This window comes from Streptomyces lichenis (genome assembly GCF_023218175.1).
GTDB lineage: Bacteria > Actinomycetota > Actinomycetes > Streptomycetales > Streptomycetaceae > Streptomyces > Streptomyces lichenis.
Genome location: NZ_JALPTH010000026.1, coordinates 1 through 108,554, shown reverse-complemented (window position 1 = coordinate 108,554; position 108,554 = coordinate 1). Strand labels below are relative to the sequence as shown.

The following is a 108,554-nucleotide window of genomic DNA, read 5'->3' as shown; positions in this document are numbered from 1 at the left end:
ATGACAGCCTGTGGACGGGGTATCAACATATCTGGCGTTGACTTTTGGCACGCTGTTGAGTTCTCAAGGAACGGACGCTTCCTTTGTACTCACCCTCTCGGGCTTTCCTCCGGGCGCTTCCCTTCGGTACTTTCGTGTTTCCAACCTTACCAGATCCTTTTTCCGTTCCGTTTCCGGTTCGGATTTCGTTTCCAGTGGCCGTTGGAGGGCCTTTGCCTTTCGGCGCTCCCCGACTTTATCAGAAGTTCTGAGTCGGGATTTCCCTTCCGCTTCGGAACCTTGCGGGCACACGGTGGTGCCTCGGGGTTTCGTGCGGGAGGAGACGTCAACGTACTGGAGCGGGCGGCCCCGATGCAAATCGGGGCCGCCCGCTCCTTGTTGATCAGTCGCGGATCAGTCGTAGGTCAGTCGCGGATCAGGGTGAATCCGGACGGATCAGACCTCGACCACCACGGGAAGGATCATCGGCCGGCGCCGGTAGGTGTCCGAGACCCATTTCCCGACGGTGCGGCGGATCAGCTGCTGGAGCTGGTGGGGCTCGACGACACCGTCGGCGGCCGAGCGGGACAGGGCGTCCTGGATGCGGGGGACCACCGCGTCGAAGGCGTTGTCCTCGATACCGGAGCCGCGGGCGTGGATGTGCGGGCCGCCGGTGATCTTGCCGGTGGTGGAGTCCACGACCACGAAGACCGAGATGATGCCCTCGTCGCCGAGGATCCGGCGGTCCTTCAGGGAGGACTCGGTGACGTCGCCGACGGAGAGCCCGTCCACATAGACGTACCCGGCCTGCACCTTGCCGGTGATCTTGGCCTTGCCGTCGATGAGGTCGACGACCACACCGTCCTCGGCGATGACGATCCGGTCCTTGGGGACGCCGGTCAGGGCGCCCAGCTCGGCGTTGGCCCGCAGATGGCGCCACTCGCCGTGCACCGGCATCAGGTTGCGCGGGCGGCAGATGTTGTAGAAGTACAGCAGCTCGCCGGCCGAGGCGTGCCCGGAGACATGGACCTTGGCGTTGCCCTTGTGGACGACGTTGGCGCCCCACCGGGTGAGGCCGTTGATGACCCGGTAGACCGCGTTCTCGTTGCCCGGGATGAGGGACGACGCCAGGATGACCGTGTCGCCCTGGACGATCCGGATCTGGTGGTCGCGGTTGGCCATCCGGGAGAGCGCCGCCATCGGCTCGCCCTGGGAGCCGGTGCAGACGAGCACCACCTCCTCGTCGGGCAGGTCGTCCAGCGCGCGGACGTCCACGACCAGCCCGGCCGGGACCCGGAGGTAGCCGAGGTCGCGGGCGATGCCCATGTTGCGGACCATGGAGCGGCCGACGAAGGCGACCCGGCGGCCGTACTCGTGGGCGGCGTCCAGGATCTGCTGGATGCGGTGGACGTGGCTGGCGAAGCTGGCCACGATGATCCGCTTGCGGGCCCCGGCGAACACCGTGCGCATGACGTTGGAGATGTCGCGCTCGTGCGGGGTGAAGCCCGGCACCTCGGCGTTGGTGGAGTCCGACAGCAGCAGGTCGATGCCCTCCTCGCTGAGGCGGGCGAAGGAGTGCAGGTCGGTCAGCCGGTTGTCCAGCGGCAGCTGGTCCATCTTGAAGTCGCCGGTGTGCACCACCATGCCCGCGGGGGTGCGGATGGCGACGGCCAGGGCGTCCGGGATGGAGTGGTTGACCGCGACGAACTCGCAGTCGAAGGGGCCCAGCCGCTCGCGGTCGCCCTCGGCCACCTCCAGGGTGTAGGGGCGGATGCGATGCTCCTGGAGCTTGGCCTCGATCAGGGCGAGGGTCAGCTTGGAGCCGATCAGCGGGATGTCGGGCTTGAGGCGCAGCAGGTAGGGGACGCCACCGATGTGGTCCTCGTGGCCATGGGTGAGGACGATGCCCTCGACCTTGTCCAGGCGGTCCTTGATGCTGGTGAAGTCGGGCAGGATCAGGTCGATGCCGGGCTGCTCCTCCTCGGGGAAGAGGACGCCGCAGTCGACGATCAGCAGCCGGCCGTCGAACTCGAAGACGGTCATGTTCCGGCCGATCTCGCCGAGACCGCCGAGCGGGGTGACGCGCAGGCCGCCCTTGGCGAGCTTCGGGGGTGCGCCCAGTTCGGGATGCGGATGACTCAAAAGACTCTCCTCACCACGCGCGCCACGTGCCTTCTACGGGCACGTGGCGCGCGTGACATTCGTGCACGTGCTGTCGGTGTTCGTCAGCGTCTGCGTTGATGGGTTCGGTCGTCGGTGTGCGGTGGTGCGTGTGTGCGGTGGTGCGTATTCGATTGTGGATCTTCAGTTGTGAAGTCTGTGGGGATGGTGCCCCTGTCTAGAGCTGTACCCCGCCGGCGCCCAGGTCGATCTTGAGCTGCTCGGTCTCCTCGGGGCTGAGTTCGACCAGCGGGAGCCGCAGCGGACCGGCCGGGTGGCCCTGGAGGGCGAGGGCGGCCTTGGTGGTGATGACGCCCTGGGTGCGGAACATGCCGGTGAAGACGGGCAGCAGCCGCTGGTGCACCTCGGTGGCCTTCTGGACGTCGCCGGCCAGGTGGGCCTCCAGCAGGGCGCGCAGCTCGGGGGTGACGACATGGCCGACCACGGAGACGAAGCCGACGGCGCCGACGGAGAGCAGCGGCAGGTTGAGCATGTCGTCGCCGGAGTACCAGGCGAGGCCGGAGCGGGCGATGGCCCAGCTGGCGCGGCCGAGGTCGCCCTTGGCGTCCTTGTTGGCGACGATCCGCGGGTGGGCGGCGAGCCGGACGATGGTCTCGGTGTCGATGGGGACGCCGCTGCGGCCGGGGATGTCGTACAGCATCACCGGGAGGCCGGTGGAGTCGGCGATGGCCGAGAAGTGCCGGTACAGGCCCTCCTGCGGGGGCTTGTTGTAGTACGGCGTGACCGCGAGCAGGCCGTGCGCGCCGGCGCGTTCGGCGGTGCGGGCGAGCTCGACGGAGTGGTGGGTGTCGTTGGTGCCGATGCCGGCGACGACGTGGGCGCGGTCGCCGACCGCTTCCAGGACCGCCCGTACGAGCTGGTCTTTCTCCGCGTCGCTGGTGGTCGGGGACTCGCCGGTGGTGCCGTTGACGACCAGGCCGTCGTTGCCTGCGTCCACCAGGTGGGCGGCGAGCCGCTGCGCGCCGTCGAGGTCGAGTGCGCCGTCCGCCGTGAAGGGCGTGACCATGGCGGTGAGGACCCGTCCGAAGGGGGTCTGCGGAGTGGAGATCGGAGCCATGGGTAACACGCTACTCGCTGCTCAGCGCGCGGGGTCCCCTCGGGGGACGTACGGACGGTGGAGCCCGGCACTGCCTGCTCGGGGGTTCAGGCAGTGCCGGGTCCGTTTGATCAGCCTAGATGAACTTCTCAAAGCGCCGCAATCCGGACACATCGCGTAGGTGGTGGCACGCCCGTGCGACCGCTCCGGAGTGCGCCGGGGCGGTCAGGGTGCGACGCGCCCGTTGGCGTTGAAGGCGGCGTGGGTCAGCGGCATCAGCCGGGCCCAGTGCTCCTCCATCTTCTCGCCCACCATCTCGATCTCCCGCTGCGGGAAGGACGGGACCTTGGCCAGTTCGTGCTGGGTGCGCAGCCCCAGGAAGTGCATCAGCGAGCGGGCGTTGCAGGTGGCGTACATCGAGGAGTAGAGGCCGACCGGGAGCACCGAGCGGGCCACCTCGCGGGCGACGCCGTCGGCGAGCATCCGCTGGTAGGCCCCGTACGCCTGGACGTAGGACTCCTCCATGGCCTGGGTGACCGTGCGGTGCTGGTCCTCGGTGCCCTCGACGAAGACGTACTTGCCGGGGCGGCCCTGCTGGACGAGCTTGCGGGAGGCGTCCGGCACGTAGAAGACCGGCTGGAGCTCCCGGTAGCGGCCGGACTCCTCGTTGTAGGACCAGCCGACCCGGTGCCGCATGAACTCGCGGAAGACGAAGATCGGGGCGCTGATGAAGAAGGTCATCGAGTTGTGCTCGAAGGGGCTGCCGTGCCGGTCCCGCATCAGGTAGTTGATCAGGCCCTTGGAGCGCTCGGGGTCCTTGGCCAGCTCCTCCAGGGACTGCTCGCCGGCCGTGGAGACCCGGGCCGCCCACAGGACGTCGGAGTCGCCGGCGGCGCTGCGCACCAGGTCGACGGTGACATCACCGCGGAAGTCGGGCTTCTTCGGGGGTTCGGCGGGGGAGGCGGGCACGCGGGGGTCCTTCCGGTCACTTCCGGTCATGAGGGGAGGTGCCCAGCCTAACGATCCGGCGAGGTGCCGGGTGGCGCCGGGTCACCCGTCCCGTTCGGTCCGGTCGACACATGTTCGGATTGATATCGGGCAATCGGGCACCGAACAGCCGTACCGTGCGTCTGACCGGTTGAGCGCGGTGGCGGAGTTCGCCACACGAGGCACCGATCGCAAGGAGTGTTCACCGATGACTTCCTCCCAGCTGCCGCTGGGTAGCCCCCGCAGCGAGGCCGTCCCGTTCCAGTTCGTCGCGGAGGCCGAACGCTTCCGCAGCAACGTCACCCCTCCGGCGCGGCAGCGTCCGAGTCTTTCGCAGGTGGCGAGCCGTACGCTGGTCGGGCTGACGGTGGTGGCCGGTCTGGCGGGGTCCCTGCTCTTCGGTCTGCCGGCCATGGAAGCGGGCCCGGCAACCACCGGGCACAGTCAGCAGTCCGAGGCATCCCAGGGACGCTGACCCCTCCCCCGGCGGCCACCCTGGAGTGGCCGGTCGCGCAGCGGCTGGGTAGCCTCACCCCGCACAGCCCCATCGAGCGTGTGTATGAGTGAGGAACAGTCGTGCCCCTGCCCTTTCTGACGGCCGACCGCGGCTTCGACGCCGGTGAGGACGTCGCGCTCCCGTTCGACGACCACGACCAGTGGCGCCGCCCGTACCGCCCCGGCCCCTGGCGGGTCGGGGCGGCGGCGCTGGCGCTGCTGCTGGCCTCGTTCATGCTGCTGGCCACGGTGATCATCGCGTTCGCCGCGGCGGGGACGGCCGCGGCGATCTGCCTGGCGGCGGCCTCCCTGGTGGTGCTGGCGGCGCTGCGGCTGCTGCGGATGGGCACCTGGGTGAGCCGGCACGGGGTGCGGCGGGTCGGGTTCCTGCGGACCACCACCCTGCCGTGGTCCCGGGCCAAGGCGGTGCGCACGGTGCAGCAGCCGGTGCGGTGGCTCGGGTTGCCGAGGACCGTGCAGGGCCAGGCCCTGGTCCTCGTACCGAACGGCGCGGGTGACCAGATGGTGCTGCTGACCGACCACAGCGCGGACTTCCTGTCCCGGGTGGAGGCCTTCGACCGGGCCGCCGACACGGTGGAGGCCTGGAACGCGGAGTACGCCGCGGCCCGCTGACGCGGTACGCGGAGAACACTGAGAACGCGGAGAAGACGGACGGACGCCGTCCGGCGCGCCTCTTCAGGAGGCGGCCGGGCGGCGTCCGTCGTGCAGGGCGATGGCGCGCTGCATGGCCTTGCGGGCCCGCGGGGTGTCGCGGGCGTCCTGGTAGGCGACGGCGAGCCGGAACCAGCAGCGCCAGTCGCCGGGGGCGTCCTCGGTCTCGGCGCGGCGGCGGGCGAAGACGGCGTCGGCCGAGTCGCGGTCGATCCGGCCGCCGGGGGTGCGCACCAGCTCGTCGACGGGCAGCCCGCCCTCGGCCTCCAGCTCGGCGGCGAGCTTGTTGGCGCGGGTGACGAACCGGGTGTTCTGCCAGAGGAACCAGACGCCGATCAGCGGCAGTGTCAGGGCCGCGATCCCTATGGCGACGGCGACGGGGGTGCCGACACCGATGAGGGCGACGGCACGGCCGCCGACCAGGACGAAGAAGACGGCCAGGACGGCAGCCGTGACGAGGTAACCGATCTTGGCACGCATGACCGGTGTCAGCCCAGGTCCAGGAAGTGTTCCAGCCCGAAGGTGAGGCCCGGGGCGGAGCCGACCCTGCGGGCGCCCAGCAGGATGCCCGGCATGAAGCTGGAGTGGTGCAGCGAGTCGTGCCGGACGGTGAGGGTCTCACCCTCACCGCCGAGCAGCACCTCCTGGTGGGCGAGCAGCCCGCGCAGCCGTACCGAGTGCACCCGTACGCCGTCCACGTCGGCGCCGCGGGCGCCGTCCAGGGCGGTGGCGGTGGCGTCCGGCTGGGGGGCGGACCCGGCCTCGGCGCGGGCGGCGGCGATCAGCTGCGCGGTGCGGGCGGCGGTGCCGGAGGGGGCGTCCACCTTGTCGGGGTGGTGCAGCTCCACGACCTCGACGGACTCGAAGTACGGGGCGGCGAGCTGGGCGAACTTCATGGTGAGGACCGCGCCGATGGAGAAGTTCGGGGCGATCATCACCCCGGTCTCCGGTGACTTCTCCAGCCATCCGGTGAGGGTGGCGATCCGCTCCTCGGTCCAGCCGGTGGTGCCCACCACGGCGTGGATGCCGCGGCCGACGCAGTAGTCGAGGTTGGCCATCACCGAGTCGGGGGTGGTCAGCTCGACGGCCACCTGGGCGCCGCTGCCGGCGAGGGCGTCCAGGCTGTCGCCGCGGCCGAGGGCGGCCACCAGCTCCAGATCGTCGGCGGCCTCGACGGCGCGGACCGCCTCGGAGCCGATGCGGCCCTTGGCGCCGAGGACGGCGACCCGCAGCTTGCTGCTCATGTCTCTCCAGTGATCGGTACGACAGTGATCAGGGGCACTCAGGCGACGGCCTGGTGGAGGCGGTCGGCCTGCTTGTCCTTCAGCGGGCCGATCACCGACAGGGAGGGGCGCCGGGTCAGCAGGTCGGCGGCCACGTCCCGGATGTCGTCGGGGGTGACCGCGGCGATCCTGGCCAGCATGTCGTCGACCGACATGTGGTCGCCCCAGCACAGCTCGCTCTTGCCGATGCGGTTCATCAGGGCGCCGGTGTCCTCCAGGCCGAGCACGGTGGAGCCCTTGAGCTGGCCGATGGCGCGGGCGATCTCGTCCTCCGGCAGGCCCTCGGCGGCGACCCGGTCCAGCTCGGCGCGGCAGATCTTGAGCACGTCGTGGACCTGGCTGGGCCGGCACCCCGCGTACACCCCGAACAGGCCGCAGTCGGCGAAGCCGGAGGTGTACGAGTAGACGCTGTAGGCCAGGCCCCGCTTCTCCCGTACCTCCTGGAAGAGGCGGGAGGACATGCCGCCGCCGAGCGCGGTGTTGAGCACGCTCAGCGCCCAGCGGCGCTCGTCGGTGCGGGGCAGCCCGGGGACGCCGAGGACCAGATGGGTCTGCTCGGTCTTGCGGCCGATGACCTCGACCCGGCCGGCGGTGCGCAGGGCGCGGGTGCCGGAGCGCGGGGCGAGCGGGGCGGCGTCGGTACGGGCGAGGGCGCCGGCCTTGTCGAAGGCGCGGCGGACCCGGCGTACCACGTCGGCGTGGTCGACGTTGCCCGCGGCGGCGACCACCAGGTGGGTGGGGTCGTAGTGCTTGGCGTAGAAGCGCCGGATGCGCTCGGCGTTCAGCGCCTCGATGGTGTCGACGGTGCCGAGCACGGGGCGGCCGAGCGGGGTGTCGCCGAACATGGTCTTGGCGAACAGGTCGTGGACGACGTCTCCCGGGTCGTCCTCGGTCATCGCGATCTCCTCCAGGATGACGCCGCGCTCGGCGTCCACGTCCTCCTGGCGGATCAGCGAGCCGGTGAGCATGTCGCAGACCACGTCGATGGCGAGCGGCAGGTCGGTGTCGAGGACCCGCGCGTAGTAGCAGGTGTACTCCTTCGCCGTGAAGGCGTTCATCTCGCCGCCGACGGCGTCGGTGGCGGAGGAGATGTCCAGGGCGCTGCGAGTGGCGGTGCCCTTGAAGAGGAGGTGTTCCAGGTAGTGGGTGGCGCCGCCGAGGGCGGGCGTCTCGTCGCGGGAGCCGACGTGCGCCCAGATGCCGAAGGTGGCGGAGCGGACGGAGGGCAGGGTCTCGGTGATCACCCGCAGCCCACCGGGGAGGGTGGTGCGGCGGACGGTACCGATGCCGTCCTGGCCCTTGAGGAGCGTTTGGGTACGGGCGACGGCCCGCGCCTCCGTGGAGGTGCGGGCCGTCGTCTTGAGGCTGCGGGACGTCACTTGTCGGCGTCGGCCTTCGTGTCGTCGTCGGAGCCGTCCTCGTCCGCGAGGACGGGGATCAGGGAGAGCTTGCCGCGCTGGTCGATCTCGGCGATCTCCACCTGCACCTTGGCGCCGACCGCGAGCACGTCCTCGACGTTCTCCACGCGCTTGCCGCCGGCGAGCTTGCGGATCTGCGAGATGTGCAGCAGGCCGTCCTTGCCGGGCATCAGGGAGACGAACGCACCGAAGGTGGTGGTCTTGACGACCGTGCCCAGGTAGCGCTCGCCGACCTCCGGCATGGTCGGGTTGGCGATGCCGTTGATCGTGGCGCGGGCGGCCTCGGCGGCCGGTCCGTCGGCGGCACCGATGTAGATGGTGCCGTCGTCCTCGATCGTGATCTCGGCGCCGGTGTCCTCCTGGATCTGGTTGATCATCTTGCCCTTGGGGCCGATGACCTCGCCGATCTTGTCCACGGGGATCTTGACGGTGATGATCCGCGGGGCGTTGGGGGACATCTCGTCCGGGGTGTCGATCGCTTCCATCATCACGTCGAGGATGTGGAGGCGGGCGTCGCGGGCCTGCTTGAGGGCCGCGGCCAGGACGGAGGCCGGGATGCCGTCCAGCTTGGTGTCGAGCTGGAGGGCGGTGACGAACTCCTTCGTACCGGCGACCTTGAAGTCCATGTCGCCGAAGGCGTCCTCCGCACCGAGGATGTCGGTGAGGGTGACGTAGTGCGTCTCGCCGTCGATCTCCTGGGAGATCAGGCCCATGGCGATGCCGGCGACCGGGGCCTTGAGCGGCACACCGGCGTTCAGCAGGGACATGGTGGAGGCGCAGACGGAGCCCATGGACGTCGAGCCGTTGGAGCCGAGGGCCTCGGACACCTGGCGGATCGCGTAGGGGAACTCCTCGCGGGTCGGCAGCACCGGCAGCAGGGCGCGCTCGGCGAGGGCGCCGTGGCCGATCTCGCGGCGCTTGGGGGAGCCGACGCGGCCGGTCTCGCCGGTGGAGTACGGCGGGAAGTTGTAGTTGTGCATGTAGCGCTTGCGGGTCACCGGGGAGAGGGTGTCCAGCTGCTGCTCCATGCGGAGCATGTTGAGGGTGGTGACGCCCAGGATCTGGGTCTCACCGCGCTCGAACAGGGCGGAGCCGTGCACCCGCGGGATGGCCTCGACCTCGGCGGCCAGGGTGCGGATGTCGGTGACGCCGCGGCCGTCGATGCGGACCTTGTCCTTGATGACGCGCTCGCGCACCAGGGACTTGGTCAGCGAGCGGTACGCGGCGGAGATCTCCTTCTCGCGGCCCTCGAACTTCGGGAGCAGCTTCTCGGCGGCGAGCGCCTTGACGCGGTCCAGCTCGGCCTCGCGGTCCTGCTTGCCGCCGATGGTGAGCGCCTGGGCCAGCTCCGTCCTGACGGCGGCGGTCAGAGCCTCCAGCACGTCGTCCTCGTAGTCGAGGAAGACCGGGAACTCGCCGGTGGGCTTGGCGGCCTTGGCGGCGAGGTCGGACTGGGCCTTGCACAGCACCTTGATAAAGGGCTTGGCGGCCTCCAGGCCGGCGGCGACGACCTCCTCGGTGGGGGCCTCGGCACCGCCCTTGACCAGCTGGATCGTCTGGTCGGTGGCCTCGGCCTCGACCATCATGATCGCGACGTCGCCGTCCTCCAGGACACGGCCGGCGACGACCATGTCGAAGACGGCGTCCTCCAGCTCGGTGTGGGTGGGGAAGGCGACCCACTGGCCCTTGATCAGGGCGACGCGGGTGCCGCCGATCGGGCCGGAGAAGGGCAGGCCGGCCAGCTGCGTGGAGCAGGAGGCGGCGTTGATGGCGACCACGTCGTAGAGGTGGTCGGGGTTGAGCGCCATGATCGTCTCGACGACCTGGATCTCGTTGCGCAGGCCCTTCTTGAAGGACGGGCGCAGCGGGCGGTCGATCAGGCGGCAGGTGAGGATGGCGTCCTCGGAGGGGCGGCCCTCCCGGCGGAAGAAGGAGCCGGGGATCTTGCCGGCCGCGTACATCCGCTCCTCGACGTCCACCGTCAGGGGGAAGAAGTCGAGCTGGTCCTTGGGCTTCTTCGAGGCGGTGGTGGCCGACAGCACCATGGTGTCGTCGTCCAGGTACGCCACGGCGGACCCGGCGGCCTGGCGGGCCAGCCGGCCGGTCTCGAAGCGGATGGTGCGGGTGCCGAAGGCGCCGTTGTCGATGACGGCCTCGGCGTAGTGGGTCTCGTTCTCCACCAGTGGTTTCTCCGTTTACGTTGTCGTCTTTGCTTCGCGTCTTTTCGTCCCCGCTCGGGCCCTTCCGGCGGGCCCGGGCGCCCGTGCGGCGGGGACGGGGCGGAGAAGTGCCGTCTGTGCGGGCCGGTCTTCGATCGAAGCACCCGGGGGCGTGCTCCCGGGGGCCACTACCGAGGACCGGCGGCGGGGGGCCTTCTCCGTGCGAGGGCACGGGGCTTTCGTCGTGCTGTGTGCTGTTGTCGTTCTCCAGCCTACAAAGCCGGAGTGACACCGCGCACGTACGGCGAAGGGAGCGGCCCCCTGGAATCGGGAACCGCTCCCTTCACGGCGTCCTTACTTGGCGCCGCCGGCCGCACCGCGGCGGATGCCGAGGCGGTCGACCAGGGCACGGAAGCGCTGGATGTCCTTCTTGGCCAGGTACTGCAGCAGGCGGCGGCGCTGGCCGACCAGGATCAGCAGACCACGGCGGGAGTGGTGGTCGTGCTTGTGGGTCTTGAGGTGCTCGGTGAGGTCCGAGATGCGGCGCGAGAGCATCGCGACCTGGACCTCGGGGGAGCCGGTGTCGCCCTCCTTGGTGCCGAACTCGGAGATGATCTGCTTCTTCACGGCGGCGTCGAGAGACACGCGTACTCCTTGAGGTGGTTCGAGCGCCCGCGAGTGCCCCGAGGCTGATCTCGGGGGAGCTTCCGTGACTCGACGGGCGAAGGTCCGATGGGCGCTGCTCCCAGGTGAACCGGGAGCGCGTACACAAACGGCCGTCACACAGCGTACCAGCCCCTGGAGCGCCCTCCGGGCCGGCCCCCGGAGCCGCCTTACGACGTCAGTGCCCGGATGGAGTGGTAGACGCCGAAGACCGCGAGGGCCAGCGGGGCCAGGGTGAGCAGCACGAAGGCCTCGGCGATCTCCAGGAAGCGGCCCCAGAAGGGGGTGACCCCGGCGCGCGGCACGATCAGCCCGATGGCGGTGATCAGGGCGGCGATTGCCGCGACGGCGGCGCTCAGCCACACCGTACGCAGGGCCAGCGGCCCGCCGTCGCCGCGCAGCGCGGCCGCGAGCAGCCCGGCCGGCGGGTTGAGGCAGAGGCCGAGGCCCAGGACGACCAGGGCGGCGAGGCCGGAGGCCAGCGCGCAGCCGACCTGGGCGGTGTAGCGGAAGAGGTGGGCGCGCGTCATCATCGCGGCGCCGGTGGCCAGGGCCAGCAGCCGGGGCCAGAGGCCGTCGGAGAAGCCGAGCACCGCGGCGGCGCCCACGGCGAGCAGGGCGCAGCCGCCGACCAGGCCGACCAGCAGTTCGTGTCCGCGCCGGGCCTGGGCGGCGATCTTCTCGGCGTCCACCGGGGCGGGCGGCTCGCCTTCGCCGTAGCCGCCGCCGTAGGAGGGGCGGGGCGGCTCGAAGCCGATCGGCAGGCGGGCGAACCGGGTGGAGAGGCCGGGCAGGAAGGCGAGGGCGCCGGCGGCGACCGGGGCGCAGAGGGCTGCGCCCTCGGCGGGGGTGAGTCCGGTGAGGATGGCGGTGAAGACGGCCAGGGCGCCGAGCGCGGCGGCGAACGCGAAGGCGACGAAGGGGCTGTCGCCGCCGGGGGCCAGCACCATCAGCAGCACGGCGGCCAGCAGGACCGCGGCCAGGGCCAGCAGCGCCTGGAGGCGGCCGACGCCCTGCCCGGCGGCGAGCGGCAGCAGTCCGGCACCGCCGACGGCGGCGTTGGCCAGGGCTCCGATGCCGAAGGCGACGGCGGAGCCGCGGTCGGCGTAGACCCGGGCGCGCACCCCGGCGAGCGCCAGCAGCAGCACGGCGGCGGTGCCGGCCAGGACGCCGGGCAGGCCGTGGGTGTCGTGGAGGGGCGCGGAGGTCCACAGCACGAAGGCGAGCAGGACCAACAGCACCGCGCCGCCGAAGAGGCCCGCGCCGCGCATCAGCGCGTCGGACCAGAGGGTGCGGTCGCGGGCGACGGCCGAGGCGACGGCGTCGGAGACGTCGTCGAACACAGCGGGCGGAAGCGACTCGGCGAACGGCCGCAGGAAGAGCAGCTCGCCGTCGAGGACGCGCTGGGCGGTGAGCGAGCGGGCCGAGTCGAGCACGGTGCCGTCGCGGCGCACCAGGTGGTAGCCGACCGGGGCGCCGGGCGCGGGGCTCTGACCGGAGAGCCGCAGCACCTCGGGGTAGAGGTCGGCGACGGGGGCGTCGTCGGGCAGGGCGAGGTCGACGCGGCTGTCGGGCGCGACGACGGTGATCCGGCAGAAGCCGGTCCCGCCGGACGGTGCCGCCGCGGCCGGCCGGCCTGGTGCGGCGGCCGCGGCTGAGGCGGTGGTGCTCACCTGCTGCTTCCCCTCGTCGTGTGGTGCGGGCCGACCGCTCCGTCGCCGGCGTCATCGGTCGGTCCGGCGTCACCGGTCGGTCCCGCGTCACCCGTCGGTCCGGCGTCACCGGCCGCGCGGGCGGGGCCGTTTGAGCGGGCGGGTCGGCCTCGTCCCTGTCTCGCGCATCCCTTTGCCCGGTTCACAGGCGCACCGGCGCCGGCGCCGGCCGTCACCTTATCGCTCCGCCCCGACCGGCCGCGCAAGTAGGATCCCTTGCCGCGCACGGAGCCCGTCGCCACGGGGGCGCCGATACGAACGTTTCCGTACGCCAAGGGAATGGGTGAGCTGTGAGTCAAATCGTCGTGAAGCGCCCACCGCGGACCCTGCCGTCGGAGGTGCCCGGCGAGCCGGTGCAGCTGCAACCGCCTCCGGAGCTGCCCCGAGGGCAGCAGGAGGGCATGCTGATGCAGCTGCTGCCGACGCTCGGCATGGGCGGCTCGGTGGTCTTCTTCTTCATGACGCCCAATCCCGTGATGCGGATCATGGGCATGGTGATGATCGCCTCCACGGTGGGGATGGCGATCGCGATGATGGTCCGCTACCGGCGCGGCACCCAGGGCGAACTGGCCGATCTGCGCCGTGACTACCTGTCCTATCTGGCCAAGACCCGGCGGGCGGTGCGGCGTACGGCGCGGTTGCAGCGGGACGGGCAGTTCTATCTGCACCCGGCCCCGGAGCAGTTGTGGGCGCTGGTGGCCGAGGGCAGCCGGGTGTGGGAGCGGCGGACGGGCGACGACGACTTCGGTCAGGTCCGGGTCGGGTTGGGCGGACAGCAGCTCGCCACCCCGCTGCTCGCCCCGGAGACCGGTCCGGTGGACGAGCTGGAGCCGCTGACGGCCAGCGCGCTGCGGCAGTTCGTGGACGCCCACGGGATGGTGGACGGCCTGCCGGTAGCGGTGTCGCTGCGCGCCTTCCCCCAGTTGGTGGTGGGCGGTGAGGCGGAGGCGGTACGCGCGGTGGCCCGGGCCATGGTGTGCTCGCTGGCCGCGCTGCACTCCCCCGACGACCTGGTGATCGCGGTGGCGGCCGGGCCGGCCGAGGCGCCGCACTGGGAGTTCGCCAAGTGGCTGCCGCACGCACAGGCGCCCGGGGAGGGTGACGGCGCCGGTTCGCGGCGGCTGATCACCACCGACGTACGGGAGTTGGAGGAGCTGCTGGGCGGGTGGCTGGAGGGCCGGCCGCGGTTCACGCCCGGTGGGGCGCCGGTCGCGGACCGGCCGCATCTGGTGGTGGTGCTGGACGGGCAGTACCTCTCCCCCATGTCGGCGCTGGCCCCGTCGGAGGGTCTGCAGGGGGTGACGGTGCTCCAGGTCGCGGCGGATGAGGCGGCGGCCGGCGGGGCGCGCGGCGGCGGTCTGTCGCTCCTGGTACGCGAGGGCGCGCTGCGCCTGGAAGCCGGGCGGGACACCGTGTACGAGGGGGTGCCGGACCGGTTGAGCCTCCCGGCGGCCGAGACGCTGGCCCGCCAGCTGGCGCCGCTGCGGATGGCGTCGGGCGGGGCCAACGACGACGAACCGCTGCTGGCCAACCTGGACTTCACCGATCTGCTGAACCTCGGGGACGCGGCCTCGGTGGAGGTGGCCCGCACCTGGCGGCCCCGCTCGCGCTCGGAGCGGCTGCGGGTGCCGATCGGGGTCGGCGAGGACGGCGCGCCGGTGATGCTGGACCTGAAGGAGGCGGCGCAGGAGGGGATGGGCCCGCACGGGCTGTGTGTGGGCGCGACCGGTTCCGGCAAGTCGGAGCTGCTGCGCACGCTGGTGCTGGGGCTGGCGGTGACGCACTCCTCCGAGACGCTGAACTTCGTCCTGGCGGACTTCAAGGGCGGCGCGACCTTCGCCGGGATGTCGCAGCTGCCGCATGTGGCGGCGGTGATCACCAACCTGGCGGACGATCTGACCCTGGTGGACCGGATGGGCGACTCCATCCGCGGTGAGCTGAACCGGCGCCAGGAACTGCTGCGCGACGCGGGCAACTTCGCCAACATCCACGACTACGAGAAGGCCCGGGCCGCCGGGGCCCCGCTCCAACCGATCCCCTCCCTCGTCCTGGTCATCGACGAGTTCAGCGAACTGCTCACCGCCAAGCCGGACTTCATCGACATGTTCGTCCAGATCGGCCGGATCGGCCGGTCGCTCGGCGTCCATCTGCTGCTGGCCTCGCAGCGGTTGGAGGAGGGCCGGCTGCGCGGGCTGGAGACCTACCTCTCGTACCGGATCGGTCTGCGGACCTTCTCGGCGGCGGAGTCGCGGGCCGCGCTCGGGGTGCCGGACGCCTACGAGCTGCCGAACGTGCCCGGTTCGGGGTTCCTGAAGTACGGCACCGACGAGATGGTGCGGTTCAAGGCGGCGTACGTCTCCGGGCCGTACCGCCGGGACCGGGGCGAGAGAGCGCCGGGCGGGCCGCTGCCGGTGGACCGCCGGCCGGTGCTGTTCACGGCCGCCCCGGTGGCGGTGCGCCATGTGCGGCCCGCCGAGCGGCCCCGGGTGCCCGAGCAGCGCTCCGGCGAGGACGAGGCGCTGACGGACTCGGTGCTGGATGTGGTGGTACGGCGGCTGGAGGGCCGCGGCGCGGAGGCGCACCAGGTGTGGCTGCCGCCGCTGGACAACCCGCCGCCGCTGGACGAGTTGCTGCCGGGGCTGGCCGCGGTGCCGGGCCGGGGGCTGACGCAGCCCGGTTACGAGGGGGCCGGGCGGCTCGTCGTACCGCTGGGCGTGGTCGACAAGCCGTTCGAGCAGCGGCGCGAGACGCTGTACCGGGACTTCTCCGGGGCGGCCGGCCATATGCAGATCGTGGGCGGTCCGCAGTCCGGTAAGTCCACCCTGCTGCGGACGCTGGTGTCGGCCTTCGCCCTCACCCACACCCCGCACGAGGTGCAGTTCTACGGGCTGGACTTCGGCGGCGGCGCCATGGCCTCGCTCTCCGGTCTGCCCCATGTCGGCGGGGTGGCCTCCCGGCTGGACCCGGAGCGGGTGCGCCGCACGGTGGCCGAGGTGTACGGGGTGCTGAGCCGGCGCGAGGAGTACTTCCGCAGCGCCGGGGTGGACTCCATCGCCACCTTCCGCCGGCTGCGGGCCAGCGGCGAGATCCCGGTCTCCGACCAGCCCTGGGGCGATGTCTTCCTGGTCGTGGACGGCTGGGGCGCCTTCCGCACCGAGTACGAGGGCCTGGAGCCGATCGTGGTCGACATCGCCGCGCGCGGCCTCGGCTACGGCATCCACGTGGTCCTCACCGCCTCACGCTCGATGGAGGTCCGGGCCAACCTCAAGGACCATCTGATGAACCGCCTGGAGCTGCGGCTCGGCGACACCATGGACTCCGAGCTGGACCGCAAGGCGGCCGTCAACGTGCCGACCGGCGTCCCCGGCCGCGGCCTCACCCCCGAGAAACTGCACTTCATGGCGGCCGTCCCGCGGATCGACGGGGTCGCCTCCGGCAGCGAGCTGTCCGACGCCACCGCGGCGATGGCCCGCGAGTGCGCCCGGCACTGGACGGTCCCGGGCGCGCCCGAGGTGCGGCTGCTCCCCCGCGAGCTGCCGGCCCGGCTGCTCCCGGCGGGCTCGGCGGCCCCGGAGCGCGGGGTGGCCCTCGGCATCGACGAGAACGCCCTGGAGCCGGTGTTCGCCGACTTCGAGCGCGACCCGTTCCTGCTGGTCTTCGGCGACGCCGAGTCGGGCAAGTCCAATCTGCTGCGGCTGCTGATCAAGCAGCTCAGCGAGCGGTACGACGGCGACTCCTGCAAGTTCTTCGTCATCGACAACCGCCGCGCCCTGCTGGACGTCACCCCCGCCTCGCACCTGGCCGAGTACGTGCCGATGTCCAACGCGATGGAGCACCATGTCGACGCCCTGTACGACCTGATGCGCCGCCGCACCCCCTCGGCCGACGTCACCGCGCGGCAGCTGCGGGAGCGCAGCTGGTGGCGGGGCCCGACGGTGTTCGTGGTGGTGGACGACTACGACCTGGTGTCCACGTCGAGCGGCAATCCGCTGGCCAAGCTCACGGAGCACCTGCCCTTCGCCCGGGACGTCGGGGTGCGCTTCATCATCGCCCGCAACGCCGCCGGGGCCAGCCGCGCCACCTACGAGCCCTTCGTGCAGCGGATGACGGAGCTCGGCGCGGTGGGCGTGCTGCTCTCCGGCGACCCCCAGGAGGGCGAGATCCTCGGCGGCGTCCGGATGCGCCCGATGCCGGCCGGCCGGGGCGTCTTCGTCTCCCGCCAGCGCGGCAACCCGCTGGTGCAGACGGGTCTGATGCCGCCGGTGGAGGACGGAGGCTGAGAGGACTCAAGGGAGCGAGGGGGTGGGATGTGAAGGCGCCGTTCACACCGTGGGCGCACCGGGTGCACCTGCTTGCGCCCGGTGCGCGCCCCTCCCTAGGTTGCTGAGCGGTGTGGCCGGTGTGTCGGGTGACGAGGGAGGGGCCGGGCGATGGCCTGGGACGAGTGGGAGCAGTTGAAGGCCTCGGCGGCCGGGAGAAGTCCGGAACGGATGCGGCTGAACCAGCTGCCCGTCGAGGGCGGGGGCGCCGGAAGCACCCAGGGTGATCTCGCCGTCGACCAGAAGGACCTGGCCGCCATCGGCGACAAGGCCTACACCCTGTACACGGACCTGTCGAAGCAGGGCAAGGTCGCCCTGCCCAGCAGCCGCACAGCAGCCGGAAGGCTCACCGGGGACGGCTTCGCACTGGGCGGGGCGCTGGGGCATGTCGCCGACCGCTGGGAGAAGAGCGTGAAGTCTCTGACGGACGCCTGCGCCCATATCTCCAACCACCTGGACTTCACCAAGAAGGCGCACGCCGGCGACGAGGTCCATGTCGAGGGGACGTTGAGCAGCATCGCCACCCTGGACGCCGGGTTCGACGAGTCATACGCCCCGGCGGGCGCCAAGAACCCGATCTACGGCGAGAAGAAGCCGCAGAAGGCGGACGGCTGATGAACCTGGACGATCTGCGCTTCGCCGACTTCTCCGCCCTGGACGACGCGGTCATCGACTGGTCGAAGACGATCACCAATCTGCAGGGGCTGGAGAAGACCGCCCGGGAGGGGCTGCGCGGCAAGGCGAACAAGGCGTCCTGGAAGGGCGAGAACGCCACCGTCTCCAAGGCCTTCGTCGGCAAGACCGCCGGGGAGTTCGCGGACGCGGTGACCCAGGCGACCTCCATCCGCGACATCCTCAAGGACACCCGGGACGAGCTGCGGGACTGGCAGAAGAAGGTCGACGCGGCCGTCGAGCGGGGCCTGGCGAAGAACCTCACCGTCACCTCCACGGGCGGCGGCTTCACCGTCACCATGAACATCCACCCGGACCGGGCCGCCGAGGGCACCGATGTCCCGGACCACACCCCGGGCGATGTCACCGCCCTGCGCGACGAGATCCAGGGGCTCCTGGACCGCGCGACCGAGAGCGACAGCAGCGCGGCGACCGCCCTGCGGGCCCTGGTGGACCTGGCCGAGTACGGCTTCTCCGGGGCGAAGTACGCCGACCGCGACGGTGCCGTGAACGCCCTGCGGGAGGCCGAGCGGCTGTCGGCGCTGGCGAAGAAGGACGCCAAGGACCTCACGGCCGCCGACTTCGACGCTCTGAACGGCGGGCTGAGGAAGTACGCGGGCGACGAGCTGTTCGCGGAACGGTTCGCCGAGCAGCTCGGCGCGAAGGGCACCCTGCGGTTCTGGGCGGACCTCAACACCCCGCAGCTCAACTGGAAGCTGGGCCATGAGCGGGTGGACCAGTACGACGAGCTCCAGCGGCACCTCGGCCTCACCCTGGCGACCGCGACCCAGGCGGACACGGCCGAGATGGCGGCGTGGAAGCGCGAGATGGTGGACCTGGGCACGCAGAGCGCGTCCCGGAACAACTCGGCGACGGGCTTCCAGGTGATGAGCAGCCTGATGCGCTGGGGCGACTACGACGACAGGTTCCTCACCTCCTACGGCGGCGGGCTGATCGAGGCGGAGAAGAAGTACACCCAGAACGGCCGCCATGTCGCCCTGGCCTGGCAGCACATGGGCATGGACCCCCTGCTGAACCGCACCGGTTCCGACTCCGGCTCCGACCCGATGACCGGCTTCCTCAAGGCCCTGTCGAACAGCCCGGGCGCGGCCACGGAGTTCTTCAACGGCACCTTCGTCGGCAAGGACGAGGACCATGACTTCACGGAGGAGGCCGGCGGCAAGGAGGTGAAGCGGGAGCTCTCCACCTTCGACTACCTCTTCGAGGAGCGGGACTGGCCCCAGGAGCGGGACGACAAGGGCGAGGAGAGCATCGAGGGCCGCAACAACCTCGCGCTCGCGCTGGAGGCGGCGACCACGGGGCACCGGGCGGGCGAGATGCCCACCCCGGACACTCCCCCGCACACTCCGGCCCAGGCCGGACTGATGGCGGACATCGTCGCCTCGGTGTCCGACGATCCGGAGCGGCTGACCAAGTACGGCCATATGTCGGACAGCATGGGGCAGATCGCCTCCGAGTACCTGCCGGACATCAACCGGGCGATTTCCATGGATGTGAAGGGCAACACGGACAAGCTGTTCCCGGTGGCGGGGTCGATGGCGGACCTCAGCCAGGCTGAGACGACCCGCTTCCTGGTCACGATCGGCCAGAGCGAGGACGCCTATGCCGCGGTGAGTGTCGGCCAAGCGGCCTATATGAGCAACCTCATGGACTACCACTTCAGCCCGGAGACACAGGGCGACGAGTCGTTGCGCTATCCGCAGGCGATGGACCGGACGGTCGAGGACATCGCTCACCGCAACGGCGAGGTGAGCGGCATCCTGGCCATCGGTCAGCAGGAGGCCGTGGTGGGTCCGGCGGCGAAGGAGGCCAAGGACTTCCAGGACGCCGTCGCCCAGCAGAAGAACGCGTGGTCCGGAGCGATCGGCACGGGTATCGGCGTCGGCGTCAGCTTCATCGCCACCCCAGTGGGCGGTGCCGTCGCCAGCGGGGTGGCCGGGACGGTCAGCAGCGTCGTCCTGGAGCACATCTTCCAGCAGTCGGAGACCGACGTGCTGAAAGACGCCAGCCAGGATGCCGGCCGGCTGTGGGAGACCAACAGGCGCGAGACGCAGACCTCGACTCAGATCGCGGCGCAGGAGGCCGCCAGGGCACATGGTTTCAAGGAGCCCGACAGCGTGCTGGACTGGGTGACCTCCGGCACGACCGGCGGATACTCGTCTGCCTCCAGCAACGCCCGGCACATGGCCGACGAACTGGAGACGGAGATCCAGCCAGGATGAACACGACAGGTACCGGGGCGTCTGTCCCGCCGGAGGACAGGGCGCGGCGCGGCTCGATGGCGACACCGCCGCTTCCCGCCCGCCCGGTCCGGCCGCCACGGGGCACGGTCATGGCTGCGACCGCGCTGCTCGCGCTCGGCACACTGGCGGGATGCTCCACCCCGGAACCGCCACCGAAGGAGTACGCGACGCCGACCTCGCTGTGCGGAGTGCCGATCGACCCCGCGCTGCTCGATCCACTGCTTCCCGCGAGTGGCAGGAAGGCGGTCGTGAAGGACTCCTTTCCGGAGCTGAAGGGGGGAAGTGACTGCACCGTAGTGGTCGACGACAGCACCGACCTCTCGGCGATCACCACGTGGCGGGAACTGGGCACCAGCGTGCGTGAGATCGCCGCCGGCCAGCCCTATGTGCGGCTCGACGAACGCATCAGTGCCGATCTTCGGTACAGCTGGGGCGACAAGGGCGCCGTCAGCAAGGTCGACTGCCCAGAGCCGGCAGAGACCCGCCGGAAGGGCACCCAGCAGCTCTTCGTGTACGTGTTCGTCGGAAATGAGGGGCGGGCCAACGAGGCCGCGATGAAGAAGCTGATCCTGGCTTACGCCGACGCGGTCTCGAAGTCCGCGGAGTGCCGGGGCGGGTGAGAGGTAGCGGCGTGGACTGACAGCGAAGGCCTCAGCTTGCCCTGGCCACCACGCGGGCGCCTGTGACGCCGACGGCGGGCCCGGCACGCGGAGACCGCACAGGGCCGGGGTGGGCACCTCCCGCACTGCCCACTCCGGCCCTGACGCTCGTGATGGCGGTCGGCGCTTCTTAGAAGTAGCCGGCGGCCCGCTTGTCGCCCGCCTGGTAGGCGGGGGCGGCCTCGGCGACGGCCTTGGCGATGGCCTTGAGCGACTGGAGGATGGCGCGGCTCTCCGCGTCCCACTTGGCGTGGTTGGCGTCGGCCGCGGTCCGGGCCTCGCCCTCGAAGGTGTCGGAGATCTGCCGGATCTTCGCCTGGATGGCTTCCAGCGAGTAGTAGAGGCGCTCGGCCTGGGCCTTGATCGTCTGCGACGCGGCATCCAGGGACGAGTAGGTGACGACCATGGTCCCGTCGTCGAACTTGCTGGTCACGTTCGCTCCTTATGAGGCAGTGGTGGTGTGGCCGGTGAGCACGGGCTCAGTAGCTGGACAGGTTCGAGGTGCGGGCCTGCGCGGCCGCGTCACCGGAGTAGCCGTCGACCACGTCGATACCGCGCAGCGCCCGCTCGACGTCGTCGTCCGTGTTGCCGGCGATCACCCGGGTGGCCTCGATCGCCTCCTGGAAGATCAGCATCAGCTTGCCGATGCGCACCATGCCGTTGTTGATCTGGGTCTGCTTGACGTCGAACGCTCCGGCGCCGATGCCTCGCCAGTTGCCTTCCAGGCTGTCGATGACGCCCTGGAGGTTCCGCAGCTGGCCCTTGACGTCATCGAAGGACTCGGTGATGTCGTTCTGCAGGCTGATGAGATTGACGCCATTGACCTTCTGGACTGCCATGTTCCTCTCCCTCTGCTGGGGTGGTTGGTGGATGGGGCTAGTCGGTCGACCGGCCCGAGGTGGTGTCGAGGGGCTGCTCAGGCCTGACGACGGCGGGCCACCAGTGCGCCCGCACCGGCGAGGACGGCGGCGGCCGCGATGCCTCCGCCGATGAGGTACGCGGAGCTGGTGCCGCTGCCGGAGTCGTCGGCCTTGCCCGCGGAGCCCGCCAGGGCGGGGCTGTCGCCGGATGCGGTGGCCTCGGGGCCCTGGTCGCTGGGAGCCGGGGGCTTCGGCGTGGAACCGGGCTTGCCGCCGACGCGCTTGCCGGTGTCCGGGCTGACATCGGGGTCGCCGGGCTTGCCGAGGCCTCGGGTGATGTGGGCGTTGGGGCGGACCACGCCGTGACCGGTGTAGTGGCTGACCTGACCGGGCTTCCACTTCGCGTTCCGGCCCGCCGACTCGAACATGACCCGGAGGACCTGGTTGCCGGTCCACTCGGGGTGCTTGGACCAGATCAGGGCGGCGGTGGCGGAGGCGAGGGCGGTAGAGGCGCTGGTGCCCTCGGACTCGCAGTACTGCGTGAAGTTCTCGTCGCACCAGAAGGGGATGTCCGTGCCCGGAGCCGAGATGTCGACATAGCTCCCGTGGGTGGAGAAGTCGGCCACTCGCCCCTCGGCGTTGGTGGCCGCTACGGCGACCGCTTCCGGATAGGCGGCCGGATACTGCTCCTTGTTGCCTTCCTGAGCTCCGTTACCGGACCCCGCGAAGACAAGCTTTCCCTTGCTCTGAGCGTACTCGACCGCGTCCCGCTGGCTCGACCCGTAGTAGTCGCTCGACATGGAGACGTTGATGATCTTGGCTTCGCTGTTCGCTGCGGCGCGGATTGCCTGCTCCATGTCGCGCGCGTTGACCCCTCCCTTGTCCTGCAACTGCGTGTTCGATACGCGGAAAGGAATGATCTTGGTGTCCGGGGCGAGACCGCGTAGGCCACCGCCTCGACCGGTGCCAGCGATCAACTCGGCGACGGTTGTGCCGTGGCCGTCATAGTCATCCGTCTCCTCTCCGGCCACGCCGGTGAGGTCCTTCCCCGGCAGAACCTGGCCCTGCAGCGACGATGTGGACGGGTTGACGCCGGTATCGACCACCGCAACGGTGACGCCTTTGCCTCGCGTCTGCTTCCACAGTGTGTCCACATGCATGGCTTTCAGGTACCACTGGCGGCTTTGGGGATCGGGTACGGGAGCGGCCGCCGCTGTTCCTCTGGCGCCGCACTGCACCCATACCGCCGCTACGGCGACGGCACAGATCAGACGATGGCGTCCTCGCCGAGCACGGTTTCGACTGCTCATCGGAGTCATCCTGACTTTCGGCTTCCACATACCTAATCGATCACCGGAGGTACCGTGTTCCGCGGCCTGGCCAGCCAGGTTTCCTCGTCCTCCGTCAGGTAGTCCGGCCGGCTTGAGCCGTTTCGGTCGTTCTCATCCTTCTTGCGGCGGCGGTTACCGCGCATGCCTCCGGCGGAACTCCCGGGCTGCGCCCCAGGCGTACCGCCCCCTTTCGGGGTGCCCACGACTCCGTTCACGCTCGCGGTCCCGCGACCGCCCGGGCGGGATGGGCCGCCGGTCTGCTGCCCGCCGATGACACCACCGGAGACAGGCCGTGAGGTGCCGGCGCGTCCTCCGGATGACTCACTGCCGATGACCGTGCCCCGAGGCATGCGAGGTGATGTACCGGCAGCGGGACGCTGCTGCGGGGTGCCTCCTACGATTCCGCTCTGTACACCTCGGGCGCCGAAGGCACCGTTGCCGGATCGGCCACCGGCCCCCTGGGCCGTGGCCCCGCCGGATCGACCGTTGATCGGAGCCTGAGCCGTACCGCCGGGCACACCAGCGCGACCGGCGGCGGCACCACTGCCCGTAGCGAAGGGCGATCCCGCTCGGCCGTTGACAGGCCCCACAGATCGTCCTGCTGCGCCTGCGGCGGATCCCCCGCTCTTCTGAACCACCCCTCCCGCTGTGCTGCCGGGCCGACCGAAGGCGTTGGCCGCCGGAGCACCGCCAGGTCGGCGCACGCCGCCTGTGCCGACCCCCTTAGAAGGAGCAGCGGCCGGTCGGACCGGAGGAACGCTGCCCGCCACGAGAGGCGGCACTGTACTCACGGTGGTAGGCCCGGTGTGGGGCAGCTGTGGCGCTGTCGGCACCTGCGCGGGAGGCGCGGGAGGCGCGACGCTGTTGATCTCCACGCGCTGTCCTGACCCAACGGCTTCGATCGGCCTTTCGGTCAGCTCCGGACGTGGCGTGCCGTCAGCTACCCGAGTGCGCTCGCTCCAGGCGGCCGCTGGTTGTGAACCGGACACGTGCGCCAGAGAACCCCCTGTGGGGCTCGAATTGTCGGCACCACCCTGACCTCGCCGCCGACCAACTGCGTCCATCGGCGGCGGCACCGCCGTCCCCAGCGGCCTCGGCAGCGTCGGCGGTTCCTGCATCGCCAGCATGGTCTCGGAGACCGAGTAGAAGGAGGCCAGGCGGTTCATCTGGTTGATGGCCTCCTGGCGGTCCTTCTCGATCTTGACGGCCTTCTGGTAGTCCAGGTTGTCCGTCCCGCGCTGAGTGAGGGGGAAGTCCTCGGGGCGCTTCTGGACGAGGCGGCCGTCGCGCGGGGGTACCGAGTTGCGGACGGAAGTCAGACCGGTGGCGGCGATCTCCATCTGGGCGCCGACGGCGTTGGCGAACGTGCCGAGACTGTAGGTGTAGGTCGTCAGTTCGCTGCCGAAGCGGCGGAACTCCTCGGCGCCCTCGCCCTTCCACTCGGTCGCGCGGACGTAGCCGTCCAGTTGCTTCGCGGCATCGTTCAACGCCTCGGTGACCCGCTGCAATCTGCGGCCGGCCTCCGACAGATCGGCCGGATTGGCGCTTTCGAGCAGGTTCAGCATGGAGTTCAGCGGTACGTCCTCGAACGAGGTACGCCCACCGAAGAAGGCACCGACGAACGGCAGCTGCTGGACGGCGGCGACCTGCTTGGTCACACTCTGGGCCGCGGTGTCGAAGGCCTGCTGGTATGTCTCCACCTGCTCGTGGCGCTGGTCCGCGGTCTGCGGTGCCGGCGGCTTGGCTTCAGTCATTGGCGGTCACCCCATGTCCTCGGTCGCGTCGGGGCTCTCCGGCTGCTCAGGAGCCTTGGCGGCCTTCTGCGCCTTGTCCCACGCCTTGTCCAGCTTGGTGTAGATGCTGTGGAAGTTCCGCCGCGTGTCGTCGTCCACGTCGTCATAGCCGACGTCGGCCGCGTGGACGCCGAGCCGGTAGAGCTCGATCTGGTCGTTCAGGGACTTGGAGAGGGTGATGAGCGACTGGTGGACGCGGTTGTACTGGGTGTAGAAGCCGTCCGCCTCCGCGAAGCACATGCCCGTGCCCAGCGAGTCGCGGGTCACCCCCGGGTCGGCCACCCTGGTCTTGCCGGCCGCGCCGCCCTCGAACTCCGTCAGGAGCTTGTCCACTTGTGCCTTGAAGGCTCGCAGCGCACCTTCGCCGCGTACGACATCAGTCACCGCCAACGCCCCCCGTCACCTGCCGCGTCGAGCACGATGCCCGTTCCTCCCCGTTTGCTTCTGTTGTCGTGGAACTGCTCACGACGTGCGCTCCGCCACTTTAGCCACCGGGTATGACAACGAACCAACGGGCAAGGCGGGCCCAAGCCACGGGTGGAGGACCTCAGTTCCGCACCGTGCGAGTGCAACGTCAGACGCGGTCGCGGCGGGTTCGGCGGCGGGCGTCTCGGGCGGCTACGGCGCCGCCGGAGACGGCCGCGATCAGGACGGCGCCGCCCACCACGACATAGGTGGCCAGGCGGGCGTTGCGCTGGTCCGGGGTCTCGCCCAGGTGGTAGGTGCCGACGGCGGGGGCCTGGGCGCGGGTGACGCCCTCGCGGGCGACCGGCTTCTCGACCGGGGTGTCGTCCTCGGTGAGCGCGCGCACCGGATCGACCACGCCCCAGCCGACGAGCCGGTCGTGTCCGGCGGTGGAGCGTTCGGCGGTCTGCTGGATCTGGGCGACGATCTGCGCCTGGGTCCAGTCCGGGTGCTTGGCCTTCACCAGGGCGGCCACCCCGGCCACGTACGGGGCGGCGAAGCTGGTGCCGTTGTCGGCGCAGTGCCCTCCGCCGGGCACCGTGCTCACCATGTCGACGCCGGGCGCGGCGACGCCCACGAAGTCCCCCGACTGGGAGAACTGGGCCCGCTCGTTGTTGCGGTCGGAGGCGGCGACGGCGAGCACGCCCTCGAAGGAGGCGGGGTAGGTGCGCTTCACCTTGCCGCCGAGGCCGTCGTTGCCGGCGGACGCGACGACCACGATGTCACGGGACAGCGCTTCGTCGACGGCTTGTTCCAGGACGGGGGCGGGGCGCAGGGCCTTCGCGGTGTCCTGGGAGATGTTGATGACGTCGGCCTCCTCGTCGATGGCGTGCCGGATGGCGGTGGCGAGGGTCTCGGCGGTGCCGTTGCCGTGGGCGTCGTTCTGCTGGACGGGGATGATCGTCGCGTCCGGGGCGAGGCCGCTGAAGCCGGTGCCCCGGGCGGGCCGGGCGGCGATGATCCCGGCGACCTTGGTGCCGTGGCCGACGGTGTCGGTGGTGCCGTCCTCCTTGCCCCGCTCCACCGGGTCGCCATGGGCGTCCTTGGCGTTCCTCGGGATGAGGTTGATCCCGCTGCCGGTGTCGACGGCCTTGGTGAGCTGCGGGTTCTTCACGTCCACGCCGGTGTCGATGACGGCGACGCGGACGTCCTCGCCGGTGGACTGCTTCCACACCTCGTCCAGCAGCACCCGCTGGAGGGACCAGGGGCGGCCCTCGTAGGGCTGATTGGGGAAGGAGCACTGCTGGGGGGTGTCGGCGTGGGCGGTGGGCGACATGACCAGGGTGGCCATGGCGGCGGCTGCCACGACCGCGAGCCGCTTGACGTACGCAGAAGGGGTCATGCCACGGCCTCTCAGGAGCCCTGCGGCTGGCGGGCCGCGCCCGTGGAGAGCCGGGGGCCGGTCGGGAGCAGGGCGGACCAGGCTGCCGGTACGGGCAGTGGCGGGACGTCCTTGTAGCCGAGCCGGCTCTGCGCCTGCTGGGCCTCCAGGGCCTGGGCCTCGCGCTCCTTGGCGGAGTCCGGGGAGCCGATGCCGGCGTCGTCGGTCGCCGTGTCCCCGTTGGACTGGAGGGCGTAGCGCAGTCCGGTGTCGGTGACCAGGAAGAGGAAGCCGGTGTCGGTACGGGAGCCGGTGAACTGCCGGTACATCTGGCCGGATCCGGGGGTGACGTACGCGCTGCTGGAGCCGGTGGGCAGGGGCGCCGGGAAGTCGTCGCCGGACCAGGTGCTGAGCGTGGTGGAGCCGCTGTCCCGGTCGACCCCGCGCAGCACGCTGCAGACGGTGTTGCGGCTGCCTTCGGCGGTGGAGGCCTCGTTCACCGGCCTGGGGGTCTGCTGGGGCCAGCGGACGTCGGCGTGGAACGCGGCGCCTGGGAGGATGGCCCCGGGGGCGACCGGGGCGGCCTGGCTCTGCTGGCCCAGGTCCATCAACGGGCGGCTGCCGAGGAGCAGTTTGGCGGTGAAGTCGGAGATGGGCGCGACCCGGTCGGCCAGGACGACGTAGTGCTGGCTGCGGGTGCCGTCGGGTGCGGTGAGGACCATGCCGACCTTGCGCAGCGCCGGGTCGAGGCTGCCGGGGACGTCCGCGTCCGCACCCGGGGTGCCGGGGACGGTGGGGAAGGTGATCCGGTCGCCCGGGTGGAGGGTCTTCAGCCAGGCGTCGGAGACGCGTTGGGCGGCCCGGTGCTGGCCGACGAGCAGGCGGAGCAGCAGTTCGTCCTGCTGGACCGGGTAGGCGGTGCCGCCGGCGTCGACGACATGGCGTGTCCCGTCCGGGCCCTCCACGTAGAGGAGTTCGCCGCCGGTGAGCCGGTCGCGGTCGTCGGTGCGCCGCTCGTCGCGCCGGGCGAAGACGAAGGTGGCCTTCTGGATGGCCCGGCCGCCCTGCCCTGGGCGTTCGCACACCGCCCACCGCTTGGCGGTCCCGGCCTCCTTGGCGTCGGGGAGCCGGTCGGGCGCGTAGGGGATGCCGAGGGTCGCGCCGTGCGGGATCTTCCCGCTGTCCAGCACCGACTCGTCGACGTTGACGACCTTTCCGCCGTCCTGCTTCATCAGCAGTTTGGCGGAGGACATGTTGAGCACCGGGTGGAGCTGCTTGCGGTCGCCGGTGCGCAGCACCACGTACCGGGTGGTCGACTTGCTGGCGATGATGACGTTCCGGCCGGGCTCGTCCCAGTCCTGCGGGGCGACCGGCTTGAACATGCCCCAGGCGGCGAACACCGCGAGGACCACGACGGCGACGATCGCCCCCGGCATGACCCCGCGCAGCGGGCGGGGCGCGCCCTCCTCCGAACCGGTGGAGCTGGGTTGCGTGAACTGCGCGACCAGCCGCCGCTTCGCGAAGGTGTACGCGTTGAGTTCATCCCGTCGCGATGCCATCCGGTCCCTGTGCTCCTTGTCCCTCTCCCCGGGCTCCCCGGGGCTCCCCGTGGGCCTGGGGCGCCGCCGTGCCGCCCCTACTATGCCTGCCGCCGGACGGGGGCCGCGCTCAGGTAGGGTGATCGGCCGATGAGCGCCCGGGCGGGGCCGGCAGGGACAACGACCGGGCGGACCGGCACACTTCGCGAGCGAACACGCGGGCCGTGCGCCACGGACGGACGCGCACCAAGGACAGACAGGGGCAGACGCGGCGATATGGGTACGGGGACGCGCACGCGCGAGCGGCACACCGGCGGTGGACCGGCCCCGGGCCGTGTCCGGGGACGGCGGCGCGAGGCCCGGTCCGCGGTGCCCGCCCCGGGCGGCACCCCGGCGTCCGTCGCACTCCGCCCGCTCTCGGCCGCCGGCCGGATCGGACCGGTGGAGCTGCGGCAGCTGGTCCTGGTCGAACTCGCCCTGCTGCTGGTCGCGGTGGCCCTGGTGGCCGGCGGTACGCCGCTGCTGGTCGCGGCGGGTGCGGTGGCCGTGCTGCTCGTCCTCCTCGCCGTACTGCGCCGCCGCGGCCGGCCCGTCCAGGACTGGCTGACTGCGACGCTCGCGCTCCGGGCCCGCCGGCGCGCCGCCCGCCCGGCGGCTCCGGACACCGACCCCGCGCTGGCCGTGGTCGCGGAGGGCCTGCCGGGGCTGCGCCCGTACCCCTACGTGGACCGGGAGCGGCGCACGGTCGGCATGCTCGGGGACGGCACCTTCCTCACCGCGGTGGTACGGGTCGAGGCGGGCGGCCGGTCGCTGCGCCCCGCCTCGGGCTCCCGCGCCCTGCCCCTCTCGGTGCTGGGCGGCGCGCTGGACGTGGACGACATCCGGCCGGAGTCGGTCCAGCTGGTCCAGCAGGTTCGTCCGGCGCCCGCGCCCCATCTTCCCCAGCAGTCGGTGGCCCGGGTGTCGTACGCCGCGCTCCAGCGGAGCAAGGAGACGAGCGCTCCGGCGCTGCGGGTGACCTGGGTGGCCGTCAAGCTCGACCCGGAGCTCTGCCGGGAGGCGGTCGCCGCCCGGGGCGGCGGTGTGGAGGGTGCCCAGCGCTGCCTGGTCCGCCTCGCCGACCATGTCGCCAGCCGGCTGTCGGGGACCGGTTTCCAGGCCGTCGTCCTGGACCAGGAGGAGGCCAACTCGGCGCTCGCCATGGCGGCTTGTGCCAGTCCGCGTCTGGCCGGGCGCTCCGGGCACACGGAAGCCGGCGGGGCCCGCAGGACGGCGGAGACCGCGCGGGTGTGGCGGTGTGACGACCGCTGGCACACCACCTATGCCGTGGGGCGCTGGCCCCGGCTGGGCCGCGCCGCGGTACCGCTGCCCGCCCTGGTCTCCCGGCTCACCGCCGTCCCCGCCTTCGCCACCACGCTGTCGGTGACGCTGCGGCGGGGAGCGCGCCAGGGGACGGTGGAGCTGGCCTGCCACCTCCGGGTCACCGGTGGCTCCGACAGCGAACTGGTCAGCGCACGGCGGGCCTTGGAGGAGGCGGGCCGCTCCGAGCGGGTGGGCCTGCTCCGCCTGGACCGGGAGCAGTTGCCCGGCGTGCTGGCGACGCTGCCGCTGGGAGGCGCGCGATGAGGACCGGGGTCGGGACGGGGACGGCCATGGGGAGGGGGGCCAGGGGGCTGCGGGGGATGTTCGGGCCCCGGTACCCGGGCCACTTCCTGGCCGCCGGCCAACTCGGCGCGCTGGCACTGCCGGTGGGGGACGACGGGGTGGTGGTGGGGGACGACGCCCAGGGCCGCCCGCAGATGGTGGGCTTCCACCGGGCCACCGCGTACGAGGTGCTGCTGATCGGCGGTCTGTGGACGGCCCAGGTGATCGCCCTGCGCGCGGCGGGGACGGGCGCCCGGGTCTCCGTGGAGACCGGCCGCGCACGGGAGTGGACCGCGCTGGCGCAGACGGCGGGCGCCGGGGTGCCCTGTGTGACCGTGCACGATGTCGGGCGGGTGCCGCCCATGGGCGCCTCGGTGAGCAGCCCGGCGGTCATCGTGCGCGACTGCGGTATGCGGCCGCCGCGTGGCCGGGTGGTGGCCTCGCCCTGGCAGTCGGTGCTGACCCTGCTGCCCTACCTCAGCCCGGTCGCCCCGCGGCTGATGCGGTCGGCGTCCCTGGTGGGCGTCCAGCGGGTCTCCCCGGAGGAGAGTGAACTCATCGGTCGCGTAATGGGGTTGACCCAGGTGGAGGTCGACGCGCTGCCCACGCTGGCCGACGGTGTCACCCTCTGGTGCTCGGGAGCCGAGCGGAGCTGGGTGATGACCGCGCCCACGGACGCCGAGTCCGGCCTGCTCGGGCTGCCCCGGCGGATGGACTGACCCGGCCCGGCGGCCCCCTCGGCTCCCCTAGGATGCTGCGGGATGCTTCAGGTGGCACGGAGCCCGGGCGGGGACGCGCCACCGGGGAGGGTGCACCACCCGCCGGCACACCGCACCGCCCGGAGGAAAGGGGGCCCGCGATGGGCAGCGCACAGGAGAAGGACGAGCTGTACGCCCTGGACATCTCCGATGTCGAATGGCACGGCGCCCCGGGCACCAGCCCGGACGAGGAGCGGGTCGAGATCGCGTATCTGCCGGGGGGCGCGGTCGCGATGCGTTCGTCCCTGGACCCGGACACCGTGCTGCGGTACACCGAGGCGGAGTGGCGCGCCTTCGTCCTGGGCGCGCGGGACGGCGAGTTCGACCTGATGTGACGGGCGCCCGAGGTGGTGCCTGAGGCGACGGACGTCCGGCCCGGCCGGGCGTCCGAGATGACGGGCGCCCGGTCGGGACCGATGGCGGGCCGCCGGGCCGGGTAGACGGTCGTCGGCAGGGGCCGGGGACGGGGCTGCCGGTCGGGCTCGGCTGACGTTTAGGGTGGTTCGCAGAGCCGGGACCCATCGACGGCCAGTCGATCACCCCCGCCCGCCAAGACGAGGGCGCTCGACCACACCAGGAGGCAAAGTGAACGGCGATCGCGACGACATCCACGGGAACTGGAACCTTCCCGTCGACGAGTCCGACGCGGAACCCGTCGAGGTGACGGGTGAGTTCACCATCGACTACACCCCGCCCGCCTGGTACACGCAGAACGCGGGCGAGTCCGCGCGGGCCGGCGGGACACCGGCGGACGAGGCACCGGCGCCGCCGGCACCCGAGCAGGGCCTCCCGGCAGCGCCCGCCACCCCGCCGGCCTCCCCGGCCGCGAGCGCACCGGCCGCCGATGAGCAGCAGCCGTCGGCGGGTGCCGACACCGGCCCGGATCAGGGATCTGATACGGGGACGGGTACGGGAGCGGGCACGGACGCCGTTGCGGTGGCCGACGCCGGGGCGGCGCCGGAGAGCGACGCACCGCCCGCCGTGGCTCCCGCCGCCGAGGACGAGAGCGGCCCGGCGCCGGAGAGCGCCGAGGAGCCGGCGGGAGTCGCCCCCTCGGCGACGCCCGCTCCCGGTGAGCCTGCGGACCCCTCGGTCGCCGAGACGGCCGGGGCCGGTGGTCCGGTCGCCGCGACGCCGTCGCAGTCCGCTCCGTCGGCGCCCGTTCCCCCGTCGCCGCCCGCTGTGGTCGACGACCCCTTCGGGGCGGGGGATGTGGAGAGCGGTGCCACCATGCGCTTCTCCCCCGCCGCGCTGAAGCGCGAGATGGCGGAGGCCGCCGAGCGCGAGGCGGCGGCCGGTGGCGCGGTGCCCGGCGACCCCGTAGCGCAGCAGGCCCCGCCCCAGCAGCCCGTCGCCCCGCCCGTACCGGAAGCACCCGTACCTGGCGGACCCGTACCCGGGGCGCCCGGGCAGATGCTGCCGCCGCTGCCTCCCGCGTACCAGCCCGCCACCCCGGCCGACGCCCCGCAGTGGCCGCCGCACGGCGGCCAAGCCGGTCCCGCCCCCGCGGGCGGCCCGGTTCCGGCGCCGCCGCACGGGGCGGGTTGGCCGCCGGCTGCGCCTCCGCGGCCCGCGCCCGGCGCCCCGCAGAGCGGCTACGGCTTCCCGGGCCCCGAACAGCCGGGCCAACCCGCTCAGCCGGGTCACCCCGGCCCCGGCCAGCCCTGGCCGACCCAGCCCGTACCGCCCGGCCCCACGGGCGCGGTCCCGCCGCAGGCACCGGCCGTGCCCGGCTTCCCGCACCCGGCCGCGCCCCCACAGCCCACCCCGCCACAGCACCATGCCCCGGCCCCGACCCAGCAGCCGACCCCGGCACAGCCGCCCATGCCCATCCCGCCGCAGGCCCAGCCCTCGGCGCACCCACAGCCCCCGGCGCAGCCGCAGCCGCAGGGCGGGTACGGCTTCCCGCAGCCGGAGGCCGGAGGCTACGGCTTCCCGCACCCCGGTACCCCCCAGCCCGGGCAGGCCCAGCAGCCCGGCGGCTACGGCTTCCCGCCCCCCGGCGGTCCGCAGCCGGACGGGTACCACCCCGCTAGTCCGCAGCCCGGCGGGCACCACCCCGACCAGCCCCAGGCTCAGCCCCACCCCCAGGCTCCGGCCGGCCCCACTCCCCCGGTCGACCCGAGGGCCGGGGCGGCGTGGCCCACGTCGGTCGCCCATGACCAGCGTGAGCGCTCGGTGCCGGGCGCACCGCTGGGCTACACGGCCGCCGTGGAGCTCTCCTCCGACCGGCTGCTGCGCAACGCCAAGCAGAAGGCCAAGTCCAGCCGCACGCCCTCGTCCCGGTTCAAGCTGGGCGGCAAGAAGGAGGAGGCGGAGCGGCAGCGCAAGCTGGACCTGATCCGCACCCCGGTGCTCTCCTGCTACCGGATCGCGGTCATCTCCCTCAAGGGCGGTGTCGGCAAGACGACCACCACCACCGCGCTGGGCGCCACCCTCGCCACCGAGCGGCAGGACAAGATCCTGGCGATCGACGCCAACCCGGATGCCGGCACGCTCGGCCGCCGGGTGCGCCGGGAGACCGGGGCGACCATCCGCGACCTGGTGCAGGCGATCCCGTACCTCAACTCGTACATGGACATCCGGCGGTTCACCTCGCAGGCGCCGTCCGGCCTGGAGATCATCGCCAACGACGTGGACCCCGCGGTGTCCACCACCTTCAACGACGAGGACTACCGCCGGGCGATCGACGTCCTCGGCAAGCAGTACCCGGTGATCCTCACCGACTCCGGCACCGGTCTGCTCTACAGCGCCATGCGCGGGGTGCTGGACCTGGCCGACCAGCTGATCATCATCTCCACCCCCTCGGTGGACGGGGCGTCCAGCGCCTCCACCACCCTGGACTGGCTCTCCGCACACGGGTACGCGGACCTGGTGCGGCGCTCCCTCACGGTCATCTCGGGAGTCCGTGAGACCGGCAAGATGATCAAGGTCGAGGACATCGTGCAGCACTTCGAGACCCGCTGCCGCGGGGTGGTCGTGGTGCCGTTCGACGAGCATCTGGCGGCCGGCGCCGAGGTGGACCTCGACATGATGCGGCCGAAGACCCGTGAGGCGTACTTCAACCTCTCGGCGCTGGTGGCCGAGGACTTCGCCCGGGCCCAGCAGGCGCAGGGGCTCTGGACCGGCGACGGCCACGGCTCCGTACCGCCGCACATGGCTCCCCCGCTGCCGGGTCAGCCAGTGCCCGGTCAGGCTCCCGCCCCGGGGCAGCCGTACCCCGGCCAGCCCTACCCCGGCGCGCCGGCGCCCGGGCAGCCGTACCAGGCCCAGCCGGCGCCGGGGCAGCCCCACCCCGGGCAGCCGTATCCGCCGCAGCCGGGCCAACCGGCCCCCTATCCCGGCCCGTACGCCCAGCCGCAGCCGCACCAGCAGCAGCCGTACCCGCAGCAGGACCAGCAGCCGCCGCAGCAACCGCCGCAGGCGCCCCCGCAGTAGGCGGCCGCCGCCGTACACAGAACGAGGGTCCGCACCGTCTCGACTCCGGTGCGGACCCTCGTCCGTGTCATGGGCCGGGCATCACCCCTCGGGGGCTACGCCTCTGCGATCAGTTCGCGGCAGCGCTGCACGTCCACCGCCATGGCCTCCAGCAGCTCCTCGATCGAGGAGAACTTCAACTGCCCGCGCACATAGGCCAGGAAGTCGATGCCCACATGCTGGCCGTACAGGTCGAGCCCGATCCGGTCGATCGCGTACGCCTCGACCGTGCGCTCCTTGCCGTCGAACTGCGGGTTGGTGCCGACGGAGATGGCGGCGGGCATCCGCTCGCCGTCGGCCAGCAGCCACCCGGCGTAGACCCCGTCGGCCGGGACCGCGGTGTGCGGGAGGGTGTCCACGTTCGCCGTGGGGTAGCCCAGTTCGCGGCCGCGCTGCGCGCCGCGCACCACGGTCCCCTCGACCCGGTGCGGGCGGCCCAGGATCTCGGCGGCCCCGGCCACATCGCCCTCGGCGACCAGCCGGCGGGTCAGGGTGGAGGAGAACGGCTTGCCGCCACCCGCCTCACCGGTGACGAACAGGTCCACCACCTCCACCTCGTAGTCGTAGGTGGAGCCCAGCTCGGTGAGGAAGTCGACATTGCCCGCGGCCCGGTGCCCGAAGCGGAAGTTGGGGCCCTCGATGACGGCACGGGCGTGCAACTTGTCCACCAGGACCTTGACCACGAAGTCGGCCGGGGAGAGCTGGGAGAACTCCGCGGTGAACGGCAGCACCAGCACCGCGTCCACGCCGAGACCGGCCATCAGCTCGGCCCGCCGGTGGTGCGGGGCGAGCAGCGGGGGGTGGCTGCCCGGGCGCACCACCTCGGAGGGGTGGGGTTCGAAGGTGACGACGACGGCGGGGACGCCGAGCTGACGGGCCCGCTCCACCGCCCGTCCGATGATCAGCTGGTGTCCCCGGTGGACCCCGTCGTACGAGCCGATGGTGACGACGCTGCGCCCCCAGTCCTGGGGGATGTCCTCCAAGCCGTGCCAGCGCTGCACTGTGACCGCTCCTCGCCCGAACCCTTGTACGGCATGAACCATTACGCAGGACTAAGACTGCCATGCCGGTGCGGTTCGGCCAGCATCGGTGTCAGGTCCGACCGCTGGTAGCAGGGCTGTGAGGTGTCGGAACCGAGCAGGGGGAGCCAGGTCGCCGGGTCAGCGGCGGCCCAGCGGGCGGTGAGCGCGGCGAAGGCGGGCCGTTCGGCGGCGAGCCCGGCCAGCCGCGCGCGCAGTCGGTCTCCGCCCTCGGGGGTACGTGTCCCGAGCAGCCCGGTGCGGCGGACCAGGTCCCGGGTGCGGGACTCGGCGCGCAGCCCGGTGCCCGCCGCGGCGGTCTCCAGCAGGGCGTCCAGGACGTCCGGGTCGGGGCCCCGCCGCTCCTCCACCGCCAGCAGCTCGTCCAGCAGTTCGGTGCGCGCCACCAGGGAGGCCGGGGAGCCGGGGGCGGCCAGCACCCGGGCGAGGGCCGCCCGGACCTCGGCGGGGCCCTCCCGCAGCAGCCCGCCGGCCAGCGGGGAGAGTACGGCGTGGGTGACCGGTCCGCGTTCCAGGCAGCGATCGAGGTACGCGGCGGTATGCCGGGCGCCGCCGGGATGGCGGGTCGTGTAGGCGGCGACCAGCGCGGCGGCGCGCCGGACCAGCGACGGGGCCTCGGTAGCGGCCAGCACCTCCAGTACGGCACCCGCGTCCCGGTCGGCGGTCAGCCGCTCATGGAAGGCGGCGAGCACCGGCTCGGGGTAGCTGGTGAGCGCGGCGGCCAGGGCGTACGGGGGCAGGGCCGGGTCGCCGGCCCGGAAGGCGGCCAGGGCGCGGGGCAGGTGGGCGGGGCGGGTCTCGGGATCGGCCACCAGCAGTGCCAGGGCGGGGCCGTGCAGCCCGGTGTCGCCGGGGCGGTCGAGCAGGGCGAGCGCCGCGTAGGCCAGCAGCCGTCGGTCGGCCGGGGCGGTGGCGTGCTCGGCGGCAAGCAGCGCGTACCGGGCGGCGGCGCTGCGCCGCTCCGGCCGGGCGCCGTCATGGGCCCAGCGGTCCACGGCCCGGCAGAGCACGGCGGGCTCGTCCTCGGCGAGGGCGGCCAGGAGGTCGCCGGCGCGCGGGTGGGCGGTGGCGACCAGGGCCTCGCACAGGTCGTCCGGGGCCAGCGCCCGATGGGCATGGAGCAGGGACTGCGCGGCCCCGGCCACGGTCGGCCGCTCCCGGACGCCGGGGGCGGCGGGCAGCGGGCGCTCGTCGCCGAACCAGCGGCACAGCAGCGGCTGGACCCCGCGCGGGTCGGCGGCCAGCCACCGGGCGGCGGCGTCCAGGAACCGCGTCCCTCCGGCCCCCGCCTCCCCGGCGTCCTCGCACTCCGCGTCGGCGGGCAGCAGCCGGCGGAGCAGATCGGCGCGCTCGTCCCCGGAGAGCGGCAACCGCTCCCAGAACCAGGGGCCGAAGGCCGCGGGGGCGCTCCCGGCCGCCGCGAGGTGGTCGGCCAGCAGTCGCAGGGTGCCGAGGTACGGGCGGAGGTCCGGGGTCCGTTCCAGGGTGCCGCCCAGCAGCCGCCCGGCCCACCAGCGGGCGTCCACCACCCGGGGCCGGGCGGGGTCGGCGGGAAGCCCGTCCAGGGCGTGGACCAGACGCCGGAGGCGGAGGTCGAGGGCGGCGGGGCCGTGCACCCGGCCCAGCAGCAGCATGGCCTGGACGACCGGCCCGACCCGGTCCCTGGGCACCGGAGCCACCCCCGGCCCCTCGCCCTCCGCTCCTCCGCGCATGACCAGGGCGTCCAAAGCCGCGTCGAGGTCCAGATGGGCGCCCTGGAGCCAGTCGGCCACCTCCTCGTGGGCGAAGCGGTAGCCGGGACCGGCCGGGACGAGCAGGCCCTCGGTGAGCACCGCGGACGCCCAGCCGGTGCTCCAGGGGAACAGCTCCTCGAAGGAGCCCCGGTCCAGCCCGCCCTGCCCCGGCCCCAGACAGCGGCGAGCCGCCTCGTGAACGCGCCCGGCGACCCGAGCGGCCAGCCGCCGGACCTCGCCGCCCCGGCGCGCCGGGCGGGAGGCAGCGGCGATCCGGACGGCGACCCGGAGACAGCTCAAGTCGAGATGCGCCGCGAACACCTCCTCGCGCCGAGGCCGCCCGGTGCTCCCGGCAGCAGACCCCTCCTCGCGCCCGGACCGACCGCCGCTCCCAGCGACGGCCCCTTCCCCACACCGCTCCCGGCCACCGCCACCCCCGCCGACCGGCAGCGCGGCTCGGACCTCCGCCAGCAGCCGCAGGGTCAGCGGATGGCCGGCGTCCGCCTCGGCGAGGGCGTCGGCGGGCAGGCCGTACCGCTGGCGGGCCCGTCCGGCCTCGCGGGCGGAGAGGTCGCCGAGGTGGACGGCGTCCGGGAGCCGTGGGGCGGGCCGTCCGGGGCGGTGCAGGGCCCCGGACGGGTACAGGGCGCCCGCTCGCTCCCAGTGCTCGGGGCGGCAGGCGGTGATCAGCCGGGCACCGTGGGCGCGCAGCCAGTGGGCGGTGGCGGCGGTCCAGTCGGGCAGCCGGTGGGCGAGCCCGGGCGGCATCTCCTCCGGGCCGTCGAGGAGTACGAGGAGGGGGCGGCCGGACTCGCGGGCGAGCCGCGCCACCCGTTCGGGGGTGGCGGTGGCCATGTCCCCGGGGGCGCCGGAGCAGGCGGCGATCCGCCCGGCCTGGCGCAGGGCGCGGGCGAGGGCGTCGGCCAGTGAGGCGTCGCCGTCGGCGAGGTCCGCGCCACGCAGCCGGAGCGTGGGGGCGGGTTCGGGGCCCCGGGCGCGACGGGCGGTGAGCGCGGCGAGTTCGGTGCTGCGGCCCGTACCGGGGTCGCCGACCAGGGCGCAGACGGCGGCGGTGGAGGCGAGGAAGGCGTCCAGCTCGCGGGTGAGATGGCGGCGTTCGACGGGCGGGAGGCCGGTCTCGGGTGCCTCGGCGCCGGTGGTGGCGGTGAGCTGGAGGGCGCCGGCCAGGTTCAGGTCCTCGCCGTAGGCGGGGACGGTGGCGGCGTTGCGGGCGAGCAGCGCGGCGAGCGGTCCGTGCGGGTCGGCCGCGGCGGCGTGGGTCAGCGGGACGGCGAAGCCGGCCGCGCGGTGGCCGCCGGTGTGCAGGGCGCCGCCGAGGACGGCGAGGACGGCGCCGGTAGCCGGGTCCAGGACGGGGGCGCCCGCGCAGTGGGTGGTGCGCAGTGCCTCGCCGGCGTCGGTGCCCATGGCGAGTTCCAGGACGCCATCGATGCGGTGGAAGTGCTCGGTGGCGGTGTAGGTGACGGAGGCCGGGCCGAGCACCCGGGCCTGGCGGGGGCCGTCGGCGTGGAAGCGGAGGTAGGTCCCGGCCGGGATGCCGGTGCGGGTGGCGATGGGCAGCGGGCCCAGGCCCAGGCCCTCGGTGCGGATCAGGGCGAGTCCGGCGGCGGGCAGCGGGACCAGGGCGTCGGCGTCGGCGGTGTACGCGGTCCCGTCGGGGGCCTGGACGGTGGCCCGGGTGAGTCCGTCGACGGTCTGGTGGCTGGTGACGACGGTGCCGTGGTCGTCGGCGGCGAAGCCTGCTCCGCGCAGCCGGCCGGACGGGTCGCGGATCCACACCGGTTCGGGACCGCCGTCACCGAGGAGGTGGCTCTCCCCCGCCGGACGGCCGTTGTCCCCAAGGGTCGATGCCGGGGCGCCGCCGGGCACTCGTCCGGCGATCCGGTCGTCCAGCCGGTCGTCGTGCCGGTCGTCGAGCCGATCGGGGTTCCGTACCGGTTCCGTCCTCCGGTCCGCGCGTTCCATGGTCCGACGGTAGGCCGGAGGTGATCAGCGGAGGGCGGGGAAGGCGAACGCGCCCCCTCGCGCGACCCCCGTTCACTCCGAGCGCCCGGCCGACCGGGTGAGAAGGTGGCGGGAAGTGGACAGCCTGTTGCCGGGGGGCGGGGGGATCGTGGGGCGGGCCGGGGGGCCCGCCCCACGAGAAGGCCTCCCGAGGGGCCCGGAGGCGTTCAGCCGAAGACGGCGAGGCTCTTGGCCCGCCCGCCGCGCTCCTCGACCAGGGCGAGGAAGCGGCCGTCCGGGCCGAACACGGCCACCGGGGCCGTGCCGTACGCCGGCATGTCGATCCGTACGCCGTTGAGCAGCAGCCCGGCCCGGCGCTCGTCCACGTCCCAGCGGGGGAACGCGGCCGCCGCGGCCTCGGCGATCGGCATCACGGTCAGCTCCTCCTGGAGCTGGTCCAGGGTGCGGGCGGCGTCCAGCTTGTAGGGGCCGACCCGGGTGCGCCGCAGCGCGGTGAGGTGGCCGCCGGTGGAGAGCGAGGCGCCCAGGTCGCGGGCGAGGGCGCGGATGTACGTACCGGAGGAGCAGACCACCGAGACGACCAGGTCGACCACGGGGGTGCCGTCCTCGGCGACCGCCTCGCGCATGTCGTACACCTGGAAGGAGGAGACGGTGACCGGGCGGGCCGGGATGTCGAACTCCTCGCCGCCGCGCACCCGGGCGTAGGACCGCTTGCCGTCGATCTTGATGGCGCTGACCTTGGACGGCACCTGCATGATGGCGCCGGTCAGTGCGGCGACGCCCGCGTCCACGGCCTCCCGGGTCACCCCGGAGGCGTCCTTGGACGAGGTGATCTCGCCCTCGGCGTCGTCGGTGACGGTGTCCTGGCCGAGGCGGACGGTGCCCAGGTACTCCTTCTCGGTCAGCGCGAGGTGGCCGAGCAGCTTGGTGGCCTTCTCCACGCCGAGGACGAGGACGCCGGTCGCCATGGGGTCCAGGGTGCCGGCGTGGCCGACGCGGCGGGTGCGGGCGATGCCGCGCATCTTGGCCACCACGTCGTGCGAGGTGAACCCCGACGGCTTGTCGACGATGACCAGGCCGTCGGGGGTCTTGGTGTGCTGGGTCATGCGGAGGCGTCGCCCTCGTCGTTCTCCTCGTCCGTCTCCGGCTTGCGGTACGGGTCGGCGTCACCGGCGTAGGTCTTGCCGGTGGACACCTCGCGGACCTCGGCGTCCCGGCTGCGCGCCTTGTCGAGGAGGTCCTCGATGGTGCGGGCGTTGTCCGGGAGGGCGTCGGGCACGAAGGCCAGCGTCGGGGTGAAGCGGACGCCGGTCTGGCGGCCCACCTCGGAGCGGAGGATGCCCTTGGCGGACTCCAGGGCGGCCGCCGAGGCGGCGCGCTCCTCCTCGTCCCCGTAGACCGTGTAGAAGACCGTGGCCTCCCGCAGGTCGCCGGTGACCCGGGCGTCCGTGATGGTCACGAATCCCAGCCGGGGGTCCTTGATCCGCCGGTCCAGGGTCTCCGCGACCACGACCTGGATGCGATCGGCCAGCTTGCGGGCCCGCGCGTTGTCGGCCACCGGTCCATCTCCTCTTCCGTCTTGCGTTTCACTCTTCGTCGGTGTGCATGCGCCGCCGTACGGACAGCAGCTCCACCTCGGGCCGGGCGGCCACCATGCGCTCGCACCGGTCCAGTACCTCGGTCAGGTGCCCCACGTCGCCGGAGACCACCGCGAGGCCGATCTCGGCCCTGCGGTGGAGATTCTGCACGCCGGTCTCCGCCACGCTGACCGCGTGCCTGCGGTGCAGCTCGGCGATGATCGGGCGGACGACGGAGCGCTTCTCCTTCAACGACCGTACGTCGCCGAGGAGCAGATCGAAGGACAGCGTCCCCACATACATGCGTGACCGGATGTCCCGCCGGTTCGGGTTCGTGTGCGCCGCCGCAGGTCGGCGGTGCGCGGCGCCCCGCCGGTCACTCCCGGCGGGACACCCGAACCGTACACGCAACGACCGGGGCCGATCGACGGATATTCCTCCGCCGACCGGCCCCGGTCCGGCTCACGCGTCAGACGCGCGGCTTCTCGCGCATCTCGTACGTCGCGATGACGTCGTCGACCTTGATGTCGTTGAAGTTTCCGAGGTTGATACCGCCCTCGTAGCCTTCGCGGATCTCGGTGACATCGTCCTTGAAGCGGCGCAGACCCTCGATGTTGAGGCTCTCCGCGATGACCTTGCCGTCGCGGAGCAGGCGCGCCTTGGTGTTGCGGCGCACCTCGCCGGAGCGGATGAGGACACCCGCGATGTTGCCCAGCTTGGACGAGCGGAAGACCTCGCGGATCTCCGCCGTACCGAGCTCGACCTCTTCGTACTCCGGCTTGAGCATGCCCTTGAGGGCCGCCTCGATCTCCTCGATGGCCTGGTAGATCACCGAGTAGTACCGGACGTCGACGCCCTCGCGCTCCGCCATCTGCGCGGCACGGCCGGCCGCGCGGACGTTGAAGCCGATGACGATGGCGTCGGAGCCCATCGCCAGGTCGATGTCGGACTCCGTGACCGCACCGACGCCGCGGTGCAGGACCCGGATGTCGACCTCTTCGCCGACGTCGAGCTGGAGCAGCGAGGACTCCAGCGCCTCGACCGAACCGGAAGCGTCACCCTTGATGATGAGGTTGAGCTCCTGGATCTGGCCGGCCTTGAGCACCTTGTCGAGGTCCTCGAGGGACACCCGGCGGGTGCGCTTGGCGAAGGCGGCGTTGCGCTCGCGCGCCGCGCGCTTCTCGGCGATCTGGCGGGCCGTGCGGTCCTCGTCGACGACGAGGAAGTTGTCGCCGGCGCCCGGGACGTTGGTGAGGCCCAGGACCAGGACGGGGGTCGACGGAGTGGCCTCCGCGACGTTGTTGCCCTTGTCGTCGAGCATCGCCCGGACACGTCCGTAGGCGTCGCCGGCGACGATGGTGTCGCCGACCCGCAGGGTGCCGCGCTGGACCAGGATCGTGGCGACGGCGCCGCGGCCCTTGTCCAGGTGGGACTCGATCGCGATGCCCTGCGCGTCCTGCTCCGGGTTGGCCCGCAGGTCCAGCGCCGCGTCGGCGGTGAGGACCACGGCCTCCAGCAGGCTGTCGATGTTGAGACCCTGCTTGGCGGAGATGTCGACGAACATGGTGTCGCCGCCGTACTCCTCGGCCACCAGGCCGTACTCGGTCAGCTGACCGCGCACCTTGGTCGGGTCCGCGCCCTCGACGTCGATCTTGTTGACCGCGACCACGATCGGCACGTCGGCCGCCTTGGCGTGGTTCAGCGCCTCGACCGTCTGCGGCATCACACCGTCGTTCGCCGCGACCACGAGGATCGCGATGTCGGTGGACTTCGCACCACGGGCACGCATGGCGGTGAACGCCTCGTGACCCGGGGTGTCGATGAAGGTGATGCGGCGTTCCTGCTCGTTGACCTCGGTCGCGACCTGGTAGGCACCGATGTGCTGGGTGATACCGCCGGCCTCGCCCGCGACCACGTTGGTCTTGCGGATCGCGTCCAGCAGTCGCGTCTTGCCGTGGTCGACGTGACCCATGACGGTCACCACCGGCGGACGCGGCTCCAGGTACTCCTCGCCGCCCTCGTCCTCGCCCCACTCCAGGTCGAAGGACTCCAGCAGCTCGCGGTCCTCCTCCTCGGGGCTGACGATCTGAACGGTGTAGTTCATCTCGCCGCCGAGCAGGTGCAGCGTCTCGTCGGAGACGGACTGCGTGGCCGTGACCATCTCGCCGAGGTTCATCATCACCGCGACGAGCGACGCCGGGTTGGCGTTGATCTTCTCGGCGAAGTCGGTGAGGGAGGCACCACGCGACAGACGGACGGTCTCGCCGTTGCCGCGCGGCAGCATCACGCCGCCGACCGACGGGGCCTGCATGGCCTCGTACTCCTGGCGCCTCTGCCGCTTCGACTTGCGACCGCGGCGGGCGGGCCCGCCGGGACGGCCGAAGGCACCCTGCGTGCCACCGCGGCCACCGGGGCCGCCGGGACGGCCGCCGAAGCCGGGACGGCCGCCGAAGCCGCCGCCACCGCCACCGGGACCACCGGGACGACCGCCGCCGCCACCGCCACCGGGACGGCCGGCGAAGCCGCCGCCACCACCGCCGGGACCGGCCGGACGGCCGGCGAAGCCGGGACGGCCACCGCCGCCGCCGGGACCGCCGGGACGACCGCCGCCGCCACCCGGACCACGGCCGCCAGGGCCGGGACGGGGGCCGGCAGCCGGACGCTGCGGCATCATGCCCGGGTTCGGGCGGTTGCCCGCGGGGCCGCCACCGGGGCGGGGGGCCTGCGGACGCGGCATCGAGCCGGGGGTGGGACGCGGACCGCCGGGGCCCGCCTGGGGACGGGGACCGCCCTGGCCGGCGCCCTGCGGACGCGGACCGCCGGGGGCACCGGCGCCGCCGGGACCACCGGGGCCGGGACGCTGCGCGCCACCGGGCCGGGGCGCCTGCGGGCGGCCCATGCCGGTGGAGCCACCGGAGGTGAAGGGGTTGTTGCCCGGACGCGGGCCCGCGGGACGCGGGGCGCCGGGACGGGGGGCCTGCTGGCCCGGACGCGCGCCACCGGGGCGCTGACCGCCCTGGCCGCCGCCCTGGCCGCCCTGCGGGCGGGCCGCGGGACGCGGGCCGGGGGTGGCACCGGACCGGGGACCGGCGGCCGGAGCCGACGGGGCCGACGGCGGCGCGGTGAACTCCGGGTTGGCCGGGGCCGGCGACGCCGGCGCGGGCCGGGGCGCGGGCTTCGGGCCCGGGGTGGGCCGCTGGCCGCCGGGGGCGGCCGGCGCGGCGGAACCGCCCGGACGGCTCGGGGCCGCGGGGGCGGGCTTCTCAGCGGCCGCCGGCTTCGGCGCGGGGGCGCCGGGCTTGGGGGCGGCCGGACGGGCACCCTGCGCCGGGGAGGGCGCCGGGGCCGAAGGCTTGGCAGGCGCGGCCTTGCGGGGCGCGCCGGGCTTGGCTGCGGACTTGCCGGCGTTGCCGCCGGGCCCCTGCAGCGCGTCAGTCAGTTTGCGTACCACCGGCGCCTCGATCGTCGAGGACGCCGAACGGACGAATTCACCGAGTTCCTGGAGCTTGGCCATGACGACCTTGCTCTCCACACCGAACTCCTTGGCGAGTTCGTATACCCGGACCTTAGCCACTTCGCTCCTTTGAGGTCCGGATTACCGCCGGACCGTCGCTACTTCATGGGCGTACTCATCGCGTACTCATCGAGTGCTCATCGCAATCTCGACCTACTTCCATCTCGCGAGGTACCTGACCGCACGGGAGGTCCCGTGCCGTACTTCTTCTTTCCTTACCGAGCCTCGACGAACTCACGCAGTTCCGCGGTGTCGAGCGGTCCCTGGGCCCGGAAGGCCCGGGGGAACGCGCGCCTGCGGACGGCGAGGTCGAGGCAGACCGGAACGGGATGCACATAGGCACCCCGGCCGGGCAGCGTACCGCGCGGATCAGGGGCGCAACCGCCCTCGATCAACACGATGCGCAGCAGATCGCTCTTGGCCGCTCGCTCCCGGCACCCGATACAGGTGCGCTCCGGGCGTGCGCGGGCTAGCGTCCGGCCAGACACGGATAAGTCTACCTCCCCGCACCGACCTCACCCCTTCGGGGCAAGGATCGAACGGTTGTTGTCGTGATCTCGCCGTGGCACAACGTGATCACGGCGAGATCCATTCCCCGGGACGGGCCGTGGTCAGCCGCGCCCGGAGGCGGGCCGCCCGGACGGGGGCCGCTCCGACGACTGCTCGGACGGCTGCTCGGTGTCCGGGCGGATGTCGATGCGCCAGCCGGTGAGGCGGGCGGCGAGCCGGGCGTTCTGGCCCTCCTTGCCGATCGCCAGCGACAGCTGGTAGTCCGGCACGATCACCCGGGCGGAGCGGGCGCCGAGGTCGACGACCTCCACCTTGGTGACCCGGGCCGGGGAGAGGGCGTTGGCCACCATCTCGGCCGGGTCGTCCGACCAGTCCACGATGTCGATCTTCTCGCCGTGCAGCTCGGCCATCACATTGCGGACCCGGCCGCCCATCGGGCCGATGCAGGCGCCCTTGGCGTTCAGCCCGGAGCGGGTGGAGCGGACCGCGATCTTGGTGCGGTGGCCGGCCTCGCGGGCGATGGCCGCGATCTCCACCGAACCGTCGGCGATCTCCGGGACCTCCAGCGCGAACAGCTTCTTCACCAGGTTGGGGTGGGTGCGCGAGAGGGTGACCGAGGGGCCGCGCACGCCCTTGGCGACCCGCACCACATAGGTGCGCAGCCGCACGCCGTGGCCGTACTCCTCGCCCGGCACCTGCTCCTGCACCGGCAGGATGGCCTCCAGTTTGTCGTCCAGCCTGACCAGGACGTTCTTCGGGTCCTTGCCCTGCTGGACCTGGCCGGCCACCACATCGCCCTCACGGCGGGCGTACTCGCCGAAGGTGATGTCGTTCTCCGCGTCCCGCAGCCGCTGCTGGATGACCTGGCGGGCGGTGGACGCCGCGATCCGGCCGAAGTCGGAGGGGGTGTCGTCGAAGTCCTTCGGCTCCTGCCCCTCCCCCAGGTCGGCGGCCTCCTCCTTGGCCCAGACCGTGACATGGCCGGTGTTCCGGTCCAGCACGACCCGGGCGTGGCGGCGGGCGCCCTCGGTGCGGTGGTACGCGATGAGGAGGGCCGACTCGATCGCCTCGACCAGCAGGTCGAACGCGATCTCCTTCTCCTGTGCCAAGCCCCTCAGGAGCTTCACGTCGATGTCCACGGCTACGCCTCCTCTTCCTTCGTCTCGTCCGTCTCGTCGTCGCCGGCCGGGCGCCCCTCGGGGGCGTCGGCGGCCTTGTCGTCCTTGCGGTTGAACTCGATCTCCACCCGCGCCTTGGCGACGTCGGCGAAGGCGAGGCGGCAGGCGGTGGGCTTGCGCCCCTTCACACCCGGCACCTCGGCGTCCACGCCCTCGTCGTCCACGCCCATGATCCGGGCGGTCAGCTCGCCGCCCTCGCGCAGCTGGAACTTGACCAGCCGGCCGGTGGCGCGGACGTAGTGGCGGTGCTCGGTGAGCGGGCGGTCGGCGCCCGGCGAGGTCACTTCCAGGACGTACTCGCCCTCGCCCATGGCGTCGGTCTCGTCCAGCTTCTCGGAGATCGCCCGGCTCAGTTCGGCGCAGGCGTCGAGTTCCACCCCGTGGTCGGAGTCCACGACCACTCTCAGCATCCGGCGGCGGCCGGCCCGGGACACCTCGATCTCTTCCAGATCAAGATCCTTGGCGTTGACGAGCGGCTCCAGCAGCCCGCGCAGCCGCTCGCTCTGGGTGGTGCTCATCCGGGTGACTCCTCGGCCGCGTGTGCTGTTGTGGGTTCCTCGCGTGTCGATGAGAAGGGTATCTGGTCGCGGGGGGTGTTGCCGTCCACCCCGGACGGGGCCGCGGGTACGCTCGCCTGCGGTGATCTTCACCACCGGGCACCACAGCCGGGCCGAGCGGCCGGCGCGCGAGAGGCGGGAGAGACGCGTGGGGCGCAGAGGGACGACACGCAGACGGGTGCTCATCGCGGCCGGGGCGCTGGGCGCCGCCGCGCCGCTGGCCGGGTGCACGGCCGGCTCCGGCGAGGACACCGGGCCGTCCGCCGAGGAGCGGGCCGAGGACACCCTGCGCCGCCGGTCGGCCGCCGTCTCCACCGCCCTGCTGAGCCGGTACGACGCGGTGGCCGCGGCCCACCCCGGGCTGGCGGACCGGCTGGCTCCGCTACGCGCGGAGGCGGCGGCGCACACCGCCGCGCTCGGCCCGGAGGGCACCCGGCCCCCCGCCTCCCCCTCTTCCTCGCCATCGGTTTCGGGTTCGAGGGCCCCCGCCACTCAGGCCGGCCCCTCCGGCTCACCCGGCGCCCCGGTCCCCGCCGACCCCGCGGCCGCCCTCAAGGACCTGGCCGCGCTCGCCACCACCACCGCCGACACCCACGCCCGGGCGCTGGGCGCCGCCGCCCCCGAGTACGCCCGGCTGCTCGCCTCGGTCGCCGCCGCCAGTGCCGCCCACGCCTGTCTGCTGACCGCGGCGAAGCCCGGCACCGCCTCATGAGACCGCGTCGCCGCCCTGCCTCCGCCGAAAGGATTCGCCGATGACCACCGCCGCCCTGGACGCCGCACAGGCCGCGCTCGCCGCCGAGCACGCGGCGGTCTACGGGTACGGGGTGGTCGGCGGCCGGGTCGGCCAGGACCGGCGGGGCGAGGCGACCGCCGCGCACGCCGCCCACCGGGCCCGCCGGGACGCGCTGGCGCGCACCGTACGGGATCTGGGCGGGGAGCCCGCCGCCTCGGCCGCCGCCTACGCGCTGCCGTTCGCCGTGCCGGACGCCGCCGCGGCCGTCCGGCTCGCCGCCCGGCTGGAGGACCGGGTCGCGGGCGTCTACTCCGACCTCGTACGGGCCGCCGAAGGCCCGCTGCGCCGGGAGGCGGCCGGTGCGCTGCGGGAGGCGGCGGTCCGGGCGGTGCGCTGGCGGGGCGGCGGCGTAGCCTTTCCTGGGCTCGCCGAGCGGGCGTGACCCGGCGGGGCCGCGCCGACCGGCTGGTTCCGACCGGGAGAGGAGCCCGTACGGACGCGGAACCGTGAGCCCGGCTGACGAGAGGGAACAACGCACGCATGGCCTATGAACCGCCGCGACGACTGGTCCGGGCACTCGGCGAGACCTACGGGGACGCCCCGGCCGGCGACTGGCTGGCCCGCCTGCCCGAGCTGGCCGGTGAGGCGGTGGACGCCCGGCGGGTGGACGCCGAGCGGGTGGCGGTCCCGGGCGGGCGCAGCAGCCTGGTGGTGCTGGTGCGGGACGCCGGGGGTGCCCCGGCCGCGCTGAAGGTGGCGCCGCCGTTCGCCGCGCCCGAGCTGGAGCGGGCGGCGCTGGCGCACTGGGACGGCTGGGGCGCGGTGCGGCTGCTGGACGGCGGCGGCCCGGGGCTGCTGCTGGAGCGGCTGCACCCGGAGATGTCGCTGCGCTCGCTGCCGGAGGCCAAGGCGCTGCTGGAGGCGGCCGGGACGGTGCGCCGGCTCTGGGTGGAGCCCCCGGCGGGGCACGCCTTCGAGTCGGTCGCGGCGCGCACCGGGCGCCAGGCGGAGGCGATGCGGGCGGCCAAGGACGCGGAGACCGCGGAGCTGGTGGCGGCGGCACTGGAGGCGCGGGACGCGCTGGTCGCGGACGCCCCCGAGGAACTGCTGCTGCACGGCTGCTTCCGGCAGGGCAAGGTGCTGGCCGCCGACCGCGCCCCCTGGCTGGCGGTCGGCCCGGACCCGGTGGTCGGCGAGCGGGCGTACGACCTGGCCCGGCTGGTCCGGGACCGGGTGGAGGACCTGGTGGCGGCGGACACCGGGCCGTCCTCGGGGCGGCGCCGGGTGAACCGGCTGGCCGACTCGCTGGACGTGGACCGGGAGCGGCTGCGCGGCTGGACGCTGTTCCGGGCCGTGGAGTCGGGCGTCCGGGCGCTGGCGGCGGGCCGCCGGCAGGACGGCGAGCTGCTGCTGGAGTTCGCCGGCTGGCTCTGAGCCGCCTTTTCCGCAGGTGACTGCGCGACCCCGTCCCCGATCCCGTTCGGGTAAACCGGTCCGTTACGCCCGTCCGGGTGCGATATTGGGCATAACACACCGATACCTCCGCTGGACGGGAGGGATGTCATGGTCGAGGAACTGCTCGTGGCGGCAGCGGCGACCGGCACGGCCGCCGTGGTGTACGTGGCGTCCGCCGCCAGGGTGATCAAGCAGTACGAGAAGGGCGTGGTCCTGCGCTTCGGGCGGCTGCGCAAGGGGGTGCGGGGTCCCGGCTTCACCATGGTGGTGCCGTTCGTGGACCGGCTGCAGAAGGTGAACATGCAGATCGTCACCATGCCGGTGCCCTCCCAGGACGGCATCACCCGGGACAACGTCACGGTCCGGGTGGACGCGGTGATCTACTTCCGGGTGGTCGACGCGGCGGCCGCGATCATGCGGGTGGAGGACTACCGGTTCGCGGTCTCCCAGATCGCCCAGACCTCACTGCGCTCGATCATCGGCAAGAGCGACCTGGACGACCTGCTCTCCAACCGGGAGAAGCTCAACCAGGGGCTGGAGCTGATGATCGACAACCCGGCGGTGGACTGGGGCGTCACCATCGACCGGGTGGAGATCAAGGACGTCTCGCTGCCGGAGACCATGAAGCGCTCGATGGCCCGGCAGGCCGAGGCCGACCGGGAGCGGCGGGCCCGGGTGATCAACGCGGACGCCGAGCTCCAGGCCTCCAAGAAGCTGTCCGAGGCGGCCCGGGGCATGTCGGAGACGCCCGCCGCTCTCCAGTTGCGGCTGCTGCAGACCATCGTGGCGGTGGCCGCGGAGAAGAACTCCACGCTGGTGCTGCCGTTCCCGGTGGAGCTGCTGCGCTTCCTGGAGCGGGCCTCCCAGAACCAGCCGCAGACCGCGCCGGACCAGGCCGCGCCGGAGCAGGCCGCGCCACCGCCGGAGCCGGAGCCGCGGCCGGAACCCGCCATGGAGCCGGAGCCGCCGGTGGAGCCGGGGCGGCCCGTGGAGCTGGAGGCGGCGCCGGAGCGGCCGTTCACCACGGAGCGGCCCGCGCTGCGGGTGCACGACCCGCATCCGGACGACCCTCCGCTGGCCCATGAGCCGCTGCTGCACGAGCCGTCGCCCCCGCACCGGGCGGCCCGGTCGGACGACGCCGGTACGGCCGGCTGCATCTGAGCACCGCACGGCCGCGAGGCCCCTCCCGAACCATGGGAGGGGCCTCGCGGCGTACGGAGTCGGGCGATCAGCCGCGGGCACTCGCCAGCCGGGCGACCGCCTCGGCGACCGGCAGCTCCTCGCGCTCACCGGTGCGGCGGTCCTTGAGCTCGACCACGCCCTCGGCGGTGCGGCGGCCGGCGACCAGGATCTTCGGTACGCCGATCAGCTCCGCGTCGGTGAACTTCACGCCCGGGGAGACGCCCGCGCGGTCGTCCACCAGCACCCGCAGCCCGGCCTCGCCCAGCTGCTCGGCGACGGACAGCGCCAGCTCGGTCTGGGCCGTCTTGCCGGCCGCGACCACATGCACGTCGGCGGGGGCGATCTCGGCGGGCCAGCACAGGCCCTGCTCGTCGGCGGTCTGCTCGGCCAGGGCGGCGACCGCGCGGGAGACGCCGACGCCGTAGGAGCCCATGGTGACCCGGACCGGCTTGCCGTTCTGGCCGAGCACGTCCAGCTGCATGGCGTCCGCGTACTTGCGGCCGAGCTGGAAGATGTGGCCGATCTCGATGGCGCGGTCCAGCTTCAGCCCGGTGGAGCACTTGGGGCAGGGGTCGCCCTCCTCGACCACCACCACGTCCAGGTACTCGTCCACCTCGAAGTCGCGGCCGGCGACCACGTTCCTCGCGTGCCTGCCCTCCTGGTTGGCGCCGGTGACCCAGGCGGTGCCGGCGGCGATCCGGGGGTCGGCCAGATAGCGGACCTTCTCCAGGCCCTGCGGCCCGACGTAGCCGCGGACCAGGTCGGGGCGGCCGGTGAAGTCCTCGGCGGTGACCAGCTCGACGGCGGCCGGGGCCAGGTGGTCCTCCAGCTTGCCGAGGTCCACCTCGCGGTCGCCGGGCACGCCGACGGCGACGATCTCGCCGTCCACCTTGACCAGCAGGTTCTTCAGAGTGGCGGAGGCGGGCACGTCCAGGAAGGCGGCCAGCGTCTCGATGGTGGGGGTGTCGGGGGTGTCCAGCACCTCGACCGGCCCGTGCGCGGAGGCGTCGGCGGGCTCGCCGCCGGGGAAGGTCACGGCCTCGGTGTTGGCCGCGTAGTCGCAGGAGGGGCAGTAGGCGAAGGTGTCCTCGCCGGCCGCCGCGGGGGCCAGGAACTCCTCGGAGGCGGAGCCGCCCATGGCGCCGGAGACCGCGGAGACGATCTTGTGCCGCAGGCCGAGCCGGTCGAAGATCCGGATGTACGCCTGGCGGTGCAGCGCGTAGGACTCGGCCAGGCCCTCGTCGGTGGTGTCGAAGGAGTACGAGTCCTTCATCTGGAATTCGCGGCCGCGCAGGATGCCGGAGCGGGGGCGGGCCTCGTCGCGGTACTTGGTCTGGATCTGGTAGAGGATCACCGGCAGGTCCTTGTAAGACGTGCACTGGTCCTTGACCAGCAGGGTGAAGATCTCCTCGTGGGTGGGGCCGAGCAGGTACTCGGCGCCCTTGCGGTCCTTGAGGCGGAACAGCTCGGGGCCGTACTCGTCCCAGCGGCCGGTGGCCTCGTAGGGCTCCTTGGGCAGCAGCGCGGGCAGCAGCACCTCCTGGGCGCCGATCGCGTCCATCTCCTCGCGGACCACGCGGCTGACGTTCTCCAGGACCTTCATGCCGAGCGGCAGCCAGGACCAGATGCCCGCGGCGTTGCGGCGGACGTATCCGGCGCGGACCAGCAGCTTGTGGCTGAGGGTCTCGGCGTCCGCCGGGTCGTCGCGCAGTGTCTTGACCATCAACCGGGACATGCGCTGGACCTGGGCCATGGGGAACTCTCCTGCGGTGGAAATGGTGATAGCCAGGAGGTTAGCCCCGGCCCGCCCGCTGGCGGAAATCAGTTAGGGGCCGCCGTCTCGGACGTGCGCAGCAGCGGCAGCTCCGCCCCCATCACCGCGTACGGCCGTCCGGCGCTGGGGAACTGCACCCGGCGGGCGAGATCGGCGTAGCCCAGCGAGCGGTAGAGACGCCGGGCCGGGCTCTCGATGTCGATGGCGGAGAGGATGGACCGCGGCTGCCCGGCGGTGTCCGTGATGGCGGTGATCAGCCCCCGCCCCAGCCCCCGCCCCTGGAACCCGGGCAGTACGTGCAACTCCGTGATCACGAAGACATCGTCCAGCCAGCCGTCGGCGCCGCCCGCGCGCAGATACGGCTCGACCACGGTGGACCACCAGTGGGCGCGGTCGTTGGGCATCCCGTAGACGAAGCCGACCAGCCGGCCGGTGGGGGTGAGGGCCCCGTACGCGCGGGCGCCGGGGTTGAGCAGATGGCGCTGGACGATGTGGCGGCGTACGGCGACCTCGTCCTCGGTCAGCCCGAAGGCGAGCGCCTGAACGGCGAGGGCGTCGTCCACGCGGGGTGTGAGGTCGACCGGTTCCACCACGACGTCATCCATGGCCGCACCCTACTTCGCACCGGACCGGCCCAGAACAGCCCACTGCCTCAGAACAGGACACTCATGAAGGCCCCGGTCTCCCGGAAGCCGACGCGGCGGTAGGAGGCCCGGGCGGGCAGGTTGTAGTCGTTGACGTAGAGGGAGACGACCGGCGCGGTGTCGGCGAGCGCGTAGCGCAGTACGGCGGCCATCCCGGTCTCGGAGAGCCCGCGGCCCCGGTACTCGGGCGCCACCCAGACGCCCTGGATCTGGCAGGCCTGCGGGGTGGCGGCGCCGATCTCCGCCTTGAAGACCACCTTGCCGTCCGCGAACCGGGCGAACGCCCTTCCGGAGCCGACGAGTTCGGCGACCCGGGCCTGGTAGAGCAGTCCGCCGTCGCCGGCCAGCGGGGAGACGCCGACCTCCTCGGTGAACATGGCCACGCAGGCCGGCATGATCACGTCCATCTCGTCCTTGCGGACCCGGCGGACGTACGGGTCGGGCTGGACGTCCCGGGAGAGCCGGTCGGTGGCCATCAGCGGCTGGTGCGGGCGGACGTCCCGGGCGGGGCCCCAGCTCGGTTCGAGCAGCCGCCACAGCTCGGCGGTGGGTTCGGCGGGCCCCACGATCGACGAGCACCTGCGCCCGGACCGCCGCGCCCGCTCGGCGAAGGCCCGCACCGCCTCGGGCTCGGCACAGACTGGCACCAGGTTGGCGCCCGCGTAGCAGAGCGAGCGCAGCTCCCCGCCCGCGTACCAGCCCCACATCTCCCCGCCGAGCCGCCACGGATCCAGCCCGGCGACCTGGACGCGCGAGGCGACGAAGGCGTTGGCGACCGGGTCGCTGTCCAGCACGGCGAGGGCTGCGCCGAGGTCGCCGGGGCCGAGGACCCGGGTGGTGGTCTGCGTCAGCACGAGGGGCCTCACATGCGTTCCGTACGGGTCCTGGCACTGTACCCGGCCCTGCCGGTGCCATGTCAGGCCGCAGCCGCCCAGGTGCGCCCGGGGTGGCCCGGGGTGGCGCGAAGCCGATGCGCGGGACGGGTACGGGACCGGGAAGCGGCGCGGGGAACGGTACGGGGCCGGGTGGGCGCCGGACGGGGCAGACGCCCCGCCGGTGTGCACCCCGCCGCTCGGGGACGGAGGCCGATCAGGGCGCGGGGCCGGTGAGCCGGGCCGGTGGCGGGGGTACGGGGCCGGGCCACCCGACCGGGGGCGGCCCCGGACCGCGTAGGCGCGGGACCGGGCAGGCGGCCCTCTTTCGGTGGCGGAGGTACGGGGCCGGGCCACCCGACCGGGGGCGGCCCCCGGTCCGCGTGGGCGCGGGACCGGGCAGGCGCCCCGCCGGTGTGCGGCCCGCCGCTCGGGGACGGAAGTCGATCAGGGCGCGGGGCGGGTGGGCCAGGAACGGCGCGCGGCCGGTGAGCCGGGCCGGTGGCGGGGGTACCGGGCCGGGCCACCCGACCGGGGGCGGCCCCGGGCCGCGTAGGCGCGGGACCGGGTAGGCGCCCCGCCGGTGTGCGGCCCGCCGCTCGGGGACGAAGGCCGACCAGGGCGCAGGGCCGCCCGGCCAGGAACGACCGGTGGCGGGGGTACTGGGCCGGGCCACCCGGCCGAGGGCCACCCCGGGCCGCGTAGACGCCGGACCGGGCAGGCGCCCCGCCGGTGTGCGGCCCGCCGCTCGGGGACGGAGGTCGACCAGGGCGCGGGACCGCCCGGTCGGGAACGGCGCGGGGCCGGTGGCGGGGGTACAGGGCCGGGCCACCCGGCCGGGGGCGGCCCCGGGCCGCGTGGGTGCGGGGCCGGGTAGGCGGCGCGGGGCCGGTAGCTGCCCTACCCAGCCGCCGGCGGGTACAGCGGCTGGGAGGGCAGCCGGGGACGGTGCCCGCGTACCGCACCCGGCACGGGGGCCCGGGGACGGCACCAGCCAAGCGCCATCCGCCGAGCGCGGCGCGCGGCCGGGCGCGGCGGGCGGACAGGGCGGCCGGCGAGGGGGCGGGCCATGGGCCCGGCATGGCGGTAGGCCGGCGGCCGGGCAGGGGCTGCCGGGGACAGCGACCAGGCATGGCGGCCGGGCATGGCGAAGGACCCCGCCGGGGCGGGGTCCTTCGGGAGGCAAGGGAGTGCGGGCGCGAGGGGTCAGCCGGCGACGGAGACGGTGGGTTCGCCGGAGGCGATGCCGTCCTTCTCCATCTGCTCGGCGATCTTCATCGCCTCGTCGATCAGGGTCTCCACGATCTTGGACTCGGGGACGGTCTTGATGACCTCGCCCTTGACGAAGATCTGGCCCTTGCCGTTGCCGGAGGCGACGCCGAGGTCGGCCTCGCGGGCCTCGCCGGGGCCGTTGACGACGCAGCCCATGACGGCGACGCGGAGCGGGACCTCCATGCCCTCCAGGCCGGCGGTGACCTCCTCGGCGAGCTTGTAGACGTCCACCTGGGCGCGGCCGCAGGAGGGGCAGGAGACGATCTCCAGCCGGCGCTGGCGGAGGTTGAGCGACTCCAGGATCTGGATGCCGACCTTGATCTCCTCGGCCGGGGGCGCGGAGAGCGAGACCCGGATGGTGTCGCCGATGCCCTCGGAGAGCAGCGCGCCGAAGGCGACGGCCGACTTGATGGTGCCCTGGAAGGCGGGGCCGGCCTCGGTGACGCCGAGGTGCAGCGGGTAGTCGCACTGGGCGGCGAGCTGCCGGTAGGCGTTGACCATGACGACCGGGTCGTTGTGCTTGACCGAGATCTTGATGTCGCGGAAGCCGTGCTCCTCGAAGAGGGACGCCTCCCACAGGGCCGACTCGACCAGGGCCTCGGGGGTGGCCTTGCCGTACTTCTCCAGCAGCCGCCGGTCCAGCGAGCCCGCGTTGACGCCGATGCGGATCGGGGTGCCCGCCTCACCGGCGGCCTTGGCGATCTCGCGGACCTTGTCGTCGAACTGCTTGATGTTGCCGGGGTTGACGCGGACCGCCGCGCAGCCCGCGTCGATGGCGGCGAAGACGTACTTCGGCTGGAAGTGGATGTCGGCGATCACCGGGATCTGCGACTTGCGGGCGATGACCGGCAGCGCGTCGGCGTCGTCCTGGGTGGGGCAGGCGACCCGGACGATCTGGCAGCCGGAGGCGGTCAGCTCGGCGATCTGCTGGAGCGTGGCGCCGATGTCCGAGGTGCGGGTCGTGGTCATCGACTGCACCGAGACCGGGGCGTCCCCGCCGACGGCGACCGATCCGACGTGGATCTTGCGGCTGACCCGTCGGTCGGCGAGCTTGGTCGGTACGGACGGGATTCCGAGAGAAATCGCGGTCATCTGGTGTGCAACCCCAAGGTGTGGATCGAGGTCCCGAGATCGGCGGGCTCCGGTTCGAGATTACAGGCCCGGCGGGTCCGGGCCGGACACCCCGGGGTGCCCTGCGGTGAGGTGCCCACGGACGGGTGCGCTACGGGGGGAGGGACGCGGGCCCGGCCGCGCGCGGTTGCGTGCGGCCGGGCCCGGGCCCGCGATCACCCGGCCATCAGGTGATCTTGACCGGGTTGACCAGGTCGGCGACCAGCACCAGCAGGGTGAAGCAGATGAACACGCCCGCCACCACATAGGCGACCGGCATCAGCTTGGCCACGTCGAAGGGGCCCGGGTCGGGGCGCCGGAAGACCTTGGCCACGTTGCGCCGCAGCGACTCCCACAGCGCGCCGGCGATATGGCCGCCGTCCAGCGGGAGCAGCGGCAGCATGTTGAAGAGGAAGAGGGAGAGGTTGAACGTGGCCAGGATCAGCAGGAACGAGGCCACGATGTTCTGGGTGGGCACGTCCAGGTTCATCACCTCGCCGCTGATCCGGGCGGCGCCGACCACGCCCACCGGCGAGTCGGCCTTGCGCTCGCCGTCGCCGAAGGCGGCGTCCCACAGGTCGGGGATCTTGGACGGCAGGGCGATCACGGAGTGCACGCCGTTCTCCACCATGTCGCCCATACGGTCCACCGACTCGCCGAGGGTGAGCGGTGCGATCACGCTCTGGGCGGCGAAGCCGAGGTAGCCGGCCGGGACGTAGGCGTCGGCGACGGCCCGGCCGTCGGCGTCCTTCTTCACCACGTCGTTGCGGATCAGGGTGGGGTTGAGGGTCTGCTCGCGGCCGTCGCGCTGGATGGTGAGGGTGGCGGGGCCGATGGTGGCGCGGATGCGGTCGGAGAGGGTGGCCCAGTCGTCGACCGGCTCGCCGTTGAAGGCGGTGATCCGGTCGCCCTTCTTCAGCCCGGCCGCGTGGGCGGGCGAGACGGGGTCGCCGGACCGGCACTCCTCGCGCTTCTCGCTCTGCTTGATGACGCACTGCTGGACGCCGGCCACCTCGGTGGTCTGCTTCTCCATGCCGAAGGTCATGCAGACGCCGATGAACAGGGCGACGGCGAGGATGAGGTTCATGAACGGCCCGGCGAACATGACGATGACGCGCTTCCACGGCTTGCGCGTGTAGAACAGCCGGGTCTCGTCGCCGGGCTCCAGCTCCTCGTACGCGGCGGAGCGGGCGTCCTCGATCATGCCCCGCCAGGGGGAGGTGGAGCGGGCCTCGATCCGGCCGTCCGGGCCGGGCGGGAACATCCCGATCATGCGGATGTAGCCGCCGGCGGGGATGGCCTTGATGCCGTACTCGGTCTCGCCCCTCTTCCGCGACCAGAGGGTGGGGCCGAAGCCGACCATGTACTGCGGGACGCGGATGCCGAAGAGCTTGGCCGTGGAGAGGTGGCCCAGCTCGTGCCAGGCGATGGAGACCAGCAGGCCCAGCGCGAAGAGCGCGATGCCGAGGACCGTCAGAAGAATCGTCATGCGCGGGCCTCCGCCGCCTCTCCGGTGAGTGTCGCTGCCAGCTCGCGGGCCCGGGCGCGGGCCCACTCCTCCGCCTTGAGGACGTCCGGGACGGTGAGCCGGGTTCCCGCGGCCGGGGTGCCGTGTTCGGCGACGACCGCGGTGACGGTGTCCATGATGCCGGTGAACGGCAGCCGTCCGGCGAGGAACGCCTCGACGCACTCCTCGTTGGCGGCGTTGAAGACGGCCGGGGCGGTCCCGCCCAGCTCCCCGACCTGCCGGGCCAGCCCCACGGAGGGGAAGGCCTCGGTGTCCAGCGGGAAGAACTCCCAGGTGGAGGCGGTGGACCAGTCGAAGGCGGGGGCGGCGTCCGGGACCCGCTCGGGCCAGCCGAGGCCGATGGCGATGGGCCCGCGCATGTCCGGCGGGGTGGCCTGGGCGAGCGTGGAGCCGTCGGTGAACTCGACCATGGAGTGGACGTAGGACTGCGGGTGGACGACGACCTCGATGCGGTCGAAGGGGATGTCGTAGAGCAGATGGGCCTCGATCACCTCCAGGCCCTTGTTGACCAGGGTGGCGCTGTTCACGGTGATCACCGGGCCCATCGCCCAGGTGGGGTGGGCCAGTGCGTCCTCCCGGGTGACGGCCGCCAGCTCGGCCTTGGTGCGGCCGCGGAAGGGCCCGCCGGAGGCGGTGACCACCAGCTTGCGGACATCGGCCCGGGTGCCGGCGGCCAGCGCCTGGAAGAGCGCGGCGTGCTCGGAGTCGACCGGGATGATCTGGCCGGGCTTGGCGACCGCCTTGACCAGCGGGCCGCCGACGATCAGCGACTCCTTGTTGGCCAGGGCCAGGGTGCGGCCGGCCTCCAGGGCGGCCAGGGTCGGCGCCAGGCCGATGGAGCCGGTGATTCCGTTGAGCACGGTGTGGCACGGGGAGGCGGCCAGCTCGGTGGCGGCGTCCGGGCCGGCCAGGATCTCGGGGCGGCCGGCGGCGGAGCCGTAGCGGGCGTCCAGCGCCTCCTTCAGCGCGGGCACCGCGTCCTCGCGCGCCACGGCGACGGTGCGCACGCCCAGCCGGTGCGCCTGCTCGACGAGCAGCTCGGGCCGGCCGCCGGCGGCGGACAGCGCGGTGACGCGGAACCGGTCGGGGTTGCGCAGCACCAGGTCGATCGCCTGGGTGCCGATGGACCCGGTGGAGCCGAGGACCACGACGTCCCGGCGGCCTTCGGCGGGATCGAAGGCGATATGCGGGTCTGCGAGGGGGGCTGGGCTGTCGCTCATGCCCCCCATTCTTGCCCCATTCCCCGTGCGGGCCCGACCGGGTGGGGCCACACGGGCCCGCACGGCGCGGGAGGGCTTCAGCGGATGGGGCGGTGGACGTTCTCCCGGGTGGCCGGGCCGGGGGTGGCGTCGGCGATCCAGGGGCCGTCGCCGCTGGGGTCGAGGATGCCCTCCTCCAGCCAGGTGTACGTACCGGAGAGGACGCCCTTGACCACGGTGGCGTCCAGGTCGTCGGTGTTGTTCCAGAGCCGGCCGAACAGCTCCTCGATCCGGATCCGGGCCTGCCGGCAGAAGGCGTCCGCCAGCTGGTAGGCCTCCCGGCCGTGGTCGCCCTGGCTGCGCAGCATCTCGGCGCGGACGCAGGCGGCGCTCATCGCGAAGAGCTCGGCGCCGATGTCGACGATCCGACCGAGGAAGCCCTGCTTGGTCTCCATCCGGCCCTGCCAGCGGGACATGGCGTAGAAGGTGGAGCGGGCCAGCTTGCGCGAGGTGCGCTCCACGTACCGCAGCTGGGCGGCCAGGTCGGGGTGGCCGGCCGGGTGGAAGTCCCCGTAGGAGGTGGGCAGTTGCCCGGCCCCGGCGACCAGCTTCGGCAGCCACTTCGCGTAGAACACCCCGGCCTGCGCGCCCGCCTTCGCCTTGTCGCCCAGCGACTTGTCCGGGTCGATGATGTCCCCGGCGACGGCGAGGTGGGCGTCGACCGCCTCGCGTGCGATCAGCAGGTGCATGATCTCGGTGGAGCCCTCGAAGATCCGGTTGATGCGCAGGTCGCGCAAGATCTGCTCGACGGGGACGGCGCGTTCGCCGCGGGCGGCGAGCGAGTCGGCGGTCTCGTAGCCGCGCCCGCCGCGGATCTGGACCAGTTCGTCGGCCATCAGCCAGGCCATCTCGGAGCCGTAGAGCTTGGCGAGGGCGGCCTCGATGCGGATGTCGTTGCGGTCCTCGTCGGCGAGCTGGCTGGAGAGGTCGAGGACGGCCTCCAGGGCGAAGGTGGTGGCGGCGATGAAGGAGATCTTGGCGCCGACGGCCTCGTGCCGGGCGACCGGCTTGCCCCACTGCTCGCGGACCGCGCTCCACTCGCGGGCGATCTTCAGGCACCACTTCCCGGCGCCCGCGCACATCGCGGGCAGCGAGAGCCGGCCGGTGTTGAGGGTGGTGAGGGCGATCTTCAGGCCCGCGCCCTCCGGCCCGATCCGGTTGGCGGCGGGCACCCGCACCCGGTGGAAGCGGGTGACGCCGTTCTCCAGGCCGCGCAGGCCCATGAAGGCGTTGCGGTTCTCCACGGTGACGCCCTCGGAGCCGGCCTCCACGATGAAGGCGGTGATGCCGCCGGGGTGGCCCTCGGACTTCGGCACCCGGGCCATCACCACCATCAGGTCGGCGACCACTCCGTTGGTGGTCCACAGCTTCACCCCGTCGATGACGTACTCGTCCCCGTCGGGTGCGGCGGTGGTGGCGAGGCGGGCCGGGTCGGAGCCGACGTCGGGCTCGGTGAGCAGGAAGGCGGAGATGTCGGTACGGGCCAGGCGCGGGAGGTAGGTCTCCTTCTGCTCGGGGGTGCCGGCCAGTTTCAGCGGCTGCGGTAGGCCGATCGACTGATGGGCGGAGAGCAGCGCGCTGACCGCCGGGGAGACCGAGCCGACCAGGGCGAGCGCCTTGTTGTAGTACACCTGGGTGAGCCCCAGGCCGCCGTACTTCCTGTCGATCTTCATCCCGAGCGCGCCGAGCTCCTTGAGCCCGTCGATGACGGCGTCCGGGATCCGCGCCTCCCGCTCGATCAGCGCGCCGTCGATCTTGGTCTCGCAGAAGTCGCGGAGCTTGGCCAGGAACTCCTCGCCGGCCTGCGCCTCTTCGGTGGCGGGCAGCGGGTGCGGATGGATCAGGTCGAGGCGGAACCGGCCGAGGAAGAGCTCCTTGGCGAAGCTCGGCTTGCGCCAGTCCTGTTCGCGGGCCTCCTCCGCCACCTGACGTGCTTCGCGCTCGGAGACCTTCGGGTTGCCGTTGCCGGACATGCGCTCACCTCGCCGTGAGTCGGTCGGCCGGCCGGTGTGCTACCGGCCGGTACTACTCGACCCCTATACCCGAAGGGCGGGACGGTGAAAAGGGCGTCCGGAGGCGGCGGTACGGCCGTCCGGGGCGGGGGTCACCGCCCCTCCCGGGGCTCCTCGGCGTTCCGCCAGACCGTCAGGTCGACGTCGATATAGCCGCTGGGGTCGCCGGCGCCGGAGCGCCCGCGGTAGGTCACCACCGCGATGTGGCCGGCGTCGCTGAGGAGGCAGACCTGCGATCCGCGGCTGAGCTGGTCGAGCCTGATCTCCCGGGTGAAACGGGTCTCGGTGCGGCAGGTCGCCAGCGAGCCCTTCCGCCCGCCGGTCAGCAGCACCATGCTGCCGTTGCGGGTGCGGATCTCGTCCTGCTCCACCACGTTGAGCCGTTCGGGCTCGAAGTACAGGTCCGCGCTCTCCCAGCCGTCCTCGGTCGGGCGCGGCGGGCTGTCCGCCAGCATCACGGCGTGGTTCTCGGGGATGCTGAGGCCCCGGTAGGAGACGGGCTCGGGGTCGGTACGCTCCGGGGTCCCGCCCTTGTCCGGGTCGGCCCCGGCGCTGCTGCCAGGCGTCCCGGCCCGGTCCTTGCCGCCGTCGGGCCCGCCGTCCGGCAGCAGCGCGAGGACCACGCCGAGGGCGACGACCGCGCCCGCCACCGACGCCGCGACGATCAGCCCGGTCCGCTTCGCCGGGCGGGACGGGGCCGGCGGGCCGGGGTAGTGGCCGGTGACCGGCGGGTACGGCGCCCGGTGGGCGGGCGGCGGGGGCAGGTGCTGCCCGGGGGTCGCCGGGGCGCTCTGCGTCGGGGCGGCGGCGGCGTCGAACGGGGCGGACCCGGGCGGCGGCACGGCGCCCGGCGCCGGCGGCTGGTGCGGCGAGAACACCGTCGGGGTCGGGGTCACCGGGGACTGCTGAGGCGCCGGCGTGGCGGGGCCGGGCACCCGCAGCCGCTCGGTGATCGACGCGGCGACCTCCCGCGGCAGCCAGTCGCCGCCCTGCCGCAGCTCGTCCGGGGAGAGCGCCCGGCAGGTGTCGATGATCTCCCCCAGCCCCGGCCGGCCGGCCGGGTCGCGGCTCAGGCAGCGGGCCACCAGCGGCAGCAGCTCCGGCGGCACCCGGCTGAGGTCGGGCTCCTCGTGCACGATGCGGTAGAGCACCGCGTGGGAGGAGCCGTTGCCGTAGGCCGGGGCGCCGATCGCGGCGTAGGCGGCGATCTGGCCGAGGGCGAAGATGTCGGTGGCCGGGGTGACGGTGCCGGCCGACGCCTGCTCGGGCGCCATGAACGCCGGAGTGCCCACGCTGACGCCGGTGCCGGTCAGGGCGGTGGAGTCGGCGGCGTGGGCGATGCCGAAGTCGATCACCCGGGGGCCGTCGGAGGCGAGGAGCACGTTGGCGGGCTTGAGGTCCCGGTGGATGATGCCCGCGCCGTGGATGACGTGCAGGGCCTCGGCGACGCCGACCGTCAGCAGCAGCACGCTGCGCAGCGGCAGCGCGCCGTGCCCGGTCACCGCGTGCGCCAGCGAGGACCCCGGCACATACGCCGTCGCCAGCCACGGCTGGGCGCCCTCGGTGTCGAAGTCGATGACGGGCGCGGTGAACAGGCCCTGCACCCGCTGCGCCGACTGGACCTCGCGCCGGAAGCGCCGCCGGAACTCGGGGTCCTCGCCGAACTCGGGCCGGATCACCTTGAGGGCCAGGGGCCGGCCGCCCGGGGTGTGGGAGAGGTAGACCTTGCCCATGCCGCCGGTGCCGAGCACGGCCGCCAGCCGGTATCCGCCGACGGTCTCCGGGTCGCCCGCCCCGAGTGGTGCGAGAGGGGCGGCGGAAGGTGTACCGGTCATCGTCAGTGATCCCCTGTCAACGGCAGCCGCGCCGCCCCCGATCGACCGACGGCCCTGCGCGGGGAGTGTACCGGGGCCCGCGCCGGACACGCGCGGACGGCCGGAGCCCCCGCACAGGTGGGCTCCGGCCGCCGGTTCCGGGCCGTACGGGCGGCCGCCGCGCCGCCCGCACGGGAGGTGGGCCCGCCCCCGTCGCCTCGCGGACGGAGAGGGGCGGCCCCGGGGTGTCAGAGCGCTAGGCCGGTGAGGACCAGGACCCGCTCGTAGGTGTAGTCGTCCATCGCGTAGCGGACGCCCTCGCGGCCGACGCCGGACTGCTTGGCGCCGCCGTAGGGCATCTGGTCGGCGCGGTAGGAGGGGACGTCGCCGATGATCACGCCGCCGACCTCCAGCGCGCGGTGGGCGCGGAATGCGGTCCGCAGGTCATGGGTGAAGACACCCGCCTGGAGGCCGAACCTGGAGTCGTTGACCGCGGCGAACGCCTCGGCCTCGCCGTCCACCTTGTGCAGCGAGAGCACCGGGCCGAAGACCTCCTCGCGGGCGAGGGTGGCGGTGGCCGGGAGGTCGGCGAGCACGGTCGGGGCGTAGGTGGCGCCCTCCCGCTTGCCGCCGGTCAGCAGCGTGGCGCCGGCCGCGACGGCCTCGTCCACCCAGGACTCCACCCGCTTGGCGGCGTCCTCGCTGACCAGCGGGCCGACGTCGGTGGTGTCGTCGGACGGGTCGCCGGTGCCCTGCTTCTCCACGGCGGCGACCACCTTGGCGGTGAGCCGGTCGTAGACGGAGGCGTCGGCGATGACCCGCTGCACCGAGATGCAGGACTGGCCGCCCTGGTAGTTGGAGAAGGTGGCGATCCGGGTGGCGGCCCAGTCGAGGTCCTCCTCGCTCGCCCAGTCGCCGAGCACGACCGCGGCGGCGTTGCCGCCCAGCTCCAGGGTGCAGTGCTTGTGCGGCACCGACTGCTGGATGGCGTAGCCGACGGTGTCGGAGCCGGTGAAGGAGATGACCGGCAGCCGCTCGTCCTTGACCAGGGCGGGCATACGGTCGTTGGTGACCGGGAGGATGGACCAGGAGCCGGCCGGCAGCTCGGTCTCGGCCAGCAGCTCGCCGAGGATCAGCCCGGAGAGCGGGGTGGCCGGGGCGGGCTTGAGGATGATCGGCGCGCCGACCGCGATCGCCGGGGCGATCTTGTGGGCGCAGAGGTTCAGCGGGAAGTTGAACGGGGCGATGCCCAGCACCACGCCCTTGGGGAAGCGGCGGGTCAGTCCCAGGCGGCCGGTGCCGCCGGCGTCGGTGTCCAGCCGCTGGGCGTCGCCGCCGTTGAAGCGGCGGGCCTCCTCGGCGGAGAACCGGAAGACGGAGACGGCGCGGCCGACCTCGCCGCGGGCCCACTTGATGGGCTTGCCGTTCTCGGCGGAGATCAGCTGGGCGATCTCCTCGGTGCGCTCGGCCAGCCGGCGGGAGACATGGTCCAGGGCGGCGGCGCGGACATGGGCCGGGGTGGCGGAGAACTCGTCGATCACCGCGTGCGCGGCGGCCACGGCCTCTTCGACCTGGGCCTCGCTGGGGACGCTGACCTGGGCGACGACCCGGCCGTCCCAGGGGGAGGTGACGTCGAAGGAGGTCTCGCCGGTGGCCTCGCGGCCGGCGAGCCAGAAGGCGGTGGCAGTCATGCGGTTCCCGGCCCTTCAGAGGTAGTGGGGTTTCGTCCTCACACGGTAGGGCCGGGACGGCGGACCGGTGTTTGTCCGGGATGGAGTAGTGCGGCGGGCGGGTGTGCCGTTCCGTACGGTCGGCTCCGGGCCGTCGGCCTCGGCGCCGCGCACGGCGGATACGGCGGTCAGCCGCGGCGCTCGGTGGAGACGATCAGGCAGACCCCGCCGACCACGATCGCCCCACCCAGGGCGATCGGCCAACTCACCGCCTCGCCCAGGATCAGAGCGCCCAGGGCGACGGCGACCACCGGGTTGACGTAGGCGTAGGTGGCGGTGAGCGACAGCGGGGCGTGGTGCAGCAGCCAGGCGTACGCGCTGAACGCGATCAGCGAACCGAAGACGATGAGATAGCCGAGGGCGGTCCAGGAGCGGGCGGAGACGGCGCCGAGGTCCAGTCCGTGCTGCTCGCCGCGGGCCAGGCCGACCAGGGCGCAGGCCAGGCCGCCCGCCACCATCTCGTACGCGCTGGTGGCGAACGGGTTCTTCGGCATCGGCAGCCGGGAGGAGGCGAAGGAGCCCAGCGACCACATCAGGGTGGCGGCCATCACGGTCAGCACGCCCCAGACGCGCACCTCGCCGCTGATCCCCGGAAGGGTGAGCACGGCGAGCCCGGCCAGTCCCAGCAGCACCCCGAGGTAGGCGCCGCGCCCGGGCCGCTCGCCAAAGGCGGTGCGCAGCAGCACCACCCAGGCCGGGACGACCGCGATGAGCAGGGCGGCGAGGCCGGAGGGCACGGTGGTCTCGGCCAGGACGACGAGGCCGTTGCCGCCGAGCAGCAGGAGCAGCCCGACCAGGGCGGCGGAGGCGAGCTGGGCGCGGCTCGCCCGCAGCACCCCGGGCCCGTACCGGCACACCAGCAGCAGGGCGAGCAGCAGCCCCGCGGCGACGAACCGGACCCCGGCGGAGAGGAAGGGCGGCATGGTCTCCACGACCACCCGGATGCCGAGGTAGGTGGAGCCCCACACCACGTAGACGATGCCCAGCGCCGCCCAGACCGCGGCGCCGAAGCGGCGGCGGCCGGTGGCCGGCGGGGTGTCGGCGGGCGGGGACCCGGCGAGCGCGGCGGCGGAGGCCGCCGGTTCCACGGCGTCGACGGGTGCGGCGTCGGCGGGCACGGCGTCGGAGGCCGTCGGATCCGAGGCCGGATCCGCGGCGGGGCTTGTCATGTGCAGACCTTAGGCAGCGGATGGCTGCGATGGCCACGGATACGCCCGATACCGGGCAGCGGGAGCGGGCCGGCCGGCGGAGGAGGCACGGGTGTCCGGTGACCGGCCGATGGCGATACCGTGAAGGCCGCCGCCACGGTGGGGCGCGCGTACGACCGCACGGAAGGGGACCGCATGACCGGGAGCAACGACACGCGTTCCGGGCCGGCCCCGGCCTCCGCGCCCAACCACGTCTGCGCCTGCTACTCCGACGACCGCACCTGGGCCGACCTGGCCTACGGCTTCCTGGCCCCCGCGCTGGAGCGGGGCGAGCGGCTGTACTACTTCGCCGACGCCACCGACCCGGACGCCGTGCTCGCGGCGCTGGCCGCCCGGGGCATGGACGTGGCGGCCGCCCGGGTGCGGGGCCGGCTGGAGGTGTTCACCGCGGACGACACCTATCTCGCCGCCGGGCCCTTCGACCCCGACGCCATGGTCGGCCAGTGGCACGACGCCACCGCCCAGGCGCTGGCGGACGGCTGCACCGGGCTGCGGGCGATCGGCGAGATGTCCTGGTGCGCCCGGGACGTGCCGGGGGCGGACCGGCTGCTGGAGTACGAGCTGCGCATCCACCGCGAGGTGTTCGCCCGGCTGCCCCGGCTCAGCGCCCTGTGCCTCTACGACCGCCGGCTGATCCCGGACGCGGACACGGCGGTGCTCACCGGCGCCCACCGGGCCGCGCCCGTCCACCCGCCCGGTGAGGCCCCGCCGGCCCGGCCGCCGCTGCGCGCGCTGCCGCACCCGCACGCCCCGGGCCTGGTCCTGGAGGGCGCCCTGGACCACGACGGCCGTACCGCCACCCGCGGGGTGGCGGCCGCGCTGTCCCGGATGGCCGACGACGGGGACGCGGAAGTCGACCTGAGCGCCCTGGAGTTCGTCGACGTGGTGGGTGCGGGAGTGCTGGCGGAGGCGGCCAGGTCGCTGCCGGCCGGCCGGAGCCTGCGGGTCAGCGGCGCGCCGCCCACCCTGCACCGGCTGCTCGGTCTCTTCCCGGAGCTGCGGGCCGGTCTGAAGGTCGTGCGATGACCACCAGTGTGCTCACCGACCCGGTGCTGCCGCCGGGTGAGTCCTTCGCCCACCCCGCCCTGTCCTACCGGGACGAGCCGGACTTCCTCCGGGCGGTCGGCTCCTTCGTCCAGGACGGGCTGGAGGCCGGCCGGCCGGTGCTGGTGCTGGTCCCGGGGCCCCGGCTGGAGGCGCTGCGCGACCTGTTCGGCGGTGACGGCGGCGCGGTGTGGACGGACATGGCGGAGGCCGGCCGCAACCCGGGACGGGTGCTGTCGCTGCTGGCCACGTTCGCCGCGCGGCGTCCGGGGCGCCCGGCCCGGGTCGTCATGGAGCCGATATGGCCGGGACGCGACCGTGCCGAGACCGTCGAGGCGGCCCGGCTGGAGGCCCTGGTGAACCTGGTCTTCGCCGACCGGCCCACCGCCTTCCTCTGCGCCTACCAGGAGCCCGCCCTGCCCGCGGACGTGATGGCGCTGGTGCGCCGCACCCATCCCGCGCTGCTGGACGCCGGTGCCCGGGGCGCGCGGGAGTGCGCCGAGTACGCGGACCCGCTGGCGGTGTGCGCGGAGTGCGACGTCCCGCTGGAGGAGCCGCCGGGGCCGGTCGCCGTGCTGCCGTACACGGACGGCGACCTGGCCGCGGTGCGCGCCTTCCTGGCCGGCCGGCTGGAGGGTACGGCGCTGAGCGCCGCCCGCCGCTCCGATCTGGTGCTCGCGGTCACCGAGGCGGCCACCAACTCGCTGCGGCACGGCGGCGGCCGGGGCACCCTGCGGATGTGGAGCACCCCCGGGCGGGTGCATGTGGAGACCCGGGACACCGGCCGGCTGGACGACCCGCTGGCGGGCCGGTTCCGCCCGGACCCGACGGCCGCCTCCGGGGGCCGGGGGCTGTGGATGATCAACGAGCTGTGCGACCTGGTGCGGATCCGCTCCTCGGCCGACGGCCTGGTGCTGCGGATGTCGATGGACCTGCGCTGAGCGGGCCCCGGGGCCTGTCTCAGGGCTTGTCGCCGGCGGCCTTCAGGGCCAGCCACAGCTCCATCCGGACGTCCGGGTCGTCCAGCGAGCGGCCCAGGATCTCCTCCACCCGGCGCATCCGGTAGCGCAGGGTGTGGCGGTGCACGCCGAGGTCGGTGGCGGCGGCGTCCCACTGGCCGTGCCGGGACAGCCAGGCGCGCAGCGAGGCGACCAGGTCGCCGCGGCCGGTGGCGTCGTGCTCGCGCAGCGCCCGCAGCAGCCCGTCGGCGAAGGCCCGTACCGCGTCGTCGGCGAGCAGCGGCAGCACCGAGCCGGCCGCCAGGTCCTCGTGCTCCACCAGGGCGCGGCCGCGCCGGCGGGCCACCGACAGGGCCTGCTCGGCCTGCTTGTAGGCGGTGGCCGCGGCGATCGGGCCGGTCGGCGCGGACAGGCCGACCACCACCCCGGCCTCGTCCGACTCACTCTCCGCGTAGCCGTCGCAGGCGGTCGCCACCGCGCCGCCGTCACCGGCCAGCATCACCAGCCGCTCGTCCCCGTCGGGCACGGTCAGCACCGACTCACCGGCCCGCGCGGCGGCGGTCTCCAGCGCGTCGGCGAGGGCCCGCAGCGGCGGTTCGGCGGCCGGGTCGCGCTCCCCGGAGGCCGGTTCGGCGACCAGCATCCGGAACGGGGCGTCCAGCAGCCCGCCGTAGAGGTCCCCGGCGACCGCGCGCGCGTGGTCCGGCTGCCCGGCCAGCAGCATCCGCAGCACCGCCGCGCCGAGCCGCTGCTCGGCGGCCTGGAGGGAGCGGGAGCGCTCGGTGGTGAGGGTGAGCAGGGCGATGGCCGAGTGCACGGCGTACCGCTCGGCGGTGCCCAGCGGGGCGCCGGTGCCGACCGCGAGGGCGCCGCGCACCCGGCGGCCGCTGCCCAGGGACTGCAGCTCCACCCGCTCGTCGCTGGAGCCGACCACGGCGCTGGCCGGGGCGGCCCGCTCGCGCAGCCGCTCCACGTCCGGGGTGAGCCGGGCGGCCCGGCGCGCCGCCCAGTCGGGGGCCGCGAAGACCACCGCGCCGGAGGCGTCGTAGAGCGCCGCCCAGCCGTCCATATGGGCCGCCAGCCGGGCCACCACGGCCTCCGGGCCCTCGGCGAGCGCCGCCCGGGTCAGCTCCCGCTGCACCTCGAACCCGGCCGTCACCGCCTTGTACTGCTCGGCCGCGATCGCCGCGGAGACCGCCTTGGAGATGGCCAGGAAGGGGGTGCGCCGAGGCACCTCAAGGAGTGGCAGGTCCGCCTCCCGGGCCGCGTCGAGCAGGGCGTTGGGGATGGCGTCGTAGTTCACGCCGACGGCGAAGCCGAGCCCGGCGACCCCGGCCCCGGCGAGCCGCCGCACATAGCGGCGCATCGCCTCGGGGTCCTCGGCGTCCAGGTTGGTGGCGGTGACCAGCAGCAGTTCCCCGCCCTCCATGTACGGGACGGGGTCGGCCAGCTCGCTGGCGTGCGCCCAGCGGACGGGCGTGTCGAGGCGGTCCTGCCCGGCGCGGACGGTGAGCTTCAGCGCCGAGTGCTGGACGAGCGAGGCGAGCGTGGGCGGCATGGCGGGACCGTGGTGCTTTCAGGCGGCGGGGCGGAGGCGTGCTGCGGGGGTGCGGGAGCCGTGCGGACGGTGCGGTCCGTTCGCGTGCGGTTGGCGTGCGGGAGCCTTGTGGACGGTGCGCGCGACCCTTCCGCGGCCCACCCGGGGGACGGTCCTTTTCGCCGTCGCGTATGAACCGCTCCCTCGATTGTGCCAGCCTGTCACGTCCGCAGGTCGACCAGCAGGGGTGGCGTGTGGTCGCCGCGCACCTCGGAGAGCGAGAGCACCGCGTGCCCGGCCGGGACGGAGTGGGCCAGGTCGGAGGCGGACCAGCGCTGCCGCTCGACCTCGCGGACGGTGACCGCCTCCGCGGTGGCCGCCTTGCCGGTGACCAGCCGGCGGACGAAGTGCATCGCCTTGGTCAGCGGCTCGTCGGAGATGATCTGCCGGTTGGTGACGTCCCGGGTCTGCACCCACTCGGTGCCCCAGGTCTCGGCGAACCGGCCGCCGTCCCAGGGCCCGATCCCGGCGAACGCCATCCGGCAGCCGACCGCGCCCAGCAGCGGGCCGCGCAGGGTCTCCGGGACCTCCTCCAGGCTGCGCAGCGCCAGCACCACACCCGCGTGGGCGGAGCGCAGCCGCTGCACGGCGCGGACCGAGTCGGCGGTGACGGTGCGGGTGGCGTCGTCCAGCACCAGGCAGGCGAAGAGCGAGCGGTCGGCCCGGGCGAGCGCCGCCTCGGCGAACTGGGCCAGCAGCAGCCGGGCCACGATCCGGGAGGCCTCGGCGTGGCCGCGCTCCGGCAGGTCGACCCGGACCCGCAGCGGGTGCTCGATGGCCCGCAGGGTGAGCCGGGGCGCGTCGCCGCCCCGCTGCGCACCGGCGGGGCGGAAGAAGCGGGCGAGGGCCGGGCGGTCCAGGAAGGCGATCCGCTCGGCGAGCAGCGGCCCGGTGTCGTCCCCGCGGCCGGCCCCGCGGGCCCGGGCGTCCAGCTCGCGCAGCTGGGCCGGGTCACCGGCGACGGCGTCCCGCAGCGCGGCCAGCGCCTCCGGGGCGCCGTCCAGCAGCTCCCGCAGCTCCGGTACGGGCGGGAAGTGGCCGTGGGCGGCCCGGTAGGGGCCGATCAGCCGGGCCAGGGTGGTGGCGGCCCGGCGGCAGTCCGGCACCAGGTCGCCGACCAGTGCCTCGGCCAGCGTCCCGGCCGCCTCGTCCGGGTCCTCGGCGCCGCCGTACAGGTCGAGGTCGTGGGTGGAGTCCTCGCGGCCCACGGAGACGACCACGTCGAAGGACTCGTCCGGAGCGAGCGCGGCGCCCTGGGCGGTGACGGCGACCACCGAGGCGCGCCCGGCCAGCGCCTGGAGGCAGAGCGACTCGGTGACCGGGCGGGTGAGCCGTACCGTCTTGCCCGAACCGGCCGGGCCCACGGCCAGCAGCGAGGTCCCGAGCAGGGCCGGCTCCAGGGCGACCCCGGTGGTGCGGCGGGCGTAGGGGTTGCGGGGGTGGTCGGCGGCGGTGCCGATCCGCACCTGGCCGGTGACCAGGTCGTGGACGGCGGTACGGACCGGGAGGTCGCGGGCGCCGGAGGGGTGGGCGCAGGCCGCCGGGCCGTACGCCCGCACCGCGTCGGCGAAGGCGGGCAGCCGTCCGGGGTGGGTGCGCACGCCCTGCCAGGCGCGGTGGATCCGGGCGTGGTCCACATCGCCGAGCGCCCCGGAGCGGGTGGCCTCGGCGAGCCGCCCGGCCGCCTCGGCCAGCCCGGCGTCCCGCACCTCGGGCCAGTCGGCCGGGTCGGCCTCCGGGGGCGCCGGGACCGGGCCGCCGTCCGCCCCGGCGAGCCGCCGCCGCACCGCGGGCCAGCGGCCGACCCGCCCCACGGCGGCCAGCACGGCGGCGACCAGCAGCGCGTAGTAGACGTTGGACACCGTCAGCAGCCACTCGATCCGCGGCATCTCCCGCCAGACGCCCGGCACCAGCACGAACAGCGGCCAGATCGGCACGCCCCAGCGGCGCCACACCTCGGCCCAGTTGCCGACCCGGCCGAAGGTGTGCGCCAGCAGCGCCAGGACCAGGCCGTACCAGAGGTAGGTGGCCCCGGCGTAGAGCGCGAAGTCGGGGTGCCCGGGCGACTGCCACTCCTTGGGCACCAGCCACACCATGGGCAGCAGCCACCAGTCGTCGACGAAGATCCACCAGCCTTCGAGGTAGCCGTTCCACAGCAGGGACCAGACCAGCCAGCCGCAGAGGTACGCGATGAGCGCGCCGTTCACCAGCTGCCGGGCCGGGACGGTGTGGTGCTCCTCCGCCGGCCGCTCCACATGCCCCAGCCGCCAGATCCCGGGCGCCGCCGCGGGCCGCGGCAGCCGCAGCCACTCCGCGAGCGCCGGCCGGGTGGCGGGTGCGTGCGCAGGGCGCGCGGGGGCCCCGTACGGCCCCGCGGGCGGACCGTACGGCGAGGGCGGTACGGCCGGAGGCGGTCCGGCCGGAGGCGGCCCCCCGGCAGGCGGTCCGGCCGGGCGGGGCACCGGGTTGGCCCGGGTACCGCGCGCGTCCCGCGCGTCGAACGTGCTGTCGGAATCCATGAACCGCCGCCCCCTGACCAGCCAGGCCCGCTGAAGTGCACGGCCAATCTAGTGGCAGACGGTGGGGAGTTCACCGAGGACGACGGGTGTCGGGGCGCGAGGCGGCCGGTTCCGGGGCGCGGGGGCGGCCCGGTGACGGGTCCGGGGCGACCGGTCCCGCGGCGCGGGCGGGGCCGGTCTCGGGGCGGCGTCATCAGTTCCGGGGCGCGGGGGCCCGGGGGGGGTCTCCCCCGGCCGGGGGAGGCGGATCCCCCTGACGGGCGAGGCGTACGGGGCGGCCGGGGCGCACTCTGGACGGGTGAGGGCGGCGCGCCCGGACGGGGGTCGGGCGCGCCCCGCTCACGGTCCGGGCCACGGGCGGACCGGGCAGCATCCGATCCCCCATCCCTCGCGGACCCGCCCTATGTCCGCCACGGACAAGGACACCCCCCGCACCACTCCCGAACGGCGCATGCCCGCACCCCTCCCCCACCCCTAGCCTGCGGAAGAAAGACTCTGAAGACCCGAAAGCGTCCCGATCACCCCCAGGAGCCCCGCATGACCGCAATCCCGCAGGAGCGCCGCGTCGTCACCGCCATCCCCGGCCCGAAGTCGCAGGAGCTTCAGGCCCGCCGTACCGCCACGGTCGCCGGCGGCGTGGGCTCCGTACTGCCGGTCTTCACGGCCCGCGCGGGCGGCGGGATCATCGAGGACGTGGACGGCAACCGCCTGATCGACTTCGGCTCCGGCATCGCCGTGACCTCGGTCGGTGCCTCCGCCGAGGCCGTGGTGCGCAGGGCCTCCGCCCAGCTCGCCGACTTCACCCACACCTGTTTCATGGTCACCCCCTACGAGGGCTATGTGGAGGTCTGCGAGGCGCTGGCCGAGCTGACCCCGGGCGACCACGCCAAGAAGTCCGCGCTGTTCAACAGCGGTGCCGAGGCCGTCGAGAACGCGGTGAAGATCGCGCGCTCGTACACCAAGCGCCAGGCGGTCGTGGTCTTCGACCACGGCTACCACGGCCGCACCAACCTCACGATGGCGCTGACCAGCAAGAACATGCCGTACAAGAACGGCTTCGGCCCGTTCGCGCCCGAGGTCTACCGGGTCCCGGTCGCCTACGGCTACCGCTGGCCCACCGGTGCGGAGAACTGCGGCCCCGAGGCCGCCGCCCAGGCGATCGACCAGATCTCCAAGCAGATCGGCGCCGAGAACGTGGCCGCCATCATCATCGAGCCGGTCCTCGGTGAGGGCGGCTTCATCGAGCCGGCCAAGGGCTTCCTCCCGGCGATCAGCGAGTTCGCCACGGACAACGGCATCGTCTTCGTCGCGGACGAGATCCAGTCCGGCTTCTGCCGCACCGGCCAGTGGTTCGCCTGCGAGGACGAGGGTGTCGTCCCGGACCTGATCACCACGGCCAAGGGCATCGCGGGCGGTCTGCCGCTCGCCGCGGTCACCGGCCGCGCCGAGATCATGGACTCCGTGCACGGCGGCGGCCTGGGCGGCACCTACGGCGGCAACCCGGTGGCCTGCGCCGGTGCGCTGGGCGCCATCGAGACCATGAAGGAGCTCGACCTCAACGGCAAGGCCAAGCGCATCGAGGAGGTCATGAAGGGCCGCCTCGCCGCGATGCAGGAGAAGTACGAGATCGTCGGCGACATCCGCGGTCGCGGCGCCATGATCGCCATCGAGCTGGTCAAGGACCCCGCCACCAAGGAGCCCCACCCGGAGGCCGCCGGCGCGCTCGCCAAGGCCTGCCACGCCGAGGGCGTCCTCGTGCTGACCTGCGGCACCTACGGCAACGTGCTCCGCTTCCTGCCCCCGCTGGTCATCGGCGAGGACCTGCTGAACGAGGGCCTGGACATCATCGAGAACGCCTTCGCCGCGCTCTGACGGCCCCTGGCCCCGATGCTCTCCGTGTGCCGCCGCCCCCACCGGGCGGCGGCACACCCGCACCTGGACCCCGAACCCTCAGCCCACCCGCCCGACCAGGTCGCCCCTCAGCTCTTCCCGGAGTTGCTCCGTGGTCACCGGGGCGCCGGTGCCGCGTCCACGGTCGAGTTCGCCTTGGAGCAGGCCGACGGCGTCCTCCAGGACTTCCAGGACGGCCGGCGAGACGATGACCGCGACGGTCTCGCCGTCGGGGCCGGTGAGGGAGAGTGAGGGGGCCTCATGGGCGAAGGCCAGCGCCTTCCCGCCGTCCAGGGCGGGGATCTCGCCGTCCTGCTCGCGCCGGGTCAGCTCGTCCCGGGCGCCGGCCACATAGCGGGCGATCGCCTCCAACTGGCGGGCCGCCTCGGTGAGCGGGAGGGTGTCGATCGTTCCCCGTCGGGCGTATCCATCGAACTGTGCTGGATCCATGGGGGCAACGTGGCACAGCGTGACGAGGGTCAGCAAGGAAGTGTCACCCCTGGCAGGGGCGGAGGGAACATGCTTCCGCACTCACGAGCAACTACGCTCCCGTCACCCCCGCCCCACCCCGAACAGCGGTCGCACCGGATGTGACGAGGGGCGGCCGGTTGTGAAGAGGTCGTGGGGGGCCGATGGCGGGATGGGGATCCGGGTGTCCGGCCCTCGCGCCCTGCCGTACGGTCTGAGCGGATGAGAGAGACACCCCGCCCGCAGGGGACTGCGGGCGACCATGGTGCGGAGCCTCCCCAGCCCCGTACCGGCAGCGCCCAGGCGCACACCGCTGGAGCTTCCCGCTCCGGAAGTCCTCTCCGGTCGGACGGCCGCCCGCCCCACACCCCCCGGGGCGCGCGGCACACCGACGAGGCCGGCCCTCCCGGAACCACCCCCCCTGTTCCGGGACGGCCGGCCCTTCTCGTTCTTCTGCTGCCGCTGCTCGCGGTGCTGCTGTTCGGCGCTGCCACCTGGCAGGTGCTCGCCCGGGGCCCGGTGGTCCGGCTGGACGAGCGGATCAGCGGGGGGCTGGTCGGCGCGGTGCCGGCGCCGCTCGCCGAAGCGGGCGCCGACCTGGGCAATATGCCGGTCGCGGTGCCGGTGCTGCTGGTCGCCGTGGTCTGGGCGCTGCGGCGCGGGGCCCGGGCCGCGGCCGGGTGGGCGGCGGGGGCGATGCTGCTGGTGCCCGCCCTGGTGGTCCCGCTGAAGCTGCTGGTGGACCGGGTGGGGCCGATGACCGAGGCGAGCGGCTACTACCCCTCGGGGCACACCGCCACGGCGATGGTCGCGTACGGCGGTGCCGCGCTGCTGGCCCGGGAGCGGTGGCGCTGGGCGGTGCCCGCCGCCGTGGTGCTGACGGCGGCGACGGGCACCGGGCTCATGCTGCGCGGCTACCACTGGCCGCTGGACGTGTTCGGCAGCCTCTGCCTGGGCGTGCTGCTGCTGGCGCCGCTGTGGTGGGTCAGCTCCAGCGGTAGGCGTCGAAGTTCCGGGCGAACTCCCCGCCGCCGAACCGGTCCCAGTTGATCGACCAGCTCATCAGCCCGCGCAGCGCGGGCCAGCTGCCGTGGGTCTGGTAGGAGCCGCAGTCGGTCTTCCTGGTGAGGCAGTTCAGGGCCTTGGTGACCTCGGCGGGCGGGGTGTGGCCGTTGCCCGCGTGGGGGGTGGCGGGCAGTCCGATGGCGACCTGCTCGGGGCGGAGGGCGGGGAAGAACCGCTGGGCGTCGCCGGCCACCGGGAAGCCGGTGAGCAGCATGTCGGTCATCGCGATGTGGAAGTCGGCGCCGCCCATGGAGTGGTACTGGTTGTCCAGGCCCATGATCGGCCCCGAGTTGTAGTCCTGGACGTGCAGCAGGGTGAGGTCGTCGCGCAGGGCGTGGATGACCGGGAGGTAGGCGCCGGCCCGGGGGTCCTGGCCGCCCCAGGGCCCGGAGCCGTAGAACTGGTAGCCGAGCTGCACGAAGAAGGTCTCCGGGGCCATGGTGAGCGTGAAGCCGGGGCCGTACTTCGCCTTGAGGGTTTTGACGGCGGCGATCAGGTGGGTGATCACCGGGGTGGTGGGGTTGCGGAAGTCGGTGTCACCGGTGTTCAGGGAGAGGGAGTGGCCCTCGAAGTCGATGTCCAGGCCGTCCAGGCCGTACTCGTCGATGATCTTCGAGACGGAGGCGACGAAGGCGTCCCGGGCCGCCGTGGAGGCGAGTTGGACCTGCCCGTTCTGGCCGCCGATGGAGATCAGCACCTTCTTGCCGGCGGCCTGCTTGGCCCTGATCGCGGCCTTGAACTCGGCGGGCGTCTCGACGTTGGGGCACTCGGTCTTCGGGCAGAGCGCGAAGCGGATGTCCCCGGAGGTGACCGAGGTCGGCTCGCCGAAGGCCAGGTTGATCACGTCCCAGGAGTCGGGGACGTCGGCCATCCGGGTGTAGCCGGAGCCGTTGGCGAAGCCGGCGTGGAGGTAGCCGACCAGGGCGTGTGCGGGCAGGCCGCCGCCGGGCGGCGGGTCGGTGGGGCCGCCGGGCGCGGTGCTGGCGGTGACGGCGGCGGACTTCGGTGACTCACCGGCGCTGTTGGTGGCGGTGACCTCGAAGCGGTACGCGGTGGCGGCGGCCAGTCCGGTGACGGTGGCCGAGGGGGCGCTCGTGCTCAGCGCCTTCGCCCCGTCGCGGTAGACGGTGTAGCCGGTGGCGCCGGGGACGGCCGGCCAGGTCAGCGGGACGGTGGTGGAGGTGGGCGTCCCGGCGGTGACCGAGGTGGGCGCGGCCGGGAGCTGCACCGGGTCGCCGCCCGGGCCGGTGAGGGTGAGGTCGTCGGCGTGGTAGGCCCCGGTGCCGTACCAGCCATGGGTGTGCAGGGTGACCGAGGTGGTGGCCGGGCCGGTGCGGAAGGTGGTGGTCAGCCGCTGCCAGTCGGGGGCGGACTGGGTCCAGGTGGAGGCGTCGGCGGTGCCGGTCCCGGTGGCGCCGAGGTGGACGTAGCTGCCGCGCACCCAGCCGGCCAGGGTGTACGAGGAGTCGGGGCGGACGGCGACGCTCTGGGTGCAGCGGGCGTTGTCGGAGCCGGCCGGGGTGGCCTTCAGGGCGGAGGTGCCGCCGTGCACCGGGGAGGTGGTGACGGCTCCGCTGCCGGCGGTGCAGCTCCAGCCGTCGAGCCCGGCCTCGAAGCCGCCGTTGCGGACCAGTTGGGCGTCCTCGGCGGCTCGGGCGGCGGTGGGCGCCAGGGCTCCGGCGGCCAGGAAGAGGACGAGGCCGAGGGCGGAGGCAAGCAGCGGACGGGAGGGGGTGGGGGCGCGTCTGGACACGCGGCGGGCGGTGCGGGGCACGACTGCCTCCGGGATGGGGGGAGTTGGGGTGCGGCACCGCACAGAGTTGGTCCAGACCAATGCACTTGTCAATGGCCCGGACGCCCCCGAATCTCATCCGCCCCCGCCTGGCTCCGCGAGGCGCCCCCGCCTCACCCCGCCAGCCGGGCCGCCGCCTCGTGCAGGGCCAGTTCCAGCACCGCCGGTTCGGTGAGGGTGCCCCGGCCGTCCGGGAGGACCAGCCAGCGGGACCCGGCGGGGGTACGGGCGGGGTGGGGCGCGGCGATCCAGGCGCCCGGGCCGGCCGCCCGTATCCCGGTGCCGAACCAGCGGGCCGCCGTGCCGGGTGGGACGAAGAAGCCGAGCCGCCCCTGACCGGCGCCGGCCAGCACCGGACCGGGCCGGGCGGCCAGCCGGGAGAGCACGTCCAGGGTGGCGTACCCCAGGTCGCCCGGGGCGATCAGCACGTCCCAGCGGCGCCCGGCCGGCAGCAGCACCACGCCCAGCGGGCCGCGCTCCCACTCCCAGCGGCAGGCGCCGGGGTCGGGCGCGGCCGCCGCCAGCCATTCGACCGCGGCCCGTACCGCCTCCGCCGCCGCTTCCCCGTGGTCCCGTCCCCGCGTACCGCTCATCGTCCGCACGCCTCCCGCGTTCCCCGTGTGTCCGCACCACCCCATACCGGCGGTGCGCTCACACGATCGGACGACAACCCGTGGGGATGATGACGCGGCTTCACCGGATCTTCGGTGGTGAAGGAGGCTTACGGGGGCGCACTGGGGGCGCTCATACGATGAACGCCCCCGCACCGGCGAGAGCTCTCAGCTGTCGAAGCCGAGGCCCAGCCGGTCCATGGTCTTCAGCCACAGGTTGCGCCGCCCGCCGTTGGCGTCGGCGCGGGCCAGGGACCACTTGGTGAGGCCGATGCCCGCCCAGGCGATCGGCTCCGGCGGGAAGGGCAGCGGCTTGGAGCGGACCATCTCCAGCTCGGTGCGCTCGGTCCGCTCCCCCGCCAGCAGGTCCAGCATCACGTCCGCGCCGAACCGGGTCGCCCCGACGCCGAGCCCGGTGTACCCCTGCGCGTAGGCGACCCGGCCCTCGTGCGCCGTGCCGAAGAACGCCGAGAAGCGCGAGCAGGTGTCGATGGCGCCGCCCCAGGCGTGGCTGAAGCGCACCCCCTCCAGCTGCGGGAAGCAGGTGAAGAAGTGCTCGGCCAGGGTGAGGTAGGTCTCCGGGCGCTGGTCGCGCTCGGCGCTGACCCTCCCGCCGAACGGGTAGATCGCGTCATAGCCGCCCCACAGGATCCGGTTGTCCTCCGACAGCCGGAAGTAGTGGAACTGGTTGGCGCTGTCGCCGAGGCCCTGCCGGTTGCGCCAGCCGATCGAGGCCAGCTGCTCCTCGCTCAGCGGCTCGGTCATCAGCGCGTAGTCGTAGACCGGGACCGTGTAGTGGCGCAGCCGCTTGACCAGCGAGGGGAAGACGTTGGTGCCGAGCGCGACCTTCCGGGCCAGCACCCGGCCGTAGTCGGTGCGCACCGCCATCCCGGAGCCGGCCCGCGCCAGCTCGTGGCCGCGGGTGTTCTCGTAAATCCGCACCCCGAGGCCGAGGCAGGCCTCCTTCAGGCCCCAGGCGAGCTTGGCGGGGTTGAGCATGGCGACTCCGCGCCGGTCCCAGAGTCCGCCGAGGAAGGTGGGCGAGTCGACCTCGGCCCGTACCGCCTCCCGGTCCAGCAGCTGGAGGCCGTCGGCCAGGCCGAGCCGCTCGGCCTCCGCGTACATCTCGGCCAGCTCGTCCACCTGGTGCGGCTCGGTGGCCACGTCGATCTCGCCGGTGCGCTCGAAGGCGCAGTCGATGCCGTAGCCCCGTACCGCGGCCTCGATACCGTCGAGGTTGGCCTCGCCGAGCCGCTCCAGGGTGGCCAGCTCCTCCGGCCAGCGGGCCAGTCCGTTGCCCAGACCGTGGGTGAGGGAGGCGGCGCAGAAGCCGCCGTTGCGCCCGGAGGCGGCCCAGCCCGCCTCCCGGCCCTCGATGAGCACCACGTCCCGGCCGGGGTCGCGCTCCTTGGCGATCAGCGCGGTCCACAGCCCGCTGTAGCCGCCGCCGACGACCAGCAGGTCGCAGGTCTCGGTGCCGGTGAGGGCGGGCAGGGCGCCGGGCTTGCCGGGGTCTTCCAGCCAGTAGGGGACGGGCTGGGCGTCCGAGAGCGATCGTGCAGCGGTTCGCATGGCGACGGGGGCCATGGCTTCCAACTCCCTCAGGGGTGGTTCAGGGTTGTGCGGCGCGGTTGCGCCTGCGGGCCAGCAGCTGGCCCACCACGACCACCAGCACCGCGATGGCGAACATCGCCGTGCCGATGACGTTGATCTGGACGGGCGTGCCGCGCTGCGCCGAGCCCCAGACGAACATGGGGAAGGTCACGGTGGAGCCCGCGTTGAAGTTGGTGATGATGAAGTCGTCGAACGACAGCGCGAAGGCGAGCAGCGCGCCGGCCGCGATACCGGGGGCGGCGATCGGCAGGGTGACCCTCAGGAAGGTCTGCACCGGCCCCGCGTACAGGTCCCGGGCGGCCTCCTCAAGCCGCGGGTCCATCGACATCACCCGGGCCTTGACGGCGGTGACCACGAAGGACAGGCAGAACATGATGTGGGCGATCAGCACCGTCCAGAAGCCCAGCTGCGCGCCGAGGTTCAGGAACAGCGTCAGCAGCGAGGCGGCCATCACCACCTCGGGCATCGCCATCGGCAGGAAGATCAGCGAGTTGATCGCGCCGCGCGCCCGGAAGCGGTAGCGGACCAGCGCGAAGGCGATCATCGTGCCCAGCACGGTGGCGCCGATCGTGGCCCAGGTGGCGATCTGGAGCGACAGCGAGAGCGAGCCGCACATGTCGGCCACCCCGCAGGGGTCGCGCCAGGCGGCGGTGGAGAACTCCCGCCAGGCGTAGTTGAAGCGGCCCGCCGGGTCGTTGAAGGAGAACACCATCACGATGACGTTCGGCAGGATCAGGTAGGCGAGCGTCAGCAGGCCGGCGAAGACGACCAGCCGGCGGCGGATCCAGCGCAGCAGCACCATCAGACCAGGTCCTCCGTTCCGGCCCGCCGGATGTAGACGGTGACCATGATGAGCACCACGGCCATGAGGATGAACGACAGCGCGGCCGCCGTCGGGTAGTCGAGCACTCGGAGGAACTGCGACTGGATGACGTTGCCGACCATCTTGGTGTCGGTGGAGCCCAGCAGCTCGGCGTTGACGTAGTCGCCGCTGGCCGGGATGAAGGTGAGCAGGGTCCCGGAGACCACGCCCGGCATGGAGAGCGGGAAGGTCACCTTGCGGAAGGTGGTGGCCGGGGAGGCGTAGAGGTCGCGGGCGGCCTCGTGCAGCCGGCCGTCGATCCGCTCCAGCGAGGTGTACAGCGGCAGGATCATGAACGGCAGGAAGTTGTACGTGAGGCCGCAGACCACCGCCATCGGGGTGGCCAGCACCCGGTCGCCCTGGGTCCAGCCGAGCCAGTTGGTGACGTCCAGGACGTGCAGCGCGTCCAGCGCGCCGACCACCGCGCCGCCGTCGGCCAGGATGGTCTTCCAGGCCAGCGTGCGGATCAGGAAGCTGGTGAAGAACGGGGCGATGACCAGCACCAGGATGAGATTGCGCCAGCGCCCGGCCTTGAAGGCGATCAGATACGCCAGCGGGTAGCCGAGCAGCAGGCAGAGCACGGTCGCGGTGCCGGCGTACAGCAGCGAGCGCACGTACTGCGGGTAGTACTCGGCCAGCGCGTCCCAGTAGGTGGCGAAGTGCCAGGTGACCTGGAAGCCCTTCTCCAGCGAGCCGGTCTGCACCGAGGTGGAGGCCTGGTACACCAGCGGCAGCGCGAAGAAGACCAGCAGCCAGAGGATGCCGGGCAGCAGCAGCCAGTACGGGACCAGCCGGCGGCGGGTCGGCGGCTTGCGCACCTCGCCGGCGGCCGGGGCGGTGGTCAGCGGCGGCGGGGCCGCCTCGGTGGTGGTGCCGGTCATGCGGCGTCCTCCACCTTCTGGGTGCCCGCGTCGATGGCCTGGTCGGCACCGAGGCCGAAGGTGTGCGCGGGGTTCCAGTGCAGGACGACCTCGGCGCCGGGGGCGAGCCGGGAGTCGCGCTCGACGTTCTGCTCGTACACCTGGAGCCCGCTGCCGGCCGGGCCGTCCACCACGTACTGGGTGGAGACCCCGATGAAGCTGGAGGCGGTGATGGTGCCGGTGAGCCGGTTGCGGCCGTCCGGGATCGTCCCGGCGTCGTCGGCGTGCACCAGGCTGATCTTCTCGGGGCGGACGCCGACCAGCAGCCGGCCGCCGGCGGCGGTGGACGCCTGACATCGCCCGGCCGGCAGCCGCAGCTTCCCGCCACCGGCGCTCACCACCAGGTCCTCCGAGGCGCCCTCCACGATCTCGGCGGGAATCAGATTCGACGTGCCGAGGAAGTTGGCGACGAAGGTGGTCTGCGGGTTCTCGTAGAGGTCGGCGGGCGCGCCCAGCTGCTCGACCCGGCCGCCGTTCATCACCGCGACCTGGTCGGCCATGGTCATGGCCTCCTCCTGGTCGTGGGTGACGTGCACGAAGGTGATCCCCACCTCGGTCTGGATGCGCTTGAGCTCCAGCTGCATCTGGCGGCGCAGCTTGAGGTCCAGGGCGCCCAGCGGCTCGTCCAGCAGCAGCACCTGGGGGTGGTTGATCAGGGCGCGGGCGACCGCGACCCGCTGCTGCTGGCCGCCGGAGAGCTGGTGCGGGCGCTGCTGGGCCCGGTCGCCCAGCTGCACCAGCTCCAGCATGTCCCCGACCTGCTTCTTCACCGACTTGACGCCCCGGCGGCGCAGCCCGAAGGCGACGTTCTCGTAGATGCTCAGGTGCGGGAAGAGCGCGTACGACTGGAAGACGGTGTTCACCGGCCGCTTGTACGGCGGCAGGTCGGTGACGTCCCGCTCGCCGAGGTGCACGGTGCCGGTGGTGGGGTCCTCCAGCCCGGCGATCATCCGCAGGGTGGTGGTCTTGCCACAGCCGGAGGCGCCGAGCAGGGCGAAGAACGAGCCCTGCGGAATGGTCAGCTCCAGCGGGTGCACGGCGGTGAACGAGCCGTAGGTCTTGCTGATCCCGGTCAGACGGACGTCGCCGCCGGTGCTCTTGGTGTCAGTCGTCATGGATTGCGGTCCCAGGGTGTCGAGGGGGATGCGGGGCGGGTACGCCGGGACGGGCCGGAGGAGCGGGGGCCCGGGGCTCAAGCACCGATGAGCTTGCCGAACCTCTCCTCGTACGCCGTCTCCTCGTCGGAGGTCAGCGAGCGGAAGGCGTGCGACTTCGCCGCCATCGCCTTGTCGGGGAGGATCAGGGTGTTGCCCGCCAGCTCGGGGTCGATCTTGGCGAGCTCGCCGCGCACGCCCTCGACCGGGCAGACGTAGTTGATGTACGCGGCGAGCCGGGCCGCGTTGGGCAGCTCGTAGTAGTAGTCGATCAGCTTCTCGGCGTTGGTCTTGTGCCGCGCCTCGGCCGGGACCAGCAGGTTGTCGCTGGAGGTGATGTAGCCGGCCGAGGGGATGGCGAAGCGGATGTCGGGGTTGTCGGCCTGGAGCTGGATGACGTCCCCGGCCCAGGCCAGACAGGCCGCGATATCGCCCTTGGAGAGGTCGGCGGTGTAGTCGTTGCCGGTGAAGCGGCGGATCTGCGAGGTGTCCACCGCCTTCTGCAGCCGCCCGGCGGCCGCGTCGAAGTCGGCGTCGGAGAACGTCCCCGGGTCCTTGCCGAGGTCCAGCAGGGTCATCCCGATGGAGTCCCGCATCTCGGAGAGGAAGGACACCTTCCCCTTCAGCCTGGGGTCGTCCAGCAGCTGGGTGACCGAGTCCACCTTCCGCCCGCCGGTGGCCTTCACGTTGTAGGCGATGACCGTGGAGATACCGGTCCAGGGGTACGAGTAGGCGCGGCCCGGGTCCCAGTCGGGGCGGCGGAACTGGGCGGAGAGGTTGGCGTAGGCGTTCGGCAGGTGGGCGGAGTCCAGCCGCTGCGCCCAGCCGAGCCGGATCATCCGGGCGGCCAGCCAGTCGGTGACGCAGACCAGGTCCCGCCCGGTGTCCTGCCCGGCGGCCAGCTGGGGCTGGATCTTGCCGAAGAACTCGACGTTGTCGTTGATGTCCTCGGTGTACTTGACCGAGATCCCGGTGCGCCGGGTGAACTCCTGCAGGCTGGGCCGGCTCTTCTCGTCGTCGCTGACGTCGATGTACTGGGTCCAGTTGGAGAAGGTGAGCCGCTTCTCCTGGGCCGAGTGGTCGGTGGACGCCGGCCCGCCGCCCTCCCGCTTGGCCGGCGGGATGCCGCAGCCGCTCAGGGCGGCCAGCGAGCCCGCGGCGAGCGCCCCGTAGCCGCCCGCCCGCAGCAGCGAGCGCCGGGTGAGGGCGCCCCGGCCGCTGGTCAGGCTGCGCCGCATGGCGGCCGCCTGGGCCGCGGACAGGCTCTCGGGCTGGTACTGCTCCATGCGCTGCGCCTTTCGGTGCGGTCGGGATACGGGGGCGGTCGGGATACGGGGAGGGGTGGCGGGTGCCGCGCCGGGACCGGGGACCTGGGGGCGGCGGCCGGGGTGTCCGCTCCGCGGACCGCGCCGTCCGCCCTGCGGGCCACCAGTTGACACGGGCGGCGGCCGTCCGGTCCAGAGCCTTCCGGTATCCGATCCGCAAAGCCGCGCCGCCGGCGGCTCATCACCCGACCCGGATCACCGGTCGCCGAACACCGTCCTGTGCCAGTCCTTCCGGGCCACCGCGGTGTTGTCGAACATCACATGCTTGACCTGCGTGTACTCCTCGAAGGAGTAGCTGGACATGTCCTTGCCGAAGCCGGAGGCCTTGTACCCGCCGTGCGGCATCTCGCTGATGATCGGGATGTGGTCGTTGACCCAGACGCAGCCCGCCTTGATCTCCCGGGTGGCCCGGCCGGCCCGATAGACGTCCCGCGTCCAGGCGGAGGCGGCCAGTCCGTACGGGGTGTCGTTGGCGAGCGCCAGGCCCTCCTCGTCGGAGTCGAAGGGCAGCACCACCAGGACCGGGCCGAAGATCTCGGCCTGGACGATCTCGCTGTCCTGCGCCGCCCCGGTGATCAGGGTGGGGCGGTAGTAGGCGCCCGCGTTGTGCGGGGCGACCCCGCCGGTGACCACGGTGGCGTAGGCGCGGGCCCGGTCCACGAAGCCGGCCACCCGGTCCCGCTGGGCGTGGCTGATCAGCGGGCCGAGGTCGGTGCCGGCCTCGAAGGGGTCACCGAGCCGGACGGCGGCCATCAGGTCGGCGACCCCGCTGACGAAGGCCTCGTACAGCGGGCGCTGGACATAGGCGCGGGTGGCGGCGGTGCAGTCCTGGCCGGTGTTGATCAGGGCGCCGGCGACCGCGCCGTTGACGGCGGCCTCCAGGTCGGCGTCGTCGAAGACCACGAACGGCGCCTTGCCGCCGAGCTCCAGATGGAGCCGCTTGACGGTGGCGGTGGCCAGTTCGGCGACCCGCTTGCCGACGGCGGTGGAGCCGGTGAAGGAGGTCATCGCCACGTCCGGGTGGGACACCAGGTGCTCGCCCGCCTCCCGGCCGGCGCCGGTGACGATGTTGACGACACCGTCGGGGATGCCGGCCGCGGTGGCCGCCTCGGCGAAGAGCAGCGAGGTCAGCGGGGTCAGCTCGGCGGGCTTGAGCACGATGGTGTTGCCCGCGGCGATGGCCGGGAGCACCTTCCAGGCGGCCATCTGGAGCGGGTAGTTCCAGGGCGCGATGGAGCCGACCACCCCGATCGGCTCGCGCCGTACGTAGGAGGTGTGGTCGCCGCTGTACTCGCCGGCCGACTGGCCCTGGAGGTGGCGGGCGGCACCGGCGAAGAAGGCGGTGTTGTCGATGGTGCCGGGCACGTCGAACTCGCGGGTCAGCTTCAGCGGCTTGCCGCACTGGAGGGACTCGGCGCGGGCCAGCTCCTCGGCGCGGGCGTCCAGCTCGGCGGCGAAGCGGTGCATGGCCTCGGAGCGCTCGGCGGGGGTGGCCCCGGCCCAGCCGGGCAGCGCCTCGCGCGCGGCGGCGACGGCGGCGTCCACATCGGCGGCGCCCGCCAGCTCGTAGGTCAGCACCTCCTGCCCGGTGGCCGGGTCGACCACCGTGTACTCCCGGCCCGAGCTGCCCGGCCTGAGCCTTCCGGCGATGTGGTTCGCCCCGGCGGCGAAGCGGTCGAGCCCCGGGAAGCGGTCGGCCGGCTTCTGGTCGTCCTGCCCCTGCCGGTGGTCCGGCTCCTGGCGGTTGCCCATGGCGTTCTCCGTTGTCCCAGCGGGTGTGTCCGGTGCGGGTCTCTCGTGTAGGTCGGCCGCGCCCTCCGGCGGCTCCCTCCAGTGTGGCGCCGACCCGAATTGAGTGCCGATCCTGGCAGAGGGGTGCTTACCAGCCAAGTGATTCCGTTGTTGCCTTTTGGTTACGCGACGGATTCGGTCGACCATGTGTCGCGTGGCCGGGGAAATACCGTACGGACTGTCAGTGGCGGCTGGAAGACTCGCGTGCATGGGGAAGATCGAGGAGTTGCGGGCCCGGATCGACGGCGGGGAGCGGGTGCGGTACCTGCCCTTCTGGGGGCACCGGCCGCGGCCGGACGGCAGGCTGGGCCCGAGCTGCCTGAGCCAGTGGTGGCCCTCGCCGTTCACCGTCGACGGGGTGGAGTACGCCACCGCGGAGCACTGGATGATGGCCGGAAAGGCCCGCCTCTTCGGCGACGCGGAGGCCGAACGGCGGGCCGTTGCGGCGTCGAGCCCGGCGCTGGCCAAGAAGGCGGGGCGGCTGGTGCGCGGCTTCGACGAGGAGACCTGGGCGCGGGAGCGGTTCGGGATCGTGGTCGAGGGCAGCGCGCACAAGTTCGCCGCGGATCCCGGGCTGGCGTCCTATCTCCTCTCCACCGGTGACCGGGTGCTGGTCGAGGCGAGCCCGATGGACCGGATCTGGGGCATAGGCCTGCCCGCGGACGACGAACGCACCCTCGACCCGGCCCGCTGGCGCGGACTCAACCTGCTGGGCTTCGCCCTGATGGAGGCCCGCACGCAGTTGCGGACGGAGGCTGGGGCCGCCTGACGCCGGGGCGGCGGTACGGGGGCGGGGCCGGGACCGCGACGGCCCGACGTCCGGGCGCGTCAGGGGGCGGCGGGGACCCGGGCGGCAGCCTGACGTCGTGGCGCGTACGGGGAGAGCGGGCGGCGTACGGGGAGGGCACGCGGCGCGAGTCCCAGGTGGGCGCGCGCCGCCGCACGTGCGCCCGAGCGACCGCCACGCGTGCGGCTCCAGTCGCCGCCGTCCCAGGCCACCTGACGTACGGCGCCTTCGGGGGGCGGCCCTGCGGCGGGAGACACCGACTACGGGCCCCCAGGGCCCAGGTTCCGGCGGAGAGGCCCCGGCGTTCGGCGCGTACGGGGCGACCGCCACGCGTACGGCCCCAGCCGCCGCCCCAGGCCACCTGACGTACGGCGCCTTCGGGGCGGCCCTGCGGCGGGAGACACCGGCTACGGGCCCCCGCGGCCCGGGTCCCGGCCGGGAGGCCCCACCGTCCGAGGCGCGGTCCTCCGGACAGGCGCCGCCCGCGCGTGCGTGCTCCGGTCGGCGGGCATGCGTGGGGCCCGGCGGCCGCCGCCGTGTGGGCCCCCGGGCGGCCGTCACTCGTACGGCCCTGAGGAACCCCGCGCATACGGGCCGGGGCTCGGGGCCGCGCCCCGACCGGGGGGTGGGCCCAGGGCTCGGCCCCGTCGGGTCGAGTGGGCCCGGGGCCGCGCCCACATCCGGGGGCCCGGCCCGGGTCAGTGCGGCCGGAGGGGGGATCCGGAGTGGGAGACGACCAGCGCGGAGTCGTAGCGGGGCGGGTCGGGGTCGGAGTAGTCGTCGCGGTCCTGGGCGATGGACCAGATCAGGAAGGCGAGGAAGCCCGCGCCGATGGCGATGGCGACCGAGCCCAGGATCACCCCGGCCAGGGCCATCCCGCCGTTGTCCGCCTCGCCGCGCCGGGCCTTCTTGCGGCCGATCAGGCCGAAGATCAGGGCCAGGATGCCGAGGATGAGCCCCAGTCCCCAGGCGCAGAAGAGGACCACGCCGATGATGCCGAGCACCAGCGCGGCGACGCCCATGCCGTTGGACGGGGCGGGGGCGCCCCAAGTGCCGTAGCCGGGGTAGCCCGGGTAGCCGGAGGCCGCGGGGGGCGGCGGCACCGGGTAGCCGTAGCCGCCGGAGGTCACCGTCGGGTCCGGGTAGCCGTAGCCGCCCGAGGTCACGGTGGGGTCGGGGTAGCCGTAGGGGGAGGTCGGCGCCGGGCCGCCGGGGGCGGTCGGCGGCGGGGGCACCTCACCACCGGCCCCGGGCATCGAGGTCATGGTCGGGAAGTCGTGCACTCCCGGTGAGCGGTTCCCGGGCGGGTTTCCGGGTGGGGGCGTCACCGGCGGATCGGCCGGGCGCTCCGGGGACGCCCCGTCCCCGGGCGGTGCCCACGGGTCGTACGGGTCGTGCTTCTCTGACATGAACTCCCCCATCCGTGTACCGGTCATGTTATCCGGCCGTCCTACGATGACCTCTGACCAGCCTCGCGGCCCGTACACCCAGCCGTACACCCGCCTGCACCACCGGAGGAAGCCGATGACCGCACTGCGCCCCTTCATCGCGGGCCTGCCCAAGGCCGAGCTGCATGTGCACCATGTGGGCTCCGCCTCGCCCCGGATCGTGGCGGAGCTGGCCGCCCGGCACCCGGACTCCAAGGTGCCCACCGATCCCGAGGCGCTGGTGGACTACTTCGTGTTCACCGACTTCGCCCACTTCATCGACGTGTATCTGTCGGTGGTGGATCTGATCCGCACCCCGGAGGACGTCCGGCTGCTCACCTTCGAGGTGGCCCGGGACATGGCCCGGCAGAACATCCGGTACGCCGAGCTGACCGTCACCCCGTTCAGCTCGACCCGGCGCGGGATCGACGAGAAGGCGTTCATGGACGCCATCGAGGACGCCCGGCGCGCGGCCGAGGCGGAGCTCGGGGTGGTGCTGCGCTGGATCTTCGACATCCCCGGGGAGGCCGGTCTGCAGGCCGCCGAGGAGACCTGCCGGCTGGCGGTGGACCTGCGCCCGGACGGGCTGGTCGGCTTCGGGCTGGGCGGCCCGGAGATCGGGGTGCCGCGCCCGCAGTTCAAGCCGTACTTCGACCGCGCCATCGCGGCCGGGCTGCACTCGGTGCCGCACGCCGGGGAGACCACCGGGCCCCAGACCATCTGGGACGCGCTGAACGAGCTGCGCGCCGAGCGCATCGGCCACGGCACCAGCGCGGTGCAGGACGAGCGGCTGCTCGCCCATCTCGCCGAGCACCGCATCCCGCTGGAGGTCTGCCCCACCTCCAACATCGCCACCCGGGCGGTGGCCACCCTGGACGAGCACCCGCTGCGGACCATGGTGGAGGCCGGGGTGCCGGTGAGCATCAACTCGGACGACCCGCCGATGTTCGGCACCGACCTCAACACCGAGTACGAGGTCGCCGCCCGGCTGCTGGAGCTGGACGAGCGGGGCCTGGCGGACCTGGCCAAGCAGGCGGTGGAGGCCTCCTTCCTGGACCCGGCGGGGAAGACCCGGCTCCGTACCGAAATCGACGCGTACACGGCGGCATGGATCACCCGCTGACGCCGGCGCCCGGCCCCCACGGCCCGGTCGCCGTGGTCGGGCATCGGGGTGATCCGTACCGGGTGCGGGAGAACACCCTCGCCTCGCTGCGCTCGGCGTTCGCCCGGGGCGCGGACGCGGTGGAGATCGACGTCCGGCTGACCCGGGACGGGGTGGCCGTACTGCTGCACGACGACACCCTGGAGCGGCTGTGGCGGGTGGACCGCCCGCTGTCCGGGCTGACCCTGGCCGAGCTGCGGGCGCTGACCGGCCCGGGCGCCGGCGGGGTGCCGACGCTGGCGGAGGCGCTGGCCGCCACCGAGGGGCGCCGGGTGATGCTCGACCTGCCGGGGGCCACCGAGGCCTCGGTCCGCGCCGTGGTCGGGGCGGTGCACGAGCAGGGCGCGGCGGACCGGGTCTTCTACTGCTCCAGCGGCTCGGCGATGCTGCTGGTGCGCGCCGCCGACCCGGGCGCGGAGATCGCCCTGACCTGGACCAGCCTGGCGCCGCCCCGTCCCGTACTGCTGGCGGCGCTCACCCCGCGCTGGCTCAACTACCGCTTCGGGCTGCTGAGTCGGGAGCTGGTGGACCGGGTGCACGGGGACGGGCTGCTGGTGTCGGCCTGGACCGCGGACACCCGCCGGACCATGCGTAGGCTGATCGCCCACGGGGTGGATTCGATCACCACCAACCGGGTGGACGCGCTCAGCCGTGTCCTGCGCGCGGCCGGCGCCCCGGGAGCCGGAAGAGGGAGCGTCAGATGAACGACCGCGTCCGCACCGACATCGCGCACAACGCCCGGGTCTGGAACTACTGGCTGGGCGGCAAGGACAACTACCCGGTGGACCGGACGGTGGGCGAGCAGGTCACCTCCCTGTACCCGAGCATCGGCGAGGTGGCCCGGGCCGACCGGGCGTTCCTCGGCCGAGCGGTGGGCTACCTGGCGGGTGAGGCCGGGGTGCGGCAGTTCCTGGACATCGGCACCGGGCTGCCGACCGCCGACAACACCCATGAGGTGGCCCAGCGGATCGCCCCGGACGCCCGGGTGGTCTACGTGGACAACGACCCGATCGTCCTCACCCACGCCCGGGCGCTGCTCACCGGCGCGCCGGAGGGGGTGACCGAGTACGTGGACGCGGACGCCCACCGCCCGGAGGAGATCGTGGCCGCGGCGGGCCGGATACTCGACCTGGACCGCCCGGTGGCGGTGATGATGCTCGGCATCCTCAACTTCGTGCTGGACACCGAGGAGGCCCGGTCCATCGTGCGGACCCTGATGGCGGCGGTGCCCTCGGGCAGCCATCTGGTGCTGACCCATCCGACGCTGGAGCTGGGCGGCGAGGGCAACGCGGAGGCCATGGACTTCTGGAACGCCCACGCCACCCCGCCGATCACCGCCCGCAGCCGCGCCGAGGTGGAGTCCTTCTTCGAGGGCTTGGAGCTGCTGGAGCCGGGGCTGGTCTCCTGCGCGAGCTGGCGGTTCGCCGCCTCCGGCGAGGTCGCCCAGTTCGGCGCGGTGGCCCGCAAGCCGTAGCGCCGCGGGGTGCCCCGTACCGCCCTCAGGCCATCGTCAGCGGCCGGAGGCCGACCGGGGCGGTGAGGGCCTCCAGCCGCTTGATGAGCCGGCGGACCACCAGCAGCGGCAGGATCCCGACGACCCCGAAGGACATGTCGATGACCGACCACCAGAAGGGGATGTCCCGGATCGGGCCGCAGATCAGGGCGAGCGGGATGATCCCGGCGCAGGCGATCATGCCGAACTCGATCACCCAGATGTTGCGCACCGGGTCGCGGTAGGGGCCGTAGAAGGCGACGGCGATGACCAGGTGGGCGAAGGCCAGCCAGTCGGTGCCGTAGAGCAGGAACGGGTAGCGGCCGTCGGCGGTGTTCACGCCCTCCTGGACCCGGAGCATCCACTCCCGGAGCCCGGGGAAGGCGTCGGCGAGGAAGGACGCCCAGCCGTTCAGGGCGTCGACCGCGAGCCGCATCTCGGTGACGAGCGGGAAGGCCGTCAGCCCGCTCAGCGCCAGGCAGACGATGAAGAGGACCAGCCACCGGCGTATGCGCCGCTTGAGGGCGCCGACTTCGCTCATGATCGGAAGCGTACGCCGGTGTTTACGCGGCCTTTACACAGGGTCCCCGGAAGCACGGGCCCGGAACGGCCGCAGGCCCCGGCCCGTGCGGGCGGGGCCTGCGGCCGTGCGTACGGGTCAGCCGAGGGACGTCATCACGTGCTTGACGCGGGTGTAGTCCTCGAAGCCGTAGGCGGAGAGGTCCTTGCCGTAGCCGGACTTCTTGAAGCCGCCGTGCGGCATCTCGGCGACCAGCGGGATGTGGGTGTTGATCCAGACGCAGCCGAAGTCCAGCGCCTTGGACATCCGCATGGCGCGGGCGTGGTCCTTGGTCCAGACGGAGGAGGCGAGCGCGTACTCGACGCCGTTGGCGTACTCCAGGGCCTGGGCCTCGTCGGTGAAGGACTGGACGGTGATGACGGGGCCGAAGACCTCGTTCTGGATGATCTCGTCGTCCTGCTTCAGGCCGGAGACGACGGTGGGGGCGTAGAAGTAGCCCTTCTCGCCGACCCGGTGGCCGCCGGACTCGACCTTGGCGTGCGCCGGGAGGCGGTCGACGAAGCCGGTGACCTGCTTGAGCTGGTTCTCGTTGTTGAGCGGCCCGTAGAGCACGTCCTCGTCGTCGCTCGCGCCGGTCTTGGTCTCGGCGGCGGCCTTGGCCAGCTGGGAGACGAACTCGTCGTGGATGGACTCGTGGACCAGCACCCGGGTGGCGGCCGTACAGTCCTGGCCGGCGTTGAAGAAGCCGGCCACCGAGATGTCCTCGACCGCCTTGGCGATGTCGGTGTCCTCGAAGACCACGACCGGGGCCTTGCCGCCCAGCTCCAGGTGGACCCGCTTGACGTCCTTGGCGGCGGAGGCGGCGACCTGGATGCCGGCGCGTACCGAGCCGGTGATGGAGGCCATCGCGGGCACCGGGTGCTCGACCATGGCGCTGCCGGTGGTGCGGTCGCCGCAGAGCACGTTGAAGACGCCCTTGGGCACGATGGCGCCGATGATCTCGGCGATCAGCACGGTGGAGGCGGGGGTGGTGTCGGAGGGCTTGAGCACCACGGTGTTGCCCGCGGCGAGCGCCGGGGCGAACTTCCACACCGCCATCATCAGCGGGTAGTTCCAGGGGGCGACCTGGGCGCAGACGCCGACCGGCTCACGGCGGACGATGGAGGTCAGGCCCTCCATGTACTCGCCGGCCGAGCGGCCCTCCAGCAGGCGGGCGGCGCCGGCGAAGAAGCGGATCTGGTCGACCGCCGGGGGGATCTCCTCGGAGCGCATCAGCCCGGTGGGCTTGCCGGTGTTCTCGCACTCGGCGGCGATGAGCTCCTCGGCCCGCTCCTCGAAGGCGTCGGCGATCCTCAGCAGCACCTTCTGGCGCTCGGCCGGGGTGGTGTCGCGCCAGGCCGGGAAGGCGGCCGCGGCGGCCTCCATGGCGGCGTCGACATCGGCCTGCCCGGACAGCGGGGACGTGGCGTACACCTCGCCGGTGGCCGGGTTGACCACGTCGATGGTCCGTCCGTCGGCGGCGTCCTTGAACTCCCCGTTGATGTAGTTGCGCAGACGACGCAGCTCGGTGGTCACGTGCCACCCCTCCTGTCGGTCTCGGTGCTTTCTCGGTGCTCTGGGGCCCGGCCGTGGGTGTCCACAGGCTGGACAGCTCCACCCTAATCGCTGAGTCGACGCTTTCGACAGGGCCGACGCCCCCGAACTTCGGATTCGGTGGCCAATCGACCTCTTCTCAACGAATTTCATCAGTTCCGGGTTGCGGGACCGACGGGTCTCGGTGCATGGTGAGGATGTGGCAAGTCGAAGCGCAGAGCCCAGGACCGGGAACGGATCGTCCCCGACGATCGACGCCGTGTCCCTGGCGATCATCGAACAGCTCCAGGAGGACGGACGCCGTCCGTACGCCGCCATAGGCAAGGCCGTGGGCCTCTCCGAGGCCGCGGTGCGCCAGCGCGTGCAGAAGCTCCTCGATCAGGGAGTCATGCAGATCGTCGCCGTGACGGACCCGCTCACCGTGGGCTTCCGCCGCCAGGCGATGGTCGGCATCAACGTCGAGGGCGACCTGGACCCGGTGGCCGAAGCGCTGACCGCGATGGCCGAGTGCGAGTACGTGGTGATGACCGCGGGCTCCTTCGACCTGATGGTGGAGATCGTCTGCGAGGACGACGACCACCTGCTGGAGGTCATCAACAAGCGCATCCGCACCCTCCCCGGTGTGCGCTCCACCGAGAGCTTCGTCTACCTCAAGCTCAAGAAGCAGACCTATATGTGGGGAACCCGATAGCCGTGACCAAGGACCTCTCCAAGACCGCGTACGACCACCTGTGGATGCACTTCACCCGCATGTCGTCGTACGAGAACAGCCCCGTCCCGACCATCGTCCGCGGCGAGGGCACCTACATCTTCGACGACAAGGGCAAGCGCTACCTCGACGGCCTGGCCGGGCTGTTCGTGGTGCAGGCCGGCCACGGCCGCACCGAGCTGGCCGAGGCCGCCGCCAAGCAGGCCCAGGAGCTCGCCTTCTTCCCGGTGTGGTCCTACGCACACCCCAAGGCCGTGGAGCTGGCCGAGCGCCTGGCCCACCACGCCCCCGGCGACCTGAACAAGGTCTTCTTCACCACCGGCGGCGGCGAGGCGGTGGAGACCGCCTGGAAGCTGGCCAAGCAGTACTTCAAGCTGGTCGGCAAGCCCACCAAGCACAAGGTCATCTCCCGCGCGGTCGCCTACCACGGCACCCCGCAGGGCGCCCTGTCCATCACCGGCCTGCCGGGGCTGAAGGCCCCGTTCGAGCCGCTGGTGCCGGGCGCGCACAAGGTGCCCAACACCAACATCTACCGCGCCCCGCTCTTCGGCGACGACCCCGAGGCCTTCGGCCGCTGGGCCGCCGACCAGATCGAGCAGCAGATCCTCTTCGAGGGCCCCGACACCGTCGCCGCGGTCTTCCTGGAGCCGGTGCAGAACGCCGGCGGCTGCTTCCCGCCGCCGCCCGGGTACTTCCAGCGGGTCCGCGAGATCTGCGACCAGTACGACGTGCTGCTCGTCTCCGACGAGGTCATCTGCGCCTTCGGCCGGCTCGGCACGATCTTCGCCTGCGACAAGTTCGACTACGTGCCGGACATGATCACCTGCGCCAAGGGCATGACCTCGGGCTACTCCCCGATCGGCGCCTGCATCATCTCCGACCGCCTCGCCGAGCCGTTCTACAAGGGCGACAACACCTTCCTGCACGGCTACACCTTCGGCGGCCACCCGGTCTCCGCGGCGGTGGGCCTCGCCAACCTCGACATCTTCGAGCGCGAGAACCTCACCCAGCACGTGCTGGACAACGAGGGCGCCTTCCGCTCCACCCTGGAGAAGCTGAACGACCTGCCGATCGTCGGCGACGTCCGCGGAAACGGCTACTTCTACGGCATCGAGCTGGTGAAGGACAAGGCCACCAAGGAGTCCTTCAACGACGAGGAGACCGAGCGCGTCCTGTACGGCTTCCTCTCCAAGGCCCTCTACGACAACGGCCTGTACTGCCGCGCCGACGACCGCGGCGACCCGGTCGTCCAGCTGGCGCCGCCGCTGGTGTCCGACCAGTCCACGTTCGACGAGATCGAGCAGATCCTCCGGGCCACCCTCACCGAGGCCTGGACGAAGCTGTGACCGTGATCGGGATCGTACGATCGTAGGCTGAACGCGGCCCGGGACCTGCCCCATCCGAGTGAGATGGGCGGGCCCGGGCCGTGTGCTGTCCGGGCACCCGCCCACCGGCTCCCTACGGTTCCCCTGACCGATCGGCCCCACCCCCACTCCCCCGTACGGGGGAAGGCAGGGGACCCGGGCGACGACGCACGGAACCGACAGCGAGGTGTACGCCATGGTGGCCCCGCCGGACAACGACGTGCTCTGGGCACGCGCCCTGCACTACTCCCCCAACGGCTCCCCCGCGCTCCAGGGCGTCTCCCTCGGGGTGCGCGAGGGCGAGATCCTCGCGGTCAGCGGCCCCCGCGGCAGCGGCAAGACCAGTCTGCTGCGCTGCCTGTCCGGCCGGCTCGTCCCCACTGAGGGCGAGGTCTGGTTCCACAGCACCGCCCTGCACACCATGGACCGGCTCCAGCGCGAGAAGCTGCGCCGCGAGTCCTTCGGCTGGATCGGCACCCAGCCCGCCCTGGTCGCCGAACTCACCGGCTGGGAGAACGCCGCCCTGCCGCTGCTGCTGCGCGGCACCGCCCACCGCGCCGCCAAGAGCGCCGCCCTGGACTGGCTGGACCGGCTCGACGCCGGCGACTGCGCCCACCAGCGCCCGCACCGGCTCCGCCAGGACCAGTGCCAGCGGATCGCCGTCGCCCGCGCGCTGATCACCCTGCCCCCGCTGCTCTTCGCCGACGAGCCGACCGCCGCGCTGCACCGCGCCGACGGCAACCAGGTGCTGCGCACCCTCACCGCCGCGGCCCGCTCGCACCGCATCACCGTGCTGCTGGCCACCGGGGACCCGGACGTGGCCGCCCTCGCCGACCGCGCCGTGCACCTGGTGGACGGCCGCCGCACCGGCGAGACCCCGTATCCCGCCACCACCGGAGCGGAGGGGCGCGACACGTGCTCGCTCTCCGTCTAGCCCGCGGCGCGCACCCGGTGGTGCTGGCCCGCCGGCTGCTGGTCACCGCCGCCTCCGCCGCCACCGGCTTCCTGCTGCTGTGCGCCCTCGCCTACGCCCTGGTCCGCCCCGGCGGCGAGGCCCCGGCCGCCCGGCTCGCCTGGTGCCTGCTGCCCGTCGCGGCCACCGTGCACCTGGCGCTCGCCGTCGCCCGTACCGACCCCGGCACCCGGCCCCGCCCCGGGCTCTCCGCCATCGGCCTCGGCCCGGCGAAGCTCGCCCTGTTCGCCGCCGCCACCACCGCCCTGGCCGCCCTCACCGGCTCCCTCCTCGCCCTCGCCGTCTTCCTCCACCTGCGCGGCGACCTGAGCGGGATGCCGTTCGACGGGGCCGCCGCCGAGCTGACCGCCGCAGGCCGGCCGCTGCCGCTGCCCGCCGCGCTCACCCTGCTGGCCGTCGTGCCGCTCGCCGCCACCGCCACCGTCGCCCTGGCGCTGCGCCCCCGCCGCGAGCCGCCCGCCACCGAGAAGGACCCGGACGCCGCCCGCCCCGCCCCCGCCGAGCCGCCCGCCGGACTGCCCTGGGGCGTCACCCTGGTCGCCCTGGGCCTGGCCGCCGAGACCTACGCGGCCGGCGGCGCGGCCCTGCCCGGCGGCCTGGGCAGCGGCCGCGGCGCCGTGCTGGCCGGCTGGGTGATCGCCTCCGTCGGCCTCGCCGTCGCCGGCCCCGGCCTCACCCACCTCTCCGGCCGGCTGCTCCAGATCGGCCGCCCCGGCGCCGCCCGGCTGCTGGCCGGCCGCGCCCTGATGGCCGAGGCCCGGCGCATCGGCCGCCCGCTCGGCGTCGCCGCCGCGGTGGCCGCCGTGACCCTCGGCGGAACGGTCCTCTTCCGCCAGGAGGCGTTCCGCCCCTTCGGCGACCTCACCGCCCTCGGCGCCACCCTGGTCGTCCTCTGCGCCGTCGCCACCCTGCTCACCGCCGCCGTCGAGTCCCGCCAGGAACGCGCCCCCACCACCGGCACCCTCACCGACCTCGGCGCCCCCGCCGCCCTGCTGCGCACCACCGCCGCCCTGCGCGCCGGAGTGCTGCTGGCCGTCTTCCTCCCCCTCACCTGGCTGGTCGCCCGGCTGGCCGCGCTGCCGCTGGGCAGTTAGCCGGCCACTAGGCTCTCGGCCATGGCCCACTCCCCCGAGCACCGCACCGACCACGAGATCGAGACGCTCCCGGAGTTCGACGAGGTGGCCGCGGCCGGCAGCCTCGCCGGGTTGCGGGTGCAGTCCGTGGACCTCACCGACCGCACCCCCGCGCTCCTCGGACTCCCCGTGGACGGCGCCGTGTTCCTCGGCTGCCCGATGGACCCGGACGCCGCCGCCCGGGTCCGCCTCGCCGGGGCGCTGGTCTTCCCGCCGATCCCGGGCCTGCCGTACGACCCCTACCGGGGCAGCCTCTACACCCCCGCCGAGCTGTACGCGGGCCTGGCCGAGCGCGGCTACCAGGCGACCCCGGACGCGCTGACCTACGACTGGTTCCAGCGGACCAAGGCCGACGGGGACGTCTTCGCCTCGATGCTGCGGGCCGTGCACGACGACTCGGTCTCCGACGCGCTGGACGAGCACCTGCACGGCGTCCCGGTGGTCGGCGTCATGGGCGGGCACGCGATGGCCCGGGGCACGGTGGAGTACGAGGGTGCCGCCCGGCTCGGCCGCTCGCTGGCCCGCGCCGGGCTCACCGTGGCGACCGGCGGCGGCCCGGGCGCGATGGAGGCGGCCAACCTCGGCGCCTACGCCGCCCCGTACACCGACCCCATGCTGGACGAGGCACTGCTCCTGCTCGCCAAGGAGCCCTCCTTCACCCCGTCCATCGGCGACTGGGCCGCCGCCGCCTTCGCCGTCCGCTCCCGCTGGCCCGAGGGCGGCGCCTCCGTCGGCATCCCCACCTGGTTCTACGGGCACGAGCCGCCGAACGCCTTCGCCTCGCACCTCGCCAAGTATTTCGCCAACGCCACCCGCGAGGACGGACTGCTGGCCCGCTGCACCGCCGGGGTGGTCTTCCTGCCCGGCGCGGCCGGCACCGTACAGGAGGTCTTCGACAACGCCACCCCCAACTACTACGAGTCCCGCGGCGAGCCGACCCCCATGGTGCTGGTCGACCGCGCCCACTGGACCGAGCGCCTGCCCGCCTGGCCGCTGCTCCGCGCCCTCGCCGGTGAGCGGGCGATGGCCGACCGGATCGCCCTGGTGGACACCGTGGAGGAGGCCCCGGAAGCGCTGCTCCGACTCGGCGGCCGGGCCCGCTAGAGCCCGCCGACCGGGGCCGGTTCACCGAGCCCGGCCGGCACCGCCCAGGCGCCCTCCCAGCTCCAGTCGGCCGCCACCCGCTCCCGCCCCCGGGCCCCCATCGCGGTGGCCGCCGCCCGGTCACCGAGCAGCCCGGTCAGCCGCCGGGCCACCGCCGCCGTATCCCGGCCGTCCACCACGAACCCGGTCCCGCCCTCCCGGACGGTGCCGGGCGCCCCGCCGGAGCGCCCGGCGAGCACCGGCAGCCCGGCCGCGGCGGCCTCCAGGTAGACGATGCCCAGGCCCTCCAGCTCCAGCCCGGCCCGGCGGGTGCGGCAGGGCATGGCGAACACATCGGCGGCGGCGTAGTGATCGGGCAGCTCCCGGTGCGGGCGCCCCCGGCGAAGACCACCGCCCCGCTCACCCCGTACCGGGCGGCCAGCCGGCGCAGCCGGGCCTCGTCCGGTCCGGCGCCCACCAGCAGCAGCCGCGTGCCCGGCACCCGGGCGCGGACCGGGGGCAGCGCCCGGATCAGGGTGTCCGGGCCCTTGCGCGGCACCAGCCGGGCCGCGCACAGCACCACGGGCGCCTCGGCGGGCAGCCCGAGCCGCCGCCGTATCCGGCCCGGAACACCCCCGGCGAAGGCGGCCGCGTCCACCCCGGGCACCATCCGCACCAGCCGCACCCCGGGGCCGACGGCGCGGGCCAGCGGGCCGCGGGTCGCCGCGCCGGGGTCCACCGGCTCAGCCCAGGACCACGACCTCCTCCGCCAGGAAGACCGCGCCCACCTCGGCGCCCTCGTCCGGGGTGTCGCGCAGGGCGCAGACCGCCTCCAGTGGCGGGCCGCTCTCCGGGCGGAGCCGCAGGGCGACATGGTGGCCGCGGAAGGTGCGAGACTCGACGGTGCAACGCAGCCCGTCGGCGGGGGCGGTCAGCCGCACCCCGGCGGGGCGGACCAGTAGTGGACGCTCGCCCTGCGGGGAGCCGGGCGGCACCGGGAGGGTGCCCCAGACGGTGTCGGCCGCCTCACCCCGTACCGTCGCCTCCGTCACGTTCTCGAAGCCGAGGAAGCGGGCGGTGAACTCGTCCACCGGGTGCTGCCAGACCTCGCGCGGGGTGCCGCTCTGGGCGATCCGGCCGTCCCGCATCACCACCACCCGGTCGGCCAGCGCGAACGCCTCGCCCTGGTCGTGGGTGACGGCCAGCACCGTGGTGCCGAGCCGCCCGAACAACTGCCGCAGCTCCACCACCAGCCGCTCGCGCAGGCCCCGGTCGAGCTGGCCCAGCGGTTCGTCCAGCATCAGCAGCCGGGGGCTGGGGGCCAGCGCGCGGGCCAGGGCGACCCGCTGCTGCTCGCCGCCGGACAGCCGGGCCACCGCCCGCCGCTCCGCGCCCGGCAGTCCGACCAGCTCCAGCAACTCCTCCACCCGCCGGGCCTGTTCGCCCTTGGCCGCGCCGCGCATCCGCAGCCCGAAGGCGACGTTCCCGCCGACGTCCCGCTGCGGGAAGAGCTGGTGGTCCTGGAACATCAGCCCCACCCCGCGGCGGTGCACCGGCACCCCGGACTGGTCGGCGCCGTCCAGCAGCACCCGTCCGCCGTCCACCGGTTGCAGCCCGGCGACCGCCCGCAGCAGGGTGGACTTGCCGCTGCCGCTGGGCCCCAGCACACACACGGTCTCGTGGTCGGCGACCGCCAGGTCCACGTGGTCCAGCGCGAGTCGGCCGCCGAAGCGGACGGTCACCTTCTCCAGGGTCAGCATGGTGCTCACAGCTCCCCGGCGCGGTCGGCCCGGACACGTTCCAGCAGCAGCAGGGACACCGCGCACACCACCATCAGGATCGTGGACAGGGCCATCGCCTGCCCGTAGTTGAGGTCGCCGGGCCGGCCGATCAGCCGGGCCACGGCGACCGGCAGGGTCGGGCTGTCGGGCCGGGCGATGAACACCGTCGCCCCGAACTCGCCGAGCGAGACGGCGAACGCGAACCCGGCGGCCACCAGCAGGGCCCGGCTCACCAACGGCAGGTCCACCTCCCGCCAGGCCCGCCACGGGGAGGCGCCGAGCACCGCGGCCGCCTCCCGCAGCGTCGCGTCCACGGCGCGCAGCACCGGCAGCATGGTGCGCACCACGAACGGCACCCCGACCAGCGCCTGGGCCAGCGGCACCAGCCACCAGGAGGCGCGCAGGTCGAGCGGCGGCTCGTCCAGCGCGATGAGGAAGCCGAAGCCGACGGTGACCGCGGACACCCCCAGCGGCAGCATCAGCAGCGCGTCGAAGCCGCGCACGAGGCGGCCCGCCCGCCTGGTCAGCGCCGCCGCGGCCAGCCCGCCGACCAGCACGGCGATGGCAGTGGCGGCGAGCGCGTACGTCAGCGAGGTGCCGATGGCGGTGAGCGGGGCGACCAGGAAGGTGCCGCCGGAGGCGCCCGCGTCGGCCAGCGCCCGGTAGTACAGCAGCCCGTCCGGTCCGCCGAAGGAGCGGGCGACCAGCACCCCGAGCGGCAGCAGCAGCACGGCGACCGAGGCGAGCACGGCGGCCAGCAGCGTCCACTGGGCGGTGCCGCGCGGGCGGCGGGCGGTGGTGCCCGGGTCCACCAGCTTGAGCGCGGTCTCCCGCCTCCGTACCGTCCAGGCGTGCACGGCCAGCACCCCGCCGACCGCGGCGAACTGCACCAGGGTGAGCACCGCGGCCGTCGGCAGGTCCAGCAGCTGCGCGGTCTGCCGGTAGATCTCGGCCTCCAGCGTGGTGTACGCGGGCCCGCCGAGGATCTGCACGATGCCGAAGGAGGTGTACGTGAAGAGGGAGATCATCAGCGCGGCGGCGGCCACCGCCGGGGCGAGCGCCGGCAGCGTCACCCGGCGGAAGGCGCCGAGCCGGGAGGCGCCCAGCACCCGGGCGGCCTCCTCCTGGCGCGGGTCGAGCTGGGACCAGAGCCCGCCGACGGTGCGGACGACCACGGCGTAGTTGAAGAAGACATGGGCGAGCAGGATGGCCCAGACACTGGTGTCCAGGCGGATCCCCCACAGCTCGTCCAGCAGCCCGCGCCGGCCGACCACGGCGAGGAAGGCGGTGCCGACGACGACGGTGGGCAGCACGAACGGCACGGTGACCACGGCCCGCAGCAGCCGCTTGCCGGGGAAGGCGAACCGGGCCATCGCATAGGCGCCGGGCAGCGCCAGCAGCAGGGTGAGCCCGGTGGAGGCCACCGCCTGCCAGGTGGTGAACCAGAGCACGTCCAGGATGTCGGAGCGGCCCAGCACCTCCCCGATCCGGCCCAGGTCCAGCCCGCCCCCGCCGGTGCCCACGGTGCCGGCCGGTCCGGCGGCGCCGAGGCCGCGGGCGGTGATGGCGGCCACCGGGTACGCGAAGAAGACCGCGAAGAACACCACCGGCAGCGCCATCAGCGCACCCCGCAGCGCCCCCGCGCGCACCGCCCGCCGCCGCGCGAGCCTCCGCGCGGCGGGGGCGGTCCGCTCCGCGGAGCCGGGGCCGGTCTGCTCCGCGTTCTCGGCCGTCTTCGCGACTACCTCAGGACGAGGGAGGACCACGTCTGGATCCACTGGTCGCGGTTGTCGGCGATCTTCTTCGGGTCGAGCGCGTGCGGGTCGTCGGCCTTGGCGCCGTGCCGGGTGAACAGCTCCGGCAGCTCGGCGTCCTTCGCGACCGGGTTGACGAACATCTGGAGCGGCACGTCCTCCTGGAAGTCCTTGGAGATCAGGAAGTCGATCAGCGCCTTTCCGCCCTGGGGGTTCTTCGCCCCGTCCAGCAGCCCGGCGAACTCGATCTGCTGGAAGCAGGTGCCGGTGGACACCCCGGTGGGCGCCTCCTTGGGCTGCGGCTCGGCGTAGAGCACCTCGACGGGCGGGCTGGAGGCGTAGGAGACGACCAGCGGGCGGTCGCCCTTGGCCTTCCTGCCGCCGGCCGAACCGGAGAACTCCTGGTTGTAGGCGATCTCCCAGCTGTCGACCACCTTGACGCCGTTGGCCTTGAGCTTCTTCCAGTAGTCCGGCCAGCCGCCGTCTCCGTACTCGGCGGCGGTGCCGAGCAGGAAGCCGAGGCCGGGTGAGGACCGCTCGGGGTTCTCCACCACCAGCAGGTCCTTGTAGGCGGGCTTCGCCAGGTCGTCGAAGGTCTTCGGCGGCGCCAGCTTCCTGTCGGCGAAGAACTTCTTGTCGTAGTTGACGCAGATGTCGCCGGTGTCGACCGGAGTGACCCGGTGCTCGCCCTTGTCGAGCCGCACCGCCTCCGGCACCCGGTCCAGGCCCTTGGCCTCGTACGGCTGGAACAGCCCGTTGTCGAGGGCCCGGGAGAGCAGGGTGTTGTCGACGCCGAAGAAGACGTCGCCCTGCGGGGCGCCCTTGGTGAGCACCGCCTTGTTGACGGCCTCGCCGGCGTCACCGCTCTTGAGGACCTTGACGGTGTACCCGGTCCGCTGGGTGAACTTCTTCAGCACCTCGGGGGAGGCGTTGAAGGAGTCATGGGTGACGAGAGTGACGGTCTTGGACGTCCTGCCGCCCTCGTCGCTCCCGCCGGTCGACCCGCCGTCGCCGCCGCACGCGGTGAGCGCCGTGACGCCCAGCGCGCCGGCCAGCACACCGGCCGCGATCCTGGTGGTGGTGGACACTGATTCCTCCTGGGGTGACCAGGAAGAGACGCGGCCCCGCCCGCCGGCGCGGGAAGGGCGCGGGCGGGCAGGGCGCAACAGCTTGAGTGGTGACCGAACTCCCTACCCAGAATGACCTGGGCGAGGTTCAGAGGGTCTGCGGCCTGACGGTGCCGCACTCTCAGCGCTGTGGCGCTCCCCTGTCGGATGGTGGTGTTGTTGTGGAGTTGTGGCGCGCGGTCGCTGCCGCGCGCCCCCAGGGTACTAGGTCACTTTCGCCGATGATTTCCGGCCAGTACCTGCTGCACCTGCCGGAGGCCCGATGTCAGCGCTCGGACGCGGCGAGCTGCCCGCAGGCGCCGTCGATCTCCTGCCCGCGGGTGTCGCGCACGGTGACCGGGACCCCGTGGGCGGCGATGGCCTCCACGAACGCCTTCTCGTCCTCCGGCCGGGAGGCCGTCCACTTGGATCCGGGCGTCGGGTTGAGCGGGATCAGGTTGACGTGGACGCGCTTGCCCTTGAGCAGCCGGCCCAGCAGGTCCCCGCGCCAGGCCTGGTCGTTGATGTCGCGGATCAGCGCGTACTCGATGGAGACCCGGCGGCCGGACTTCTCCGCGTACTCCCAGGCGGCGTCCAGCACCTCGCGGACCTTCCACCGGGTGTTGACCGGGACCAGGGTGTCGCGCAGCTCGTCGTCCGGGGCGTGCAGGGAGACCGCGAGCCGGCACCTGAAGCCCTCGTCGGCGAACCGCAGCATCGCCGGGACCAGGCCGACGGTGGAGACGGTGATCCCGCGCTGGGACAGCCCCAGGCCGTCCGGCTCGGGGTCGGTGAGCCGGCGGATGGCACCGACCACCCGCTTGTAGTTGGCCAGCGGCTCGCCCATGCCCATGAAGACGATGTTGGAGAGCCGGGCCGGGCCGCCGGGGACCTCACCGTCCCGCAGCGCCCGCATGCCGTCCACGATCTGGTGGACGATCTCGGCGGTGGAGAGGTTGCGGTCCAGGCCGGCCTGGCCGGTGGCGCAGAACGGGCAGTTCATCCCGCAGCCGGCCTGGGAGGAGATGCACATGGTGACCCGGTCCGGGTAGCGCATCAGCACCGACTCGACCAGGGTGCCGTCGTGCAGCCGCCACAGGGTCTTGCGGGTGGTGTCGTCGTCGCAGGAGATGTGCCGGACCACGCTCATCAGCTCGGGCAGCAGCTCGGCGGCCAGCTTCTCGCGGGCGGCGGCCGGGATGTCGGTCCACTGCGCCGGGTCGTGGGCGTAGCGGGCGAAGTAGTGCTGGGAGAGCTGCTTGGCGCGGAACGGCTTCTCGCCGATCGCGGCCACGGCCTCCTTGCGCTCGGCGGGCGACAGGTCGGCGAGGTGCCGCGGCGGCTTCTTGGCGCCGCGGGGCGCGACGAACGTCAGTTCTCCCGGGGCGGGGGCCATGGCGTGCTACTCCTAGGTGCGTCGGTGCGTCGCGTGCGCCGGTGCGGTCGGCGGTGGGGTGTGCGGCTGCGGGATGTGCGTCGGTGCCGGCGTTCCGGGCCGGGGGTGCCCCCGTCGGGGGCGGTCTCCCGCGCCTCGGTACGGCGGCGTACGAGGCCGAAAGGGCCCGCCGCGCGAGGCGGCGAGCCCTTCCAGGGTAACGGTCCGGGGATCCCGTCCTCTTCCCGTAGTCGGTGCGTACGGGAGGTGGCGGTGGTCACGCCCGCGGCCGGGGTGTCAGCCCCGTGGCCCAGGCGTCACCCCGACCCCACGAACACCACGAACAGCAGCCACACCACCGGCGCCGTCGGCAGCAGCGAGTCCAGCCGGTCCATGATGCCGCCGTGCCCCGGCAGCAGGGTGCCCATGTCCTTGATGCCGAGGTCCCGCTTGATCATGGACTCGCCGAGGTCGCCCAGGGTGGCGCTGGCGGCGACCGCCAGGCCGAGCAGCAGCCCCTGCCACCAGGTGCCGCCGTCGATGGCGAACTCCATGCACAGCGCGCCCGCCGCCATCGCGAAGCCGACCGCGCCGAGCAGGCCCTCCCGGGTCTTGCCGGGGCTGATCCGCGGGGCCAGCTTGTGGGTGCCGAACCGCCAGCCCACCGCGTAGGCCCCGGTGTCGCTGACCACCGTCAGGACCAGGAAGGTCAGCACCCGCCACGGCCCGTCGTCGGCGGTGAGCATCATCGACACGAAGGTGGCGAGGAACGGCACGTAGAAGGCGGCGAAGACGCCCGCGGTGACGTCCTTGAGGTAGCCGTCGGGCGGTTCGGTCATCCGCCAGACGAGGACCGCCAGCGCGGTCAGCGCCATGGCGACCCAGGCCCCCTCGGCGCCCCGCAGATACCCGGCGACCACCATGGCGGCGCCGCCGACGGCCAGCGGGACGAGCGGGGCCTTGATGGCCTTGCTCTCCTGGAGCCGGGACGTCAGCTCCCACAGGCCCACCACGACGGCCAGGGCGACCACCCCGACGAAGGCGGCCTTCCAGACGAACAGCGACGCCAGGATCACGGCGCCGAGCCCGACGCCGACGCCTATGGCCGCCCGCAGATCGCGGCCGGCCCGCTTCTTGGCGGGCGCCGGGTTCCCGGTCTCCGGCCGGGCCTCCGGCTGCCCCGCTACGGGGCCGTGGCCCTGGCCGTGACCATGGCCGTGGCCTGGGCCCTGGCCGTACGGCTGCCCGTACGGCGGCGCCGCATGGAACGGGGGACCGCCCGCGGCGGTCCCCCGGTCACGGCCGTGGTCGAGGTCGTCCTGGTCTCCGTGGTCGCCGCCGGACGGTGGGCCGGCGGGAGAGTCGGGCACGATGGGCATGGGGCGAGTCTGCTGTGCCTCACGCCCGTCGTAGGCGGGACCCGCCGGGGCGGCCGGGGCGAGCCCGGCGTCGAACCCCTGGTCGGGCGGACCCCAGTAACCGCCTTTCGGCGGGGCCCCCCAGGATGCGTCGTTCATCAGACCTCGAGCAGCTCGGATTCCTTGTGCTTGAGCAGCTCGTCCACCTGCGCGACGTACTTCGCGGTGGTGTCGTCGAGCTCCTTCTCGGCGCGGCGGCCCTCGTCCTCGCCGACCTCGCCGTCCTTGATCGCCTTGTCGATGGTCTCCTTGGCCTTGCGGCGCACGGAGCGGATCGAGATCTTGGCGTCCTCGCCCTTGCCCTTGGCGACCTTGATGTACTCCCGGCGGCGCTCCTCGGTGAGCTCGGGGAACACCACCCGGATGATGTTGCCGTCGTTGCTGGGGTTGACCCCGAGGTCCGAGTCGCGGATGGCCTGCTCGATGTTGCGCAGCGCGCTCTTGTCGAACGGGGTGACCACGGCCATGCGCGGCTCCGGCACGGAGAACGACGCCAGCTGGTTGATCGGGGTGAGCGCGCCGTAGTAGTCGGCGACGATCTTGTTGAACATGGCCGGGTGGGCGCGCCCGGTGCGGATCGCGGCGAAGTCCTCCTTCGCGACCACGACGGCCTTCTCCATCTTCTCCTCGGCTTCGAGGAGGGTCTCTTCGATCACCACTTGCTCCTGCGTGTCGTCTGTGGATCGTCTGGTGGAAAGGCGTCGGTCGGTGGCGCCTGTGCGTCCCGGTGGGGCCCGGCGTTACCCGCGTGCACGCGTCGGCCGCGTGCCCGCTTCCTCCGCGTACCAGGGGATCGACCGCGGTACACGGCACCCCGCGCGGTGTGCGTCGCCGCGCGGCGTTGCGTTCCTGCACGGTGTCCGACCGGCAGGCCTTTGTCCATCCCCGCCCCGCTCCCCGAGGGGGGCGGGGTCAGCTCCGGGTGCCCTCGTCGCTCACGAGAGTGCCGATCTTCTCACCCTTCACGGCCCGCGCGATATTGCCCGCGGTGAGCAGCTCGAAGACCAGGATCGGCAGGTTGTTGTCCCGGCACAGGGTGATGGCGGTGGCGTCGGCGACCTTCAGGTCCCGGGCCAGCACCTCCCCGTACTCCAGGGCGTCGAACTTGACCGCGTCCGGGTTGGTCTTCGGGTCGGAGTCGTACACCCCGTCCACGCCGTTCTTGCCCATCAGCAGGGCCTCGGCGTCGATCTCCAGGGCCCGCTGGGCGGCGGTGGTGTCGGTGGAGAAGTACGGCATGCCCATACCGGCGCCGAAGATGACCACACGGCCCTTCTCCAGGTGGCGCGCGGCCCGCAGCGGAAGGTACGGCTCGGCGACCTGGCCCATGGTGATGGCGGTCTGGACCCGGGTCTCGATGCCCTCCTTCTCCAGGAAGTCCTGGAGGGCGAGGCAGTTCATCACCGTGCCGAGCATGCCCATGTAGTCGGAGCGGGCCCGGTCCATGCCGCGGACCTGGAGCTCGGCGCCCCGGAAGAAGTTGCCCCCGCCGATGACGACGGCGATCTGGGCGCCGTCGCGTACGACCGCGGCGATCTCACGCGCGATGGCGTGGACCACGTCGGGATCGACCCCGAGGCCCCCGCCGCCGGAGAACGCCTCCCCGGACAGCTTCAGCATGAAGCGGCCGGACTTGTTGCCGGATGTGTCGTCGCCCTGTGCGGCGCCCTGGTTCATGGAGATCTCCTCGTGCACATACGAAGAAGGCCATTGCCGGTGGGTGCGGTGTCCCTCACGGCAATGGCCTCCTCGTCAGATCTGCGGCCGTCCGGCGCTCACGCGGCCGACGTCCACGTGGGAAACCCTAGCGGGGTCCCGGGTCGAGCGCGTACCGGCTCAGACGCCGACCTTGATGCGGGCGAAGCGCTTCAGGGTCACGCCGGCCTCGTCCAGGATCTGCTGGACGGACTTCTTGTTGTCCAGCGCGTACGGCTGGCCGAGCAGCGTGGCGTCCTTGAAGAAGCCGTTCAGACGACCGTCGACGATCTTGGCGATCGCGGCCTCGGGCTTGCCCTCGGCGCGGGTGGTCTCCTCGGCGACGCGGCGCTCGGTCTCCACGACCTCAGCCGGGACGTCCTCGCGGGACAGGTACTTCGGCGCGAAGGCGGCGATGTGCTGCGCGACGCCCTTGGCGACCTCGGCGTTCGCCTTGTCCAGCTCGACCAGGACACCGATCTGCGGCGGCAGGTCGGGCATGGTGCGGTGCATGTACGCGGAGACGTAGCCGCCGGAGAACTGCGCGAAGCGGTCCAGGACGATCTTCTCGCCCAGGTTGGCGTTGGCCTCGTCCACGTACGCCTGGACGGTCTTGCCGGGCTCGATCTCCGAGCCGAGCAGGGCCTCCAGGTCGGCCGGGGAGGTGGCGGCGGCGTGCGCGGCGAGCGCGTTGGCGACCGCGAGGAACTTCTCGCCCTTGGCGACGAAGTCCGTCTCGCACTTCAGCTCGACCACGACACCGGAGGTGTTGTCGTCGGCGATCAGGGAGACGACCGCGCCGTTCTCGGCCGAGCGGCCCTCGCGCTTGGCGACGCCCTTCTGGCCCTTGATGCGCAGCGCCTCGACGGCCTTGTCGACGTTGCCCTCGGCCTCGTCCAGCGCCTTCTTGCAGTCCATCATGCCGGCGCCGGTGAGCTCGCGGAGCTTCTTGACGTCAGCGGCGGTGTAGTTCGCCATGATCTGTGAATCTCTCTCGAAGTCTGGAAGATCTACGAAGATCGACGGATGGACGGCGGAGGCTTCGTGGGCCTCCGCCGTCCACTCCGAATCCGCGGGACCGCGTCCGGCGGCTGCCGCCGTCCGGTCCCCCGGGCACCCGGCCGGCTCACCGCCGGCTCGGCGCCCTCGGGTTCAGGGCCGGAGCCCCGGGCCTCAGGCCTGCTCGGCGGCGGGGGCCTCGGCGGCCGGCGCCTCGGTCTCGGCGGGCTTCTCAGCCTCGGCGGCCTGCTCGCCCTCGGCGGGCTTCTCGGCCTCGGCGGCGGGGGCCTCGGCGGGCTTGTCGGCCTCGTCGGCCTTCTTGTCGCCCTCCAGCAGGTCCCGCTCCCACTCGGCGAGCGGCTCGCCCTGGGCCTTCTCGCCCGGCTTCGAGTCACCGGTCGCGACGCCGGAACGGGCGATCAGGCCCTCGGCGACGGCGTCGGCGATCACACGGGTGAGCAGGGTGACGGAGCGGATCGCGTCGTCGTTGCCCGGGATCTTGTAGTCGACCTCGTCGGGGTCGCAGTTGGTGTCCAGGATCGCGACGACCGGGATGTGGAGCTTGCGCGCCTCACCGACGGCGATGTGCTCCTTCTTGGTGTCGACGATCCAGACGGCGCTCGGCACCTTCTGCATCTCGCGGATACCACCGAGGGTCTTCTCCAGCTTGGCCTTCTCGCGGGAGAGGACCAGCAGCTCCTTCTTGGTGAGGCCGGAGGCGGCCACGTCCTCGAAGTCGATCGCCTCAAGCTCCTTCAGACGCTGGAGGCGCTTGTAGACGGTGGAGAAGTTGGTGAGCATGCCGCCCAGCCAACGCTGGTTGACGTACGGCATCCCGACGCGGGTCGCCTGCTCGGCGATGGCCTCCTGGGCCTGCTTCTTGGTGCCGACGAACATGATGGAGCCGCCGTGCGCGACGGTCTCCTTGACGAACTCGTAGGCGCGGTCGATGTACGACAGCGACTGGAGCAGGTCGATGATGTAGATGCCGTTGCGCTCGGTGAAGATGAAGCGCTTCATCTTCGGGTTCCAGCGACGGGTCTGGTGACCGAAGTGGACGCCGCTCTCCAGCAGCTCCCGCATCGTGACGACGGCCATGGCCGTATCTCCTTGATTTCTCGGTTTGTCCTGACGCCCCGGCGCGCTGCGCCTCGAAGGACCGAAGAGCGCTACCACGACTGGTGACAGTGGTGGCGGGGCGTGCGAAGTCGACCCGGTGGCCCGGATCGCCAGAAGAAGTGTACGGGACCTCGACACCCCCGGGTGACGGCGCTGTCCACAACGGCCCGCCCGTCCACAGCCCCCCACCAAGATCAGCGCGGAACGCGCTTCCTGCGTCACAGTGCGTACATGAACAGCACGGCAACGCACCTCATCGCACTGCTGCTGGCCACCACGGCCAGCACCTCAGCCGGCCCCGGCGGCGCCCCTCCCGGGGGCTCTCTCGAAAGCCTTCACGGGGGCCCTGCCTTCACGGCCGCGCCCCTGGCACCGGTCCCGGACCGGCCGCCTGATGCGCCGGCGCCGATACCGCTGGTGCCGCACGATCTGCTGATGCCGGTGCCCGGGGCGGTCTGGCCGCTGGGCCCGCCGCGGCCCGCACTCCTACGGGGCTGGGAACCTCCCGCGTCCCCCTACGGACCGGGCCACCGCGGCGTGGACCTCGCGGCACCACCCGACACCCCGGTGCGGGCCGCGGCCGCCGGACACATCACCTTCGCCGGCCAGGTCGGCGGCCGCGGCGTCCTGACGATCACCCTGACCTCGGGGGCCGGTACCGCCGACGGCGCCGGTGTCGTTTCGGGGTCGCCCCCCTCGCAGTTGCGCACCACCTACGAACCGGTTCGGCCCCTGGTGAAGAAGGGCGCCGTGGTGACAGCAGGCGAGACCGTCGCGGTGGTCGACACCAGTGCGCGCTCGCACTGCGCGGCGGGCTGCCTCCACTGGGGCCTGCGGCAGGGCGCGCGCTACCTCAACCCACTGGCCCTGCTGCCCGCCGCCTTGCTGCGAAGGCCGCCTTCCCGACTGCTGCCACTCGCGGGCCCGCTGCCCCTGCCGGCAGGGCTGTCGCCGGAGCTGCCGCAGGGGTGAGTCGAGGGGTGGTGGGTGGCGTGGTGGCGAACGGAGGTGATGAGCGGGCGGGGTGGTGGTAGGTGGGCCCTGGCGCCGAGGTTGGCGGTGAGCTGGGCTGAGGGGGC

At 73.3% G+C, this 108,554-nt stretch carries 86 protein-coding genes and 1 pseudogene; 28 read left to right on the top strand and 59 right to left on the bottom strand.

Annotated features, from left to right (window positions below; translation table 11 throughout):
- Window positions 1–435: 435 nt before the first annotated feature.
- The 3 genes from M1O15_RS24090 to thyX all read right to left on the bottom strand — a co-directional run bounded on the left by M1O15_RS24090 (window position 436) and on the right by thyX (window position 4,195).
- Window positions 436–2,121, bottom strand: coding sequence for a ribonuclease J (locus M1O15_RS24090; RefSeq protein WP_248636234.1), 1,686 nt, complete (start codon window positions 2,119–2,121; stop codon window positions 436–438).
- A gap of 196 nt (window positions 2,122–2,317) precedes the next feature.
- A complete protein-coding gene (gene dapA / locus M1O15_RS24085) occupies window positions 2,318–3,217 on the bottom strand; it encodes a 4-hydroxy-tetrahydrodipicolinate synthase (protein ID WP_248636233.1) in 900 nt (299 codons plus the stop codon).
- A gap of 204 nt (window positions 3,218–3,421) precedes the next feature.
- Entirely contained in the window at window positions 3,422–4,195 is a 774-nt protein-coding gene (gene thyX / locus M1O15_RS24080; RefSeq protein ID WP_282577173.1) for an FAD-dependent thymidylate synthase, read from the bottom strand.
- Window positions 4,196–4,391: 196 nt separating this feature from the next.
- Between thyX and M1O15_RS24075 the strand changes: the two genes are divergently transcribed.
- Together M1O15_RS24075 and M1O15_RS24070 are read left to right on the top strand one after the other, a co-directional pair.
- Entirely contained in the window at window positions 4,392–4,658 is a 267-nt protein-coding gene (locus M1O15_RS24075) for a hypothetical protein (RefSeq protein ID WP_248636231.1), read from the top strand.
- Between the two features lie 101 nt (window positions 4,659–4,759).
- Window positions 4,760–5,311: an SCO5741 family PH domain-containing membrane protein gene (locus M1O15_RS24070; protein WP_248636230.1), complete on the top strand. Its 552-nt coding sequence runs from the start codon at window positions 4,760–4,762 to the stop codon at window positions 5,309–5,311.
- 63 nt (window positions 5,312–5,374) lie between these two features.
- Here the strand turns inward: M1O15_RS24070 and M1O15_RS24065 are convergent, their stop codons facing one another.
- From M1O15_RS24065 to eccD, 6 genes are all read right to left on the bottom strand, one after another.
- The gene (locus M1O15_RS24065; RefSeq protein WP_248636229.1) at window positions 5,375–5,830 is read right to left on the bottom strand and encodes a hypothetical protein; all 456 of its coding nucleotides are present in this window, start codon (window positions 5,828–5,830) and stop codon (window positions 5,375–5,377) included.
- Window positions 5,831–5,838: 8 nt separating this feature from the next.
- Entirely contained in the window at window positions 5,839–6,594 is a 756-nt protein-coding gene (dapB, locus tag M1O15_RS24060) for a 4-hydroxy-tetrahydrodipicolinate reductase (protein ID WP_248636228.1), read from the bottom strand.
- A 38-nt stretch (window positions 6,595–6,632) separates the two neighbouring features.
- Window positions 6,633–8,012: a M16 family metallopeptidase gene (locus M1O15_RS24055; protein ID WP_248636227.1), complete on the bottom strand. Its 1,380-nt coding sequence runs from the start codon at window positions 8,010–8,012 to the stop codon at window positions 6,633–6,635.
- Window positions 8,009–10,231 carry a polyribonucleotide nucleotidyltransferase gene (locus tag M1O15_RS24050; RefSeq protein WP_248636226.1) on the bottom strand — a complete coding sequence of 741 codons (2,223 nt, stop codon included), beginning with the start codon at window positions 10,229–10,231 and terminating at the stop codon, window positions 8,009–8,011. Before M1O15_RS24050 ends, M1O15_RS24055 begins: the two co-directional genes overlap by 4 nt.
- Before the next feature lie 333 nt (window positions 10,232–10,564).
- Window positions 10,565–10,855 (bottom strand): 30S ribosomal protein S15, encoded by a 291-nt coding sequence (gene rpsO / locus M1O15_RS24045; RefSeq protein ID WP_248636225.1) that lies wholly within the window; start codon window positions 10,853–10,855, stop codon window positions 10,565–10,567.
- A gap of 188 nt (window positions 10,856–11,043) precedes the next feature.
- Window positions 11,044–12,546, bottom strand: coding sequence for a type VII secretion integral membrane protein EccD (gene eccD / locus M1O15_RS24040; protein ID WP_248636224.1), 1,503 nt, complete (start codon window positions 12,544–12,546; stop codon window positions 11,044–11,046).
- A 329-nt stretch (window positions 12,547–12,875) separates the two neighbouring features.
- Here eccD and eccCa point away from each other — a divergent pair, with 329 nt between their 5' ends.
- The 4 genes from eccCa (at window position 12,876) to M1O15_RS24020 (ending at window position 20,460) form a co-directional block, all read left to right on the top strand.
- On the top strand, window positions 12,876–16,865 hold the full coding sequence (gene eccCa / locus M1O15_RS24035) for a type VII secretion protein EccCa (RefSeq protein ID WP_248636223.1): 3,990 nt from the start codon (window positions 12,876–12,878) through the stop codon (window positions 16,863–16,865).
- Between the two features lie 150 nt (window positions 16,866–17,015).
- Window positions 17,016–17,519 (top strand): hypothetical protein, encoded by a 504-nt coding sequence (locus tag M1O15_RS24030; RefSeq protein WP_248636222.1) that lies wholly within the window; start codon window positions 17,016–17,018, stop codon window positions 17,517–17,519.
- Window positions 17,519–19,819 (top strand): DUF6571 family protein, encoded by a 2,301-nt coding sequence (locus M1O15_RS24025; RefSeq protein ID WP_248636221.1) that lies wholly within the window; start codon window positions 17,519–17,521, stop codon window positions 19,817–19,819. The genes M1O15_RS24030 and M1O15_RS24025 overlap by 1 nt, the downstream gene beginning before the upstream one ends.
- A 110-nt stretch (window positions 19,820–19,929) precedes the next feature.
- Window positions 19,930–20,460: a hypothetical protein gene (locus M1O15_RS24020; RefSeq protein WP_248636220.1), complete on the top strand. Its 531-nt coding sequence runs from the start codon at window positions 19,930–19,932 to the stop codon at window positions 20,458–20,460.
- A 169-nt stretch (window positions 20,461–20,629) separates the two neighbouring features.
- Here M1O15_RS24020 and M1O15_RS24015 read toward each other — a convergent pair whose 3' ends face one another.
- The 7 genes from M1O15_RS24015 to eccB all read right to left on the bottom strand — a co-directional run bounded on the left by M1O15_RS24015 (window position 20,630) and on the right by eccB (window position 27,828).
- The gene (locus M1O15_RS24015) at window positions 20,630–20,932 is read right to left on the bottom strand and encodes a WXG100 family type VII secretion target (RefSeq protein WP_248636219.1); all 303 of its coding nucleotides are present in this window, start codon (window positions 20,930–20,932) and stop codon (window positions 20,630–20,632) included.
- A gap of 46 nt (window positions 20,933–20,978) precedes the next feature.
- Entirely contained in the window at window positions 20,979–21,338 is a 360-nt protein-coding gene (locus M1O15_RS24010) for a WXG100 family type VII secretion target (protein ID WP_248636218.1), read from the bottom strand.
- Between the two features lie 77 nt (window positions 21,339–21,415).
- On the bottom strand, window positions 21,416–22,519 hold the full coding sequence (locus M1O15_RS24005) for a S8 family serine peptidase (RefSeq protein ID WP_248636217.1): 1,104 nt from the start codon (window positions 22,517–22,519) through the stop codon (window positions 21,416–21,418).
- Window positions 22,520–22,701: 182 nt separating this feature from the next.
- Window positions 22,702–24,444 carry a hypothetical protein gene (locus M1O15_RS24000; RefSeq protein ID WP_248636216.1) on the bottom strand — a complete coding sequence of 581 codons (1,743 nt, stop codon included), beginning with the start codon at window positions 24,442–24,444 and terminating at the stop codon, window positions 22,702–22,704.
- A gap of 6 nt (window positions 24,445–24,450) precedes the next feature.
- Window positions 24,451–24,816 (bottom strand): DUF2563 family protein, encoded by a 366-nt coding sequence (locus tag M1O15_RS23995; protein WP_308282392.1) that lies wholly within the window; start codon window positions 24,814–24,816, stop codon window positions 24,451–24,453.
- Between the two features lie 241 nt (window positions 24,817–25,057).
- On the bottom strand, window positions 25,058–26,290 hold the full coding sequence (gene mycP, locus M1O15_RS23990; protein WP_372499566.1) for a type VII secretion-associated serine protease mycosin: 1,233 nt from the start codon (window positions 26,288–26,290) through the stop codon (window positions 25,058–25,060).
- A gap of 11 nt (window positions 26,291–26,301) precedes the next feature.
- Entirely contained in the window at window positions 26,302–27,828 is a 1,527-nt protein-coding gene (gene eccB, locus M1O15_RS23985) for a type VII secretion protein EccB (protein ID WP_248636214.1), read from the bottom strand.
- A gap of 255 nt (window positions 27,829–28,083) precedes the next feature.
- Here eccB and eccE point away from each other — a divergent pair, with 255 nt between their 5' ends.
- From eccE to M1O15_RS23965, 4 genes are all read left to right on the top strand, one after another.
- Window positions 28,084–29,433, top strand: coding sequence for a type VII secretion protein EccE (eccE, locus tag M1O15_RS23980; protein WP_372499565.1), 1,350 nt, complete (start codon window positions 28,084–28,086; stop codon window positions 29,431–29,433).
- Between the two features lie 26 nt (window positions 29,434–29,459).
- Window positions 29,460–30,170 (top strand): hypothetical protein, encoded by a 711-nt coding sequence (locus M1O15_RS23975; protein ID WP_248636240.1) that lies wholly within the window; start codon window positions 29,460–29,462, stop codon window positions 30,168–30,170.
- 140 nt (window positions 30,171–30,310) lie between these two features.
- Window positions 30,311–30,544, top strand: a complete 234-nt coding sequence (locus M1O15_RS23970) for a DUF397 domain-containing protein (RefSeq protein WP_248636213.1) — start codon at window positions 30,311–30,313, stop codon at window positions 30,542–30,544.
- A 250-nt stretch (window positions 30,545–30,794) separates the two neighbouring features.
- Window positions 30,795–33,647 carry an SCO5717 family growth-regulating ATPase gene (locus M1O15_RS23965; protein WP_248636212.1) on the top strand — a complete coding sequence of 951 codons (2,853 nt, stop codon included), beginning with the start codon at window positions 30,795–30,797 and terminating at the stop codon, window positions 33,645–33,647.
- A gap of 95 nt (window positions 33,648–33,742) precedes the next feature.
- Here M1O15_RS23965 and M1O15_RS23960 read toward each other — a convergent pair whose 3' ends face one another.
- The 9 genes from M1O15_RS23960 to rimP form a co-directional block, all read right to left on the bottom strand.
- On the bottom strand, window positions 33,743–34,687 hold the full coding sequence (locus tag M1O15_RS23960; RefSeq protein WP_248636211.1) for a bifunctional riboflavin kinase/FAD synthetase: 945 nt from the start codon (window positions 34,685–34,687) through the stop codon (window positions 33,743–33,745).
- A gap of 41 nt (window positions 34,688–34,728) precedes the next feature.
- Window positions 34,729–38,445, bottom strand: coding sequence for a serine protease (locus M1O15_RS23955; RefSeq protein ID WP_248636210.1), 3,717 nt, complete (start codon window positions 38,443–38,445; stop codon window positions 34,729–34,731).
- Between the two features lie 206 nt (window positions 38,446–38,651).
- Complete coding sequence (gene truB, locus M1O15_RS23950) at window positions 38,652–39,551, bottom strand: tRNA pseudouridine(55) synthase TruB (RefSeq protein WP_248636209.1); 900 nt, start codon at window positions 39,549–39,551, stop codon at window positions 38,652–38,654.
- Entirely contained in the window at window positions 39,548–40,003 is a 456-nt protein-coding gene (rbfA, locus tag M1O15_RS23945; RefSeq protein WP_248636208.1) for a 30S ribosome-binding factor RbfA, read from the bottom strand. The genes truB and rbfA overlap by 4 nt, the downstream gene beginning before the upstream one ends.
- A 28-nt stretch (window positions 40,004–40,031) precedes the next feature.
- Window positions 40,032–40,325, bottom strand: a complete 294-nt coding sequence (locus M1O15_RS23940; protein WP_248636207.1) for a DUF503 domain-containing protein — start codon at window positions 40,323–40,325, stop codon at window positions 40,032–40,034.
- Between the two features lie 166 nt (window positions 40,326–40,491).
- Window positions 40,492–43,596, bottom strand: coding sequence for a translation initiation factor IF-2 (infB, locus tag M1O15_RS23935; protein ID WP_248636206.1), 3,105 nt, complete (start codon window positions 43,594–43,596; stop codon window positions 40,492–40,494).
- Window positions 43,597–43,751: 155 nt separating this feature from the next.
- Complete coding sequence (locus M1O15_RS23930; protein ID WP_248636205.1) at window positions 43,752–44,024, bottom strand: YlxR family protein; 273 nt, start codon at window positions 44,022–44,024, stop codon at window positions 43,752–43,754.
- A 123-nt stretch (window positions 44,025–44,147) separates the two neighbouring features.
- Window positions 44,148–45,185 carry a transcription termination factor NusA gene (gene nusA / locus M1O15_RS23925; protein ID WP_248636204.1) on the bottom strand — a complete coding sequence of 346 codons (1,038 nt, stop codon included), beginning with the start codon at window positions 45,183–45,185 and terminating at the stop codon, window positions 44,148–44,150.
- A gap of 2 nt (window positions 45,186–45,187) precedes the next feature.
- Window positions 45,188–45,742, bottom strand: a complete 555-nt coding sequence (rimP, locus tag M1O15_RS23920) for a ribosome maturation factor RimP (RefSeq protein ID WP_248636203.1) — start codon at window positions 45,740–45,742, stop codon at window positions 45,188–45,190.
- A gap of 187 nt (window positions 45,743–45,929) precedes the next feature.
- On the opposite strand from rimP, the gene M1O15_RS23915 reads away from it, so the two are divergent.
- The 4 genes from M1O15_RS23915 to M1O15_RS23900 all read left to right on the top strand — a co-directional run bounded on the left by M1O15_RS23915 (window position 45,930) and on the right by M1O15_RS23900 (window position 49,130).
- Window positions 45,930–46,493: a hypothetical protein gene (locus M1O15_RS23915; protein ID WP_248636202.1), complete on the top strand. Its 564-nt coding sequence runs from the start codon at window positions 45,930–45,932 to the stop codon at window positions 46,491–46,493.
- A gap of 40 nt (window positions 46,494–46,533) precedes the next feature.
- Window positions 46,534–46,956: a DUF4439 domain-containing protein gene (locus M1O15_RS23910; protein WP_248636201.1), complete on the top strand. Its 423-nt coding sequence runs from the start codon at window positions 46,534–46,536 to the stop codon at window positions 46,954–46,956.
- 98 nt (window positions 46,957–47,054) lie between these two features.
- The gene (locus M1O15_RS23905) at window positions 47,055–47,948 is read left to right on the top strand and encodes an aminoglycoside phosphotransferase family protein (protein ID WP_248636200.1); all 894 of its coding nucleotides are present in this window, start codon (window positions 47,055–47,057) and stop codon (window positions 47,946–47,948) included.
- Between the two features lie 129 nt (window positions 47,949–48,077).
- Window positions 48,078–49,130 carry a slipin family protein gene (locus M1O15_RS23900; protein ID WP_248636199.1) on the top strand — a complete coding sequence of 351 codons (1,053 nt, stop codon included), beginning with the start codon at window positions 48,078–48,080 and terminating at the stop codon, window positions 49,128–49,130.
- 67 nt (window positions 49,131–49,197) lie between these two features.
- Here the strand turns inward: M1O15_RS23900 and M1O15_RS23895 are convergent, their stop codons facing one another.
- The 10 genes from M1O15_RS23895 to M1O15_RS23850 all read right to left on the bottom strand — a co-directional run bounded on the left by M1O15_RS23895 (window position 49,198) and on the right by M1O15_RS23850 (window position 64,335).
- Window positions 49,198–50,904 (bottom strand): proline--tRNA ligase, encoded by a 1,707-nt coding sequence (locus M1O15_RS23895; RefSeq protein WP_248636198.1) that lies wholly within the window; start codon window positions 50,902–50,904, stop codon window positions 49,198–49,200.
- A gap of 68 nt (window positions 50,905–50,972) precedes the next feature.
- A complete protein-coding gene (locus M1O15_RS23890) occupies window positions 50,973–51,530 on the bottom strand; it encodes a GNAT family N-acetyltransferase (protein ID WP_248636197.1) in 558 nt (185 codons plus the stop codon).
- A 47-nt stretch (window positions 51,531–51,577) separates the two neighbouring features.
- Window positions 51,578–52,420: a GNAT family N-acetyltransferase gene (locus M1O15_RS23885; RefSeq protein WP_248636239.1), complete on the bottom strand. Its 843-nt coding sequence runs from the start codon at window positions 52,418–52,420 to the stop codon at window positions 51,578–51,580.
- 1,227 nt (window positions 52,421–53,647) lie between these two features.
- Complete coding sequence (gene ispG / locus M1O15_RS23880; protein WP_248636196.1) at window positions 53,648–54,805, bottom strand: flavodoxin-dependent (E)-4-hydroxy-3-methylbut-2-enyl-diphosphate synthase; 1,158 nt, start codon at window positions 54,803–54,805, stop codon at window positions 53,648–53,650.
- Between the two features lie 205 nt (window positions 54,806–55,010).
- Window positions 55,011–56,312, bottom strand: coding sequence for a M50 family metallopeptidase (locus tag M1O15_RS23875; RefSeq protein ID WP_248636195.1), 1,302 nt, complete (start codon window positions 56,310–56,312; stop codon window positions 55,011–55,013).
- The gene (gene dxr, locus M1O15_RS23870) at window positions 56,309–57,571 is read right to left on the bottom strand and encodes a 1-deoxy-D-xylulose-5-phosphate reductoisomerase (RefSeq protein WP_248636194.1); all 1,263 of its coding nucleotides are present in this window, start codon (window positions 57,569–57,571) and stop codon (window positions 56,309–56,311) included. Before dxr ends, M1O15_RS23875 begins: the two co-directional genes overlap by 4 nt.
- 77 nt (window positions 57,572–57,648) lie before the next feature.
- Window positions 57,649–59,583: an acyl-CoA dehydrogenase family protein gene (locus M1O15_RS23865; RefSeq protein ID WP_248636193.1), complete on the bottom strand. Its 1,935-nt coding sequence runs from the start codon at window positions 59,581–59,583 to the stop codon at window positions 57,649–57,651.
- Between the two features lie 131 nt (window positions 59,584–59,714).
- On the bottom strand, window positions 59,715–61,457 hold the full coding sequence (locus tag M1O15_RS23860) for a serine/threonine-protein kinase (protein WP_248636192.1): 1,743 nt from the start codon (window positions 61,455–61,457) through the stop codon (window positions 59,715–59,717).
- A 227-nt stretch (window positions 61,458–61,684) separates the two neighbouring features.
- Window positions 61,685–63,127, bottom strand: coding sequence for an aldehyde dehydrogenase family protein (locus tag M1O15_RS23855; RefSeq protein ID WP_248636191.1), 1,443 nt, complete (start codon window positions 63,125–63,127; stop codon window positions 61,685–61,687).
- A 167-nt stretch (window positions 63,128–63,294) separates the two neighbouring features.
- Entirely contained in the window at window positions 63,295–64,335 is a 1,041-nt protein-coding gene (locus tag M1O15_RS23850) for an EamA family transporter (protein ID WP_248636190.1), read from the bottom strand.
- A 174-nt stretch (window positions 64,336–64,509) separates the two neighbouring features.
- Here M1O15_RS23850 and M1O15_RS23845 point away from each other — a divergent pair, with 174 nt between their 5' ends.
- Together M1O15_RS23845 and M1O15_RS23840 are read left to right on the top strand one after the other, a co-directional pair.
- Entirely contained in the window at window positions 64,510–65,400 is an 891-nt protein-coding gene (locus M1O15_RS23845) for an MEDS domain-containing protein (RefSeq protein WP_248636189.1), read from the top strand.
- On the top strand, window positions 65,397–66,359 hold the full coding sequence (locus tag M1O15_RS23840; RefSeq protein WP_248636188.1) for an anti-sigma factor RsbA family regulatory protein: 963 nt from the start codon (window positions 65,397–65,399) through the stop codon (window positions 66,357–66,359). The genes M1O15_RS23845 and M1O15_RS23840 overlap by 4 nt, the downstream gene beginning before the upstream one ends.
- Window positions 66,360–66,378: 19 nt before the next feature.
- Here M1O15_RS23840 and M1O15_RS23835 read toward each other — a convergent pair whose 3' ends face one another.
- Window positions 66,379–67,935 carry a PucR family transcriptional regulator gene (locus M1O15_RS23835; RefSeq protein WP_248636187.1) on the bottom strand — a complete coding sequence of 519 codons (1,557 nt, stop codon included), beginning with the start codon at window positions 67,933–67,935 and terminating at the stop codon, window positions 66,379–66,381.
- 200 nt (window positions 67,936–68,135) lie between these two features.
- Window positions 68,136–70,493 carry a type IV secretory system conjugative DNA transfer family protein gene (locus M1O15_RS23830; protein ID WP_248636186.1) on the bottom strand — a complete coding sequence of 786 codons (2,358 nt, stop codon included), beginning with the start codon at window positions 70,491–70,493 and terminating at the stop codon, window positions 68,136–68,138.
- 537 nt (window positions 70,494–71,030) lie between these two features.
- Between M1O15_RS23830 and gabT the strand changes: the two genes are divergently transcribed.
- Window positions 71,031–72,365, top strand: coding sequence for a 4-aminobutyrate--2-oxoglutarate transaminase (gene gabT, locus M1O15_RS23825; protein WP_248636185.1), 1,335 nt, complete (start codon window positions 71,031–71,033; stop codon window positions 72,363–72,365).
- A 78-nt stretch (window positions 72,366–72,443) separates the two neighbouring features.
- Here gabT and M1O15_RS23820 read toward each other — a convergent pair whose 3' ends face one another.
- A complete protein-coding gene (locus M1O15_RS23820; protein WP_248636184.1) occupies window positions 72,444–72,833 on the bottom strand; it encodes a hypothetical protein in 390 nt (129 codons plus the stop codon).
- 489 nt (window positions 72,834–73,322) lie between these two features.
- On the opposite strand from M1O15_RS23820, the gene M1O15_RS23815 reads away from it, so the two are divergent.
- Window positions 73,323–73,901, top strand: a complete 579-nt coding sequence (locus M1O15_RS23815) for a phosphatase PAP2 family protein (protein WP_308282391.1) — start codon at window positions 73,323–73,325, stop codon at window positions 73,899–73,901.
- Here the strand turns inward: M1O15_RS23815 and M1O15_RS23810 are convergent.
- The 8 genes from M1O15_RS23810 to M1O15_RS23775 form a co-directional block, all read right to left on the bottom strand.
- Window positions 73,837–75,636 (bottom strand): chitinase, encoded by a 1,800-nt coding sequence (locus M1O15_RS23810; protein WP_372499568.1) that lies wholly within the window; start codon window positions 75,634–75,636, stop codon window positions 73,837–73,839. The genes M1O15_RS23815 and M1O15_RS23810 overlap by 65 nt on opposite strands.
- Before the next feature lie 185 nt (window positions 75,637–75,821).
- The gene (locus M1O15_RS23805; RefSeq protein ID WP_248636182.1) at window positions 75,822–76,301 is read right to left on the bottom strand and encodes a hypothetical protein; all 480 of its coding nucleotides are present in this window, start codon (window positions 76,299–76,301) and stop codon (window positions 75,822–75,824) included.
- Window positions 76,302–76,487: 186 nt separating this feature from the next.
- A complete protein-coding gene (locus M1O15_RS23800) occupies window positions 76,488–77,906 on the bottom strand; it encodes an NAD(P)/FAD-dependent oxidoreductase (RefSeq protein ID WP_248636181.1) in 1,419 nt (472 codons plus the stop codon).
- Between the two features lie 25 nt (window positions 77,907–77,931).
- Entirely contained in the window at window positions 77,932–78,735 is an 804-nt protein-coding gene (locus tag M1O15_RS23795; protein WP_248636180.1) for an ABC transporter permease, read from the bottom strand.
- Entirely contained in the window at window positions 78,735–79,676 is a 942-nt protein-coding gene (locus M1O15_RS23790) for an ABC transporter permease (RefSeq protein WP_248636179.1), read from the bottom strand. The genes M1O15_RS23795 and M1O15_RS23790 overlap by 1 nt, the downstream gene beginning before the upstream one ends.
- Window positions 79,673–80,830, bottom strand: coding sequence for an ABC transporter ATP-binding protein (locus tag M1O15_RS23785; RefSeq protein WP_248636178.1), 1,158 nt, complete (start codon window positions 80,828–80,830; stop codon window positions 79,673–79,675). Before M1O15_RS23785 ends, M1O15_RS23790 begins: the two co-directional genes overlap by 4 nt.
- Window positions 80,831–80,907: 77 nt before the next feature.
- Window positions 80,908–82,155 carry a polyamine ABC transporter substrate-binding protein gene (locus M1O15_RS23780; protein WP_248636177.1) on the bottom strand — a complete coding sequence of 416 codons (1,248 nt, stop codon included), beginning with the start codon at window positions 82,153–82,155 and terminating at the stop codon, window positions 80,908–80,910.
- Window positions 82,156–82,389: 234 nt separating this feature from the next.
- On the bottom strand, window positions 82,390–83,946 hold the full coding sequence (locus M1O15_RS23775; RefSeq protein ID WP_248636176.1) for a gamma-aminobutyraldehyde dehydrogenase: 1,557 nt from the start codon (window positions 83,944–83,946) through the stop codon (window positions 82,390–82,392).
- A gap of 247 nt (window positions 83,947–84,193) precedes the next feature.
- Here M1O15_RS23775 and ybiA point away from each other — a divergent pair, with 247 nt between their 5' ends.
- Window positions 84,194–84,754, top strand: a complete 561-nt coding sequence (ybiA, locus tag M1O15_RS23770; RefSeq protein WP_248636175.1) for a riboflavin biosynthesis intermediates N-glycosidase — start codon at window positions 84,194–84,196, stop codon at window positions 84,752–84,754.
- A gap of 716 nt (window positions 84,755–85,470) precedes the next feature.
- Here ybiA and M1O15_RS23765 read toward each other — a convergent pair.
- Window positions 85,471–86,181 (bottom strand): DUF4190 domain-containing protein, encoded by a 711-nt coding sequence (locus M1O15_RS23765; RefSeq protein ID WP_248636174.1) that lies wholly within the window; start codon window positions 86,179–86,181, stop codon window positions 85,471–85,473.
- 46 nt (window positions 86,182–86,227) lie between these two features.
- Between M1O15_RS23765 and M1O15_RS23760 the strand changes: the two genes are divergently transcribed.
- From M1O15_RS23760 to M1O15_RS23750, 3 genes are read left to right on the top strand one after another with little or no spacing between them, the layout of a single operon-like run.
- Window positions 86,228–87,322 carry an adenosine deaminase gene (locus tag M1O15_RS23760; RefSeq protein WP_372499564.1) on the top strand — a complete coding sequence of 365 codons (1,095 nt, stop codon included), beginning with the start codon at window positions 86,228–86,230 and terminating at the stop codon, window positions 87,320–87,322.
- The gene (locus tag M1O15_RS23755; RefSeq protein ID WP_248636172.1) at window positions 87,307–88,065 is read left to right on the top strand and encodes a glycerophosphodiester phosphodiesterase; all 759 of its coding nucleotides are present in this window, start codon (window positions 87,307–87,309) and stop codon (window positions 88,063–88,065) included. The genes M1O15_RS23760 and M1O15_RS23755 overlap by 16 nt, the downstream gene beginning before the upstream one ends.
- On the top strand, window positions 88,062–88,835 hold the full coding sequence (locus M1O15_RS23750) for an SAM-dependent methyltransferase (RefSeq protein WP_248636171.1): 774 nt from the start codon (window positions 88,062–88,064) through the stop codon (window positions 88,833–88,835). The genes M1O15_RS23755 and M1O15_RS23750 overlap by 4 nt, the downstream gene beginning before the upstream one ends.
- A gap of 25 nt (window positions 88,836–88,860) precedes the next feature.
- Here the strand turns inward: M1O15_RS23750 and M1O15_RS23745 are convergent, their stop codons facing one another.
- Window positions 88,861–89,394: a hypothetical protein gene (locus M1O15_RS23745; RefSeq protein ID WP_248636170.1), complete on the bottom strand. Its 534-nt coding sequence runs from the start codon at window positions 89,392–89,394 to the stop codon at window positions 88,861–88,863.
- A 117-nt stretch (window positions 89,395–89,511) separates the two neighbouring features.
- Window positions 89,512–90,948 carry a gamma-aminobutyraldehyde dehydrogenase gene (locus M1O15_RS23740; protein WP_248636169.1) on the bottom strand — a complete coding sequence of 479 codons (1,437 nt, stop codon included), beginning with the start codon at window positions 90,946–90,948 and terminating at the stop codon, window positions 89,512–89,514.
- Between the two features lie 217 nt (window positions 90,949–91,165).
- Between M1O15_RS23740 and M1O15_RS23735 the strand changes: the two genes are divergently transcribed.
- From M1O15_RS23735 to M1O15_RS23715, 5 genes are all read left to right on the top strand, one after another.
- Window positions 91,166–91,657: an Lrp/AsnC family transcriptional regulator gene (locus M1O15_RS23735; protein WP_248636168.1), complete on the top strand. Its 492-nt coding sequence runs from the start codon at window positions 91,166–91,168 to the stop codon at window positions 91,655–91,657.
- A complete protein-coding gene (locus M1O15_RS23730) occupies window positions 91,642–93,021 on the top strand; it encodes an aspartate aminotransferase family protein (protein ID WP_248636167.1) in 1,380 nt (459 codons plus the stop codon). Before M1O15_RS23735 ends, M1O15_RS23730 begins: the two co-directional genes overlap by 16 nt.
- Before the next feature lie 214 nt (window positions 93,022–93,235).
- Complete coding sequence (locus M1O15_RS23725) at window positions 93,236–93,973, top strand: ABC transporter ATP-binding protein (protein ID WP_248636166.1); 738 nt, start codon at window positions 93,236–93,238, stop codon at window positions 93,971–93,973.
- Window positions 93,955–95,106 (top strand): hypothetical protein, encoded by a 1,152-nt coding sequence (locus tag M1O15_RS23720; protein ID WP_248636165.1) that lies wholly within the window; start codon window positions 93,955–93,957, stop codon window positions 95,104–95,106. Before M1O15_RS23725 ends, M1O15_RS23720 begins: the two co-directional genes overlap by 19 nt.
- A 21-nt stretch (window positions 95,107–95,127) precedes the next feature.
- Entirely contained in the window at window positions 95,128–96,249 is a 1,122-nt protein-coding gene (locus tag M1O15_RS23715; protein WP_248636164.1) for an LOG family protein, read from the top strand.
- Here the strand turns inward: M1O15_RS23715 and M1O15_RS23710 are convergent.
- From M1O15_RS23710 to rpsB, 10 genes and pseudogenes are all read right to left on the bottom strand, one after another.
- Window positions 96,246–96,958: pseudogene (locus tag M1O15_RS23710) on the bottom strand (glycosyltransferase family 4 protein); the annotation flags it as partial. The gene M1O15_RS23715 and the pseudogene M1O15_RS23710 sit on opposite strands and share 4 nt — an antisense overlap.
- 13 nt (window positions 96,959–96,971) lie before the next feature.
- Window positions 96,972–97,988: an ABC transporter ATP-binding protein gene (locus M1O15_RS23705; RefSeq protein ID WP_248636236.1), complete on the bottom strand. Its 1,017-nt coding sequence runs from the start codon at window positions 97,986–97,988 to the stop codon at window positions 96,972–96,974.
- Window positions 97,989–97,993: 5 nt separating this feature from the next.
- The gene (locus M1O15_RS23700) at window positions 97,994–99,628 is read right to left on the bottom strand and encodes an ABC transporter permease (protein ID WP_248636235.1); all 1,635 of its coding nucleotides are present in this window, start codon (window positions 99,626–99,628) and stop codon (window positions 97,994–97,996) included.
- Between the two features lie 122 nt (window positions 99,629–99,750).
- On the bottom strand, window positions 99,751–100,851 hold the full coding sequence (locus M1O15_RS23695; protein ID WP_248636163.1) for a thiamine ABC transporter substrate-binding protein: 1,101 nt from the start codon (window positions 100,849–100,851) through the stop codon (window positions 99,751–99,753).
- A 304-nt stretch (window positions 100,852–101,155) separates the two neighbouring features.
- Window positions 101,156–102,265: a dual-specificity RNA methyltransferase RlmN gene (rlmN, locus tag M1O15_RS23690; protein WP_248636161.1), complete on the bottom strand. Its 1,110-nt coding sequence runs from the start codon at window positions 102,263–102,265 to the stop codon at window positions 101,156–101,158.
- A gap of 296 nt (window positions 102,266–102,561) precedes the next feature.
- On the bottom strand, window positions 102,562–103,761 hold the full coding sequence (locus M1O15_RS23685; protein WP_248636160.1) for a phosphatidate cytidylyltransferase: 1,200 nt from the start codon (window positions 103,759–103,761) through the stop codon (window positions 102,562–102,564).
- Window positions 103,761–104,318: a ribosome recycling factor gene (gene frr / locus M1O15_RS23680; protein WP_105870297.1), complete on the bottom strand. Its 558-nt coding sequence runs from the start codon at window positions 104,316–104,318 to the stop codon at window positions 103,761–103,763. Before frr ends, M1O15_RS23685 begins: the two co-directional genes overlap by 1 nt.
- Before the next feature lie 256 nt (window positions 104,319–104,574).
- Entirely contained in the window at window positions 104,575–105,339 is a 765-nt protein-coding gene (gene pyrH / locus M1O15_RS23675) for a UMP kinase (protein WP_248636159.1), read from the bottom strand.
- Window positions 105,340–105,498: 159 nt separating this feature from the next.
- Entirely contained in the window at window positions 105,499–106,335 is an 837-nt protein-coding gene (gene tsf, locus M1O15_RS23670) for a translation elongation factor Ts (RefSeq protein WP_248636158.1), read from the bottom strand.
- A gap of 195 nt (window positions 106,336–106,530) precedes the next feature.
- Window positions 106,531–107,454: a 30S ribosomal protein S2 gene (rpsB, locus tag M1O15_RS23665; RefSeq protein ID WP_248636157.1), complete on the bottom strand. Its 924-nt coding sequence runs from the start codon at window positions 107,452–107,454 to the stop codon at window positions 106,531–106,533.
- 438 nt (window positions 107,455–107,892) lie between these two features.
- Between rpsB and M1O15_RS23660 the strand changes: the two genes are divergently transcribed.
- Window positions 107,893–108,447, top strand: coding sequence for a peptidoglycan DD-metalloendopeptidase family protein (locus M1O15_RS23660; RefSeq protein WP_308282389.1), 555 nt, complete (start codon window positions 107,893–107,895; stop codon window positions 108,445–108,447).
- The last annotated feature ends 107 nt before the right edge of the window (window positions 108,448–108,554 follow it).

Coding starts and splice junctions, on each gene's coding strand:
- dapA (WP_248636233.1), bottom strand. CDS start 3,217: ATGGCTCCGATCTCCACTCCGCAGACCCCCTTCGGACGGGTCCTCACC.
- thyX (WP_282577173.1), bottom strand. CDS start 4,195: ATGACCGGAAGTGACCGGAAGGACCCCCGCGTGCCCGCCTCCCCCGCC.
- M1O15_RS24075 (WP_248636231.1), top strand. CDS start 4,392: ATGACTTCCTCCCAGCTGCCGCTGGGTAGCCCCCGCAGCGAGGCCGTC.
- M1O15_RS24065 (WP_248636229.1), bottom strand. CDS start 5,830: ATGCGTGCCAAGATCGGTTACCTCGTCACGGCTGCCGTCCTGGCCGTC.
- dapB (WP_248636228.1), bottom strand. CDS start 6,594: ATGAGCAGCAAGCTGCGGGTCGCCGTCCTCGGCGCCAAGGGCCGCATC.
- M1O15_RS24030 (WP_248636222.1), top strand. CDS start 17,016: ATGGCCTGGGACGAGTGGGAGCAGTTGAAGGCCTCGGCGGCCGGGAGA.
- M1O15_RS24025 (WP_248636221.1), top strand. CDS start 17,519: ATGAACCTGGACGATCTGCGCTTCGCCGACTTCTCCGCCCTGGACGAC.
- M1O15_RS24020 (WP_248636220.1), top strand. CDS start 19,930: ATGGCTGCGACCGCGCTGCTCGCGCTCGGCACACTGGCGGGATGCTCC.
- M1O15_RS24010 (WP_248636218.1), bottom strand. CDS start 21,338: ATGGCAGTCCAGAAGGTCAATGGCGTCAATCTCATCAGCCTGCAGAAC.
- M1O15_RS24005 (WP_248636217.1), bottom strand. CDS start 22,519: ATGCATGTGGACACACTGTGGAAGCAGACGCGAGGCAAAGGCGTCACC.
- M1O15_RS24000 (WP_248636216.1), bottom strand. CDS start 24,444: ATGACTGAAGCCAAGCCGCCGGCACCGCAGACCGCGGACCAGCGCCAC.
- mycP (WP_372499566.1), bottom strand. CDS start 26,290: ATGACCCCTTCTGCGTACGTCAAGCGGCTCGCGGTCGTGGCAGCCGCC.
- eccB (WP_248636214.1), bottom strand. CDS start 27,828: ATGGCATCGCGACGGGATGAACTCAACGCGTACACCTTCGCGAAGCGG.
- eccE (WP_372499565.1), top strand. CDS start 28,084: ATGGGTACGGGGACGCGCACGCGCGAGCGGCACACCGGCGGTGGACCG.
- M1O15_RS23975 (WP_248636240.1), top strand. CDS start 29,460: ATGGGGAGGGGGGCCAGGGGGCTGCGGGGGATGTTCGGGCCCCGGTAC.
- M1O15_RS23970 (WP_248636213.1), top strand. CDS start 30,311: ATGGGCAGCGCACAGGAGAAGGACGAGCTGTACGCCCTGGACATCTCC.
- M1O15_RS23955 (WP_248636210.1), bottom strand. CDS start 38,445: ATGGAACGCGCGGACCGGAGGACGGAACCGGTACGGAACCCCGATCGG.
- truB (WP_248636209.1), bottom strand. CDS start 39,551: ATGACCCAGCACACCAAGACCCCCGACGGCCTGGTCATCGTCGACAAG.
- M1O15_RS23940 (WP_248636207.1), bottom strand. CDS start 40,325: ATGTATGTGGGGACGCTGTCCTTCGATCTGCTCCTCGGCGACGTACGG.
- rimP (WP_248636203.1), bottom strand. CDS start 45,742: ATGAGCACCACCCAGAGCGAGCGGCTGCGCGGGCTGCTGGAGCCGCTC.
- M1O15_RS23910 (WP_248636201.1), top strand. CDS start 46,534: ATGACCACCGCCGCCCTGGACGCCGCACAGGCCGCGCTCGCCGCCGAG.
- M1O15_RS23905 (WP_248636200.1), top strand. CDS start 47,055: ATGGCCTATGAACCGCCGCGACGACTGGTCCGGGCACTCGGCGAGACC.
- M1O15_RS23900 (WP_248636199.1), top strand. CDS start 48,078: ATGGTCGAGGAACTGCTCGTGGCGGCAGCGGCGACCGGCACGGCCGCC.
- M1O15_RS23895 (WP_248636198.1), bottom strand. CDS start 50,904: ATGGCCCAGGTCCAGCGCATGTCCCGGTTGATGGTCAAGACACTGCGC.
- M1O15_RS23890 (WP_248636197.1), bottom strand. CDS start 51,530: ATGGATGACGTCGTGGTGGAACCGGTCGACCTCACACCCCGCGTGGAC.
- ispG (WP_248636196.1), bottom strand. CDS start 54,805: ATGACCGCGATTTCTCTCGGAATCCCGTCCGTACCGACCAAGCTCGCC.
- M1O15_RS23875 (WP_248636195.1), bottom strand. CDS start 56,312: ATGACGATTCTTCTGACGGTCCTCGGCATCGCGCTCTTCGCGCTGGGC.
- dxr (WP_248636194.1), bottom strand. CDS start 57,571: ATGAGCGACAGCCCAGCCCCCCTCGCAGACCCGCATATCGCCTTCGAT.
- M1O15_RS23865 (WP_248636193.1), bottom strand. CDS start 59,583: ATGTCCGGCAACGGCAACCCGAAGGTCTCCGAGCGCGAAGCACGTCAG.
- M1O15_RS23860 (WP_248636192.1), bottom strand. CDS start 61,457: ATGACCGGTACACCTTCCGCCGCCCCTCTCGCACCACTCGGGGCGGGC.
- M1O15_RS23855 (WP_248636191.1), bottom strand. CDS start 63,127: ATGACTGCCACCGCCTTCTGGCTCGCCGGCCGCGAGGCCACCGGCGAG.
- M1O15_RS23850 (WP_248636190.1), bottom strand. CDS start 64,335: ATGACAAGCCCCGCCGCGGATCCGGCCTCGGATCCGACGGCCTCCGAC.
- M1O15_RS23845 (WP_248636189.1), top strand. CDS start 64,510: ATGACCGGGAGCAACGACACGCGTTCCGGGCCGGCCCCGGCCTCCGCG.
- M1O15_RS23840 (WP_248636188.1), top strand. CDS start 65,397: ATGACCACCAGTGTGCTCACCGACCCGGTGCTGCCGCCGGGTGAGTCC.
- M1O15_RS23835 (WP_248636187.1), bottom strand. CDS start 67,935: ATGCCGCCCACGCTCGCCTCGCTCGTCCAGCACTCGGCGCTGAAGCTC.
- M1O15_RS23830 (WP_248636186.1), bottom strand. CDS start 70,493: ATGGATTCCGACAGCACGTTCGACGCGCGGGACGCGCGCGGTACCCGG.
- gabT (WP_248636185.1), top strand. CDS start 71,031: ATGACCGCAATCCCGCAGGAGCGCCGCGTCGTCACCGCCATCCCCGGC.
- M1O15_RS23820 (WP_248636184.1), bottom strand. CDS start 72,833: ATGGATCCAGCACAGTTCGATGGATACGCCCGACGGGGAACGATCGAC.
- M1O15_RS23805 (WP_248636182.1), bottom strand. CDS start 76,301: ATGAGCGGTACGCGGGGACGGGACCACGGGGAAGCGGCGGCGGAGGCG.
- M1O15_RS23800 (WP_248636181.1), bottom strand. CDS start 77,906: ATGGCCCCCGTCGCCATGCGAACCGCTGCACGATCGCTCTCGGACGCC.
- M1O15_RS23795 (WP_248636180.1), bottom strand. CDS start 78,735: ATGGTGCTGCTGCGCTGGATCCGCCGCCGGCTGGTCGTCTTCGCCGGC.
- M1O15_RS23790 (WP_248636179.1), bottom strand. CDS start 79,676: ATGACCGGCACCACCACCGAGGCGGCCCCGCCGCCGCTGACCACCGCC.
- M1O15_RS23785 (WP_248636178.1), bottom strand. CDS start 80,830: ATGACGACTGACACCAAGAGCACCGGCGGCGACGTCCGTCTGACCGGG.
- M1O15_RS23780 (WP_248636177.1), bottom strand. CDS start 82,155: ATGGAGCAGTACCAGCCCGAGAGCCTGTCCGCGGCCCAGGCGGCCGCC.
- M1O15_RS23775 (WP_248636176.1), bottom strand. CDS start 83,946: ATGGGCAACCGCCAGGAGCCGGACCACCGGCAGGGGCAGGACGACCAG.
- ybiA (WP_248636175.1), top strand. CDS start 84,194: ATGGGGAAGATCGAGGAGTTGCGGGCCCGGATCGACGGCGGGGAGCGG.
- M1O15_RS23765 (WP_248636174.1), bottom strand. CDS start 86,181: ATGTCAGAGAAGCACGACCCGTACGACCCGTGGGCACCGCCCGGGGAC.
- M1O15_RS23760 (WP_372499564.1), top strand. CDS start 86,228: ATGACCTCTGACCAGCCTCGCGGCCCGTACACCCAGCCGTACACCCGC.
- M1O15_RS23755 (WP_248636172.1), top strand. CDS start 87,307: ATGGATCACCCGCTGACGCCGGCGCCCGGCCCCCACGGCCCGGTCGCC.
- M1O15_RS23750 (WP_248636171.1), top strand. CDS start 88,062: ATGAACGACCGCGTCCGCACCGACATCGCGCACAACGCCCGGGTCTGG.
- M1O15_RS23745 (WP_248636170.1), bottom strand. CDS start 89,394: ATGAGCGAAGTCGGCGCCCTCAAGCGGCGCATACGCCGGTGGCTGGTC.
- M1O15_RS23725 (WP_248636166.1), top strand. CDS start 93,236: ATGGTGGCCCCGCCGGACAACGACGTGCTCTGGGCACGCGCCCTGCAC.
- M1O15_RS23715 (WP_248636164.1), top strand. CDS start 95,128: ATGGCCCACTCCCCCGAGCACCGCACCGACCACGAGATCGAGACGCTC.
- M1O15_RS23705 (WP_248636236.1), bottom strand. CDS start 97,988: ATGCTGACCCTGGAGAAGGTGACCGTCCGCTTCGGCGGCCGACTCGCG.
- M1O15_RS23700 (WP_248636235.1), bottom strand. CDS start 99,628: ATGGCGCTGCCGGTGGTGTTCTTCGCGGTCTTCTTCGCGTACCCGGTG.
- rlmN (WP_248636161.1), bottom strand. CDS start 102,265: ATGGCCCCCGCCCCGGGAGAACTGACGTTCGTCGCGCCCCGCGGCGCC.
- M1O15_RS23685 (WP_248636160.1), bottom strand. CDS start 103,761: ATGAACGACGCATCCTGGGGGGCCCCGCCGAAAGGCGGTTACTGGGGT.
- pyrH (WP_248636159.1), bottom strand. CDS start 105,339: ATGAACCAGGGCGCCGCACAGGGCGACGACACATCCGGCAACAAGTCC.
- tsf (WP_248636158.1), bottom strand. CDS start 106,335: ATGGCGAACTACACCGCCGCTGACGTCAAGAAGCTCCGCGAGCTCACC.
- rpsB (WP_248636157.1), bottom strand. CDS start 107,454: ATGGCCGTCGTCACGATGCGGGAGCTGCTGGAGAGCGGCGTCCACTTC.